This is a genomic window from Sphingomonas sp. J315 (genome assembly GCF_024666595.1).
Taxonomy (GTDB): domain Bacteria; phylum Pseudomonadota; class Alphaproteobacteria; order Sphingomonadales; family Sphingomonadaceae; genus Sphingomonas.
Genome location: NZ_CP088296.1, coordinates 1966789 through 2079541, shown reverse-complemented (window position 1 = coordinate 2079541; position 112753 = coordinate 1966789). Strand labels below are relative to the sequence as shown.

Here is a 112753-nt window from a genome sequence, read left to right as displayed (position 1 = left end):
GCGTCGCGAACGCGCTCGCCACATCGGGGAAGCTGGCGGTGATGTCGTCGCCCGCACGGCTGTAGAGCCGCGTCTCGCCCGCGACGTGGACGATCTGGACGCGGATGCCGTCCCATTTCCATTCGGCTGCATAGTCGGCAAGGTCGACCTGCGTCTCCTCCAGCGGGTGGGCGAGCATGAATGGGCGGAACACCGGGACGTCGGTCGTGGTCGGCTGTGGCCCGCGCCCCTCGCCCCAGTCGAACAGCGGGGCATAGGGCGGGGTGAGGCCGTGCCACACCTCCTCCACCGCCTCGACATCGACCCCGAACGCCTCGGCGAACGCGGTTTTGGCAAGCCGCGCCGACACCCCGACCCGCAAGCCGCCGGTGGCGAGCTTGAGCAGGGCATAGCGCTCGTCCGCCGCCAGCCGGTCGAGCATCGCGCCGAGCGCGGCGGGCGCGTCCGAACGCGACAGGCTGGCAAGGCGGTCAACCACCGCTCCGAGCGTCAGCGGTTCGGACTCGGGCGGTGGTGTCAGCGGTTCGGGCCAGATCAGCGCAACTGTCTCCGCCGTGTCGCCGACGAAATCGCGGCTGAGCCGAAACAGCACCGGATCGACCCGCTCGCCCACCAGCGCGCGGATCACGGCGGGTTTCACCGCCGGCAGGTCCAGCGTGCCGGTCAGCGCGGCCAGCCCCCAGCCGCGATCGGGGTCGGGCGTTTCGCGCAGCCACGCGCCGATCAGCCGCAGCTTCGCATTGCGCGATCGCGTGTAGATCAACCGGTCGAGCAGGTCGGCAAAGGCGCGCATGGGCGCTCAACATGGCGCGATGCGACCGGTTCCGCCAGCGCCGCGCCAATCCCACTCGCGAAGCTCCCGGCTTCACGCTAGCGTCAACCCACCGGAAAGGTCGGTGCGCGATTCTGCGCGCGCCGTGGGAGGGATTACCAGATGAAGACCCTGTTGCTTGCCGTTGCGCTGTCGGCCCTGCCGCTCGCCCCCGCTTCGTTCGCGCAGGACGCCGCCGCGCCCGCCGCGACCGCAGCGACCGCCGCCAAGTTCAACCTCGACACCCCGATCCAGGACATCGTCGCCAATCCGGCAGCAAAGGCCGCGTTCGACGCCGCGCTGCCCGGCGTTTCGACGCATGAAAGCTATGAAATGTTCAAGGGCATGAGCCTCAACCAGCTCAAGGCCTATGCCGCCGACAAGCTGACGCCGGAAGTGCTCGCGAAGGTCGAGAAGGATCTCGCTGCGGTGGAGTGATGGCTTGGCCCCGGGCGCGCGACGTCCGGGGCTAATCCTCGCGGGTCAGGTTGAGCGATCGGGTTACCCGATAATCGAGCACGCCGACCACGAAATAGACCGCCGCCTGCATGATCCGCGTCCACCAGCCGGTGCGCGCGCGATGCAGTTCCCGCGTTACCTCCAGCGAGCGGGCGACCTCCGCATCGACATAGGCGCGGACGTGATGCGCGAACCCCGGATCCTCGATCCGCAGCATCACCTCGAGGTTCAGAAACAGGCTGCGCATGTCGAAATTGGCCGATCCGATCTGCACCTTGTCGTCGATCACGAACAATTTGGTGTGCAACTTGGTCGGCAGATATTCGAACACCCGAACGCCGCGCCGCAACAGCCCGCGATAGGTGAAGCGCGCGGCGTGCAGCGTCAGATGATTGTCGGTGATCGACGGCACCACGACCCGCACCTCCCCGCCCCGCCGCGCCGCGCGACCGAGGCGCAGCAACATTGCGGGACTCGGGAAGAAATAGGCGGCGAGGATGTCGATCGTGCGCGCGCCCTTCATGTCGCGGCGCACCGCGCGTGCCCAAGGCGACAGGCGCCGCGTCGGTCCGCCGAGCAGCCAGCGCAATTGTCCCTCCGGCTCGCTCCACTGCTTGAGCGCACGGCGCAGCACCCGCATCGGCGCGCGCGGTCGCACTGTCCAGCGCCATAGCGCGTCGAAATAGCCGGTCAGCCGCGCCGCGGCCGGCCCCTCGACCAGCAGCCCCAGGTCGCGCCATCCGTCGCTGCCCGGCGCGCCGAAATAATCGTCCTGGATGTTGAACCCGCCGATGATGATTCGCGCGGTATCGCCGCTCTCGCCATCGGCCAGCGCGATCTTCTGGTGGTTGCGCAACAGATAGCGCCGCCCCAGCCGCGGTACGAAGAAGCACACCCGCCCGCCCGCATCGCGGAGCGGTGCGAAGAAGTCGGTGTCATAGGCCGGATCGCTGCCCAACCCGTCGACGATCAGCGTCACCTCGACCCCGCGCGCGACGGCCGCGACCAGCGCGTCGCGCATCTGCTCCCCCACCGTATCGTCGGTGTAGATGTAATAGAGCAGACGCAGCGAATGCCGCGCGCCCGCGATCAGCCCGAGCAGCGCGTCGAGTCGGCGCGGCCCGGTGTCGAGCAGTTGCAGCCGACTGCCCGCGATCGCAAAGACCGGCTGGGGCGGCGGTTCGGGCGGCAGGCCGGTGGCAATGGCGGGCGAGGGATCGGGGGCCGGCTCCATCCTCATGGGATTGCACCCTTTGTCCCGACTGCGCCAGCCCCGCCGGGCATCGGGCGATTTCCTTGACTCGGCGGAGGACACCAACTAGATGGCCCCCCTTTCCTGTATCTCTGCCCAAAGGAAGCGTTCCATGGCGCGCGTCACTGTCGAGGATTGCGTCGACAAGGTCTCCAACCGTTTCGATCTCGTGCTGCTCGCGGCCCAGCGTGCGCGCCAGATTTCGGGCGGCGCGGAGCTGACCATCGATCGCGATCGCGACAAGAACCCGGTCGTCGCACTGCGCGAGATCGCCGAAGAGACCGTGCGTCCCGACAATCTCGAGGAATCGCTGGTCGGAAGCCTGCAGCGCGTGCAGATCGACGACGAGGAAGCGCCCGATGACGTCGGCAGCCTCGCCGCATCGGCAGAAGCGCTGCGCCTCACCGCCGCTGCGCCGCCGCGCAACCAGAATCTGGGTGCCGATTACGACGGCTGATCCCGCCGCTATCGCTGCCTGACGAAAGGCCGCTGCCCCATCGGGCGGCGGCCTTTTCGTTGTTGGGGGGCGGGCCCCGGCCCGTCCCCCACCCGACCACCCATCGAAGATACCTTGTGGGTGGTCGGGTGGGGGAGCGGGCCGGTGCCGTAACCCATCCGCACAGCCGGTTAGAACTATTCCCTTGATCCCCGCCGATCCAGAATCGGAGAGTGTCGCGTCCGAATCGGGGGAGTCGGGTTGGAAGCGAGCGCGGCGATCCTGTTCGTTATCGACACCATCGCGCGCGAGGCGATGCTGTTCGCGGCGATCGGCTTCCTGATCGGCGGGATCGACGATCTGCTGGTCGACTTGGCCTATGGCGTGGCGCGGCTGCGCGATCTGATGCGGCGCGCGAGGCCGCGACGACTTCCCCTAACCCCACCGCCGATGGCGCTGTTCGTTCCTGCATGGGATGAGGCGACAGTCATCGGACCGATGCTGCGCGCGACGCTCTCGCGTTACGGCGAGGGCAATTATCGCATCTATGTCGGCACCTACCCCAATGACCTGAAAACCATCGTGCGGGTTGCAGATGTCGCGCTGACCGATCGGCGGGTGAAGCTGGTTGTCGGCCCCGCGCGCGGTCCGTCGACCAAGGCGGACTGTCTCAACGCCATGTGGCGCGCGCTGCTGCGCGACGAAGCGGCGGGGACCGCTTCGCGGCGGTGGTGCTGCACGACGCCGAGGATCTGGTCCACCCGCTCGAACTGCCGCTGTTCGCCACCTGGCTGCGCGACCATGACGCGGTACAGCTGCCGGTCCGGCCGCTCGCCGATGCGCGCTCGCCGCTCGTCGCCGGCCATTATCTCGACGAGTTTGCCGAGAGCCATGGCAAGAATCTGATTGTGCGCGAGTTGCTGGGCGCGGCGATTCCGTTTGCCGGGGTCGGCTGCGCGATCCGGCGCGAGATGCTGGGCCGCATCGCCGACAGCCGGGGTGGCCAGCCATTCGACGCCGCCAGCCTGACCGAGGATTATGAGCTGGGCCTCGCTGTCGCGGCGCTGGGCGGGCGCACCCGCTTCGTCCGCGCGCGCGACGCGGCGGGCGGGCTGATCGCGGTGCGCGCCTATTTCCCCGCCGAATTGCCCGCAGCGGTGCGGCAAAAGGCGCGCTGGCTGACCGGCATCGCGCTCGCCGGATGGGACCGGGTCGGGTGGCAGCGCGGCGGATCGCTCGGCGAACATTGGATGCGGATGCGCGACCGCCGGGCGACGCTCGCAATTCCGGTGCTCGCCATCGCCTATCTCGCGCTTGTCGCATGGGGCCTGTCGCTGATTGGCCATTGGCTGGCGGGCAGCGCGATTCCTGTGCCGGATGGGCCTGTCGCCTGGCTGCTGGCGATCAACGCGGCGCTGCTCGGCTGGCGCGTGGCGATGCGGGTCGCGTTCACCGGCGCGGCGCATGGCCCCATTCAGGCCGCGCTCGCGGTGCCGCGCGTGCTGGTCGCGAACCTGATCGCGCTGCTCGCCGCACGGCGCGCGGTCGCGATCTATTGGCCGACGCTGCGCGGCGATGCTGCCCGGTGGGACAAGACTGCGCACCACTTTCCCGAACCGGGCGAGGAAGCCGCGTGATTGGGGTCGAGGCTACCGGGAGGGGCCGCCCGCTGCGCTTCGTGGCGATGGTCGCGGTCGGATGGGTTGCGATGCGCGTCATTCTCCTCTGGCCAGAGAACGCGACGCTGCCCGAGGCGATTGAGGCGGCGATGCCGTTGCGTCTCGCACAGGCTGCAGCACCGGAACCGGTGCCAGTCGACGTGACGCCCCAGCCGCGCATCGCGGTGATGCGCCCCATCCTCCGCACGGGTGCCGCACCGGCACGCCATGCCGCGCCGCCCGCCATAGCGGTGCCGCCGCCGATGGCCAGCATGGCGCTGCTCAACCTGGTCGCCTTTGGCGCCGAGCAGGAGCGCGCGCCCGACGCCCGGCCGCTGCCGCGCATCCCGGCCCCACCCGCGATGCTCGCCTCGCGCGCCGTGCCCAACCGCTGGCAGGCGAGCGCGTGGCTGGTCACCCGCCGGGGCGGTCCCGCCGGCGGGGCCATGCTCGGCGGCGATCAGGCCGGGGTGCGGGTTGCGCGCGCGATCGACCGGCGCGGGCGGCTGGCGCTCTACGCCCGTGCCAGCGCGCCGATGGCGGGGACGGGACGCGAACTCGCGCTGGGGATCGAATGGCGGCCGTGGCGGGCGCCGATGCGCTTCCTCGCCGAACAGCGCATCGCGCTGGATCATGGCCGATCCGGCCCGGCGGTCGCTGCGGTCGGGGGGGTAAGCGGCGATCTGCCCTTCGCGTTCGAACTCGAAGCCTATGGCCAGGCCGGCGCAGTCGCGCGCGGACAGATCGAGCCCTTTGCCGACGGCGCGCTGCGGATCACGCGCACCGTCGCGGCGACGGGCCAGGCCCAATTGGCGGTCGGCGCGGGTGCATGGGGCGCGGCACAGCGCGACGCGGCGCGGATCGATATCGGCCCCAGCGCGGTCACCACCCTGCCCATATCGGGCCAGACGCTGCGCATCGCCGTGGACTGGCGCGAGCGGATCGGCGGCGATGCCCGACCGGGATCGGGACCGGCGCTCACGCTTGGGGCGGATTTCTGATCCCCTTCGCCTTCCGCCTGAGCGCACGAACGGCTAGGCAGAAACCCGCATGGACCTCTATCTCCCCATCGCCAACCTCTCGGTCAACGCGCTCGTCATCGTGGTGCTGGGGCTGGGCGTCGGACTGCTGTCGGGGATGTTCGGGGTCGGCGGCGGGTTCCTGACCACGCCGTTGCTGATCGTCTATGGCATCCCGCCCACCGTCGCGGCGGCATCGGCGGCGAGCCAGGTAACCGGAGCGAGCGTATCGGGCGTGTTCGCCCATTTCCGCCGCAACGGCGTCGATCTGCACATGGCCTGGGTGCTGATCGGTGGGGGCGTGCTGGGGTCGGGGGCTGGGGCATTGCTGTTCCGCCTGCTCCAGGCGAGCGGGCAGATCGATACCGTGATCGCGCTGCTCTATGTCGTGATGCTGGGGTCGATCGGCTGGCTGATGCTGTCCGAATCGCTCGGCGCGATCCGCACCGCGCGAACCGGAACAGTGGCACGAGCCAAGCGTCGGCGGCATCATCCGATGGTCGCCGCGTTGCCGTTGCGCTGGCGCTTCTACAGATCGGGCCTGTACATCTCGCCGTTCGCGCCGTTGCTGCTGGGATTCGCGACCGGGATCCTGACGATGCTGCTCGGCGTCGGCGGCGGGTTCATCCTGATTCCGGCGATGCTCTATCTGCTCGGCATGCCCGCGCAGGTCGTGGTCGGCACGTCGCTGTTCCAGATCCTGTTCGTCAGCGCTGCGGCGACAATGGTCCATTCGATGACGACCAAGGCGGTCGATATCGTGCTGGCGGCGCTGCTGCTGCTCGGGTCGGTGATCGGCGCACAACTCGGCGCGCGCTTCGCCGCCCGCGCACGCCCGGAATATCTGCGGCTCGCGCTCGGCGTGATGGTGCTGCTGGTCGCGCTCCAGATGGTGCTCGGCCTCGCCTGGCGTCCTGACGAGATCTATTCGGTGGAATTGGGATGAAGCTCCCACCGCTCCTCCTCATCCTCGCTGCGCCGCTCCTTCTCGGCCAGGCCAAGCCGACGCTCGTCCCCGACGTGTCGCAGCGCGAGATCGAGATCATCTACTCCTTCACCGGGGCCGAGCTGCTGCTGTTCGGCGCGATCGTCCAGCCGGGCAACAGCACGCCACGGCCGGGCGATCCGCCCACCGACATCGTCGTGGTGGTCAAGGGACCGACCGAATCGGTGATCGTCCGCGAGAAACAGCGGGTTGCCGGGATCTGGGTCAATGCCGACCGCACCCGCTACCGCTCCGCCCCGTCCTTTTACGCGATCGCCTCGTCGCGGCCGATCAAGCGCATCGTCGATGCACGCACCCGCGCGATCTACGAGCTCGGGCTCGACAGCCTCCAGCTTTCCCCCGCCTCGGGCGACACGCCGACGGTCCAGTCGCGCTTCGACGCGGGGCTGGTCGACCTCAAGCGCCGCGCCGGCCTCTATTACGAAGCCCCGGGCACGGTCGAGATCACCGACAATGTCCTGTATCGCGGGCGCATCGAGATTCCCGCGCGCGTGCCCGTGGGGCGCTTCACCGCCGAAACCTTCCTGATCCGCGACGGCCGCGTGCTCGCGGCGGCAGTGCGCGAGATCGACATTCGCAAATCGGGCTTCGAACGCTGGGTCGCGCGCGCCGCCGAACGCAACTCGATCCTCTACGGCATTGCCGCCGTGCTGCTGTCGATTGGCCTGGGCTGGGCCGCCGGCGCAATCTGGCGAAGATTCTAATCCTTTTACCAACGAGTTCTTTACCGACGCCCGGTAGAACCACCCCGTCTTGCAGGGGAGCAGCACCGCGTGATGAGCGAAGATCTGGGCGGCCAACGATTCGACCGTATCCGTCCGGCCTCCGAAGCCAGCGACCATAACGCTGGCGCAGCGGCCCATGGCATCGGCGCGGTGTCGGCGATCGGCGGTGCCTCGAGCGAGGTCGTGTTCGACACCGCGGCGCTCGAATCGCTCGCCAACAGCGCCGATCCGGCAGTTGCGGGTGCGGGCACGGTGGGCAGCCAGATCAAGCTGCGCGCCGGCAGCAGCTGGCTGATCGCCAACGTCCGTGCGCTTCGCCTCGACGAGCGCAGCGGGTCGGTGGTGGCACAGGTCGACTTCCTGGGCGAGGGCGATGAGGAAAAGCTGACCGGCAAGCTCTACAGCTTCCGGCGCGGGGTCACCCGCTACCCCGTCCCCGGCACCCCGATCTTTCCGGTCTCGACCGCCGACCTCAAGCAAATCTACGCTGCCGACGACCGCGCGCATATCGAGGTCGGCAACGTCTATCCGACCCGCGACATCCGCGCCGCGCTCTATATCGATTCGATGCTGGGCAAGCATTTCGCGCTGCTCGGTTCGACCGGTACCGGCAAGTCGACTGCTGCCGCCCTGATCCTCCACCGCATTTGCGAGCTGGCGCCGCAGGGTCATATCGTGATGATCGACCCGCACGGCGAATATTCCGCGGCCTTCAAGACCAATGGCGCGCTGTACGACGTGTCGAACCTCGCCATGCCGTACTGGCTGATGAATTTCGAGGAACATTGCGAGGTGTTCCTGACCACTCAGGGGTCGGATCGCCAGGTCGATGCCGACATCCTTGCGCGCTGCATCCTGATGGCCAAGCAGAAGAACCGGCTCGCCGCCGAATTCGGCAAGCTGACCGTCGATGCGCCGATCCCCTATCTCTTGTCGGACCTTACGCAAATCATCCAGCTCGAAATGGGCAAGATGGACAAGGCGACCGACACCGCCCCCTATTTGCGGCTGAGGGGCAAGATCGACGAAATCAAGGCCGACCCGCGCTACACCTTCATGTTCAGCGGTATGCTCGTTTCCGACACGATGGCGAGCTTCATCGGCCGCATTTTCCGCCTGCCCGGTGACGGCAAGCCGATTTCGATCATCGATGTGTCCGGCGTGCCGAGCGAGATCACCAGCGTCGTCGTGGCGGTGCTCAGCCGCATGGTGTTCGACTATGCGATCTGGTCGCGCGGCGAGGCGCAGCGCCCGATCCTGCTGGTCTGCGAAGAGGCGCACCGCTACGTCCCAAATGAGCGCAACGCCGATGGGTCGTCGGTCGGCCGCATCCTCAGCCGCATCGCCAAGGAAGGCCGCAAATACGGCGTGTCGCTGGGCCTGATCACCCAGCGCCCGTCCGACCTGGCGGAAGGCGTGCTGTCGCAGTGCGGCACGATCATCTCGATGCGCCTCAACAACGACCGCGACCAGGCGTTCGTCCGCGCGGCCATGCCCGAAGGCGCGCGCGGCTTCCTCGACGCGATCCCCGCGCTGCGCAACCGCGAGTGCATCATGGTCGGCGAAGGCGTCGCCACCCCGGTCCGCGTCGCATTCGACGCGCTCGAGGAAAACAAGCGTCCCGCATCGGGCGACCCGCTCTTCTCCGAACTGTGGCGGCACATGGGCGGCGAGGACCAGATCCTCGACCGCACGATTCGCCGCTGGCGCGCACAGGGGCGCTGAGTTTCTTGCGCTCCTGCGAAGGCAGGAGCACGGGACCCTCTCAGCGCGGAATCTTCAGCACGTAACGACGCGGCCCCAGCGCCGCCCCCCGCGTAAACGCCGCCGCGCGCACCGCTCCGTTGAACGGGTTCACCGCGTTCATCCGCATCCCCACCGACGCCACCCCCGCTGCTTGCGGCACAAAGGCGAGTTCGGCGCGTGCCTGCTCCACCCCGTTGACGAAGGCCCGATAGACCCGCCCGTCATAGCTTTGCGCGACATGGTGCCAACGCCCGACCGGCCAACGCTTGGTCGCATCGATCAGCGGCGCGCGATAGCCGGGGCCGAGCAGGAAGGTGTCGAGCCACCATTCGCTCCCCTCGGTGCGGATCTCGAACAGCATCCGCTGGCCGTCGCGCGCAGTCGAGTTCGCTCCGTCGCCGCTCTCGAGATGGAACCAGCGCTGTTCGAACGCGCCGCCATCGGGGCGAAACAGCGCCTCGAAGGTGAAGCGCGGCGTGCCCGCAAGCGGATGGCGCGGGATCAACAGCCGGTCGCGCACGCCGTCGAACAAGACCGCCTTGCCCAACGGGCTGTCGATCAGCTTCGGCGCGCCCTCGACCTGCGGGACAAGCCCGCCGATGCGGGAGAGCGAATCAAATTTCCAGATTTCGCCACGCGACTTCGCGAATGCGGGCACGACGCCGGCGAACGCCGCGCCGGCGATCAGCGCGCGGCGACCGATCACTCCGCGTCGGCGGTGTCGGCGGGCTTGCCGCGCGTGCCCCCAACCGGCACCGCGAGCAGCTGCGCCAGCTTCGACTTGAACGCGCGCAGATCGTTGCCGCCCAGCTGCTGGACCACCGAGAAGCTGACCGAGCGCGGGTTGATCGCGACGCCGTTGCGATAGAGTTCGTAATGCAAATGCGGACCGGTCGAGATGCCGGTCGATCCGACATAGCCGATCACCTGGCCCCGGCTGACCCGCTGGCCCCCGCGCACCGCGATCCGGCTCATATGGCCATAGCCGGTGCCCATGCCGCCGCTATGGTTGAGCCGCACGAAATTGCCATAACCGCCATTGCGCCCGGCGAAGGCGACGACACCGTCATTCGCGGCGCGGATCGGCGCGCCATAGCCTGCGGCGATGTCGAGTCCCTTGTGCATCCGGGTGAAGCGCAGCACCGGGTGGCGGCGCAAGCCGAAGCCGGAGCTGATCCGGCCCGCTGCGGGCATCGCCATCTGGCCCTTGCGCTCGCCCTTCCCGGCCCCGTCATACCAGCTGACCTTGCCATCCTCTTCCCAGCGGACGAGCTGAAGCTTGCCCGACCCGCCGCCGCTGAGCCCCGCGAAGAGGAGGTTCCCCATCTGGACTTCGCCGGTTGCGGCGCGAGCCTGTTCGACGATGATGTCGAACTCCGCGTCCGATCCGACCCGGCCGATCGGCATGCGGGTGGCGATCGAACGGATATAGGCTTCGACCGCGCGCGCAGGCGCGCCAGCGGCCCGCGCCGAGCGGTAGAGGCTCTCACCCACCCGGCCACGGATGCGCAGCGGGGTATGATCCACCGCGATCGGAATTTCGTTGAGCGCGAGACCGGTCGGCGTGCGAACCAGCTCAAGGCTGAGGTCGAAGCGCGCGCGGAACGCCAGCTTCTCCAGCGGGCGCGGCGCAGACTTGTCGACGCGGCGGCCGAGCGTCAGGTCGAGCTGCGTGCCCGACTTCAAATCGCCCAGCGCCATCGCGCCAGCGATCAGGTCGGCTGCCTGCGCCGCCTCACCCTTGCCAACGCCCGAGCGGGCGAGCGCCGCCTGCAGCCCGCTGCCCGAACCCAAAGTCACGCTGTGCTGGATGATCGGGCGTTCGGGGGTGTCGGTCAGCGTCGTGACCAGCCGGTTGGCGGCGAGCCGGGTGCCGGTCACGCCGCCCTTGTCCAACGGTGCGATCGACTGAGCACGCATCAGGTCGGCGCTGGCGGCATGGGCAGAGGGGACCCCGCCATAGATCGGGCGCTCGAACCCCGGCGACAGCAGAAATACGAACGCGCACAGCCCGCCGCACGTCGCCGCGCCGCGAAACCATTCGCGGCTGCCGATGCGAGACCCCAGGTCGGGGATCAGCTCGAAATCGGGATAGCGTTCGCGGAACCGCTCGGCGAGGCCGGGCTTGCGGCTGTCGACGCCGCGCCCGAACGACAACGCCGCAGCGCCGCCCGATTGCTCCAACCCATGATCATTGCGCAGAAACAAGGCGCGCTGCCCCCACCCAAATCGATTGAACGAAACGCCGTTCCCCCGGCTTCAGCCCGAACGGTTGTGGATAGTATATGCTAAAGTCAAATTAAGCAGGTCGCGGCGGCCAAGTTCTTGCGGCGAGTCGTTCTGGCGCGGGGACGGGTCGTGTTGTTAACCGAAAACGCTACGGAAACTGCGTATGCGCCGCTTGCGCCGCAATCGAGTCGGGGCAATCTTGGCGCATAATGAGTCTCTTCTCCACCAGCCCGGTCACTGCGGTGCTCGGCCCGACCAATACCGGCAAGACGCATCTGGCGATCGAACGGATGGCCGCGCATTCGAGCGGCATCATCGGCTTTCCGCTGCGGTTGCTTGCGCGCGAGGTCTATGACCGGCTGGTCGCGCTCAAGGGGCCCAAGGAAGTCGCGCTGGTCACGGGCGAGGAACGCATCGTACCGCCCGGCGCGCGCTGGTTCCTGTGCACGGCGGAATCGATGCCGCTCGACCGCGAAGTGAGCTTCGTCGCGCTCGACGAAGGACAGCTGGGCGCGGACCCGGAGCGCGGCCATGTCTTCACCGACCGCATCCTGCGCGCGCGCGGCCGCGACGAAACGATGATCCTGGGATCGGACAGCCTGCGCCCGGTGCTGCGCAGGCTGGTGCCGGATGCCGAGATCGTCACCCGCCCGCGCTTCTCGACGCTCAGCTATGCCGGCGCGAAGAAGCTCTCGCGCCTGCCCAAACGCTCCGCCATCGTCGCGTTCAGCGCCGAGGAGGTGTACGCGGTGGCCGAGGCGCTGCGGCGGCTGCGCGGCGGCGCGGCGGTCGTGATGGGCGCGCTCTCGCCCCGCACCCGCAATGCGCAGGTCGCGATGTTCCAGGCGGGCGAGGTCGATTATCTCGTCGCCACCGATGCGATCGGCATGGGCCTCAACCTCGATGTCCATCATGTCGCCTTCGCCAGCCTCAACAAGTTCGACGGCCGGCGCCAGCGCCGCCTGACCGTCGCCGAAATGGCGCAGATCGCCGGGCGCGCCGGCCGCCACCAGCGCGACGGCAGCTTCGGCGCCTTGGTCGAGGAAGGGCCGGGCGCATTTACCCCCGAGGAGATTGCGGCGATCGAAGGGCATCGCGTCCCCCCGCTCGAACATCTCTACTGGCGCGAGGGCGAGCCCGACCTGTCCAGCATCGATGCGCTGATCGCCAGCCTTGAGGCCAAGCCCGATCACCCGATGCTGCGCGCCGCGCCCGAGGCGGCGGACCTGATGGTGCTCAAGCGCCTCGCCGATGAGGCGTGGGTGCGCGACCGTGTCCGCTCGCCCCGCGCCGTCGCGCGGCTCTGGGCGGCGTGCGGCCTGCCCGATTTCCGCAAGCTCGGGCTCGACCCGCATGCCCGCTTCGTCTCGCGCATCTTCCGCCATCTGAGCGAGGGCAAGGGCCATCTCCCGCACACATGGTTCGCCGACGAGATCGCCCGGCTCGATCGAGTCGATGGCGATGTCGAAAGCATCGCGGGCCGGATCGCCGCCGCACGCAGCTGGGCCTATATCGCGCACCGCGCAGACTGGCTCGACGATCCCGCGCACTGGGCCGACCGCACCCGCGCGCTGGAGGAAAAGCTCTCCGACGCGCTCCACGCCAGCCTCACCCAGCGTTTCGTCGACAAGCGCACCACCGTGCTGCTGCGCCAGATCGGCGCGGACGCATCGCACCTTCCGGTCGTCATCGGCCCCGAAGGCGAGGTGACGGTCGAGGATCATGTCCTTGGCCAGCTCAGCGGCTTCCACTTTGCGGTGTCGCCCGATGCGCGCGCGGCGGATAAAAGGATGCTGCTCGCCGCTGCCGAAAAGGGGCTCGCCCCCGAACTGCGCCGCCGCGCCGCCGCACTGGCCGATGCGCGCGACGATACGCTCAGCCGCGTGGGTGACGAGCTGCACTGGCAGGGGGTGCGCGTCGCGCATCTCGACGCGACCGCCAATCCGATCCGCCCCGCGATCCGGCTGTGCCGAACCCTCGACATCCTCGATGTGCGCGAAAAGGCCGCCGCGCAGGCTCGAGTGGCCAACTGGCTCGACGCCCGCATTGCATCCGACCTGCCCGATCTCGCCACGCTCGACGCGCTCAGCCGCGATGCGGCGGCGGGCAGCCGGGTGCGCGCGCTCGCCGGGCTGCTGGTCCGGTCGGGCGGGCTGATGCCGCGCCGCGCCGCCGGGGCATTGGTCGAGGCGCTCGAACCCGACGACCGCAAGCGGCTGCGCAAGGCGGGGCTGGTGATCGGCACGCTCGACCTGTTCATGCCCGGCCTGCTCAAGCCCCGCACCGCCGCCGCGCGTCGCGCTCTGCTGAACCTTGGCGAAGGTCCGGCGGAGGGCGCGAGCGTGCTCCCACGCGGTGCGCCCGGCGCATCGCTCAATCATGGCTATCGCCCACTGGGGCAACAGGCGGTGCGCGTCGATCTGGCCGAACGCATCGCCCGCGCCGCGCATGATGCGCGCAAGGGCCGGACACCCTTCGCCCCCGACCCCGCGCTCGCCACCTCGATGGGCCTTACCGCAGACACGCTCGCGCGGCTGATGGCGCAGCTCGGCTTTCAGAGCGTCCGCGCCCGCCCCGGCCAGCCGCAACATTGGGTGTGGAAGGGGCTGACCCCGCTCGCCAAGCCCAGGGCCGCGCCGCGCGACAACGCCTTTGCGGCGCTTGCGGACCTGATCGATGGCTGACGCGATGCGCCTCGACCGCTTCCTGTGGTGGTCGCGCATCTCCGCGTCGCGCAACTTTGCCCGCGCGCTCGCGGAGTCCGGCCATTTTCGCATCGACGGGCGCCGGGTCGAGCGCTGCCACCTTCCGGTGCGGCCCGGCAACATCCTCGCCTTTGTCACCCATGGTGGCCAGGTGCGCGTCGTAAGGGTCGAGGCGCTACCACATCGCCGCGGCCCACCTGCCGAGGCACGCGACTGCTACACCGAACTCACCCCCGGCACGGCCCCTCCGCCGGATTGATCCAAAATTGAGAATGTATCGCAGAAAGCGCGTCTTGATTGACCTTGCCGAAAGCCGGGCATAGCAGAAAGGGGATAACACCGCCCGATCGGGCGCATGAGGGGCCGAACCTGCCATGACCTATGTCGTCACCGACGCCTGCATCCGCTGCAAATATATGGACTGCGTCGAGGTCTGCCCGGTCGACTGCTTCTATGAGGGCGAGAATATGCTCGTCATCAACCCGAGCGAGTGCATCGATTGCGGCGTGTGCGAACCCGAATGCCCGGCCGAAGCGATCCTGCCCGATACCGAGAGCGGGCTGGAACAGTGGCTGGAACTCAACAACACCTTCTCCGCGCAATGGCCCAACGTCACGCGCAATGCGGGGCAAACCCCCGAAGACGCCGACGCGCACAAGGGCGAAGAGGGCAAGTACGAGAAGTATTTCTCGCCCGAACCCGGCAAGGGCGACTGAGGTTTTCCAGTCCGGCCGGTTCGGCGACCGGCTGCGGCCCCGATCCTTATTCCACGCGGCATCACGCCGCGCGCTGCCTTCGGGCGCGCGCGATTCCGGGGTGGTAATTTTATTGCATCTGTGTTAAATACGGCGTCGGACGCGAGGAATCGCGTTTCGGTACTGGAGACCGTTGTTGATTTGCCCCGAACCGCCTTCACCCGCCCGGTAACTGCACCGGGCCTGTGAAGCAATCCCTTCAGGGGCTTGAGTTCAAAAGAAAGGCTTCCCGCACATGGCTGCCAAGGCGCTGTCCTTCGATGTCGGCGATTATGTCGTATACCCCAAGCACGGCGTTGGCCGTGTGATTGAGCTCCAGAAACAGGAAATCGCGGGCATGCAGCTCGAGCTGTATGTGCTCCGCTTCGAAAAAGAGAAAATGACCCTGCGCGTTCCGACCAACAAGGCGGAAAGCGTCGGCATGCGCAAGCTGTCGAGCGACAAGACGCTGCGTGAGGCGCTCGACACGCTCAAGGGCAAGCCCAAGGTCAAGCGCACCATGTGGTCGCGCCGCGCCCAGGAATATGAAGCCAAGATCAATTCGGGCGACCTGGTGTCGATCGCCGAAGTGGTCCGCGACCTGTTCCGCGCCGACGACCAGCCCGAGCAGAGCTATTCCGAACGCCAGATCTTCGAAGCCGCCGCCTCGCGCCTCGCGCGCGAACTCGCGGCGATGGAGCAGATCGACGAAAAGGCCGCACTGGAAAAGCTGCTCGAGATCCTGCGCGCCTCGGCCGCGATCTACAACAAGGAGAAGGCGAGCGCCTGATCGCGCCCCGCCGATCCGATGACGAAGGGGGCGGTCCCGCCGGGGCCGCCCTTTTTCGTTGCACCCGCCGCGCACAGCGTGTATTATCTCAACAACACACATTGGAGAGAGCCGATGACCCGCTTCCGCATCGCACTTGTCGCCACCGCCGCGCTGTCGCTGTCCGCCTGCAACTTCGCCAACGGCATGACTGGAGACGTCGTCCAGCCGAGCGGCCAGGGCGGCACGCGCAGCTTCCAGGTCGCCGACTTCACCGGCGTGTCGCTGCGCGGCGCGGACAATGTCGAGGTCCGCACCGGCGCCTTTTCGGTCACCGCCGAGGGCGATACGGCGCTGCTCGACCGGCTGGAAATCCGCAAGGACGGCAACACGCTACGCATCGGCCGCAAGGACGGCGAATGGAACTGGGGCGGCGACAAGGCCGCGAAGGTCATCGTCACCCTCCCCGCGCTCGCCAGCGCCGACATCGCCGGGTCGGGCGACATGACGATCGACCAGGCCAAGGGCGATTTCTCGGGCGCGGTTGCCGGATCGGGCAACATGACCCTCGCCAGCCTCGCCGGAGGCAAGGCCGATTTGTCGATCGCCGGGTCGGGTGACATCAATGTCGGCGGCGGCACCGCGACCGCGCTCGACGTGTCGATCGCTGGCTCCGGCAATGTCGGCGCCGCGGGCCTGAAGGCGGGTAGCGCCGACATCTCAATCGCCGGCTCCGGCAATGTCCGCGCCCAGGTGAGCGGCGACGCCGATATCTCGCTGGTCGGGTCGGGCGATGTCGAGCTGACCGGCGGCGCGAAATGCTCGGTCAGCAAGATGGGCTCGGGCGACGCGCGCTGTAGCTGAGCCCCCTCACTTGCGCGGGGCGGGCAATCAGTGCGATGCTCGCCTGATGCGCATGCTTGCACTGCCCGTCCTGCTTTTCGCCTCCGCTGCGGCTCCTGTGCCCCAGGCGGCGGAGAGCACCACCGTCATGCTCACCGGGTTCGAGCGGCTGCGCGTCGACGGCCCGTTCCTCGTCAAGGTCATCGACGGCCAGCCGCCCAAGGCGATCGTCACCGGCGACCGCCGCGCGGTCGACAGGGTCAGCGTCCGCAACATGGGCGGCCAGCTGGTGATCGGCCCGCGCAACCAGACCTTCGAAGGCTGGAGCGAGCAAAGCGGCGCGGTCACCGTCACGGTCGGCGCACGCGGGCTGCGCGGCATCAACATCAATGGCGGCGGATCGGTCGATGTCGACCGGATGAGCGGACAGCGCGTCGATCTGGGCGTCAACGGCGCGGGATCACTCAACATCGCGCGGCTCGACGCCGACCAGCTCGCGGTCACGCTGACCGGCACCGGTGCGGTACGGCTCAACGGCGGCATGACCCGCGCCGCCCGCTTCGCCACCTATGGCGCGGGATCGATCGACGCGACGGGGATGAGCGTCAACGACCTCACCGTCCAGTCGCAAAGCGCCGGGGACAGCCGCTTCGCCGCGCGCTACACCGCACAGATCGCGACGCTCGGCACCGGCACGGTGCGCGTGACCGGCAACGCCGCCTGCCTGATCAGCGGCCCCGGCCCGGCGAGCTGCACGGGCAAGACCGACCGGCGGAAGTAGGGAGGCCGGCGCCGCGCCCCAGCGAAGCCGAGCAGATCAAGCCGCGATCGGAAACCTGAGCAGCCGATCCTCCAGCGCCACCAGCGCCTCCGCGCCGCGTCCGACCGCACGGACGATCTCGGGGTGATCGACGTCCAGCCCGCCGGTCAGCGCGCCGAATGCGGGCAGGATCAGCTTGGTTCCGGTCGCCACGAAACAGCGCCGCGCCACCTGTCGTCCGCGCGACCGCACGCGCAATTTGGGGTGAAAATGCCCCGACAGTTCGGGGCGCAGCTCGCCCGGCTCGGCCTCATGCCGCAACAACAACCCATCGACCTCGGCCTCGACGACGACGCGCCCGCCACAATGGTCGATCGCCCTCTGGTCGGCCAGCGCCGCGTCATGGTTGCCGGTAATCCAGGTCCAGTCCAGCGCGCCGGTCAGCGCACGCAGCCGCTCGCGCGCCGCTTCGGGAAGCCGGTCACACCCTTCCGAATCGTGGAAGCTGTCGCCCAGGCACCACAGCTCCCGCGCCCCTGTCCGTGCTGCCAGCGCCTCCAAGGCATCGAGCGTCGCCAGGCTGTCATAGGGCGGCAGCATCTGGCCCCAGCGCGCAAACCAGCTCGCCTTCTCGAAATGCAGGTCGGCGACGATCAGCGCACGCCGCGCCGACCAGTAGAGCGCCGCCTCGGGCAGCGCGCACAACTCGTGGCCAGCGAACGAAAAGGGAACCATGCGCCCGCTATCGCGCCGCCGGGGCGCGGCGTCAACTGATCAGCGAACCCGTGCGCGGCACGTCGCGGCGGGTCATCATGAATCGCACCCGGCGTGCGGGAAAATCGATCTCGACCCGCTTGAACGCACGCAGGGCATCCATCCCCAGCATCAGCGCGGGCCGATCCTGCAGCCCGAAATGGGCGAAGGGCGGAACATCGGCAAACGCCACCGGCACGCCGCCCATCACCACGCCGCCGATCCGCACATTGCTGGCGATGTGGTAATTGGCCATCAGCTTCTCGCCGGTCACGCTGGTCAGCTCGATCGGACCTTTCAGCGGGATGCGCCGCAACCGCCGCTGCAGCGCCAGATTCCCCATGCTGATCTGTGACCCGGTATCCAGCACCACGGTCACCCGATGCCCCTCGAACGTGGCTTCGGTGACGATCAGCTGGCCCATCCGGCTGCGCGCGACGATCACGATCTCGTCCGCATCGCCGCGAAAAAGCTTCGGGGCGATCGCCCCGCGCGAGGGGCGTACTGCCATCTCCTTCCGGGTAAAGTCGATCGCGACCATATGCCCGCGCAACTGCTCGACCCCCAGCAGGCCATGCGCGCCCAGATGCGTCGCTTCCAGCGCCGGGGCATTGAACGCACGCTGGTCACGCACCGGGCCGACGGACAGCGACGGCACGACCACGGTCGAAACGCGCGAGATGCCGGTCATCGTCGTCAACCGGACATGCGGCCCCGCCGTCAATCCGAGTTGTCCGGCGAGCTGGCGCGACACCACCGATCGCTCGGCCCCGGTGTCGATGACAAAGGGTCGGGGTGCAGCGCCGTTGATCGACACCGGCACGGTCATCCGCGTCGCGAGCGCGCCCAGCTCGACGAGTTCCTCGCCGGCATCAGCCTGCCCCGCGATCGCGGGCACGTCCTGGGGCACGGCCGGAGCCGCGCCGAATGCCACGACAAGCGGCAGAAGAAGTGCGTACCGCATGGCGACAGACTACACCTCTCCATGCTGCGCAGCAATTGCGGTTGGTCGAAAGGCAGATGCGGTCAGTCGAGCCGCATCGCCTCGACCGCCAGCGCCTCGGCCTCGATCAGCATCGCATCCTCCGCCGCGCCCTGCGCCACAGTCTCGCGCCCGATCATGATCAGCACCGGCACCGCCATCGGACTGACGCGGTCGAGGTCGACATGCACCATCTGCGCTGCCGCAGTATCGAGCAGATGCGCCAGCCTCCCGACATCGGTCATCCGCGCCCGCGCATCGGCCCATGCCGCCTTCAACAGCAGATGATCGGGCTCGTACTTGCGCAGCACGTCGTAGATCAGGTCGGTCGAGAAGGTGACCTGCCGCCCGGTCTTCTTCTTCCCCGGCTGCTGCCGCTCGACCAGCCCGCCGATGATCGCGACCTCGCGAAATGCGCGCTTGAGTAATGCCGATCCCTGCACCCAGTCGACAAACTCATGCTCGAGGATATCGGGCGAAAACAGCGCCGCCGGATCATCGATCTTCTCGAGCCCGTACACCGCCAGCGCATAGTCATTTGCGACGAAGCCGATCGGCTTGAGCCCCAGCGCCTCCATCCGCCGCGTCACCAGCATGCCCAGCGACTGGTGCGCGTTCCACCCCTCGAAACTGTACACCACCATATGGTGCCGCCCTTCATGCGGGAAGGTCTCGACCAGCAACCGCCCCGGCGCGGGCAGCTGCGAGCGGCGCTGCTGCACCTCGAGCCATTCGCGGACATCGTCGGGGAAGCGCGCCCATTCGCGCGGATCGGCGAGAAACCGCCGCACCCGCTCCGCCAGTGTCGAGCTGATCGACAGCCGCAGGCCCATATAGGACACGATCCGCGCCGGCTTTGCGGTCGCGCGCACGATCACATCGGTCAGCTCGATGCGCTCCACCTCGACCGCCAGTCCCGCGAAGAAGAAACTGTCGCCGGGCGAGAGCTGGCTTCCAAAATTCTCCTCGACCTTGCCGAGCCGCCGCCCGTTCCTGAACCGCACGTCGAGCATCGGCGCCTCGACGATGATCCCCGCATTCAGCCGATGCTGCGCAACAAAGGCCGGCTTGGTCACGCGCCACAGCCCGTCGGGCGTGCGCGTCAGCCGCTTGAACTTGTCATAGGCGCGCAGCGCGTAACCGCCATCGGAGATGAAGTTCAGCACGCGGTCGAACGTCTCGGCATCCAGCGCCGAATAGGGCAACGCCCCCTGCACCTCGCGCAGCAAGTTCGCGGCATCGAACGGCGCGGCGCACGCTACTCCCATCACATGCTGCGCCAGCACGTCGAGCGCACCGGGGCGGAAGATGTCAGTGTCCAGCTCGCCCGCTTCGACCGCATCGAGCGCCGCGCGCGCCTCCAGATATTCGAACCGGTTCCCCGGCACGAGCACCGCCTCGCTCGGTTCGTCCAGCCGATGATTGGCGCGCCCGATCCGCTGCAGCAGGCGCGACGATCCCTTGGGTGCACCCATCTGGATCACGCAATCGACATCGCCCCAATCGACGCCCAGATCGAGGCTGGCGGTGGCGACCAAAGCGCGCAGCTTGCCATCGGCCATCGCCTGTTCGGCCTTGCGCCGCGCCTCCAGGCTCAAACTGCCGTGATGCACCCCGATCGGCAGCTGCAGGTCATTGGCCTTCCACAGATTCTGGAACACCAGCTCGCACAGCCCGCGCGTGTTGCAGAACACGATGGTGGTGTTGTGCGTCTCGATCTCCGCCATCACCTGCGGGATCGCATAGACGCCGCTATGCCCCGACCACGGCACGCGTCCTTCAGGCAGCAGGATCGCGATATCGGGGTCCGCCCCCTTCTCCCCCACCACCAGCTCCACGCTGTCGATATCGCCATGCGGGGCGAGCCAGGCGCGATAGCCGTCCGGGTCCGCCACCGTCGCCGACAGCGCCACCCGCCGCATGTCCGGTGCAATCGCCTGCAACCGCGCCAGCGCCAGCGCCAGCAGGTCGCCGCGCTTGCCGGTGGCAAAGGCATGCACCTCGTCCACCACCACCGTCTTCAGCCCCGCGAACATCCGGAAACTGTCCTCATAGGACAGCAACAGGCTGAGCGATTCCGGGGTGGTCAGCAGAATCTGCGGTGGCCGTGCGCGCTGGCGCACCTTCTTCTCATGCGACGTATCGCCGGTCCGCGTCTCGACCCGGATGTTCAGCCCCATTTCGTCGATCGGGGTCAGCAAATTGCGCTGCACGTCCACCGCCAGCGCCTTCAACGGCGAGATATAGAGGGTGTGCAGCCCCTCGCCCGGCGCTTCGATCAGCTCGCTCAGCGTCGGCAGGAATCCCGCCAGCGTCTTGCCCGCCCCGGTCGCCGCGACCAGCAGCGCATGGCTTCCCCGCCGCGCCGCCGCCAGCATCTCCATCTGATGCCGCCGCGGTGCCCAGCCGCGCGCCGCAAACCAGTCTGCCAACGGGGCGGGAAGATCGCTCACACGCGGCGTCTTAGCGCAGGCTCAAGGCTCGCGTCGCGTGTCCTCTTCATTCTGCGCGTCATACATCGCGCGCGTCGCGTCTTCGGTACGCTCTTTCTCGCGCTTGGTCGTGCGGTTGTTGAAAATCGCCCAAAGGATCACCGCCGCCAGGATGATCGGGCCGAGGATCGTCATCACGCCCCACAGACCGCCGCCGCCAGTATCGACCATGTCACCATCTCCTTCACTGCCCCAACGAAAGGCGGGTGCGATTGATCCTCTGGAACCACGCGGCCCGCTCGCGCATATCGCATCCATGGCATTGGGCGACTGGATCACCCCGCATCCCGAAGGCATCCATGTCCCCGGCCCGGACATCTGGATCGATCCGTCACAGCCCAAGGCGCGCGCGTTCGTCACTCACGGCCATGCCGACCACGCGCGCGGCGGGCATGGCGAAGTGTGGGCGACCCCCGAAACGCTGGCGATCATGGAGGCGCGTTACGGCCCCCAGACCGCCCGCCCGGTCGCCTATGGCGAGACCGTGAAGGCCGGGGACGTCGACATCGGCTTCGTCCCCGCCGGCCATGTCCTGGGCTCGGCGCAGATCGTGCTCGATCATCGCGGCGAGCGGATCGTCGTCTCGGGCGACTACAAGCGCCGCCCCGATCCCACCTGCGAACCCTTTCGCCCGGTCAAATGCGATGTGTTCGTGACCGAAGCGACGTTCGGCCTCCCCGTCTTCCGCCACCCCGAAACCACCGACGAGATCGACAAGCTCCTCGCCGCGCTGCGCGCAGAACCCGAACGCTGCGTGCTGGTCGGCGCCTATGCGCTGGGCAAGGCGCAGCGGGTGATCGCCGAACTGCGCGGCATGGGGTTCGACGACCCGATCTACATCCATGGCGCGCTGCAACGGTTGTGCGACCTGTACATCGACCATGGCGTGCCGCTCGGCGAGCTGCGCCCCGCCACCGGCGTCGCGAAGAAGGAATTGCAGGGACGCATCATCCTCGCCCCGCCCGGCGCGCTCAACGACCGCTGGTCGCGCCGCCTGCCCGACCCGGTCACCGCGATGGCCAGTGGCTGGATGACCGTCCGCCAGCGCGCCCGCCAGCGCAATGTCGAACTCCCGCTGATCCTCTCCGACCATGCCGACTGGGACGAGCTGACCACGACGCTGCGCGAAATCGCCCCGAAGGAAGTGTGGGTCACCCACGGCCGCGAAGACGCCCTGGTCCACTGGTGCCGCACCCACCAGATCAAGGCGCGCGCGCTGGAACTAGCGGGCTATGAGGACGAGGATGACTAAGAATCCCTCTCCCATTGGGAGAGGGAGGGAGCCGACGCAGTCGGCGGAAGGGTGAGGGTGACTGCCCCACCCCCCACTCACCCTCACCCCTCCCACGCGCTCCGCGCGCGGGCCCCTTCCCTCTCCCAATGGGAGAGGGAGATGGCTACACCACCCCCATGACGCACCCCCGCAACATCGTCATCCTCACTGGCGCAGGCGTCTCCGCCGAATCCGGCGTCGCCACGTTCCGCGGTCCCGGCGGGCTGTGGGAGGGGCATCGCGTCGAGGATGTGTGCACGCCGCAAGCGCTCGCGCACGACCCCGATCTGGTCCACCGTTTCTACGACGAACGCCGCGCCAACCTGGCGAAGGTCGAACCCAATGCCGCGCACCACGCGCTCGCCCGGCTAGACGCGGAGTGGCCCGGCGAGCTGCTGCTGGTCACCCAGAATGTCGACGACCTGCACGATCGCGCCGGATCGAGGCGCATGCTCCACATGCATGGCGAGCTGAAGTCCGCGCTGTGCGCGCTCTGCGGCGTGCAGAGCGAATGGCCCGACCCGCTCCCGCCCGGCACGTCCTGCCCATCGTGCGACGCGCCCGCGCTGCGCCCCGACATCGTGTTCTTCGGCGAGATGCCCTATCACATGGACGTGATCGACGCCGCGCTGGCCCGCGCCGACCTGTTCGTGTCGATCGGCACCTCGGGCGCGGTCTATCCCGCCGCCGGCTTCGTCCGCACCGCGCGCTACCACGGGGCGGATACGCTCGAACTCAACCTTGACCGCTCGGAAGGCAGCGCGTGGTTCGCGGAATCGCGCCTCGGCCTCGCCGGTACGCTAGTGCCGGAGTGGGTGGAGTCGTTGCTGGGCTGACCCAATCAATCCTCCCCCGCCAGGGGGAGGTGGCGCCGAAGGCGACGGAGGGGGAGGACGGCTATGTGCTCGAGCCTCTGGACCATCGTTTCCGCCCCCTCCGTCAGCTGTGCTGACACCTCCCCCTGGCGGGGGAGGATTGAAGAAGCCTCAATCCACCCAATCCAGCCCGATCTCGCGGTACAGCGACCGATCCTCCTCCCAGCCCGGCCGCACCTTCACGTGCAGAAACAGCTGGACCTTGACCCCCAGCAGGTTCGCCAGCTCGGCCCGCGCGCGCGATCCGATCTCCTTGATCTTGGACCCGCCCTGCCCCAGCACGATCGCGCGCTGCGTCGGCCGTTCGACCAGGATCTGCTGGTAGATCTCGACCGACCCGTCGGGCTTTTCGGTATAGCGTTCGGTCTCGATCGCGGTCGCATAGGGCAGTTCGGCGTGGAGCAGGTGATAGAGCTGCTCGCGCGTGATCTCCGACGCCAGCATGCGGTCGGTCGCGTCCGACACCTGATCCGCCGGGAAATGCCACGGCCCCTCCGGCATGCGCTTCGCCAGCTCCGCCTTCAGCTCCGCCACCCCGTCCCCGGTCGTCGCCGATACAAAGAACGTATCCTCGAACGCCGCCAGCTCGTTGAGGCTCGCAGCATGGCCCAGCAGGCGCGGCTTGTCGGCGATATCGACCTTGTTGAGGATCAGGATCTTCCGCTCGCGCCGATCCTTCAGCCCCGCGACCACGCTGCGCACCTTCGGCCCGATCCCGCCCTTGCCGTCGACGACCAGCGCGATCAGGTCCGCCCCCCTGCGACCCTTCCCACGCCGCCGCGACCATCGCGCGGTCCAGCCGCCGCGCCGGATCGAAGATGCCCGGCGTGTCGACGAGCAACAGCTGGGTCTGATCCTCGATCGCGATTCCCATCAGCCGCGCACGCGTCGTCTGCGCCTTGGGGCTGACGATCGCCACCTTCTGCCCGACCAGCGCGTTCACCAGAGTCGACTTGCCCGCATTGGGCGCGCCGACCACGGCGATCAGGCCGCAGCGTTGTTCATTCTCGCTCATCATCACTCCGTCGCGGCGTTCAGCCGCTCAATTTCGCCAGCAACGCCGCCGCCGCCGCAGTCTCGGCTTCCTGCTTGCTCGACCCCGCGCCTTCGGCCTCGGCCAGCTTGGCGATCTCCGCCTTTACCCGAAAGCGCGGCGCATGGCCCGGTCCCGATCGCTCGACCAGCACATAATCGGGTGCGCGGCGGTTGTTCGCCGCCGCCCATTCCTGCAACGCCGACTTGGGATGCTTGGGTGCCGCCGCCTGCGCGTCGATCCGGCTGTCCCACAATCGCCGCACCAGCGCGCGCGCCGCGTCGAACCCCTGGTCGAGGAAGGTCGCGCCGATCAGCGCCTCCATCACGTCGCCCAGCACATTGTCGCTGTCCGACGCGCCATCGTCACGCGCTTGTTTGCCGAGGCGCAGATGCGTCGACACGCCGATCTCGCGCGCGACCTCGGCGCACATCGCCCCGGTCACCAGCGCGTTGAAGCGGCGCGACAATTTCCCCTCGGGCTCACCGGGAAACCGTTCATACAGCCATTGCGCCAGCGTCAGCCCGAGCACCCGGTCGCCCAGAAATTCCAGCCGCTCGTAATTGTCCGCGCCCTGGCTGCCATGCGTCAGTGCGCGCCGATACACCGCCAGATCGTCCGGCGCATGGCCCAGCACCCCGGCCAGCCAGCCGGGCAGGTCTTCGCTCAAAAGCCTTCCCCGATCCGCTCGAACCGCGCCGCGCTGAACCAGGTCCAGGGCAGTGGCCAGCTCGCGCTGCCATCGGTCGACCAGAAGCTGACCACCGCCTTGCCCTGGATATTCTCCATCGGGACAAAGCGGATACCGCGCTTGTTCTCGCCCCCCACGATCAGCGGCTCGAACCGGCTGTCGCTCGAATTGTCGCGATTGTCCCCCATCAGGAAGACATGGCCGGCAGGCACGGTGAAGATTTCGGTATTGTCGCCTTCGCTCTCCCCGGCGTCGAGCACGTCATAGCTCTTCCCGCCCGGCAGCGTCTCGCGGAAGCGCGGGATTCGGCACACTGCGGTGCCGTCCGCCGCCGCCTCGAGCGTCCCGTCGCACGTGGCATTGGGCGTCATCGGGAGCACGAAATCCGCCACGCGCTGCTTGGGGATCGCCTGTCCGTTGAGGATCAACTGCCCGTCGCGCATCTGCACCGTGTCGCCCGGAACGCCGATCACGCGCTTGATCCAGTCGGTTTTGGCGTCCGGCGGCGCCTTGAACACCACCACGTCGCCGCGCGCCGGATCCTTGGCGAACACGCGCCCGGGGATCAGCGGCATGCTCCACGGCAGCGAATGCTTCGAATAGCCGTAATTCCATTTGGTGATGAACAGATAGTCGCCGACCAGCAGGCGCGGCAGCATCGACCCCGACGGGATGCTGAACGGCGCGAAGACAAAACTGCGCACGATGAACACCAGGATCACCAGCTTCACGAGGAAGCTGATCGTGTCGCGAAGCTCGGAGCGCGGCTTCAGGGTTTCGGTGGCGGCGGCGGGCTGGGCCGGGGCGGTATCGTCCATGGTGCTGCTGTGAATTGGGTGTGTGGCATCGTCAAGGCACCTTTGTTTGGTTTGCGGCACCGGCCCGCTCCCCCCACCCGGCCACCCATCGGCAGGATATTCTGAAATGGGTGGCCGGGTGGAGGAACCGGCCGGTGCCGCGCTTCGGCGCAGCCGAAGCCCCAAAACAAAACTCCCCCGCTTTCACTCCCCCACCCATCACGCTACACGCCCCGCGACCCAAAAGGAGACAGGCACATGGCGACCCCCGACTGGAGCGCGATCGAATCGCTGCCGCGCACCCCGCTCAAGGACCTGTTCGCCGCCGACGCGAACCGCCTCGCATCGCTCAGCACCGATGTCGCGGGCATCCATTTCGACTTTTCCAAGACGCATCTCGACGCCGCCGCCCTCGACGCCTTCGCCGCGCTCGCCAAGGCGACCGACCTTGCCGGCAAGCGTGAGGCGCTGTTCGCGGGCGAAGCGGTCAACACCACCGAAGGCCGCGCCGCCGAGCACACCGCCGAACGCGGCGAGGGCGCTGAGGACAGCGTTGCCCGCGCTGCCGCCTATCATGCCCGCATGCGCGGCCTGATCGACGCGATCGAGGCTGAGGCGCTTGGCCCCGTCCGCCACATCCTGCACATCGGCATCGGCGGCTCTGCGCTGGGGCCGGAGCTGCTGATCGACGCGCTCGGCCGCGACATGGACCGCTACGACGTCGCCATCGTCTCCAATATCGACGGCTGCGCGCTCGAGGAGGCGATCGACGCCTTCGACCCCCACGCCACGCTGATCGCGGTCGCGTCGAAGACCTTCACGACCACCGAAACCCTGCTCAACGCCACCAGCGCGCTCGACTGGATGCGCGAACATGGGGTCGAGGATCCCTATGGCCGCGTCATCGCGCTCACCGCCGCCCCGGACAAGGCGGTCGAATGGGGCGTCGACGAAACCCGCATCCTGCCCTTCGCCGAGAGCGTGGGCGGGCGCTATTCGCTCTGGTCGTCGATCGGCTTCCCCGCCGCGATCGCATTGGGCTGGGACGCGTTCGAGGAACTGCTCGACGGCGCGGCGGAGATGGACCGCCATTTCCGCCTGACCGATCTGCGCAGCAACGCGCCGGTCCTCGCCGCCTTTGCCGACCTTTATTACACCCAGAGATCGCGGCTGCGAGACGCGCGGCGTGTTCGCCTATGACGAGCGGCTGCGCCTGCTCCCCAGCTATCTGCAACAGCTCGAGATGGAATCGAACGGCAAGTCGGTCACCGCCGACGGCCAGCCCGTCGGCCGCGCCACCGCGCCGGTCACCTGGGGCGGCGTCGGCACCGATGCGCAGCACGCGGTGTTCCAGCTGCTGCACCAGGGCACGCACCTCATCCCGCTCGAATTCCTGGCGGTGATCGAGGGCGGCGACACGCTGGCCGAGGATCACCACCGCGCCCTGCTGCTCAACTGCTTCGCACAGGGTGCCGCGCTGATGGCCGGCCGCGCCAATGACGACCCCGCCCGCGCCTATGCCGGCGACCGCCCGTCGATGACGCTCCTGCTCGACGAACTCGACCCGCGCACGCTCGGCGCGCTGATCGCCTTCTACGAACACCGCACCTTCGTCAGCGCGGCGCTGCTCGGCATCAACCCCTTCGACCAGTTCGGCGTCGAGCTGGGCAAGGAAATGGCCAAGGCGGCCGAGCGCGGCGGACAGGAATTCGACCCGTCGACCGACGACCTGATCCGGCGGGCGTTCGGCTGATGTCCGACGAAGACTATGTCTATGACGAGGCCAGCGGCGAATGGGTCCCCGCCTCGCAGGTGACCGCGGCTCCGGCGGAGGACGTGGTCGAAGTCCGCGACTCGGTCGGCAATTTGCTGGCCGATGGCGATCAGGTGACGCTGATCAAGGACCTGACGGTCAAGGGCGCGGGGCAGACCCTCAAGCGCGGCACCCTCATCAAATCGATCCGCCTCACCGGCGACCCGCAGGAGATCGACTGCAAGTTCGACGGGATCAAGGGCCTCGTCCTCCACGCCGAATTCGTCCGCAAACGGTGACCCCCACCCCATCGTCACCCCGGCCTTGTGCCGGGGTCCACCGGGAGGCGGGGCGCGAAGCAAGAGGTTCAAGCGCTGGAAGCGCGGCACCGTTGACCCCGGAATAAGTCCGGGGTGACTAACTATGGTCTAACTTGGACCCAATCAGCGTCGCGTCCGAACCCTCTCGGCGCATCATCCTCTCAAGCTGGCGCTGGAACTCGGTGACCGAGGGATAGTCGGTCTGGAACCTGCTTTGAGCGAAATTGGCCGGCTCGTAATAGTTGGCGAGAAATACATCGGCGATCAAACCGCCCCTCACCCCAGCGGCACTGAGACTGAGTTTCGTGACCGGCGTAAACTTCGCCTCGTCACCAAAGCCCCATTCGCAGGCGGCTGGGTTCGCGGCATCAAACGGGTATCGCGACAACGACGCGGCAAACTCCGTCAGGTCCTGCCACTGTACCCACATCCCGTTGCGCCCGCTGAAATCGGGCGTTTGCAAGCGCGCGAGGAGCCACCCGAAATCGTCGTCGTCGCGGCTGAACTCATACTCAAAGGTCAGGGTGCAGTTCATCGCCAGGGAATGGCACGCCGATGGCACCTCCGCAATTGCACCACTCGCGTTGGCAATCCCACCCCAGCCCCCTATCTCCCGCTCCGACGACCCAACAGGAGCCCCAAATGGCCGATTACGACTACGACCTCTTCGTCATCGGCGCAGGCTCGGGCGGCGTCCGCGCCTCGCGCGTCGCAGCCGCGCACGGCGCGAAGGTCGCGATTGCCGAGGAATATCGCGTCGGCGGCACCTGCGTCATCCGCGGCTGCGTGCCCAAGAAGCTGCTCGTCTATGGCGCGCATTTCGCCGAGGATCTGAAGGACGCGCGCCGCTTTGGCTGGAACGTCCCCGATTGCGATTTCGACTGGGCGGTGCTGCGCGACAATGTCCTGTCGGAGGTCGACCGGCTCAATGGCGCCTATACCAACACGCTCGACAGCCACGGCGTGGAGATCGTCCACGAACGCGCCACCGTCTCCGGCCCGAACGAGGTCACGCTGGCGAGCGGGCGGAAAGTCACCGCCGGCAAGATCCTGATCGCGGTCGGCGCGCGCCCGCTGGTCCCCTCCTGCCCCGGCCACGAACATGGCATCACCTCGAACGAGGTGTTCCACCTCGACGCGCTGCCCAAGCGCGTGCTGATCGCGGGCGCCGGGTACATCGCCAATGAGTTCGCCGGCATCTTCAACGAATTCGGCAGCAAGGTGACGCTGATCAACCGCTCCGACGTCATCCTGCGCGGCTATGACGAGCAGATCCGCGACCGGCTGCTCCAGATTTCGATGACCAAGGGTATCGATTTCCGTTTCCACGCCGAGTTCAAGGGGATCGAGAAGCAGGCTGATGGCTCGCTCAAGGTCAGCATGACCAACCATGAGGATATGGAGGTCGACTGCGTCCTCTTCGCCACCGGCCGCGTCCCCAACACCGATGATCTGGGCCTGGCCGAAGCCGGGGTCGAGCTCGACGCCAAGGGGGCGGTCGTGGTCGATGCGGACAACAAGTCGAGCGTCGAGTCGATCTACGCGGTCGGCGACGTCACCAACCGCGTCCAGCTCACCCCCATCGCGATCCGTGAGGGGCAGGCGTTCGCCGACACCATCTTCGGCAACAAGCCGACGACCGTCGACTACAACTGCATCCCCGCTGCCGTGTTCAGCCACCCGCCAATCGCGGGGGTCGGCATGACCGAGAGCCAGGCGAAGCAGAAATTCGGCGCGGTGAAGGTCTACACCTCGGACTTCCGCGCGATGAAGAACGTCCTCGCCAACCGCAACGAACGCGCGCTGTACAAGATGATCTGCGAGCCGACGTCAGGCAAAGTCCTCGGGCTCCACATGATCGGCCCCGACGCCCCCGAAATCCTTCAGGCGGCGGCAGTGGCAGTGAAGGCGGGCCTCACGAAGGACGATTTCGACCAGACCGTCGCGCTGCATCCGAGCATGGCGGAAGAACTGGTGTTGATGAAGTGATATGGCCTTCCCGCGCAAGCGGGAGCAATTCAGAACCCAGACAGCAGCATGTCGATCGCGTTGCCGATCGTCAGCGCCTCATCCTGTAGCGATGCGACACGCTCACGGCACAGCGACGCCGGGACCGCTGCCATGAACTGTGTCGCCATCACATGAGGCACCCCCGCAATCTCGAACACCGGGTTGAGCCGCGCCGCCGGTCGGGGCGCAGCAGCGAGCGGCAGCAGAGGCACAACCAGCCGCGTGTTCAGTCCCGACAACAGGTCGGTCTGGCAATCAAGCAGATAGGTTCCCGCCTCCGGGCCGACACACACGTCGTAGCGCGCCATCAGAACTGGCGATAACGCGCCAGCGGCAGGCCATGCGTCTCGACATGCCGGTTCGACGCCGCAATCGCCTCCGCATTCTCGGCCAGCCAGCGCTGCGCGCGGGTTTCCGCGATCTGTTCCGTCAGCCCGCGCTCGCACGCCCGCGATACGTTAATATCCAACGCGCGCGCGACTTCGAGCAGATCGGTGTCGAGTGAGATGTTGGTCGCCCTACGGCGGACAGCCTGTCGAGTCATATGCGCATCATATATGCGCATAAACCATTTGAGCAAGCCTTACCCCCCTCGCGCAGCAACGCATCCGCCTCGCTGTCGGCCTCGCCCTCGCCCGCAATCGCCCGCGTCGCGCCCACGTCCATCGCGACATTGCCCAACGTGCGGAAGATGTCCGGAATCGTCTCGACCGCGACCAGCAGCCCCAGGGGCGCGATCGGCACGCCCATCGCGATGGCGATCGGCGCGATCGACGAGACGAAGCTGATCGTCCCGGGCAGCCCCACCGCGCCCATCGTGGTGATCGCCGCCGCCGCCCAGCCCGCGGCGATCTGTCCCGCGGTCAGCTCCATCCCGAACCAGTGCGCGACATAGATGGCGACGGCAAAGTTCATCGCCGGCCCGGTCCAGCGGAACAGCGCCACCGCCAGCGGCAGCACCACGCCCGCCCGCGCCACCGGCACGCCGAGCGATTCGGTCGAGCGCAGCATCGCGGGCAGGCTGGCGAGCGAGCTCTGGGTCGATGCCGCCACCACCTGGCTCGGCAGGATCGCGCGCACGAACCGCCCCGGCGACACCTTCGCCACGCCCCAGGCGAACGGCACCGCGAGCAGCCACAGCACGATCCCCACCGCGCTCACGATCGCGACATAATGGAGCAGCGCCCCGAACGCCGACGTCCCCGCCCGCGCCCCGACGACATAGGCGAGCGCGCCGACCCCGATCGGCCCCAGCCACAACACCCAGTTGATCACGACCAGCATCGCATTGCCCAGCGCCTGGAAGAACCCGGTCAGCCGCGCGCGCTCCTCCACCGGCAACCGCGTGATCGCGAAGGCGAAGACGGTGGTGAACAGGATCATCGGCAGGAACGCGTCGTTGACCGCCGACGCGATCGGGTTGGACGGCACCAAGGCGACGAGGAAGGCGGAGAAGGGCGGCACCTCTCCGGTCGGCGGCGCGCTGCCCAATGCCTCGCGCAGCGCATTGGCGAGATCCGCGCCCAGCGGAAATGCCGACAACAGGCCCAGGGTCAGCGCCCCGCCCAAGGCCGAGCTGATCCACAACAGGATGATGAAGGTGATGAACGCCCGTGTCGCCAGCGTGCTCGCCCGCGCGGCTTCGGCAGTCGCGGCGATGCCGGTGATCAGCAGCGACACCACCAGCGGCACGATCGTCATCTGCAGCGCGTGGAGCCACATCGTCCCGATTGGCTGGACCCAGTCGGCGGCGATCAGCGCGCGTTCGGGGGCCAGCGCCGCGGCCGTGACGCCGATGACCAGCGCCAGGATGAGGGCAACAAAGATACGGGTTGCTTGCGACATGCTCGCCCTTGAGAAAAAGCGGCGCTATGACCGCGCCGAAGAGAGTGATGCAACGTCGCAAAGCGGATGAATATGGCAAGAAAATATTTCGGCACCGATGGAATCCGCGGCAAGACCAATGCGGGCCACATGACCGCAGCGATGGCGATGAAGGTCGGCATGGCGGCCGGCAAGCATTTCGTGCGCGGCGATCACCGCCACCGCGTGGTGATCGGCAAGGACACCCGCCTCTCGGGCTATATGATCGAAAACGCGCTGGTCGCCGGGTTCGCCAGCGTCGGCATGGACGTGACGCTCGTCGGCCCGATGCCGACCCCGGCTGTCGCGATGCTCACCCATTCGATGCGCGCGGACCTTGGCGTGATGATCTCCGCCAGCCACAATCCCTATGCGGACAACGGCATCAAGCTGTTCGGTCCGGATGGCTACAAGCTGTCAGACGAGGACGAGGCCGCGATCGAAGCGCTGATCGACGCGGAGGTGGACCTTGCCCCCTCGTCCGAAATTGGCCGCGTCCGCCGCGTCGACGATGTGAAGGGCCGCTACATCCACTTTGCCAAGGCAACCTTCCCCGCCGAACTCAGCCTCGACGGCCTCAAGATCGTGGTCGATTGCGCCAATGGAGCCGCCTATCAGGTTGCGCCCTCGGCTTTGTGGGAGCTCGGCGCCGAAGTCGTCGCGATCGGCGTGTCGCCCAATGGCAAGAACATCAATGACCAGGTCGGCTCCACCGCTCCGCTCACCTTGTGCGAGACCGTGGTCGCATCCGGCGCGCATATCGGCATCGCACTCGACGGCGACGCCGACCGGCTGATCGTCGCGGACGAACATGGCGAGGTGGTCGATGGCGACCAGCTGATGGCGGCGATCGCGGGCGGATGGGCGCGACAGGGGCGGCTCGCCGGCGGCGGCCTGGTCGCCACGGTCATGTCGAACCTCGGCCTCGAACGCCATCTCGCTGCGCAGGGGCTCGGCCTCGTTCGCACCAAGGTCGGCGACCGCCATGTCCTCGAAAAGATGCGCGCCTCGGGCTATAATGTCGGCGGCGAGCAGTCGGGCCACATCATCCTGTCCGACTATGCCACCACCGGCGACGGCCTGATCGCCGCGCTTCAGGTGCTCGCCGAAATCGTCCGCGCGGGTGCACCCGCGAGCGAGGTGCTCCACCGCTTCGACCCGCTGCCGCAGTTGCTCAAGAATGTCCGCTTCGCCGGGGGCAAGCCGCTGGAGCATGGTTCGGTCCAGGATGTGATCGCCGCCGCCGAGGCCGAATTGCAGGGCACCGGCCGCCTCGTCATCCGCCCGTCGGGCACCGAACCGGTAATCCGCGTGATGGCGGAGGGCGAGGACATGGCGCAGGTCACCGCAGTGGTCGATCGTATCTGCGACGCGGTACGCGCGGCGGCAGCCTGATCGCGGTGGCCGATCCCATCGCCCCCGGCACCGTGCACCACGTGTCGAGCGATGTCGCGGCGGCGCTGCGCAAAGACGCTGGTCTGCTCGCGCAATGGGAAGGCCTGACGCCGCTCGGTCGCAACGAGTTTCTCTGCTGGATCGACGATGCCAAGCAGGCGGCGACCCGCGCCCGCCGGATCGAACGGATGGGGGAGGAGCTGCGCGCCGGCAAACGCCGGCCCTGTTGCTGGGCGGGATGCATCCACCGCACCGACAAGGCACCGGGCAAATGGCAACAGGCCGTGCTGATCGACGGCAAGGCGGCGAAGCGACCATGAGCGCCCGCCCCGCATGGCTTTGCATGTGCGCCGCGCTGCCGTAAGGGTCGGCGATGCTCGAAATGCGCCCCGACTGCGAACGCTGCGGCAGCGATCTTCCCGCCGATCAGGGCGGGGCGTTCATCTGCTCGTTCGAATGCACCTTTTGCGCCGACTGCGCCGATGCGCTTGACGAAACCTGCCCCAATTGCGGCGGCGAATTGCTCGACCGCCCGGCGCGCGTCGGCGATGCGCTCAAGAAATATCCGGCCAGCACCGCGCGACGGTTCAGCGGCAACGACAATTGAGCGCAATCGCGGTCGTCGGCACCGGCGCGGTCGGGGCGAGCGTCGCCGCCTGGCTGATCGCCGCGCCGGACCATGACGTCACCCTGTGCGCCCGCACGCCGTTCGACACGCTGCGCGTCGAGACGCCCGACGGGGTTCTCGAAAGCCAGCCCCGCATCCTCACCGACCCCGCCGCCGCGCAGCCGGTCGACTGGGTACTGGTGGTGACCAAGACCTATGACGCCTCCGGCGCACAGCGCTGGCTCGACCATCTGATCGGCCCCGACACCAATGTCGCGATCCTCCAGAACGGGGTCGAACATCGCAGCCGCTTTCCCGGCATCGACCCCGCGCGCATCGTGCCGGTGATCGTCGATATCCCCGCCGAACGCCGCGCCCCCGGCGATGTCGTGCAGCGCCGCAGCGGCAGCCTCACCGTCCCGAACGACCCCGCCGGAACCGCCTTCGCCGCGCTGTTCGCGCACAGCCCGATCGACACGATCCTGACCGACGACTGGCAAAGCGCCGCGTGGCGCAAGCTCGCGATCAATTGCGCGGGCGCGGTCAACGCGCTCACCCTCCAGCCGTCCGGCATCGCTCGCGACGCAGAAGCCGCCGAACTGATGCGCGCTCTGATCCGCGAATGCATCGCGGTCGGCCGCGCCGAGGGCGCGACCCTTCCCGACGACCTGCCCGACAGCATCGTCGAGGGCTATCGCAACAGCCCGCCGGATTCGATCAACTCGATCCACGCCGACCGCCTCGCCGGCCGCCCGACCGAGGCCGACGCCCGCAACGGCGTGATCGCGCGATTGGGGGCAAGGCACGGCATCGATGCGCCACTGAACCGCATGGCAGATGTGGTGTTGCGGAAGGCGACCAGCCGCTAACGCGCCCTCTCCCCTCCGCAGGAGGGGAGAGGGATGCGCAGACTTGGGTCTTGCGCAGCAAGGCCCTTAGTCGGAGCTGGGAGAGGGGTGGGCGGCTACGCAGTAGCCGCGCGGAGCAAAGCTCCGCTCTACCCCTCTCCCAACCTTCGCTAGGCAGCACGCTGCCAAGCTGCGGTATCCCTCTCCCCTATCAAGGGGAGAGGGCAACAAGGACGCACCCACCCTTTCCTACAGCCCCCCGCCTGTGTCATGGCTTGACCACAATGTCCGCGACCACCCAACCTCGCCCCCATCGGCCCGACGCCCGCGTCGCGCTTCGGTCGCCCACCTGCCCAGCCACCGTCGCATTCCCGGCCCGGCCCGGTCGCCCACCCGTTGTCAGCCTGTCGCGCCGCCGTCGCGCACCTGTCGCCCCGATGTCGCGCGCGTGTCGTGTCCCCGTCGCGTCACAGCCGCAAACCCGCCCCGTCCCGGTCGCCTCGCCCCAATACACGCCCATTTTCGTCAGAATCGTCCGGACAGCCGCGCCATGAGCATCCCCCGCATCCTGATCATTGCCGGGTCCGACTCGGGCGGCGGGGCGGGCATCCAGGCCGATATCCGCACCGTCACCATGCTCGGCGGCCATGCCATGACCGCGATCACCACGATCACCGCGCAGAACACGCTCGGCGTCACCGCCATTCACCCGGTCCCGGTCGAGATCGTGCTGGCGCAGATCGACGCGGTGACCTCCGACATCGGCTGTGACGCGGTGAAGATCGGGATGATCGGATCGGCCGAGATCGCCAACGCGGTCGCCGATCGGCTGGAGGCGCTCGACTGCCCGATCGTGTTCGATCCGGTGATGATCGCCACCAGCGGATCGGTGCTCGCCGACCCCGAGACGATCGCCGCGTTCGAACGGCTGATGACCATCGCATCCGTGGTGACCCCCAACCTCCCCGAACTCACCGCACTCGGCGGGCGTCAGGCGGTGCTCGCCTATGGCTGCCACCTCGCCGAAAAGGGCGGGCACAAAGAAGGGCCGACGATCGTCGACCAGCTCTATGCGCCCAAGGACCGGCTGGTCATGGAGGTCGAGGCCGAGCGGATCGACACCCCCGACACGCACGGCACCGGCTGCACCTTCGCCGCCGCGCTCGCCACCGGCCTCGGCTCGGGCCTGTCGATCGGGGAAGCGTTCATTCAGGCGGTGCGCTTCGTCCGCCTCGCCATCCTCAACGCCCCCGGATTGGGCGAAGGCCATGGCCCGGTCGGCCATGCGCTCGGCATGGTCCCGTTCGATATCGTCGATGGCGAGGGTGACGACGACGATGCCTGATTTGAGCTACGAACTCCGCCATGCCGTCCGAGGTCCTGTGGCCGGGGTGGACGAAGCAGGTCGCGGCCCGCTCGCCGGGCCGGTGGTCGCCGCCGCAGTCATACTCGATCCCGCCTGCATCCCCGACGGGATCGACGATTCAAAGGCGCTGGCCGCCGCCAAGCGCGCTGCCCTGTGCGAAGCGATCCTCGGCTGCGCCCGCGTCGGCATCGGTATCGCCAGCGTCGAGGAGATCGACCGGCTCAACATCCTCTGGGCAACCATGCTGGCGATGACCCGCGCCGTCGCCGCGCTCGACCTGCCCCCCGCCTATGTCCTGGTCGATGGCAATCGCTGTCCCGACTGGCCCCACGCCAGCGAGGCCGTCATCGGCGGCGACGCGCTGTGCCTGTCGATCGCCGCCGCCTCGATCGTCGCCAAGCACCGCCGCGACTGCATCATGGCGGAACTGGACACACTCCACCCCGGCTATGGCTGGGCTAGCAACAAGGGCTACGCCGCCCGCGTCCATCAGGAAGCGCTGAGAACCCTCGGCCCCACCCCCCCACCACCGCCGCAGCTTCGCGCCGGTGGCACAGGCGGAACTGGATTTCGGACCGGTGGTTCAGTGCGCCTAGGAGAGTGTGGATGGAAACCCAGCAGCTTCATCGTGGCCGCCTGATCGACCATATCCACCTCGTCGTTGCCGATATCGAGGCGTGCCGCCGCTTCTATACCGCCGTGTTGGGCGTGCTCGGCATCCCGATCGGTGGCGGCGGCGACGACTATTTCTGGGCGGACGAACTGTTCGTCTCGACTGCGGATAGCGAGGCGGCGCTCGGCAAGCTTACCGGCCGCCACCATATCGGGTTTCAGGCAGCCGATCGGGCAGCGGTCGACGCATTCCATCAGGCCGGCCTCGCCTCCGGCGGCACCGACAATGGCGCGCCGGGCAACCGGCCCTATCACCCGGGCTATTACGCGGCGTTCCTGCTCGATCCTGCGGGCAACAACATCGAGGCGGTCCATCACGGTGAAGCACGCAAAAGCGCATCGTCGGTCGTGGTCGAATTTGAGGAATGACGGGACGGAGGTCCCCGCTCTTTGACATGAGGGAAAAGGCCCGCCGCCACGCCAAAGCGTGACGACGGGCCTCCTTTCCTCCCCAGGAAATGTGGAGCGCGAGCCTCAGCGGCTACGCGGCAAATTGATTCATCGTATTGTGGACCCCGCCGGCCTTCAGCGCGGCCTCACCGGCGAAATACTCCTTGTGATCGTCGCCGATGTCGGAACCCGACATGTTCTGGTGCTTCACACAAGCAATGCCCTGCCGGATCTCCTGCCGCTGCACGCCCTTGACGTAGCCGAGCATCCCCATCTCGCCGAAATACTCCTTCGCCAGATTGTCGGTCGACAGCGCCGCGGTGTGATAGGTCGGCAAGGTGATCAGGTGGTGGAAGATGCCGGCCCGCGCCGCCGCGTCCTTCTGGAAGGTGCGGATCTTCTCGTCCGCCTCCTCCGCCAGCGGCGTGCCGTCATACTCCACGCTCATCAGCCTGGCCCGGTCATAGGCCGAAACGTCGAGCCCCTGCTCGCTCCACCGGTCGAACACCTGCTGGCGGAAGTTGAGCGTCCAGTTGAAGCTGGGCGAGTTGTTGTAGACCAGCTTGGCATTGGGAACGACCTCGCGGATCCGGTCCACCATCGACGCGATCTGCTCGATATGGGGCTTCTCGGTCTCGATCCACAGCAGGTCGGCACCGTTCTGGAGCGACGTAATGCAATCGAGGACGCAGCGATCCGCCCCGGTCCCCTCGCGGAACTGGAACAGGTTCGACGGCAGCCTTTTGGGCTTCATCAGCTTGCCGTCGCGGTTGATGACGACATCGCCATTGACGCCCGACAGGTCGGTGACCTCCTCGCAATCGAGGAACGCGTTATACTGGTCGCCCAGATCGCCCGGCTCCTTGGAGTAAGCGATCTGCTTGGTCAGCCCGGCACCCAGCGAATCGGTCCGCGTGACGATGATCCCGTCATCGACCCCCAGTTCCATGAAGGCGTAGCGGCAGGCGCGGACCTTCGCCAGGAAGTCCTCGTGCGGCACGGTGACCTTGCCGTCCTGATGCCCGCACTGCTTCTCGTCGCTCACCTGATTCTCGATCTGGAGCGCGCAGGCCCCGGCCTCGATCATCTTCTTGGCGAGCAGATAGGTCGCCTCGGCATTGCCAAAGCCCGCGTCGATATCGGCGATGATCGGCACGACATGCGTCTCGTAATTGTCGATCGCATTCTGGATTCGCGCCGCCTCGACCGCATTGCCGGCATCCCGCGCCGCATCGAGATCGCGGAACATCATCCCCAGCTCGCGGGCATCGGCCTGTTTGAGGAAGGTGTAGAGTTCCTCGATCAGCGCCGGGACGCTGGTCTTTTCGTGCATCGACTGGTCGGGCAGCGGCCCGAAATCGCTGCGCAGCGCGGCGACCATCCAGCCGGAGAGATAGAGGTAGCGCCGCTTGGTGCTGCCGAAATGCTTCTTGATCGCGATCATCTTCTGCTGCGCGATGAAGCCGTGCCAGCAGCCGAGCGACTGGGTGTAGGCCGCCGGATCGGCGTCATAGGCCGCCATGTCGCGGCGCATGATCCCCGCGGTGTACTTCGCAATGTCGAGCCCCGTGCGGAACCGGTTCTGCAACCGCATCCGCGCGACCGATTCGGCGTCGATGCCGTTCCAGCGGCCGTTCTGCGCATCGATGGGGGCAGCGGCCCGGGCGATCTCGTCGATATAGGTCATTGCGTCACCTCACTGTATTGCGAGTATGACTATTCACTTTGATCAACGATTTCCGGCCAAATCGCGCCGTGCTGCGGTTGCGAAGTCGTTAGATCGGCCCGACAGTTCTGTTTTTTTGTAAATTTATGACTGATGGCAACGAGCCGGAATCGCCCCCCGGCGAGTCTTTTCGCCACACCCCAAACCTTGTGCCTGTGGATAACTTTGGGACTCAATATGTGGACCAGTGCCGAAATGTTCCGCCAAGTTAACGGAATCCCAAGCCTTTTCGTTAACCAATGTTCGCTTGACGGAGTCCAGCGTTCGTGGCGTTTCACCGGTTCAACGGGGTTTGGAGTGGTTAATGGGGGTCATCGAAAAGGTCGCTGAGGCGACACGGGCAGCGGTCGAGGTGCGCACCCGCAACTGGGTCGACGTGCTCCCGCTCGATTCGATCATCCAGCAGGATTGTATCGAGGCGATGCGCGCCCTTCCCGCCGCGTCGGTCGACATGATCTTCGCCGACCCGCCCTACAACCTCCAGCTCGGCGGCGATCTCAACCGCCCCGATGGCAGCCATGTCGACGCGGTCACCGACGATTGGGACAAGTTCGATTCGCTGTCCGCCTATGACGCCTTCACCCGCGCCTGGCTGGCCGAGGCGCGCCGCGTGCTCAAGCCCAACGGCACGATCTGGGTGATCGGCAGCTACCACAACATCTTCAAGGTCGGATCGGCGATCCAGGATCTCGGCTTCTGGATCCTCAACGACATCATCTGGCGCAAGGCCAACCCGATGCCCAATTTCAAGGGCACCCGCTTCACCAACGCGCACGAAACGCTGATCTGGGCGTCGATGGGCGAAAAGTCGAAATACACCTTCAACTACCGCAGCATGAAGACGCTCAACGACGAGCTTCAGATGCGCAGCGACTGGGAATTCCCGATCTGCGGCGGGCAGGAGCGGCTGAAGAAGAACGGCACCAAGGTCCACCCGACCCAGAAGCCCGAAGCCTTGCTGTATCGCGTGATGCTCGCTTGCACCAAGCCGGGCGACATCATCCTCGACCCGTTCTTCGGCACCGGCACCACCGGCGCCGTGGCTGGCGGCTGCGCCGTCACTGGATCGGGATCGAGCGCGAGGGCAATTATGTCGAGGCGGCGCAGGAGCGCATCGCCGCCGCGCTGCCGCTCGACGAGAGCGCGGTCACGACGATGATGGCGCCGCGCCAGGCGCCGCGCGTCGCGTTCGGCACGCTGATCGAGACCGGCTACCTCACCCCCGGTACCGTGCTGAGCGACGCCAAGCGCCGCTGGCGCGCGACGGTGAAGGCCGACGGATCGCTGCTCACCGATTGCGGCGTGGCGGGATCGATCCACAAGGTTGGCGCGACGCTGCAGGGCGCGCCGTCGTGCAACGGCTGGACCTTCTGGCACCATCAGGGCGCCGATCGGCTCGAGCCGATCGACACGCTGCGCCAGACCTATCTGCTCGCGACGCAACCGTAAGTCCCATTGCGCTCCTGCGAAAGCAGGAGCCCAGGGTCACACGCGCTGCCCTTGAAACTCTGGGCTCCTGCTTTCGCAGGCGCGCTGATATGGCTGCGCGATGAGCGAAATTCCCCCCGCCGCCCGCCTCTACCTCCGCCCCGTCGCGCCGGTCGACAGCCCGATCGGTTACGATGGTCAGGTCGCGCGGCTCGCCGGGGGGCTGGGCTGGTTCGCCGCCTATGAGCTGATCGCGGTCGAGAGCGGCCGCCGGGTCGCCCAGCGACTGCTACCCGTCGAGCAACTTCCCGCCCTGCTTACCCAGCTTCCGGACACGCAGGCCGAGCGGCTCCGCACCCTAGCCACGGCCATCTCCGCGCCGCGTCCGGTGATCCGCGCCGGCGAGCGGACCTTGCGGCTCGACCAGCCCTTGGTCGCCGGCATCCTCAACGTCACCCCCGACAGCTTCTCCGACGGTGGCAAGCATGGCGGCGATCCCGAAGCGATCGCACAGGCCGGGTTCGACATGGGGCTCGCTGGCGCGTCTTTGGTCGATGTCGGCGGCGAATCGACCCGGCCCGGGGCGGAGGCGGTGTGGGAGGGCGACGAGATCAAGCGCGTCGTCCCGGTGATCGAGCGGCTCGCAAAGGCCGGGGTCCCCGTCTCGATCGACACGCGCAAGGCAGCGGTGATGGAGGCGGCGCTGGCCGCCGGCGCACATATCGTCAACGATGTCGCCGCGCTCGCCTATGATCCGCGCGCGATTGATGTGGTGGCACGGGCGGCATGTCCCGTGATCCTAATGCACTCGCCCGACCCCGCGCAGTCGCCGCATGGCGGAAGCGGCTATCGCGACCCGCTGATCGACGTGTTCGACTGGCTTGAGGCGCGGGTCGATGCGGTGGTCGCGGGCGGGGTCCAGCGGAGCAACATTCTGGTCGATCCGGGCATCGGTTTCGGCAAGTCGCTCGCCGACAATCTCGCGCTGATGAACGGCCTGACGCTGTTCCACGGCCTGGGCCTGCCGATCATGCTGGGCGCGAGCCGCAAGCGGATGATCGGCGCGCTCGACCATGAGGCCCCGGTCGAACGGCGGCTGGGCGGCTCACTGGCGCTGGCGATGAAAGGGGCGGAGGCGGGCTGCCAGCTGTTGCGCGTCCATGATGTGCCCGAAACGGTGCAGGCGGTACGCGTGTGGCGCGGCATGAAGGATCACGGGCTGGTCGGCCAGCCGGGATAACGCTCAGTTCAGCGGCCCGGGCCGCGTGCGCTGATCGACATAGGTGCGCTGAACGTTGAACGCGCTGGGGCGGGTATCGCGAAACCGGTCGCGGCGGCGCTCCGCCTCGGCCCCGATCTTTTCGAGGCTGTCGACCAGATCCTCCAGATTGCGGCGGCGTTCGCTCGCGGTCGCATCGCGACACTCGTCCATGCAGGCGGCGACCAGATCGGGCACGCGACGGCGGATGACGTTCGCCCAGTCGACCGCATCGGTCGCCAGCGGATCGCCATCGGCGACGGCGAGCAGCCGCGCACAGCTGGTCCGTGCCGCCGCGACGCGGCTGACCGCCCAGTCGGCCTCGGTCGCGGTCAGCGTCCATGCCGCCTCAAGCGGGTCGCCCGGATCGGCGGCCTGCCCGCGGCGCAGGCGATAGCGATCAAGCTTCGCGCGCAGTCGCCGAATGCCGAACCACGCGCCAAAGGCCGCCGCACCAGCGGTGACCAGCATCACGGCGATTACCGCAAGCGCGAGGAAGGCGGCAGCGAAGACGAGGAAGCGCAGCATCGCCCGACTATATGGGAAGCAGCGCGCGCTTCGCCAGCCTCACAATGTGTAGCCGCCGTCGGCAAGCAACGTCGTACCGGTAATCAGCGCACCTTGGTCGCCGAGCAGGAACCCGATCTGCGCCGCCACCTCTTCCGCCTTGGCATAACGACCCAGCGGGGTCGCCATCGCTGCCAACTCGGCAAAGGCGGCATCGCGGCCGATTTCCGCCGCACGCGCCGCGAACATCGGCACGGCATCCCACACGGCCGTCTCGACCCCGGCAGGCGCGATGGCGTTGACGCGGATGCCGTCAGCCGCCCCCTCCTTCGCCGCGACCTTGGCGAGGTGGATCAGCGCAGCTTTCGAGCAGCCATAGGCGGCGACCCCTGGCTCGGCCTTGATCCCCGCCGCCGACGCGGTCAGCACGATGCTGCCTCCGCGCCCTTCCATCGCCCGCATCGCCGCCCGCAGTGTCAGGAACGCGCCGTCGAGATTGACCGACAGGATGCGCCGCCACTCAGCGAAATCGAGCGAGGCGATCGGCCCCGCCCCGGCGACCCCGGCATTGATCACCGCATGATCGAGCGCGCCAAGATCGACGCGATCCCAAAGCGACTCATCGGAAACATCGCCCGCGACACGAATCACCTCGCCCGCGACCCTCAGCGATTCCAGCGCAGCAGCGTCACGATCGACCAGAATCAGCCGCGCCGCACCCGCATCCGCCAGATATTGCGCGACCGCCATCCCGATCCCGGACGCCGCCCCGGTCACCAGCGCAGTCCGCCCTTCAAACCCGTCTCTCATGGGTGTAGCATGCCATGGTTACGACCACAGAGTCGAACCTGGTTTGGGAGGTAGCGATGCGCGAGGCCTATGACCGTTACTCGAACATATCGATCCTGCTCCACTGGCTGATCGCCGGGCTGCTGGTGGCGAACGTGATCATCGCGATTGCCATGAACAGCGACCCCGCCTGGTTCGTCTGGCACAAGTCGATCGGCATTTCGGTGCTGCTGCTGACATTGGTGCGGGTCGCGTGGCGAGTCACCCATCCCTGGCCGCGCTTCCCCGATACGATGCCGAACTGGGAACGCGCCGCGTCGCGCGCAACGCACATCGCGTTCTATGTCCTCCTGCTGGCAGTACCGCTGCTGGGGTGGGCCGCAGTATCCGCAGGCACGCGCGGTACGGGCATGTTGTTCGGCGTAATCCAGTGGTTCGACCTGCCGGTAGGCAAGTCAGTCGAGCTGCGCACGATGTTCGGCGACCTGCACGAACTGGTCGTCTATGCGACCCTCGCGCTGATCGCCGCGCATATCGGCGGGGCGCTCAAGCACCAGTTCTTCGACGAGGATGTGGTGTTCCACCGCATGCTGCCGGGGCTCAAGCAAAGCCACCAGGACGACGAGATCTAGGGCGCTTTTGTTTGGTGCGGGACCGGCCTGCTCCCCCACCCGACTACCCACCGAGTGTACCGTCGGGGTGGCCGGGTGCGGGAGCGGGCCGGTGCCGTGTCCCAACAGGCTACGCGGCGTTCTGGTCGATTCCCAGCTCGCCGAGCTTGCGGTAGAGCGTCGAGCGCCCGATACCGAGCCGGCGGGCGACTTCGGTCATGCGCCCGCGATAATGGCCGATGGCGAGGCGGATGACATCGGCCTCGATCTCCTCTAGCGCGCGCAGATTACCGTCGGGCTTGAACAAGGTGACCCCAGCCCCCTGCGCCGCGCCGCCATGCGACTGCGCGCCACCCGCAGGACGTCCGCCGGCCAGCTGCGCGATCTGCGGGAAATCGGCGCGGGTCAGCGCGTCGCCGTCGCACAGCACCGCCGCGCGGAACAAAGCGTTCTGGAGCTGGCGGACATTGCCCGGCCAGTCATAGCCGCCGAGCAACGCCAGCGCGTCGTCGGTAATGCCGAGCGGCCGCAGCCCCGGCTGCTCCGCGATCCGCGCGAGCAGATGGCGGGCGAGCGGCGCGACATCGCCGGCGCGGTCGCGCAGCGGCGGGATCGTCACCTGGACGACGTTGAGCCGGTAATAAAGGTCCTCGCGGAAGCGCCCCTGCTCGACCTCGGTCAGCAAGGTCTTGTTGGTCGCAGCGATGACGCGGACATCGACCTGCGAGGCGTGGCGCGCGCCGATCGGCTGGACTTCGCCCGACTGGACGACGCGGAGCAGCTTGACCTGTGCTTCCAGCGGCATCTCGCCAATCTCGTCGAGGAAGATGGTGCCGCCATCGGCCTCCTGAAACCGGCCGATCTTGCGTTCGAAGGCGCCGGTGAACGCGCCCTTTTCATGGCCGAACAGTTCGGATTCTGACCAAGTTGGCGGGGATCGCGCCGCAATTGACGCGCACAACCGGCTTGGTGTGGCGCGGCGAAGCGGCGTGGATCGCCTCGGCGACCACTTCCTTGCCCACCCCGCTCTCGCCCTCGATCAGCACGGGCACACGCGCGCGCGCCGCTTTGGCCGCGATCGCCAGCGCGGCGCGGAATTGCGGCGCGGACCCGACGATCTCGTCGAAGGCGAGGTGTGCCGACATCTTCTCGGTCAGCGGGCGCAATTCGCCCCCAACCTTGGCCCCGACCGCACAGTCGAGCGCGGCGAGCAGCCGTTCGGCGGCAAGCGGCTTGACGAGGAAATCGGTGGCACCCGCGCGCATCGCGCTGACCGCCGCCGCGACCGAGCCATTTGCGGTCAGCAGCAGGATCGGGAGCATCGGGCGGTTGAGACGCAGCTCGGCGATCAGCGACGCCGCATCGAAATCGGGCGCCCAATGATCGAGGATAATCGCGTCGAGCGCCATCCCGTCGGGCGTGCCCAATGTCGCCACCGCCGTCTCATGGTCGCTGGCAAAGATTGTGCGCCAACCGCGACGCGCGGCGATGGCCGCGATCAACCGGCGCTGTGCCGGTTCCTCGTCGATCAGCATCAGCTGGCGCTGTCCGTTGCGCGTCATCTTTGCGTCCTCCGCCTGTCCCGGCTGTCCCAACTTCGGTCACCCAGCATAGAACGGTCGGGTAAAGACGGGCTTAAGGCTGCCTAAAGCGCACAGGGGTTGAGGGGCGGGCGAGCGCTGTCTAAGACGGGCCGCAACGAAGCGTGTTTAGGGGAAGACGCATGGCCCAGAGCGGTGACATGAAGGCACATGAAGCGACCTATGGCGGGTTCATGCGCCTGTTGAAGGTCGGCACGATCATTTCCGTGATCCTCGCCGCGATCGTCGTCTGGCTGATCGCCTGACGTGAAGATCGCGGTCCTCAAGGAGACCGCCGCCGGTGAGCGGCGGGTCTCCGCGACGCCGGAAACCGTCAAGAAATTCGTCTCGCTGGGTGCTGCTGTCGCAGTCGAACTCGGGGCGGGTGACACCGGTTTCCTATCCGATGCAAGCTTCGAAGCTGCGGGCGCGACCATCGGTTCACGCGCGCAGGTGCTGGCCGATGCCGATATCGTGCTGGGCGTGCAGGGTCCCGATCCAGCGACGCTGGCGGGGATCAAGCCCGGTGCTTGGCTGGCGGCTGGCCTCAACCCGTTCGGTGAGCGCGCCCGCGTCGATGCTTATGCGGCGCTGGGGATCGAGGCGCTGGCGATGGAGTTCATGCCGCGCATTACACGCGCGCAGTCGATGGACATCCTCTCCTCCCAGTCGAACCTCGCGGGATACAAGGCAGTGCTCGACGCCGCGTCCGAATATGGCCGCATCTTCCCGATGATGATGACGGCTGCAGGCACCGTGTCCGCGGCCAAGGTGTTCGTCATGGGCGTCGGCGTCGCCGGGCTTCAGGCGATCGCCACCGCCCGCCGCCTCGGCGCGCAGGTGTCGGCAACCGATGTGCGCTCGGCCACCAAGGAACAGATCCAGTCGCTCGGCGCCAAGCCGATCTTCGTCGAAAATGTCGCGGGGATCGAGGGCGAAGGCTCGGGCGGTTACGCCACCGAGATGAGCGACGAATACAAGGCGGCGCAGGCCGAGCTGGTCTCGTCGCACATCGCCAAGCAGGACATCGTCATCACCACTGCGCTGATCCCGGGCCGCCCGGCCCCGCGCCTCATCACCGACGCACAGATCGCGTCGATGCGGCCGGGCAGCGTCATCGTCGACCTAGCGGTCGAAGCCGGCGGCAATGTCGAGGGCGCGGTCGCGGGTGAGGTGGTTGAGCGCCACGGCGTCAAGATCGTCGGCCACCGCAACGTGTCCTCACGGCTGGCGAGCGATGCCTCGGCGCTGTTCGCGCGCAACCTCTACAACTTTCTCTCGGCCTTCTGGGACAAGGAATCTGGCAAGCCGGTGCTCGATGAAGAGATCGGCGACGCGATCCGGCTGACCAAGGATGGCAAGGTAGTGAACGAGCGTCTGCTCGCCTGATTTTTGCGCAAGGGGGCGCTGACATGGACTTCATCTCGATCCTGTCGATCTTCGTGCTGGCGTGTTTCGTCGGCTATTATGTCGTGTGGTCGGTGACCCCGGCGCTGCACACGCCGCTGATGGCGGTCACCAATGCGATTTCCAGCGTCATCATCGTCGGCGCGCTGATCGCTTCGGCCGCTGCCGGCAGCCCGACCGCCAAATGGCTGGGGCTGATCGCGGTGGCACTGGCCAGCGTCAATATCTTCGGCGGGTTCGCCGTGACCGAGCGGATGCTCGCCATGTACAAGAAGAAGGGCTGAGCCGATGCATGAAGTTGCTCCGCTGAACCCCTGGGTCGCGCTCGCCTATCTGATTGCAGGCGTGTGTTTCATCGTCGCGCTGCGCGGCCTGTCCTCGCCCGCGACTAGCCGTCGCGGCAACCGTTTCGGCATGGCGGGCATGCTGATCGCGGTGGTGACCACGCTGGTCACGCATACCCCGACGCTTTCGGACGGCATCGGCCGCACGATGTTCGAACTTGATGTAACAACGCTCATCGAGATTTTGGCAGCGATCGCGATCGGCGGCGGGTTCGGCTGGATCGTCGCGCGCAAGATCAAGATGACCGACATGCCGCAGCTGGTGGCGGGCTTCCACTCGCTCGTCGGCCTTGCCGCGGTGCTGGTCGGCGTCGCCGCCTATCTCAACCCCGAAGCGTTCGGCATCGTCTTTCCCGCCGGATCGCCCAATGCCGGCCTGATCCTGCCGGTCAGCCGGATCGAGCTCGGCCTGGGGGTCGCGATCGGTGCGATTACCTTCTCCGGATCGGTCATCGCGTTCCTGAAGCTCAACGGGAACATGGGCGGCGCGCCGATCATGCTGCCCGGGCGCCATGTCATCAACCTCGGCACGCTCGCCGCGATCCTCGGCCTGATCGCGTTCCTGACGATTGAGCTGCGCGCGCCCGAATGGGTGTTCTGGACTGTGCTGGTCCTGTCCTTCGTCATCGGCTTCTTGCTGATCATCCCGATCGGCGGCGCCGACATGCCGGTCGTGGTGTCGATGCTCAACAGCTATTCGGGCTGGGCCGCCGCCGCGATGGGCTTCACGCTCGGCAACACCGCGATGATCATTACCGGCGCACTGGTCGGCAGCTCGGGCGCGATCCTCAGCTACATCATGTGCAAGGCGATGAACCGCAGCTTCATCAGCGTGATCGCGGGCGGTTTCGGCGGCGACAGCGGCGGTGGCGCTGCTGCGGCCAAGACCGATCGTCCGTGGAAGCGCGGCTCCGCCGAGGACGCCGCCTTCCTGATGCAACAGGCAGAACAGGTCATCATCGTCCCGGGATACGGCATGGCGGTGGCGCAGGCTCAGCACGTCCTTCGCGAAATGGGCGACAAGCTCAAGGAACATGGCGTCCGCGTCAAATACGCGATCCATCCGGTCGCGGGCCGTATGCCCGGTCACATGAACGTGCTGCTCGCCGAAGCCAACGTCCCCTATGACGAGGTGTTCGAGCTGGAGGACATCAACAGCGAGTTCAGCCAGACCGACGTCGCCTTCATCATCGGCGCGAACGACGTGGTCAATCCGGCGGCGAAGACCGATAAATCCTCGCCGATCTATGGCATGCCGGTGTTCGACGTGAACAAGGCCAAGACGGTGTTGTTCATCAAGCGCAGCATGGGCGGGGTCGGCTATGCCGGTGTCGACAACGACGTCTTCTACCAGGACAACACCATGATGCTGCTCGCCGACGCGAAGAAGATGGTGGAAGAGATCGTCAAGTCGCTCGACTGAATGTGTCTGATTCCGGACGCCCGTAATCGCTTGATATCCGGGCGCGATCGGGACAGCATCTCCCAGCAATCATTTGGGGGGATGAGCAATGCTGAGTGTCGGGCGGATTCTGGAGGGCGCGTTCGGGCTGGTGCGCGAGCGTTTCGTCGCCGTCGCGGTGTGGATCGGCATCTATATGGCCTGCAACATCGCGTTCATGCTGACATTGATGCCGATGATGGGAGCGGCGATGAACCCCGCTGCGGCGTCCGATCCCGGCGCGATGCTCGCGGCGATGCTGCCGATGTTCGCGATGATCCCGGTCTTCCTGCTGATCGCGACCGTGCTCTACGCTGCGGCGATGCGTGCCGTGCTTCGGCCCGACGCGGGCGGGCTCGCCTTTCTGCGGTTGGGGATGGATGAGCTGCGCCTGATCGGGTTGTGCATCATCTTCGCTATTGTCGGGATGGTGCTGATGTTCGGTATTTCGATGGCGTTCGGCCTTGTCAGCGTGGGCATCATGGCAAGCACCGAAGCCGGGATGGGTTCGGTGCTGATGAGCTTCCTGCTCATGATCGCAGTGTTCGCGATCTTCATCTTCTTCATCGTCCGCTTCTCGCTGGCCTTTCCGCTCACATTGTACCGCGGGAAAATCGTGATTGGCGAGGCGTGGACGCTCAGTCGAGGGCGGTTCTGGAGCCTGTTCGGAGCGACGTTCGTCATCACGCTGATCCTGGTGATCCTCAACATCGCCGTCTCGGTCTTCACCATGGGCAGCTATTTTTTCGACCTGATGGGTGCAGCAGGCAACCCTGAGGCCGTGGCCCTGGCGGCGGAGGCGCAGGCGCAATCCTATGCGCAGTTCAGTCCGGTGATGATCCTGTCCTCGCTCGGCACGGCGATCGTGGCAGGACTTGGCGTCGCGCTGACCGGCGGGAGCGTCGCTACTGCCGCGAAGCTGCTGCTTCAGGACGAAATGGACGACGCCGAGGACGTGTTCGGCTGAGGCCTTGCGTTCTTGATCCGTTCTGGAGATAACTGGCGGCAGGCCGGTTGATATCGGAGCCACCTTGTGCTGACGCGCCACCTCGCCCCGCGATTACATCCGCATTGCAGCGCAAAGCGGAGGGATTGCGATGAATGACGCCATGCCGGTTGCCGAACCTGCCATCGCCCGCGCGCTGATCGTCGCGCCGGTTGCCGCGCAGGATCGGCATGCCACAGCACTCGCAGCAGGCGGAGCGCGGGTGTTGCGCACAGTCGTTCCAGATGGACTGGAGGTGGCGCTCGAGTCGCTGATCGTCGTCGAGCTGATCCTGATCGACGGCGTCGGTCTCGCCCCCGATCGCGCGGCGGCGAGTGCAGAGCGGATCGTCGACTGGGCGCGAGGCGGAGATTGCAGGATCGTCGCCCTGCTCGATCGGGACGCGCTCGACCTCGCCGCGCCGGTATTGCTGGATGCGGGCGCGATGTTGCTGTGCGATCCAGCCGCATCGGACTATGCCGCCGCGCTGGCCCTGGCGACGGTGCCGCCGGGTGCCCGACTGTACGACGCGACGCGTGAGCGCGAGACGGAGCGGTTGCGGTTGCTCAACGAGGAAGTCGCGCGGCTCGCCGCCGTATTGTCCGATTTCGCCGCCGACCCGGTCCGACGCGAACTGCGCGAACGCGGTCCCAGTTTTCGCGCGGAGCCGAGCGCAGTCCCCGATCCCGATCCGCGCACCGTTCGCGCCACGATCCGCGCTCGGCGGCTGCGCGACCAGCATTTCGCGCCCGAGCTGTTCGCCGATCCCGCCTGGGACATGCTGCTCGACCTTTACGCCGCGCGGCTGGAAAGGGGCCGGGTGTCGGTGTCCAGCCTGTGCATCGCCGCGTCGGTCCCGCCGACCACTGCGCTGCGCTGGATCGGGACGATGCACGATGCGGGGCTGTTCGAGCGCGAGGCCGATCCCGGCGATCGGCGTAGAGCGCACATCATGCTGTCGGCGCGGGCGGCGGATGCAATGCGGGGATATTTCGCGGCGGTCGCGCGGCTGGGGCTGATGCCGGCCTGAACTGGTGAGCCCTGATGGATTCGAACCATCGACCTACTGATTAAAAGTCAGTTGCTCTACCGACTGAGCTAAGGGCCCCCATGCTGGGTCAGGCGCTGCACCTAGGGGCGCGGACGCGGCGGGTCAACCGGGGAGGCGGGCCGCAAGCTGGCGAATGGTGCGCGCCGTCAGCGGATCGCGCCACTCGGGGACGATGCTGGCGAGCGGGTGCAGGACGAAATCGCGCTGGCGGAACAGCGGGTGCGGGACGGTGAGGCCGGGGCTGCTCCACGCGCCGCCCGACCAGAGGATCAGGTCGAGGTCGATCACCCGCGCGTCCCAGCGACGACCGCGGCGGCGGCCGAAGCTGCGCTCGATCTGCTTGAGGCGGGCGAGCAGTTCGGTCGGAGATTCGGCGGTCTGGATCAGGATCGCGGCATTGGCGAAGCGGCGGCGGGAGGGGCCGAGCGGGGCGGTTTCGATCACGGAGGAGCGCGCGACCACCCCGCCGATCGCCGCGACCGCCGCCGCCAGTTCCTGACGCGGCGAGCCGTGGCGGCCGCGCCGGTTCGATCCCAGCGCAATGACATAATGGTGGGTTGAGGCGCTCACCTGCCCCGCCTATCCCGGCTGCATGATCCCGCCAAGCCCGTTGCCCGATACCGAGCCGCCCCGCGATTGCCCGCGCTGCCCGCGCCTCGTCGCGCTGCGGCAGGAGTTGCGGGCGGAGTATCCCGACTGGTGGAACGCGCCGGTCCCGGCGTTCGGCGATCCGACAGGCTGGCTGGGCATTATCGGCCTGGCCCCCGGCAAGCATGGCGCGAACCGGACCGGGCGGCCCTTTACCGGGGATTTCGCGGGCGACCTGATGTTCGCGACGCTGGCCAAGTTCGGGTTCACCAGCGGAACCTATGAGAGCCGCGCCGATGACGGCTTGCAGCTGAACGGCGCGATCATCGTCAATTCGGTCAAATGCCTGCCGCCCGAGAACAAGCCGACGCCCGAGGAAGCACGAACCTGTCGCCCCTTTGCCGAGGCGCAGGTCGATGCGCTGCCCAATGCCCGCATCTTCATCGCTTTGGGCCAGATCGCGCACCAGAGCGCGGTCAAGATCCTCGGCGGCAAGCTGCCCAAGTGCCGCTTCGGGCATCTGGCGGAACATCGCATGCCGGATGGGCGGGTGCTGATCGATAGCTATCACTGCTCGCGCTACAACCAGAATACCGGGCGGCTGACGGCGGAGATGTTCGAGGCGGTGTTCGCGCGGGCGCTCGAGTTGCGCGGAACGGTGTGAGCGTCCGACGAAGCTGACGTTTTCGATGGCGTTTCCGGCTGAGGCGACCGTGAAGCGACCGGTTCGAGACTGCAACGCGACACCGGCGCGACGGCTGCGCGACGCCGGGTGGCGGGGTGTCAGGCTGTTAGCGAAGGGCATGGTGGCTGTCCCCGAGTGTCGAAGGGGCAGATGAGATATGCCTGATCAGGGTCTGTAGGAAAGCGGGTTCTGGGGGCCACAGCAGCGAAGTCTGGCCCATCATGCCTCCCCTCCCTGAAAGGGAGGGGTCGGGGGTGGGTTGGCGGGCGAAGCACGCCATTCTACGCTCACCCCATGCGACGCCGGATCGACCCAGAGCTGACCCGAAGGGCACGTGAGCTGCGCAACAATCCGACGTCCGCAGAGAAAGCGATCTGGCACCGTATCGCGCGCTATCGCCCCGCCTTCACGCGACAGCTGGTCGTCGCGCCGTTCATCATCGACCTGGCCTGCCGACAGGCACGACGTGGCATCGAGTTCGACGGCAGCCACCATCTGGATGCGTTGGACGCCGATGCGCGGCGGACGCAGTATCTGGAAACCCAGGGCTGGCGCATCATCCGACTGTGGAATTCGGACGTGCTGGCGAACCCCGATGGCGCGGCCCTGCATATTCTGGCGACAGCCGCCGAGTGCCTCGGCGGCACCCACCCCAACCCCTCCCTTCCAGGGAGGGGAGAGAAAGACGCCGCCGCTTCGACTGATCAGACGTCCTCGACCATGCGCCGGTACAGCTCCGGCCGGCGGTCGCGGAAGAAGCCCATGCCGGCGCGGTGCTTGCGCGCGCGGTCGAGGTCGAGCGTGGCGGTGAGGACGCCGGTTTCCTCCGCGCCGAATTCGGCAAGGATGTCGCCCCATTCGTCGCAGATGAAGCTGTGGCCGTAGAAGCGCTGGTCGCCCTCGGTGCCGATGCGGTTAGAGGCGATGACGGGGACGACGTTGGACACGGCATGGCCGATCATCGCGCGGCGCCACATGCGGCTGGTGTCGAGATCGGCGTCATAGGGCTCCGACCCGATCGCGGTGGGGTAGAACAGCAGCTGCGCGCCCATCAGCATCATCGTGCGCGCGGTTTCGGGATACCATTGGTCCCAGCAGATGCCGACGCCGAGCGCCGCGTCCTCCGCGGGGCCGTCCCACACCTTGAACCCCGTATTGCCGGGGCGGAAATAATATTTCTCTTCATAGCCGGGGCCGTCGGGAATGTGGCTCTTGCGATAGACCCCCGCGACCTTCCCGTCGGGTCCGATCATCGCGAGGCTGTTGTAGAAATGCGGCCCGTCCGCCTCGAAGAAGCTGGTCGGGATGTGAATCTGCAGCTCCGCCGCGAGTTTTTGCATCGCGGTGACGGCGGGGTGGCTGGCGAGCGGTCTGGCGGTCGCGAACAGCGCCTCGTCCTCGACCCGGCAGAAATATTCGCCTTCGAACAATTCGGGGGGAGGACGACCTGCGCGCCCTTCCCTGCCGCCTCGCGCACGAGGTCGGTGACGTTGGCGATGTTCTGCGCCGTGTCGGTGGTGAAAGCGAGCTGGAGCGCGGCGACGGTGATCTGGGTCATGCGGGGGTATTTAGGGCGTGGGCCTCCCTTCGTCACCCCGGACTTGTTCCGGGGTCCACCGGGCGGCGGGCGCATCGGCATGACGGCGAGCGGTGCGCTGGCGGCGGGGTGGACCCCGGCACGGGGGCCGGGGTGACGATTGTGGGGAAGGCCGCCCTCTACCATCGTCGTCCCGGGCTTGACCCGGGACGGGGCTGTTCTTCTCTCCCGTAGCGCGAAGAAGAAGCCTTGGCCCGGCTCAAGGCCGGGCTGACGAGCGGGGTTGGGGATCGCCTAAACGCGAGCGCCCGGCACGATAGCCAACCAGCGCAGCACCGACCCACAGCATCGTAGGGACACTGATCAAGGCGAGCCCGGCCACATACCAAGAGAACCAAGACGGATCAGCAACCCGTGCGGCCAAGAAGACAGTCGTGTAGATCGTCAACGGAGCCACAGCCAGCGCTGCCAGCATCGCCCGCCGGGTCCGACGCATCCGAAGCTGCGCCAAAGCGAAACCCAATATGGCGGGCCCTAGGAGGATCGTCGCCCAGAACCACCAGTCAGCGTAAAGGCCGCCGTCCGAGTTCACTTCGGAATCTGCTGCGAGATGCAGTGGAAACTCCCGCCGCCGGTCAGGATATGGTCCGCGCGCAAGCCCACTGCCTCGCGGCCCGGGAAGAGCGCGCCGATCGTTTCCACCGCCTTGCGGTCATTGGGTTGGCCGTAGACGGGCACGACCACCGCGGCGTTGCCGATGTAGAAGTTCATGTAGCTTGCCGGCACCACCTCATCGCCATGGATGACGCGGCCGGGCGAGGGGATGGGGACGACCTCGACCCCGAAGGCTTCGGCGCGGCGTTTGGCGTCGGCATAGACCAGCCAGTTGGGGTCGTTTTCCTCCGGCACCGGGATCGCCAGGCGGTTCTCGCCGACGAAGCGGGCGAGATTGTCGACATGGCCGTCGGTGTGATCGTGGGCGAGGCCGTTGCCGAGCCACAGCACGCGATCCAAGCCGAGATCCTCGCGCAGCCGCCGCTCCGCCTCCCATTGCGACAGGCCGGGGTTGCGGTTGCGGTTGAGCAAGCACTGTTCGGTGGTGACGACGAGGCCCGTGCCGTCCCAGTCGATCGATCCGCCCTCGAGGATCCAATCATGCTCGACCGTGTCGATCCGGCGCTTCGCGGCGAGGCGGCGGCCGATATCCTCGTCGCCGTCATATTCATATTTCCCGCCCCAGCCGTTGAAGCCGAAGGCGTGGCCAACGCCCTTGTCGTCGACGATCACGCCCGTGTCGCGCAGCCAGATGTCGCCGAACGGGGCGACCACGACCTTGGCGGTATCGCCCACGAGCAGGGATGCGGCCCCCGCCGCTTCGTCATCGGCGGCGACCAGCAGCACCTGTTCCCCCGCCCCATCGGCATGGACCGCGCGGGCGAAGGCCGCGACCTCGGCGCGCGCGGCGCCGAGCGAGTCCCAGAGTTCGGGATGGCTGGGAAAGCCGATCCACACCGCCTTGTGCGGTGCCCATTCGGGGGAAGGTGCGGGGTCGTCACGTGTTTACTTGGCTCCTGCGCGGGATTTGTCGCGGGCGGCACGGAATTCGTCGCCCTCGACCCAGTTGGGCCAGGCGGCGCTCATCGCGAGCATGCGGCCGACCGCGTAATAGATTTGCAGGTCCTTTTCCGCGCCCGCCCAGTTCCAGTTGGGATCGAACTCATCCTTCGGACCGTGGTACTTGTTCTTCTCATAGTCCGCGGCGGCGGCGCGGCCCGCGTCGCGCCCGCCCTCGATCAGGTCGTCGCCCGCGTCGAAATAGAGCATCGGCACGCCATGCTTGGCGAGCATGAAATGGTCGGAGCGATAGTAGAATCCCTTTTCCGGGGTCGGTTCGGCATTGGCCATGCGGTTCTGCTTGGCGAGCGCGGCCTTGAGATAGGTGTCGAGTTCCGACTTGCCCATGCCCATGACGACCACATTCTTTGCAGGCGGCGTCAGGTTCATCGCGTCGATGTTCACCCCGCCCACGGTCTTGGCGAGCGGATAGACCGGGTTGTCGCCATAATATTTGGAGCCGAGCAGGCCCGATTCCTCGGCGGTGACGGCGAGGAAGACGAGGCTGCGGTCCGGCGCACCGGCGTCCTTGTTCGCCTTTGCGATCGCGATCAGCGCGGCGGTGCCGGTGGCATTGTCGATCGCGCCGTTGCAGATGTCGTCGCCATCGGGCGCGGCCTGGCAGCGACCGAGATGGTCCCAGTGCGCGGTGTAGAGGACATATTCGTCGGGCCGCTTGGCACCGGGGAGGATGCCGATGACATTCTTCGACGCATGTTTGCGGATGCTGTTGTCGAAGCTGACCGATGCCTTGACGTCGCCCAGCGGCACGGCCTTGAAGCCCTTGACCTTCGCGGCGGCGGACAGCTTGTCGAAATCCTGGCCCGCGCTGGCAAACAGCGCCTTGGCCTTGTCGAGCTGGATCCAGCCATTGGCGGCGGTCTGGTCCATATGGCCGTTGGCGGCGTCGGCGACCTGCTGCTCGCCGGTCCAGCTCGATTCTGACGACATTCCAGCCATAGGCCGCGGGCTGGGTGTCGTGGACGATGATCGCGGCGGCGGCACCCTGACGCGCGGCTTCCTCGTACTTGTAGGTCCAGCGGCCGTAATAAGTCATCGCCTGGCCGCCGAAATCGCCCTGAAGCCCCGCAGTCTCCCAGTCGGGATCGTTGACGAGGATGACGACGGTCTTCCCCTTCACGTCCACCCCGGCATAGTCGTTCCAGCCCTTTTCCGGCGCGTTGATGCCGTATCCGACGAACACGACGGGGCTGTCCTTGACCGCGATCCTGGGCGTGACGCGATAGGTGCTGACGACCATTTCGGAGCCGTATTTCAGGCTGATCGGCGCGGTGCCGCCGGTGAAGCTCAGCGGCGAGACATTCTGCGCAGTGATCGCGACCAGCGGCACGTCCTGAAACCAGCTGCCGTTGTTGCCCGGCTGAAGCCCCGCCTTCTGGAACTGGTCGACGAGATAGGCGAGCGTCTTTTCCTCGCCCGGCGTGCCGGGGGCGCGGCCTTCGAACTCATCCGACGACAGCGTCTGGGTGGCCGCCTTCATCAGGTCCATCGGCATGGCGGGCAGCGCGACGTCCGGCACCGTCGCGGTGTCGGAAGCGGTCGAACAGGCGGCAAGGCCCAGCAGGGCGAGCAACGCGAGGCGCATGGGGCATCGTCTCCACAGATACTTGTGATGCGGGGACTATTGGCAGGGGGCGGCAGCGGGGGCAAGCGGCGGGTGCGACGCGCCCGCGCCGTGCCAATCGCCGCAATCTCCGGCTGCCATCACCCGGCTTGCCGAATACTCAAACCGGCAATAGCCTGACCCGGCAAAGGGGGTATTATGCGATTTTCGATTATTCTGGCCGCGCTTGCCGTGGCTGCGTCTCCGGCTGCCGCGCAGAATTTCGACGCCGCGAAGGCGTTCGGTGCGCGCGAATCGGTGAGTCAGGTCAGCCTGTCGCCCGACGGGACACGCATCGTCTATGTCGCGCCCCATGCTGGCCGGGGATCGGCGGTCTATGTGGCAAAGCTCGACGGCTCTGCCCCGCCGGTGCGCGTCGGGGTCACCGACGGCAAGCCCGATCGCGTCGGCTATTGCCGCTGGGCGAGCAACACGCGGCTGCTGTGCAGCGCCTGGGGGATCATCGCCAATCCGCTGTTGATGACCGTCTCGCGCCTGATCGCGATGGACGCGGACGGGAAGAATGTCGGGGTGATCGAACAGCCGGGTACCGGACGCGAACTGCTGGGCGATACCAGCTATGGCGGATCGGTCATCGACTGGAACCCCGGGACCGACGGCAGCGTGCTGATGATGCGCGGCTATGTCCCCGAATATGATACCGGCACGCGGCTGGCGCAGACCAGACGCGGGGTGGGCGTCGACCTGATCGACGTGACCACGATGAAGGTGCGCAATGTCGAGCGGCCCGCCGAGGACGTGACCCGCTACATCACCGATGGGCGGGGCAATGTCCGCATCATCGCGCGCGTGGTGCTGCGCGACGGCTATTCGACCGGCCCCCGCCTCTATTCCTTCCGCCGCAAGGACAAGCAGCAATGGGAGGCGCTGAGCCGCACCGATTCTGACCGACCAAACCGATCCGGCATTCATGCCCCAGGCGGTCGATCCGACGCTGGACATCGCCTATGGCTTCAAGCGCCACAACGGACGGCTGGCGGTGTTCAGCAAGGCGCTGGACGGGAGCGGGACGGAGACGCTCGTCTATGCCCACCCCGCAGTCGATGTCGATGGGCTGGTCCGGATCGGTCGTAACCGCCGCGTGGTCGGGGTGAGCTATTCCACCGACAAGAGCCATGTCCATTATTTCGACAAGGACGTCGCGACGCTGCGCACGATGCTGGCCCGGGCGCTGCCCAAGCTGCCATTGCTCGACATCGTCGATTCGAGCGAGGACGAGAAACGGATGCTGGTGTGGGCCGGCAGCGATACCGATCCGGGCCGCTATTTTCTGTTCGACCGCACGACCAAGCAATTGTCCGAGGTGATGCTGACCCGCCCCGAGCTGGAAAATGTCGCGATGGGGACGATGCGGCACATCAGCTACCCCGCCGCCGACGGTACGATGATCCCGGCCTATCTGACTTTGCCGCCGGGCAGCAGCGGCAAGAACATCCCTGCGATCGTGCTGCCGCATGGCGGGCCAGGCGCACGCGATTATTGGGGCTTCGACTGGCTGTCGCAATTCTATGCCAGCCAGGGTTTTGCCGTGCTGCAGCCCAATTTCCGCGGGTCGGCGGGCTATGGCGATGCCTGGTTCCAGCGCAACGGATTCCAGGACTGGAAGGTTGCAATCGGCGATGTGTCCGATGCCGGGCGCTGGCTGGTCAAGCAGGGGATCGCCGATCCGGCACAGCTCAACATCCTTGGCTGGTCGTATGGCGGCTATGCGGCGCTGCAATCGGCAGTGGTCGATCCCGACCTGTTCAAGCGGGTGGTGGCGATCGCCCCGGTAACCGATCTGGAAAAACTCAAGTCGGACAACGAGGGTTATTCAAGCTATGTCGTGGTGTCGCGCTTCGTGGGATCGGGACCGCATGTCATCGAAGGGTCGCCCGCCCGGCAAGCCGCGAAGATCAAGGCACCGGTGCTGATGTTCCATGGCGATCAGGACCTGAATGTCGCGATCGGCCAGGCGCGGCTGATGCAGGACAAGCTGAAGGCCGCAGGTGCCACCAGCGAGCTGATCGAGTATCCGGGCCTCGACCATTATCTGGAGGACAGCGCCGTGCGCGAACAGATGCTGCGCAAGACGGCAGCGTTCCTGAAGGCACCGGTGAAGTGAATTCGAGGGCGGAAGGGGCCGGCGTCGCGCCCCTTCCGCCCCGGCCCGATCCGGAACGATCCACACAACGAAAAAGGGCGGCCCTTGCGGACCGCCCTTTTGCTTGTTCAGCTGACGCCGAAACTTAGCGCGAGTAGAATTCGACGACCAGATTCGGTTCCATCTTCACCGGATAGGGCACCTCGTCGAGGGTGGGCACGCGGGTGAAGGTGATCTTCGACGCGCCATCCGGAGCGATGTAGTCGGGGATGTCGCGCTCGGCCAGGCTCTGCGCTTCCATCACCAGCGCCATCTCGCGCGCCTTGCTGCCCAGCTCGACGGTTTCGCCGACCTTGATGCGGCGCGAACCGATGTTGCACTTCTCGCCGTTGACCTTGACGTGGCCGTGGTTGACCAGCTGGCGCGCGGCGAAGATCGTCGGCGCGAACTTGGCGCGATAGACGATCATGTCGAGGCGCATTTCGAGCAGGCCGATCAGGTTCTGACCGGTATCGCCCTTCATGCGCGACGCATCTTCATAGGCGCGCTTGAACTGCTTCTCGGTCACGTCGCCGTAGTAGCCCTTGAGCTTCTGCTTGGCGCGCAGCTGGATGCCGAAGTCCGACATCTTGCCCTTGCGACGCTGACCATGCTGGCCGGGGCCGTACTCACGCTTGTTGACGGGCGACTTGGGACGACCCCAGATGTTCTCGCCCATCCGGCGGTCGAGCTTGTACTTGGCGCTGGAGCGCTTCGACATGATAAATTCCTAACAATTGCTACGACGTTGACCCGGCAGCGAACTGCCTGATCGCGATTCCTGGTATCGCCTGTGCATGCGCACAGGGCCGCTGCTTCACCGGAGTGCAGGGCCGATTGCGAAGGCGCGCGCTTAGCTGCGGCGTGGCGGCGAGTCAATCGGGCTTGGTCCGACGACGCTCCTTGCGTTCCTCGACCATGCCGGTCGGATCCTCGAGCGCGCGCCATTCGGCCGCGGTCTTGCAGATCTTGCGCACGCCCATGCGACTGCCGGTTTCCTCGTCAATGCGGCAGATCTTGGGCTCTTTGGTCGGCTTGGGTGCCGGTGCCTTGGCCTCATCGATCGGGGCGGCGGCAAACAGGGCGAGAATAATGGCGCCGAACATGGCAAACTCCTGCTACAGATCAACGCCTTGTACCGCGACATTGACGCGCTGCAACCCGTCAGGCGCGGCTGCGCTTCTTCCCCTCCAGCGCCGACAGCACGCCGCGCATCGTGCGCAATTCCTGTTCGGTCCAGCCCGGCTTGGTCAGCAGGTTGCGCAGCGTCAGCCGCGTCACGCCGACGCGCTCGGGCGGGTAATAATAGCCGCTGTCGGCGAGAAGCCGTTCGAAATGACCGATCAGTCCCTCCAACTCGGCCTGCGGAGCCGGGACGTCGAGGTCGGTGCGCGGCGGCTGGGCGAGACCTTGCGCCTTCGACCATTCATAGGCGACGAGGATCACCGCCTGGGCAAGGTTGAGCGAGCCGAACTCAGGATTGATCGGCACGGTCAGGATCGTGCGGGCGAGGTTGACGTCTTCGGTCGCGAGGCCCGAACGCTCGGCACCGAACAGGATCGCGCTGCGACCCGGCGCGGCGTGGATTTCCGCCGCCGCCTCTGCCGGGTTCACCACCGGCTTGGTCACCCCACGCTTGCGCACGGTGGTGGCATAAACATGCGGGCAATCGGCGACGGCCTCCGCGACACTGTCGAACATCTGCGCCTTTTCAAGCACGATGTCCGCGCCGCTCGCCGCCGGACCCGCCGATGGATTGGGCCAGCCATCGCGCGGCGTCACCAGGCGCATTTCGGTCAGCCCGAAATTGAGCATCGCGCGCGCCGCCTTGCCGATATTCTCGCCAAGCTGGGGCCGCACCAGAACGATGACCGGGTTCACTGCTTCCCGACCTCGCTGATATTGCTCGCGAATTCCTCGAAATCCCTGGCCTCGCGGAAATCGCGATAGACGCTGGCGAAGCGGATATAGGCGACCGAATCGAGGTGCTTGAGTCCCTCCATCACCATCTCGCCGATGCGCTGCGACGGGATTTCGGGGTCGCCCAAAGTCTCGAGCTGGCGCTGGATGCCCGAGACGAGCTTTTCGACCTGATTGGCGTCGATCGGCCGCTTGCGGCACGCGAGCGAGACCGACCGGATCAGCTTGTCGCGGTCGAACGGCTCGCGCTTGTCCTCGGACTTGAGCACGAACAGTTCGCGCAGCTGGATGCGTTCGAACGTCGTGAAGCGGGCGGCGCACGCCTCGCACTGGCGCCGACGACGGATCGCCGCCCCGTCTTCGGTGGGGCGGCTATCCTTTACCTGTGAGGCTTCATGTCCGCAGAACGGGCAGCGCAATCCTCACGCCTCCGGGTAGATCGGGAAGCGTTCGCACAGGGTGCGGACGCGCTGACGGACATTCGCCTCGACCTCGGGGTCGCCGCCCTCGCCCTTGTTCCGCAGGCCGTCGAGCACGTCGGCGACCATGTTGCCGATCTCGCGGAATTCGGCCGGGCCGAAGCCGCGGGTGGTGCCGGCGGGCGATCCGACGCGGATGCCGCTGGTCTTGACCGGGGGAGCGGATCGTTGGGGATACCGTTCTTGTTGCAGGTGATCGCGGCGCGTTCGAGCGCCTCGTCCGCATCCTTGCCGGTGACGCCGAGCGGGGTGAGGTCGATCAGCGCGAGGTGGGTGTCGGTGCCGCCCGAGACGACCGCTGCGCCACGCTCGGTCAGCGTCGCGGCGAGCACCTTCGCATTTTCGACCACCGCGGCGGCATAGCTCTTGAACTCGGGGCGCAGCGCTTCGCCAAACGCGACCGCCTTGGCGGCGATCACGTGCATCAGCGGGCCGCCCTGCAGGCCGGGGAACACCGCCGAGTTGATCTTCTTCGCGATGGCTTCGTCATCGGTCATGATCATGCCGCCGCGCGGCCGCGCAGCGTCTTGTGCGTGGTGGTGGTGACGACATGCGCGTGGCCGAACGGGGTCGGGTGGACGCCGCCGGCGACGAGCCCCGCGAAATGCGCCATGTCGACCATGAACAGCGCGCCGACCTCATCCGCGATCGCGCGGAACTTGGCGAAGTCGATATGGCGCGGATAGGCCGATCCGCCGGCGATGATCAGCTTGGGCTGATGTTCCCGCGCCTTGGCCGCGACCTCGTCGAAGTCGATCAGGTGGGTAACCGGATCGACGCCGTACTGGACCGCGTTGAACCACTTGCCGCTCATCGCCGCCCTGGCGCCGTGGGTCAGGTGACCGCCCGAGTCGAGGCTGAGGCCCATGATCGTATCGCCGGGCTTGGTCAGCGCAAGCATCACCGCACCATTGGCCTGTGCGCCCGAATGCGGCTGGACGTTGGCGAAGCCGCAGTTGAACAGCTGCTTGGCGCGGTCGATCGCGAGCTGCTCGACTTCGTCCGAGGGGTGGCAGCCCTGATAATAGCGCTTGCCGGGATAGCCCTCGGCATATTTGTTGGTGAAGACGCTGCCCTGGGCCTCCAGCACCGCCTTCGACACGATATTCTCGCTGGCGATCAGCTCGATCTGATACTGCTCGCGCTCCAGCTCGTGCGCGACGCCCGCGAATACGGCGGGATCGGCATCGGCAAGCGCGGTGGTGAAGAAGCCGTCCGAGCGGATGGCGCTGATTGGATTGGTGCTCATAGTCTGGTCCTTCAGAGAGCCGGGGACGTCAGCTTGTCCACGCGGCGCTGGTGCCGGTCGCCGCCGAATTCGGTGGCGAGAAATGCGGTGATGCAGGCCTTTGCCATCTCGACCCCGATCAGCCGGGCGCCCATGGCGATGACGTTCGCATCATTATGTTCGCGCGCGAGGGTGGCGGAGAGCGGCTCCGAAACCAGCGCGCAGCGCGCAGCGGGGTTGCGGTTGACCGCGATCGAGATGCCGATGCCGCTGCCGCACAGCGCGATGCCGCGTTCCGCACTGCCGTCGGCAATCGCCGAAGCGAGCTTGTAGCCGAAATCAGGATAATCGACGCTGGCGTTGCTGTCCGGGCCGAGATCGGCGACGTCATGGCCCGCGCCGCGCAACCAGTCGGCAAGCGCCGCCTTGAGGTCGATGGCGGCGTGGTCCGAAGCGATGGCGATACGCATGGGAAGAGCGGTTCGACCCTTGAGCTGAATGGATGACGCGCTCTCTAGGCGTTCGCCGCGGCGATGGCTACACCGGATCGCACGATTCAAGCTGTGGAGGGTGCAAGTGCGGCTTTTGCTGTGGATGGGTGCAGTGGCGTTGTTGTCCGGATGCGGCGGGGAGTTGAGCAACGATCAGCAGGCGGCCCTAGTCGAGAATGCCATCGCCAATGCGGAGGCGGCGGCGCAGAATGTGACGCGCGAGGCCCGGCGCGACCGACTGGCCGAACGGGCGCCGCAGCGCGATGCGTGGATCGGCAAATGGGTCGGCGTCGAGGGGTTGGTGCTGGAAATCGCCAAGGGCGACGAACCGGGCCGCTATCGCATCACCAACAGCTGGAGCCTGGACGAAGGCGATACAGGGACATTCGACGGCCGCGCGAGCGAGGACGGCATCGTGTTCCGGCGCGGTGAGACGCGGGTCGAGCTGGTCGCGGGCGATGGCGACGCGACCGGCATGAAGTGGCTGGCGGGCAAGAAGGATTGCCTGATCGTCGCCCCGGGCGAGGGTTATTGCCGGGATTGATCCGTGACGGTTCGGTTACGGCGGCGGTCACGTAGCTGACACGCAACCACCATATGCGCGCCCCGGAGGGAAGCCGGTTTCCCGGGGAGCCGATCGCATGGGTTCAACTGCCAGCCAGCCGCGCAACGAGGCTGTCCGCAATGCCGTCCACCGCCATGAGCATCTGAGCAAGGAAGGGCTGCTCGAGCGCGCCTTTACCTTCGCGTTCCGGGGGCTGGTCTATGCGCAGATCTGGGAAGACCCCGAGGTCGATATGGAGGCGCTGGCGATCACGCCCGATTGCCATGTCGTCACGATCGCGAGCGGCGGGTGCAACGTCCTGTCCTACCTGACCGCGAACCCGGCGAAGATAACGGCCGTCGACCTCAACACCGCGCATATCGCGCTAAACAAGCTGAAGCGCGCGGCGGCGATTCACCTGCCCGATCATGCGACGTTCCATCGATTCTTCGCGCAGGCCAACCGGCCCGAGAATGTCGCGGCGTATCAGGAATGGCTGCGTCCCCATCTCGACGATGCGACGCGGCGCTACTGGGAGGGCCGCGACCTGGCCGGGCGGCGGCGGATCCGCGGCTTTGCCGGGGGCTTCTACAAGCGCGGGCTGCTCGGCGGATTCATTGGCGCGGCGCATCTGCTGGCCAAGCTCTATCGCATCGACCCGCGCGAATTGCTCGCGGCGAAAAGTGTCGAGGAGCAGCGCGCGATCTTCGAGACGCGCCTCGCCCCGGTGTTCGACAAGAAGTTCGTGCGCTGGCTGATCGACCAGCCGGCGTCTTTGTTCGGCCTGGGAATCCCGCCCGCGCAGTACGAAGCGCTGGCCGGGGACGATCCGCGCGGAATCGGCGCGGTGCTGCGCGCGCGGCTGGAAAAGCTCGCCTGCGATTTCGACCTGTCGGACAATTATTTCGCGTGGCAGGCATTCGGGCGTGGCTATGGCGCGGGCGAGAATGCGCCGCTGCCGCCCTATCTGCGCGCGGCGAATTACGACATGGTCCGCGACCGGGCGGAGCGGGTCGAGGTGCTGCACCAGAATTTCGTCGAGTATCTCGACTCGATGCCGGACGGGTCGCTCGACCGCTATATCCTGCTCGATGCCCAGGACTGGATGACCGATGCGCAGCTGACGCGGCTGTGGGATACGATGACGCGGACGGCTAAACCGGGTGCGCGCGTTCTGTTCCGGACCGCCGCCGCGCCGACCCTGTTGCCGGGGCGCGTGCCGGACGCGATCCTCGATCGTTGGGACTATGCAGAGGCGGAGTCGCGCGACTTTACCGCGCGCGACCGTTCGGCCATTTATGGCGGCGTGCACCTCTATCGCCTCAAGCCGTGACAGCGAATTCCGGTCATGCCGGGCGCATGGACGCCGTCTATGCAATGCAGCGGCACATTTATGACGCGACGCGCAAATATTATCTGCTGGGGCGCGACCGGCTGATCGAGCAGCTCGCGCCCCCGCCGGGCGGGACGGTGCTGGAGGTCGGGTGCGGCACCGCGCGCAACCTGATCGTCGCGTCGCGGCGCTGGCCGCAGGCGCATTTCTTTGGGCTGGATATTTCCGAAGCGATGCTGGCGACCGCGCGGGTGAAGGTGGCGAAGGCCGGGCTGGCCGACCGGATCACGCTGGCGCAGGGCGATGCGACGGCGTTTGATCCGCAGGCGCTGTTCGGGCGCGACGGGTTCGACCGGGTGTTCCTGTCCTACACGCTGTCGATGATCCCCGATTGGGTCGGCGCGATCGAGCAGGGCGCACGCGCGCTGGCACCGGGCGGGCAGCTGCATCTGGTCGATTTCGGGCAGCAGGAGCGGTTGCCGCATTGGTGGCGCACCATGCTGTTCGGCTGGCTCGCCCGGTTCCACGTCACGCCGCGCCGCGAGCTGCCGGTCGCGCTACGCCATGTCAGCCGCGAACAGGGGCGCGAGTTCGGGTTCGAGACACTGCTGCGCGGCTATGCCTGGGCGGGGACGATCCGGGCCTAGTCGGTCCAGCCCCATGGCATCGGCGGCGGCGCGACCGGCCGGGTCAGATCGAACTCCACCCGGAAATGGCGGCCGGGGCGGCGCAGTTCATAGGCGAAGCGGGTCGGCGTCACCTCCATCGCCCAGACATTGGTGACCGACACCGCACGATCATTGGCGCGGAACAGCGCGATCGAGTCGGCATCGACCGGGAAGTCTTGCCGTTCCGCCGTGCCGGGCGTGGCGGTGTCGCCACCGTACATCGTCAGCACGTCGCTCGACCCGTCCTTGTGCCGGTGATCGTGCTTCAACCGAACGCCGTCCGCGGTGCGGGTAAGCACCCAAGTGCGCGAGCGATCCTCGCCGACATGGAAGGGGATGCGGACACGGTCGGATTCGCAGGATGCGACATGCATCACCAATGGCTGGCTGGCGAAGCTAGCATCAGCCGCGTCGGTGGTGACGACACGCCCGGCATAGGCCTTGCCACAATGCGCGGCGATGGCGCGCATGAAACCGTCCTGCGGGTTGGGCGGACGATCCTGTCCGGCACAGCCCGTCAGCGCGAGCGCGGCGGTGGCGAGCAGCGCGGCCTTCACTTGCCACCTCGCGCCTGTTTGCGCATCGACCCGCGCATGAAGCGCGACGCGAACCACATGCGGCGCGCAGTCTTGCCGACCAAGGTGTGCAGCTGGTCGCCATGCACCGCTTCCCAGGCGAGCCGCGCCGCCTCTTCGACGGGCGTGAATTCCAGCCGTGCCGCCTTGACCCGTTCGCGCATCGTCGAGTTGCTGCCCACCGGCATCCCGTCGAGGATCGCGGTGTCGATGAAGCTGGGGAGCAATGCCCGCACACGGATGCCGTCGGCGACCCATTCGGCGTCGAGCGATTCGGTGAAGCCGCGCACCGCGAATTTGGTCGCCGAATAGATCGCCACCCCGCCCGTGCCATAGATCCCCGCCGCCGAAGCGGTGTTGAGCAGGCAGCCCCCGCTGGCTTTCAGATATTTGTACCCGGCATGCGCGCCCCACACGACGCCCATCAGATTGATGTCGACGCAGCGTTGCAGTTCATCCACCGGCGTATCGGCGAACACCCCGCCGACGCCAATCCCGGCATTGTTGAACAATACGTCGAGCCGCCCGCCGCTCGCCGCCGTGAAGTCCGCGAGCGCGCCGTCCCATGCCGCACGGTCGCGCACATCGAGCTTGTGGGTCGTCACCGGCGCATCGCCGAGCAAGGCCGCGGTCTCCGCCATCCCCGTCTCGCTCACATCCGCCAGCCCGATCCGCCAGCCACGCGCCGCGAAGTAGCGGGCGACCGCACGACCGATCCCCGATCCGCCCCCGGTGATGAAGATCGCCTGCATACCCACTCCCCCATGTTTTGACCTTGGCGCGATCATTCCCCATCATGCCCGCCGATGCCAGCGCAAACCGGTCCTTCGGTCGCCCTTGCGGGCGTGACCAAAAGCTATGGCGTGACACGGGCGCTGGACGGGGTGTCGCTGGAGATCGCGGCGGGCAGCTTCGTAGCGTTGGTCGGGCAATCGGGGTCGGGCAAGTCGACCCTGCTCAAGACGATCAACCGGCTGGTCGAACCCGATACCGGGCGGGTCGCGATCGGCGGTGCGGATGTACGTGACGGCGCGCCACATCTGATGCGCCGCCGGATCGGTTATGTGTTCCAGAATGTCGGGCTGTTCCCGCACATGAATGTCGCCGAGAACGTCGCGATCGGGCTGCGCATCGCGGGTGAGCTCGACAGAACAGCGCGGGTGGCGGAATTGCTGGCGCTGGTCGACCTGCCCGGGGATGTCGCAGAGCGGATGCCCGATCAGCTGTCGGGCGGGCAGCGCCAGCGGGTCGGCGTCGCGCGTGCGCTGGCGACACAGCCGGGCCTCATGCTGATGGACGAGCCGTTCGGCGCGCTCGATCCCGTGACCCGCGACGAACTGGGGCGCGCGGTGCGCGCATTGCACGACCGGCTTGGCCTCACCACCCTGATGGTCACGCACGACATGGCCGAGGCACTGTTGCTGGCCGAGCGGGTGCTGGTGATGCAGGACGGGCAGATCGTCGCCGATGCCACGCCGACGGTGCTGGCGCGCGGCGGCGGCGGGGCGGAGGCGCAGGCGCTGATCGCAGTGCCGATGGCCCAGGCCGACGCGCTCGAGGCGCTGAAGGGATGAGCGACGCCTTTGCCCGCGTGCCCGAACTGATGGCGAGCCATTTGCTGCTGGCGATGGCGGCGATGGCGCTGGGGATTGCGATCAGCCTCCCGCTGGCGGTCGCGGCGGCGCGGCATCCGCAACTGGGGCGCGTCGTGCTGGGCGCGGCGAGCCTGATCCAGACGATCCCGTCGCTCGCGCTGCTCGCGCTCTTCTATCCGGTGCTGCTGGCGTTGCGTGGAGTGGTTGGCGACTGGCTGCCCGCGCTCGGCTTTCTCCCCGCCCTGCTTGCGCTGACGCTGTACGCCATCCTGCCGGTGCTGCGGAACGCGGTCACGGCGCTGACGACGCTCGACCCGGCGCTGCGTGAGGCGGCGGACGGCGTGGGGATGACCGCGCGGCAGAAATTGTGGCTGGTCGAAGCCCCGATCGCAGCGCCGGTGGTGATGGCGGGCATCCGCACCGCAGCAGTGTGGACCATCGGCGCGGCGACACTCTCCACCACGGTCGGCCAGCCCAGCCTGGGCGATCTGATCTTTGCCGGATTGCAGACGCAGAATTGGGCGCTGGTGCTGGCCGGGTGCATCGGCGCGGCGGCGCTGGCGCTGGGCGTCGATTTGATTCTGTCGGTGGCGGAGGGCGGCATTCGCAACCGCAAGCCATTGCTGGTGCGGATGAGCGCAGGGGCGCTGCTCGCCGCGCTCTGTGCCGCCGCCTTCGCGCTGGCTCCGGCGACGGGCGGCAAGACGGTGGTGGTGGGTGCCAAGGGCTTTTCCGAACAGTTCATCCTCGCCCGGCTGATCGGCCAGCGACTGGAAGCGGCGGGATATCGCGTCGAATATCGCGAGGGGCTGGGCTCAGCGGTGGCGTTCGGCGCGCTCGCGGCGAGCGATGTCGACGTCTATGTCGACTATTCCGGGACGATCTGGACCAACCAGATGGGGCGCCGCGACGTGCCGCCGCGCGATGCGATCGTGGCGGGGGTCGGTCGGTGGGTTGAGTCCGAGCACCGCGTGACCCTGTTGGGGTCGCTGGGGTTCGAAAATGCCTATGCCTTTGCGATGCGGGGCGACGATGCGGCAAGGCGCGGGATTTCGACGCTGGCCGACCTTGCCGCGCAGGCGCCGCAGCTGAACCTGGCCACCGATGTCGAGTTTCTGGAGCGGCCCGAATGGCGCGCGGTGCGCGATGCCTATGGGCTGCGCTTCCGGTCGGCGCGACCGTATCAGCCGACCTTCATGTATCGCGCGCTGGCGAGCGGCACGGCGGATGTGATCCCGGCCTTTTCGTCCGACGGGCGGATCGCGGCGGACAAGTTGACCGTGCTGGACGATCCCAAGGGGGCGATCCCGGGATATGACGCGATCCTGCTGGTCGCGCCGGATCGAGCCGGGGATTCCCGGTTCGCTGCGGTGCTGCGCCCGCTGGTCGGCGCGATTCCGGTGGAGGCGATGCGCGAGGCGAATCTGATGGTCGACCGCGATGCCGACAAGCGCTCGCCGGATCAGGCCGCGCGATGGCTGGCAGCGAAGGTCGGACTATAGTGCTCCTGCGCAGGCAGGAGCACGGGAGTTCAATCCACTAGCGCGTCGATTGCCCTCGCCATGTCGATATCGCGGCCGGACAGGCCGCCGGCGTCGTGGGTGGTGAGCAGGATGTCGACGCGGTTCCAGACGTTTGACCATTCGGGGTGGTGGTCGGCCTTTTCGGCGAGCAACGCGACCTGCGTCATGAAGGCGAAGGCCTGGCTGAAATCGTCGAAGGTGAAGCTGCGCGTGATCGCGTCGCGACCGGTGTCGTGATCCCATTCAGGCAGCCCTTCGAGCGCGTCGTCGCGTTCCGCCTGGCTCAGTTGTTCGACCATTCTTCCCCTCCGCAGTTCCGTGCGGCATAGCCGGGGCCATGACCGCTGTGACCGAGACCTTTGCGCCAAGTGCCGAACAGATGGAAGCACTCGCGCGCGCGGCGCTGGCGCGGATTCCCGAACCGTTCGCCAGTCATCTGCCCGACATCGTGCTGATCGTGGAGGATTTCGCGGACGAGGACACGCTGCGCGAGATGGGGATGGAGGATCCGTTCGAGCTGACCGGCCTCTATTCGGGGCGGCCGGTGGGCGAGAAACAGGGCTTCGCGCCCGGCGAAATCCCGCAGCCCGACACGATCCACCTCTACCGCGTCCCGCTGCTCGCCGAATGGGTCGAGACGGGCGTGAGCCTGGAAGCGCTGGTCACGCATGTCGTGGTGCATGAGGTGGGGCATCATTTCGGCCTGTCGGACGACGATATGCACGCGCTGGAAGACAGCGTCGCGTGAGCGATTGCGGCATCCGGCTGGAGGGCGTGGCGTGCGCGCGCGGCGGGCGGATGCTGTTCGAGGGGCTCGACCTGAACCTCGAGCCGGGGGCGGGGCGCTGGTGACCGGGCCGAATGGCGCGGGGAAGTCGAGTTTGATCCGGATCATCGCGGGGTTGCTGAAGGCGAGCGCGGGGCGGGTTTCGGTGACGGGGGAGCGCGCATTGCTGGCCGAGGCGGCGGGGCTGGACCCGGAATTGCCGGTGGGTGAGGCGCTGCGCTTCTGGGCCGGGCTGGATGGGCGGCGGGATGCGGTCGAGGGGGCGCTGGACGCGGTCGGCCTACTGCATCTCACTCCGGTGCCGGTGCGGATGCTGTCGACCGGACAGCGCAAACGCGTCGGGATTGCGCGGGTGGTGGCGAGCGGGGCGCCGATCTGGCTGCTCGACGAGCCGGCCAATGGGCTCGACCATGGCGCGATCGGGGTACTGGGTGGACTGATCGCGGCGCATCGCGCGGCGGGCGGGATTGCGGTGGTGGCGACGCATCTGCCGATCCGGATGCAGGGCGCGGGCGAGATTGTGATCGGGGGTGGCGCGTGAGCGGATTCGGCGCACTGGTCGCGCGCGAACTGCGCCGGGCGTGGGCGGCGGGCGGGCTGACGCTGCCGATCGCCTTCTTCCTGCTGGTGGCCGTGTTGTTTCCGTTCGCGGTGGGGCCGGAGCCGAAATTGCTGGCGCGGATCGGCGGCGGGGTGATCTGGGCGGCGGCGTTGCTGGCGGCGTTGCTGCCCGTCGAGCGGCTGGTGGCGCCCGATCTGGAGAGCGGGGTGCTGGATCAGTTGGCGGTGCGCGGCTGGAACGACGCGAGCGTCGCGGCGGCGAAGATCGTCGGGCATTGGCTGGGCTTTGCGCCTGCCCTGCTGCTGGCGTGCGCGGTGGCGAGCGGGTTGCTGGGCCTCTCGCTGGAACAGGCGCTGGCGGCGGGGGTGAGTTTGGCTGTAGGCACGCCGGGACTGGCGGCTTTGGGCGTCGCGACGGCGGCGCTGACCGCAGGGCTGCGCGGCGCGGGCGCGGTGGCGGGGCTGGTAATGCTCCCCTTCGCTGTGCCGCTGCTGATCTTTGGCGCGGGCGCGATGGGGAATGATCCGAGCGCGGTGAAGCTGCTGGGCGCGGTGAGCTTGCTGCTGGTGGCCGGGTGCCCGTTCGTAGCGGGGGCGGCGATGCGGATGGGGCGGGGTTAGGGGAAATTCTTTCGGTCCGACCTTCGGGCAAGTGCATAGATGTCACTTGGACCATAGACTGCCCCATTTGCCATGCGAATCCGCATGTCTTCAACCGATCCCATATGACCTTGTTTGGCGGTCGTGACCAAGATCCAGAGCGGGTCGGTCCGAATCTCATAGCCACCGACCACATCGTCAAGAGTGCCGAGTTCGTCCCAGTCAACCATTGCCAACTCTCCTCGCACTACGGCTTCACCGACTCCACCGCGCAAAGATCGCGGTCGGCAGCACCAGCCCCCTAGCCTCTTCGCGCACGCCGAGCTCGCCGCACTCCACCTTGCCGCCAAGGTCGGCGAAATGCTGGTTGAGCAGTTCGCCGATCGCCAGCGCGGACATGCGGATCGCGTAAACGGTCAGGAACAGGAGGCGCGAATCGGCGTCCAATAGCTGGCGGCAATCGGCGATCAGGCCGGGGAGGTCGCGTTCGAGCTGCCAGACTTCGCCGGTCGGGCCGCGGCCATATTTGGGCGGGTCGAGCAGGATGCCGTCATAGCGGCGGCCGCGGCGCACCTCACGCGCGACGAACTTGGCGGCGTCGTCGATGATCCAGCGCACCGGCTTGTCGGTCATGCCCGACAGCGCGGCATTGCCCTTGGCCGCTTCGACCGATTTCTTCGACGCATCGACATGCACCATCTGCGCGCCCCTTGCCGCCATCGCCAGCGTGCCGACGCCGGTATAGCCGAACAGGTTCATCACCGTCGGCGCATCGACCCCTGCGGTCTGTTCGCGCATCCAGCTCCACACCGGGGCCATGTCGGGGAAGAAGCCGAGATGGCGGAACGGGGTGGTCTGGGCGGTGAACTTCGCCTCGTTCCACGCGAGCGGCCAGCCTTCGCGCGGGACCGGCTTGGTGAACACCCAGCGCCCGCCGCCTTCGTCATCGGGCGCGGGCATGAATTCGCCATGCGCGTCCCAGTCGGGCGACGCGGGCGCCCACATCGCCTGCGGCTCGGGGCGGATGAAGCGGTAATCGCCATAGCGTTCGAGCTTGCGGCCATGGCCTGAGTCGACAAGGCCGTAGTCGGCCCAAGGCTCGCCGGTGAGGGTGATGAGGTTCATGGGGCCTTTAGCGCTTGTCCGCAGCCAAAAATCAACCGTCACCCCGGACTTGTTCCGGGGTCCACCGGGAGGCAGGCGCGGCGCAAGCGGCTCGAGCTTCGCGCGGGAGGCGGAGTGGACCCCGGCACAGGGCCGGGGTGACGATCAGGATTTGGGCGTCGCGCGGGCCGCCACATACTCAGTGACCGCCGCGAACGTCGCGGGCAGCACGTCGTAGCGTTCCTCGCGGTCGAACAGGTCGCCGACGCGCGGGGGCAGAGTCGGGCGGATGCCAGTGGCGCGTTCGACCGCGTCGTCGAACTTGGCCGGGTGCGCCGTCGCGAGGGTGACGATCGGGATATGCGGCGCGAGCTCGACCCGGCGCGCGGCGGCGAGGCCGATGGCGGTGTGGGGGTCGAGGATCTCGTCCGCGCGGGCATGCGCCCAGGCCATGGCGCGCGACATGTCGTCCGCCTCGATCCGGTCGCTGGCGAACAGCGATGCCGCGCCCTGTTGCTGGGCGTTGGTGAGGCGCATCGCCTTGCTCGATCTGAATCCGGCCATTTGCGCGGCGAGCGCGGGGCCGTCGCGCCCGGCCAGGTCGAACAACAGGCGTTCGAAGTTCGAGCTGACCTGAATGTCCATGCTCGGCGCGGCGGTTGGGGTGACGGTGCCGGCCGAATAGTCGCCGCTCGACAATGCGCGGTGGAGGATGTCGTTGACGTTGGTCGCGACGATCAGCTTGGCGACCGGAAGCCCCATCTTCGCCGCGACATAGCCGGCGAACACGTCGCCGAAGTTACCGGTGGGGACGCTGAACGCCACTTCACGCGCCGGGGCGCCAAGGCGGACGGCGGCGTAGAAATAATAGACGACCTGCGCCATCAGCCGCGCCCAGTTGATCGAATTGACCGCGGTGACGTGGAAGCGGCCCGAAAAGTCCGCGTCGTTGAACATCGCCTTCACCAGCGCCTGCGCGTCGTCGAAGCTGCCTTCGATGGCGATGTTGTGGACGTTGGGCGCGAGAACCGTGGTCATCTGGCGACGCTGAACGTCGCTGACCCGCCCCTTGGGATGGAGCATGAAGATGTCGATCCCCTCACGCCCGGCCACCGCGTCGATCGCCGCCGACCCGGTGTCGCCGCTGGTCGCGCCGACGATGGTGAGGTGGCGGTCGGTGCCGGTCAGGAACTTTTCGAACAACAGGCCGAGCAATTGCAGCGCGACATCCTTGAACGCCAGCGTGGGGCCGTGGAACAGTTCGAGCAGGAAATGGCGGTGGTCGAGCTGAACCAGCGGGGTTACCGCATCATGGCTGAACCGGCCATAGGCGCGGGTGCACAGATCGCGCAGCTCGGCTTCGCTGAGGCTGCCCGCGACGAACGGGGCCATGACGCGCACCGCCGTCTCGACGTACGACAGGCCGGCCATGTCCGCGATCTGGTCGGCGGTGAAGCGCGGCCATTCGACGGGAATGTACAGGCCGCCGTCGCTGGCCAGCCCGGCCAGGGTGACTTCACGGAAATCGAGTTCGGGCGCGGTGCCGCGGGTGCTCTGGTAGCGCATGGGCGCGGGACTAGCTTCCGCAGCGCAGTGCGGCAAGAAAGTCTAGCTTTTCGGTGGCGCGGGTGGAGGCGTGGCGCGCCGGGCGCGGTGACGAAGTGCCAACAGGTAGATCACCACAGCGATCCCCGCGAACAGGAACCATTGTACTGCATAGGCGAGGTGGTTGTTCGGCACGCTCGACGGGTCGGGCGAGGCGCTCGCCGACAGGCCCGCAGCAGGCGCATCGGCGACGAGCATCAGGTTGCGCGGCGGGCGCGTGCCGAACAGCGAGGCGAGCAACGGCGTCGAATCGGGCGCGTGGGTGATCGTGCCGGTGACCGCGCCGCCCTTCCACGCCGGGGTGGTGCCGGGGGCGGTGGTGACGCCCATATCGACCCGGACCGTCATCCCCTCTGCCCCGGTGCGGCATTCGGCAAGATGGCGCCAGCCCTTGCCGCCCTTGGCGTCGCGCCCCGCCTGTTCGGTCCAGGCTACGACTTCCAGACACATGAACCCGGCGCGGCGGAACAGATATTCGTCGCCGACCGGCGGGCTGGGAAAGGCCATTTGCGGTGCGTTGTGATTGGCGGCGAGGCGGGCGATCAGCGCCTCCTTCTCCCCGCGTCGGTCGAGCTGCCAGATACCCAGCCCGATCATCGCCGCGACGGCGAGGCCGACCAGCATAGTGGGAACGAGCAGGAACTTCATGCCTCGGGGTCCTTGAGCCGCCCCTCACGCGCGGCGTTGCGATATTCGAGCGCGAGCAGCGCGCCCTTCGCCCAGCGCAGGCTGAACACCACCAGCAACAATGTCAGCGGCGGCCAGATCAGCAGGTGTAGCCAGACCGGCGGTGACGCGGACAGCTCCAGCCAGACCGACAGGATCACGATGATCGCGCCGACGATCAGCGTCAGGAACGCCGCCGGACCATCGCCGACATTGAACGCGCCGTAATCGAGGCCGCAGCTCGGGCAGCGATCGGCGAACTTCACCCAGCCGGAAAACAGCGAGGGCGCGCCGCACCGCGGACACGCCCCCTTCACTGCCGACTCGATGATGGGAGGCGGTGCCTCGCTCATCGCCTCACGTCAGGCGCCATGGACCGGCGCACCCGCGCTGCCCCAGACATAGACGGCGACGAACAGGAACAGCCACACCACGTCGACGAAATGCCAGTACCAGGCAGCGGCTTCGAAGCCGAAATGCTGGCGCGGGGTGAAATCGCCCTGATAGGCACGCAGCAGGCAGACCATCAGGAAGATGGTGCCGACGATCACGTGGAAGCCATGGAAGCCGGTCGCCATGTAGAAGGCCGACGAATAGTTGGTCTTGCCGAACACGAACGGCGCATGGGCATATTCATACGCCTGGATGCCCGAGAAGATCAGCCCGAGGATGATCGTCAGCCACAGCCCCTTCTTGACGACATCATTCTCGCCAACGCCGATCGCGCCCCAAAGGCCCTTCAGTTCACCGCCGCGCTGATTGTGGATCAGGCCGTGATGCGCCCAGGTCACCGTGGTGCCCGACAGCAGCAGGATGAAGGTGTTGAGCAGCGGCAACTCGAACGCCGGGAGCACTTCCAGCCCCTTGGCCGGGAACACCGCGACCGCGTCCGCCGCCAGATCGACGACGCTGCCATGATCGCTGACGGTCATCGCCACCGGGAACAGCGCATAGTCGAACCATGCCCAGAACCAGCCGACGAAGAACATCACTTCCGACGCGATGAACAGGATCATGCCGTAGCGCAGGTGGAGCTGGACCACCGGGGTGTGGTCGCCGGCCTTTGCCTCACGCACCACTTCGACCCACCACGACATCATGCAGAACAGGACGGCGGCGAAGCCCGAGAGCAGCACCCAGCCGCCATGCGCGGCTTCCTTCATGTACATGAGGCCGCCGACCGCCAGCCACAAAGCGGCGAGCGACGTCAGCAGCGGCCACGGGCTGGGCGGGAGAATGTGGAAATCGTGGTTCTTGGCGCCTGCCATCGTCCGTCCCTGTTCGTTTCTGGCGTTATTCGTCGGCTTCCCTAGCCCTTGGGCTTGGCGGAATCCACTGGGTAAAATGTGTAGGAGAGGGTGATCTTCTCAATGTCCTTCGTATCCGGATCGGTCATGATCTTCGGATCGACGAAATAGATCACCGGCATCCGCACCGTCTCGCCCGGCTGAAGCGTCTGCTCGGTGAAGCAGAAACACTGGATCTTGCTGAAATATTTGCCCGCCGCCTCGGGCGTGACGTTGTAGGTCGCGGTGCCGGTGATCGGCACGGTGCCGCTGTTGGTCGCGGTGTAGAAGGCCATGTCGCGCGCGCCGATCGAGATGGTGTCGGACGCCAGCTCGGGCTTGAACTTCCAGCTCAGCGCGGGGCTGACATTGGAATCGAACGCGACGGTGATCTTGCCGTCCACCGCGCCTGGAGCCGCGTCGGCGCGCATCGTGGTGCCGCCAAAGCCGGTGACCTGACAGAAGAGGCGGTAGAGCGGCACGCTGGCAAAGGCGAGGCCGGTCATCGCCAGCACGCCCAGCACCGCGAACATCGCGGTGCGCAGTTTCCGATCCTGTGGCAGCGCGACGATCATGTCGCCCTCAGCGGCATGCCGGCCTGAATCTTCACGATGCTGATCGCGAAGACGAGGACCACGAACGCGAACAACAGAATGGCGAGCACGCGGGCGCGCGACTTCTGGCGGGCGCGGATCAGCTCTTGGTCGTCGGGGGTCATGCCATCATCCTATCGGCGGCAACCGCGCCGAACAATATGAACAGGTAGGAGATCGAATAGGCGAACAGACGCTTTTCGGGCTTCATCGTGTCGTCGTCGCTAGCCATGCGCGTCGCGACATGGAGCGCGAGCAGGCCGAACAGCGCGGTCGTGGCGATCGAGACCACGCCATAGAGGCTCCCGGTCAGGCCGAGCGGCCAGGGCGCGACCGCCGCGACCGCCATGGGAATCGTGTAGAGGCCGATCTGGACCCGCGTCGCCTTTTCCCCCCGCCACCACGGGCAGCATCGGGACGCCGGCATTGGCGTAGTCGGTCTTCACGAACAGGGCCAGTGCCCAGAAATGCGGCGGGGTCCACAGGAAGACGAGGCCGAACAGCAGCACCGGGAGCAACGCGACATCGCCGGTCGCCGCCGCCCAGCCGATCAGCGGCGGAAACGCCCCCGCCGCGCCGCCGATCACGATATTCTGCGGCGTCCGCCGCTTGAGCCAGACGGTATAGACCAGCACGTAGAACAGGATCGACAGCAGCAGGATGCCGGCCGCGACATAATTGACCGCGAGGCCCATCAGGATGACCGAGAGCGCGGCGACGCCGACGCCGAAATGGAGCGCCGACTGGCGATCCATCCGCCCGGCGGGCAGCGGACGGCTCTGCGTCCGCTTCATCTTGGCGTCGAGATCCGCCTCATACCACTGGTTGAGCGCCCCCGCCGCGCCCGCGCCCAATGCGATGCACAGGATCGCGGTGAAGCCGATCACCGGGTGGATCGGCACCGGGGCCGCGATCATGCCGCACAGGCCGGTGAACACGACGAGACTCATCACGCGCGGCTTGGTCAACGCAAGGAAATCGCGCCAGTCGGCGGGGATGGTCAGGGCGTGGTTGGCAACGGACATTTGTGGGGCGCTATAGGCGCGGTTGGGGCGCGGGGGAAGGGTGTGGTGGCGAGGGTGGCAGCGCCTAATCGAACATTACACCTATCGCTCGGCGAGCTGCAACGATTGCAGCTTGGCAGAAGCCAAGGGCATCCTCGCCACCTTTCTCGAAATGGAAACTGACCCAATGCTCGATCGTCACGTCAATGCCCTGCGTATGTGCAGGCATCTGAGTTCGCGGATCGATCGGCACTCCCAGCACAGACACCCCGTGGCCGAACGTCACTCCCGGCCCCCACGACACCTGACCTGCGCCCGAAATGACATTCACGCGACTTTGTTGTTCATACCTTCGTTGAGGCTGGAGACCGGTGTGCTTTGTTGCTGCGATCTCTTTGATGCGTGCATAAATGCTGTTCTCGGATCGAGCAAACGGCTGGAGCTGCCGCAACTTCGCGTCGATTGTCGGATTTAGAGCAGCCAAGTTGGCTACGCCCCACTGGCCCATAGTCGAGCGATACCCGTTCTCATCTTTCGCCGCCGGAAAATAACCCCCTCTCGTTGGAACTTTCGACAGATGTGGCTTTATATTCCGCTGCCAAAGCAGCGCCATCGCCTGGTCGAGAGCATTGGAGCATTTTTCGATTATCTCATGAGTGAGATTCAGCGCGTCATGACTGATGGTCTTATTGTGGAGATCACGGCCGTATGTTCGACCCAATTCCTTATGCAGAGTTTCAGCTCGACGCAGCATTGAACGGATTAGATCTAACTCGACATCCTGCATTGTCGAAGCCCCCAATCTTGAACAGCCGTAGTTAATCGGCTCTCGGGGCAAATCCATCACAAAAAACGCCCCGGAAGTTTCCTCCCGGGGCGTTTCGTAGTTCAGCCGTTCGACAGCTCAGTGATGCTTGTCGTCGTCGATCACCGGCAGGGTTTCGAACTGGTGGAACGGCGGCGGGCTGGACAGGGTCCATTCCAGCGTCGTGGCACCTTCGCCCCAGGGATTGTCGGGGGCGGGCTTGCCCGCGAACAGCGACCAGAACAGGTTGATGAAGAAGATCGCCATACCGACCAGCATGATCGCATAGCCCCAGCTGGAGATCTCGTTCCAGTACGCATAGGCGTCCGGATAGTCCGGGTAGCGGCGCGGCATGCCCTGAAGGCCCAGGAAGTGCTGCGGGAAGAACAGCACGTTCACGCCGACGAAGAACACCCAGAAGTGCAGCTGCCCCAGCAGTTCGCTGTACATCCGGCCCGACATCTTCGGGAACCAATAGTAGAAGCCGGCGAACAGGCCGAACACCGCGCCCAGCGAGAGGACGTAGTGGAAGTGCGCGACCACATAATAGGTGTCGTGCATGTAATCGTCGACGCCGCCATTCGCGAGCACCACGCCGGTGACGCCGCCCACGGTGAACAGGAAGATGAAGCCGATCGCCCAGACCATCGGGGTCTTGAAGCTCATCGACCCGCCCCACATCGTCGCGATCCAGCTGAAGATCTTGATGCCGGTCGGCACCGCGATGATCATGGTGGCGGCGGTGAAGTACATCTTCACGTTCACGCTCATGCCCGTCGTGAACATGTGGTGCGCCCAGACGACGAAGCCGACCACGCCGATCGCGACCATGGCGTAGGCCATGCCGAGATAGCCGAACACCGGCTTGCGGCTGAAGGTCGCGACGATCTGGCTGACGATGCCGAAGCCCGGCAGGATCATGATGTACACTTCGGGGTGGCCGAAGAACCAGAAGAGATGCTGGTACAGCACCGGATCGCCGCCGCCGGCGGGATCGTAGAAGGTGGTGCCGAAGTTGCGATCGGTCAGCAGCATCGTGATCGCGGCGGCTAGAACCGGCAGCGCGAGCAGCAGCAGGAAAGCGGTGATCAGCACCGACCACACGAACAGCGGCATCTTGTGCAGGGTCATGCCCGGCGCGCGCATGTTGAAGATGGTGGTGATGAAGTTGATCGCGCCCAGGATCGAGCTGGCGCCCGCAAGGTGGAGCGAGAGGATCGCCATGTCGACTGCCGGCCCCGGCTCGCCATAGGTCGAGAGCGGGGCATAGACCGTCCAGCCCACGCCCGCGCCGCCGCCGAAGAAGGGCGAGGCGAGCAGCAGCAGGAAGGCCGGGACGAGCAGCCAGAAGGACAAGTTGTTCATGCGCGGGAACGCCATGTCCGGCGCGCCGATCATGATCGGAACGAACCAGTTGCCGAAGCCGCCGATCATGGCGGGCATGACCATGAAGAACACCATGATCAGGCCGTGCGCGGTGATCAGCACGTTCCAGAAGTGCAGCGACTCGTCGAAGGTCTGCGGACCGCCATGAACGATCTCCGCGATCCAGCCGAGATGCTGGATGCCCGGTTCGGCCAGCTCAAGGCGCATGATGCCCGAAATGCCGCCGCCGATGATCCCCGCGACGATCGCGAAGATCAGGTACAGCGTGCCGATGTCCTTGTGGTTGGTCGACAGGAACCAGCGCGCGAAAAATCCGGGCTTGTGGTCCGCGTCGTGGTGATGGTCGTCATGCGCCTGAAAGGCGTGCGCGTCGCGTGCTGCGTCGGTCATGCTCAATTGTCCGTGTTGCCGGTGGCGGCTTGATTGGTGGTGGCGCCCGCGGCGGTCGCGTCGACGGTGTCGTTGCCGGCGGGGACGATGCCGTTCGCCGGAGTCGCTGTGTCGTCGGCGGCGTCGCTGCCCGGCTGGGCCGGGGCGGCGGCCGACGGCGTCTTCGCGGCGGGCATCGTCCCGCCCTTGGCCGCGATCCACTGCGCGAAGACTTCGGGGCTGACCGCTTCGACGACGATCGGCATGTACGCATGGCGCGCACCGCACAGCTCGCTGCACTGGCCGAAATAGACGCCCGGCTTCTCGACGGTGAAGCTGGTTTCGTTGAGGCGGCCCGGGATCGCGTCGATCTTGATCCAGAATGCAGGGATCGCCCAGCTATGGATCACGTCGTTGGCAGTCGCGATCAGGCGGATCGGCGTGCCGACCGGCACGATGACGCGGTTGTCGGCGGCCAGCAGGCGCGGGCCGTCCGCGTCGGTGCGGAAGCGCTGACCGGGCTGAACCTCGCTCTTTTCCTTGAGCATGTTGGCGGTGATCGAAATGCCGCCATGGTCGGGATATTCGTAGGACCAGTACCATTGGTTGCCGATTGCCTTGATCGTCACGGCATTGTCGGGCGCGGGCTTGAACTGCTTGGCGAGCAGCGCGATCGACGGCCAGGCGATGAAGGCAAGGATCAGCACCGGCACCGCAGTCCACACGATCTCGATCATCGTGTTGTGGCTGGTCTTCGACGGTACCGGATTCGCCTTGCGACGGTAGCGGATGATCGTCCAGGCGAGCAGCGCGAGGACGAAGATCGAGATCAGGGTGATGATCGGCAGCAAAATCCAGTCATGGAAATGCGCCGCGCTGGCACCGAGCGCCGTCACCTGCGGCTGGATGCCCAGCTTTCCGTCCACGGGAAGGCCGATACCGGGAACCGGCGCGGTCTTGGGCGTACCGTCAGCGTTGAGCGTCGGGTCGGCCACTGCGGGCGCAGCCGGAGCCGCAGCATCGGCGGGAGCGGCCGCAGCGGGCGCGACCCCCGGCGTCGCAGCCGTCACCGGCGCGGTGGCTGCCGGCGCCTCTGGCGCGGTCTGTGCCTGGGCCATGCCCCCGGCGAGCGCCAGGCCCGCAGCCAGCACGATCGCCTTCAATCCATGCATGCGCATCGTCTCAATCAACCCCTGTCCTTCTTGCCCCTGTGCGGGGGCGCCGGCTCTGCCGGTCGCGCGGACGCAATCCGCCCGTCGAGGCTGGCCTATAGCACCTCGCGCGCGCGCCTCAAGCTTGTCGAATCCTCTTTTTGGTCGCGGTGTTGCGGGGAACCCGCCCGAACCCTAGATGCGGGGCGAAACAATCAGGCGGGGATGGACGCGTGACCGACGACGAGGTGCTGGGCGAATTCCGGGCGGCAGAGGCGCTGCTGGAGGGGCATTTCATCCTGTCGTCGGGACTGCGCAGCCCGCGTTACCTGCAATGCGCGCGCGTGTTAATGAACCCGGCGCGCGCGGCGCGGCTGGCACAGGCGGTGGCGGCAAAAATTCCCGCAGAGCTGCGCGACCGGATTACTGCAGTCGTCTCCCCGGCGATGGGTGGGGTCATTGCGGGGCAGGAAGTCGCGCGCGCACTCAATGTCGACGCAATGTTCGTCGAGCGACCCACCGGTACCTTTGAGCTGCGACGCGGTTTCCGGCTGGAGCCGGGGCAGCAGGTGCTGATGATGGAGGATGTCGTCACCACCGGGCTTTCGTCGCGTGAGGCGATGAAGGCGATTGCCGAAGCGGGCGGCGAGGTGATCGCGGCGGCGTCGCTGGTCGACCGGTCGAACGGCACCGCCGACCTTGGCGTCCCCTTCTTCCCGCTGATCCGGCTCGATGTGCCGAGTTATGATGCCGACGCGGTTCCGCCCGAGCTGGCGGCAATCCCGGCGATCAAGCCCGGCAGCCGGGCGGCGGCGTGACCCAACACCTCCGCCTTGGCGTGAACATCGATCACGTCGCCACGGTGCGCAATGCACGCGGAAGCGGCTATCCCGATCCGGTGCGCGCGGCATTGCTCGCGGCTGAGGCCGGGGCGGACGGGATCACGGCACATCTGCGCGAGGACCGGCGGCACATCACCGATGATGATATCGCCCGGCTTGCGGCGGAGCTGACCGTCCCGCTCAATCTGGAAATGGCGGCGACCGACGAGATGCTCGCCATCGCGCTGCGCCATCGCCCGCATGCGGCGTGCATCGTACCCGAACGGCGCGAGGAGCGGACGACCGAGGGCGGTCTGGACGCGGCGGGGCAGCATAATCTGCTGGCGCCGATGGTGTCCGAGCTGAAGGCCGCGAATATCCGCGTGTCGCTGTTTATCGAACCCGATCCCGCGCAGATCGAAGCGGCGATCCGGCTGGGCGCGCCGGTCGTCGAACTGCACACCGGTCGCTATTGCGAGCTGGAGGGCGAGGCGCAGACCACCGAACTGCGCCGCATCGCCGACGCCGCAGCGCTGGCGGCGAAGAACGGGATCGAGGTGCATGCCGGGCATGGCCTGACGTTCGACAATGTCGTGCCGATCGCGGCGATCCCGCAGCTGGCGGAGTTGAATATCGGGCATTTCCTGATCGGCGAGGCGATCTTCGAGGGGCTGGCCCCGGTCGTGAGGCGGATGCGCGACCTGATGGATGCGGCGCGGTGAAGCTTTTTGCGCCTGACGGCGCAGCGGCACCAGCCCGCTCCCCCACCCGGCCACCCATCGGCAGGATATTCTGGAATGGGTGGCCGGGTGGGGGAGCGGGCTGGTGCCGCACTCCCGATCGCCAGATCGGGACAAATGCGCCGTGATCATCGGCATCGGCTCTGACCTGTGCAACATCGAGCGAATCCAGAATTCGCTGGACCGGTTCGGCATGCGGTTCGAGAAGCGGGTGTTTACCGAACTCGAGCTGCGCAAGGCGGCGCGGCGGCCGATGGGCTATGCCGCAACGCTCGCGAAACGTTTTGCTGCCAAAGAGGCTTTTTCGAAGGCGGTCGGGACCGGTTTCAAGTCTGGCGTGTTCATGCGCGACATCGGCGTGGTGAATGCACCGTCCGGCGCGCCGACACTGGCCCTGACCCGCGGTGCCAAGGCGCGGCTTGACGCGATGACGCCACCGGGTCACGTCGTGAAGGTGCACTTGACGCTGACCGACGACCACCCCTGGGCGCAGGCGCTGGTGGTGATCGAAGCGCTGCCCGTATCGGGCGGGTGAGAGAGACGGAATGGCCGAGGAGCTGGCGTTGACGGGCGAGGGAGACCAAGGGCGCGGCGGCACCGACTGGTGGAGCGAGGCGCGCGGCATCTTCTGGCTGGTGATCGCGGTGCTGGGATTCCACAGCCTGATCGCCAAGCCCTTCTACATCCCGTCGGAGTCGATGATGCCGACCTTGCTGGTCGGCGACCGGCTGGTGGTGACAAAATATCCCTATGGATACAGCTATGTCACCCCGACCTTCCATGTCCTGCCATTCATGAAGGGACGGCTGTTCGGCAGCCTGCCCGAGCGCGGCGACGTCGTCATTGTGACCCCCACCGATGCGCGGTCGGACTATATCAAGCGGGTGATCGGCCTGCCCGGCGACACCATCGAGATGCATGGCGGCATCCTCTATCTCAACGGGCGAGCGGTGCAGCGCGAGAAGCTGGGCAATCGCGCGCTCAAGGTCGACGGCAATCTGACCTGCGATCCCGACCATTATCCCGGCGCGCTGGGCCGCGACGCATCGGGCGCGGCGGTGTGCAATGTCGAGATTGTCCGCGAAACGCTGCCCAATGGCGCAAGCTACGATACCATCGACATCGGCCCGACCCGCGCCGACAATTTCCCGGCGCTGCGGATCCCGGCCGGCCATGTCTGGCTGATGGGCGACAATCGCGACAACAGCGCGGACAGCCGCATGACCCAGGCCCAGCAGGGGCTGGGCGGCGCGGTGCCGATCGAGAATATCGGCGGGCGCGCGGAGTTTATCACCTTCAGTCTCGACGGCAGCGCAAGCTGGAACCCGTTGAGTTGGGCAGGATCGTTCCGATCGGGACGCGCGGGAAATTCGCTGCACCCCGACCGACCGGAGGAATGAGTTGATGGCGAGTGCCGCCGACGAATCCGTGAACGTGACCCAGGCCCCCGGCCCCAACGAGATGCGCGATCCGGTGATGCGCGCCGAACTGCGCCGCGCGTCGGTGTGGTTCGGACTCGCCATCGCAGCAGCGCTGGTGGTGCTGTTGATCCAGCCGCTGCTGCTGATCTTTGCCGGGCTGGTCGTGGCGTCGATGCTGGACGGGGGCGCGCGGCTCATCCGTCGCGCGATGCCGATCCCGCGCGGGCTGGCGCTGACGATTGTGGTGATCGGGGTGGTCGCGTTCATCGGCGGGGTGATCTATTTGACCGGGGTCGAGATCGCCGCGCAGGCCGAACAGCTCCGCGCGACGCTGGAGGCACAGGCGCTGCGGATCAGCGCCTGGCTGAGCGAGCTTGGCATCATGCCCGCCGCTTCGGACCTGACTGGCCTTGCCCAACAGGCATTGGGATCGGTCGGGCGCCTGACCTCATTTATCGGCGGCGCGATCGGGGCGATCGGGAGCTTCTTCCTCGTCCTCGTCATCGGGCTGTTCGTGGCGATGGAGCCGCGAATCTATGAGCGCGGGTTGCAATGGATGGTTCCTATGGCGTCGCGCGACCAGTTCGCGATCACGCTGGCGCGGATGGCGCGGACGATGCGCATCCTGCTCGCCGGACGCCTGCTCGGCATGGTGTTCGAAGGCTTCATCACCTGGGTCTTGCTCGAAGTGGTCGGCGTGCCGATGGCGCTGCTGCTCGGCATCATCACCGGGATGCTCGCCTTCATTCCCAATATCGGCGCGTTCATCTCGGGCGTATTGATGGTCGCGGTGGGATTCAGCGCAGGGCCGACCGAAGGGCTGTGGGCGATCGCCATCTATTTCGGGGTGCAGACGTTCGACGGCTATGTGCTGCTGCCGCTGGTCGCGAAGCGGACCGTGGACATGCCCCCGGCGCTCACCGTGTCATCGCAGATCCTGATGAGCACGTTGTTCGGCTTTCTCGGCCTCGCGCTCGCCGATCCGATCGTGGCGATGATCAAGGTCGCGCTGGAACGGCGGTCGGAACAGGCGGTCGCGGCCGGATACGGCTCAGACGACGCCACCCCGCCGCCCGACCCCAAGGAAGAAGGCAACACAGCGTGATCCTCTACGATTATTTCCGGTCCAGCGCCGCGTATCGCGTGCGAATCGCGCTCAATCTCAAGGACGTGCCGCATGAGCGGCGCGAGGTGCATCTGGTCGAGGGGGCACAGCGCAGCGACGCGCATCTGGCACGCAACCCGCAGGGGTTCGTGCCCGCACTCGATATCGGCGGCGGGCGTATCCTGACTCAAAGCCTCGCGATTATCGAATGGCTCGACGCGACCTATCCGCAGCCGCGGCTGATCCCGGTCGACCCGCTTGCGCGCGCCGATGCGATGGCACAGGCGCTGCTGATTGCCGCCGACATCCACCCACTCAACAATCTGCGCGTGCTGAAGGCACTTGAGGCGCGGTTCAGCGCGGACGAGGGGGGCAAGGCCGACTGGTATCGTCACTGGATTGTCGAGGGGTTTACCGCGCTGGAGGCGACGGCGCGGGCCGGACCGTTCCTGGGCGGAACTGCACCGGGGATTGCGGACGTGATGCTGGTGCCGCAGATGTATAATGCGCGGCGGTTCGACGTGCCGCTCGACGCCTTCCCCACGCTGCTGGCGGCCGATGCGGCGGCGTGCGGGCTCGACGCCTTTGTCGCGGCCAGCCCGGAGCGAGCCAAGCCGGCATGAGGGGCGCGGCCCCTTTGCTACTCCTTGCCCTGCCCCTCCCCGCCGCCGCGCAGGAGGTAGTAGTAGTCGGGCGCGGGCTCGACGCGCCGCCGGGCGAGGCGGCTCTGGCGACGGTCGAGATCGACCGCGACCGGCTGACCGACAGCGCGTCGGGACGGCTCGAAGATGCACTGCGCGATGTCGCCGGGGTGGCGCAGTTCCGCCGCGCCGATTCTGCGCTCGGCGCATCCGACGGCGCAGGGAATCAGCCTGCGCGGTATCGGGGGCAATGCATCGAGCCGCGCGCTTCTGTTGCTCGACGGCGTGCCGCAGGCGGATCCGTTCGGCGGCTGGGTCCCCTTCCCCGCCACGCTCCCACAGCGGCTGGCGCGGGTGCGCGTCACGCGCGGGGGGGAGCGGCTATCATGGCGCGGGCGCGCTTGCCGGGACGGTCGAGCTGTTCAGCGCCGATGCGGCGACGCTGGGGCCGGTGGCGCTGACCGGCTTTTATGGCAGCCGCGACTCGGTCGAACTGGTCGCGACCGGCGGCGCGAAGCGCGGCGGCGGCGAACTGACGGGGGCGATACAATTCGCGCGCGGCGACGGATTTGTGCCGATCGTCGCGGGCCAGCGTGGCGCGGCGGATCGTGCGGCCCCCTATGAGCAGATGGGCATCGCATTGCGCGGTGTCGCGCCGGTCGCGGCGGGGGTCGAATTGCAGGCAAACCTGTCCGCCTTCACCGATTCGCGCGATCGCGGCACCGATTTCACCCCGGTGCTCAGCCGTGGTGCGGACGCCAGCTTGCGCCTGATCGGCAGTGGGCGCTGGCGCTGGGCGGCGACGGGCTGGCTCCAGCATCGCGATTTCTCAAGCGGCTTTGCGAGCATCAGCGCGACGCGTGACACGGCGACCCCGACGCTCGACCAGCATGTCCCCGCAAGCGGCAGCGGGCTGCGGATCGAGATCGAGCCGCCGGTCGGCGCCGGCTGGACGCTGCGCGCGGGCGGCGACCTGCGGATGGTGAGCGGGCAAACCAACGAACTCTACAGCTTCGTCGCGGGCAGTCCGACGCGCCGACGGGTCGCGGGCGGAGAGAGCAGCACGGCCGGGTTGTTCGCCGACCTTTCCCTCGAGCGCGGCGACCTGACCCTCACCGCCGACGCACGCGCGGATCGCTGGGCGATCCGCGACGGCCGCTTGTTCGAGGCGTTGCTGGCCGGCGGAACCCCGCTCACCGATACCCGCCATACCGACCGCTCCGGCTGGGAGGGCAGCGCGCGGATCGGCGCGGCGGTGCGCGCGATCGACCACGTCACGCTGCGCGCTGCGGCTTATACGGGCTGGCGGCTGCCCACGCTCAACGAGCTGTATCGCCCGTTCCGTGCCGGAGCCGATGCGACCGCCGCTAACCCATTGCTATCGCCCGAGCGGCTGCGCGGGGCGGAGGTCGGGATCGACCTGATCCCCGTAACGGGGCTCAGCCTGCGCGCGACGGCGTTTCTCAATCGGCTCGACGATGCGATCGGCAATGTGACGCTGGGCAGCGGGCCGGGCAATTTCCCCGGGGTCGGGTTCGTCGCGGCGGGCGGTGCCTATCGCGCGCGGCGCAATCTCGACGCGATCGAATCGCGCGGAGTCGAGGTCGATCTGGGCTGGCAGAGCGGACCATGGCGCGCGGGGGCGTCCTGGGCTTTCACCGATGCGCGGGTGCAGGCATCGGGAGCCGCCGCGCTGCTCGACGGGCTGCGGCCCGCCCAGACCGCGCCGCATCAGATTTCGGCAAATCTTGGCTATTCGGGCGAGCGGCTGAGCTTGTCCGCGACTGCGCGCTACGTCGCGACGCAGTATGAGGACGACCTCAACCTGCGCGCACTGGGAGATGCGCTGACGTTTGATGCCGTGCTGCGCGTGCCCATCACCAGCGCCGTGGCGATCGAGGCGCGGGGCGAAAATCTGACCGATGCCCTGGTCGAAACGGCGGTCAGCGGCACTGGCGTGATTGAGCGTTCGAGCCCGCGCACACTGTGGATCGGCGTCAGCTACCGCCCCCGCTGAGCGACGAGACGGTCGAACAGATCGAGATACGCCCCGATCGGCTCCGGCCCGGATTCCACCAGAGGTTCGGGTCGCTGACGCCCCGGCATCAGCCAATGGTTGAGCGCGCCGACCAGCCGCGCGCGGTCGCCCGGCGGGACCACCGAACCGCGCGACGCGCAGTCGATCAACTCATGGATCGCGACGCTCGAATCGGTTGCGACCACTGGCGTTCCAGCGGCGAGCGCCTCCCGCACCACGCCGGGAACACCTTCGAACTCGGAGGTGAGCGCAACGACGTCGGCGCGCGCGATTGCGGGGAGCGGGTCGGGGACATGGCCGGGCATCGACACGCGATCCGAAAGGCCGAGCCGCTCGACAAGTCGTTCGAGTTGCGCGCGCTCCTCGCCCTCGCCAAGCAGCACGAGCTTGACCTCGGCATCGTGGAGGCGCGGCACCGCTGCGATCAGTCGCTCCCAGCGCTTTTGGGGCGCGAGTCGGCCCACGCCGAGGATGAAGCGCCCCTCGGGGATCGGCGGCAGTACCGCATTGGGAATTGGCAGCGCCGGAGGATTGGCAATGACCGCCAGTCGCCCCGGCGGCAGGCCCATTGTGCGCGCGGCCTCCTCCGCCATCGCCGGGGTCATCGCGACGACCGCGTCGAGAAACGAAGGGTGCATGCGCAGCCAAGCGCGGTAGGCAACACCGGCACCGCGCGGCAGATCGGGACGGACCAGCGCGTTCGAGACCTTGCCGACGATCGGGGGGCACGCGCCGCGCAGCCGCCGCCGCAACCACCAGGCCGCGCCGGTGTAGTGGTTGCCAGGGCAGAAGACGATGTCGGGACGGAGCGCGCGGACGATATCCGGAAGGGCGAACAATGCCCGATAGGCGGTGTTGCCCAGCGAATGCACCGCCACTCCGTCGGGAAGCTCATGCGCCAGCGCCCCGCCTGGCTCACCAATCACGAGCGTCACCCGCCGTCCGGCGCGGGCCCAACCGTCGGCCATGCGCAGCAGCGCGCGCTCGACTCCCCCGCCCTTCAGCGTCTGGGCGAAGCTCAATATGTGGGCGGCGGGGTCACGGAAATCTGCCATGGGCTTGTAGCTTGCCCTGCTAAAGCCCAAATCGCCCCGCGAAGAAACCGCAATCTGTCGTCAACGGGCAAGGCTGTGGAGCTTTGTCGGGTCGCGACGTGACGATATGCGACCGCAATGTTCCCGGAGAGGGCGTCCTATTTGGCCGATGTTGAACCGCCGGGAGCGCAAGGCTCGATGAACACGACTGTCGCCGATCCCGCACCGCTTCCCGGTGCCGAAGATCTTGCCGCGCTGGAGCCGATCCAGAAGATTCGGCGTCGCTGGCCGATGCTGCTGGGCGCGGCGGTATCGCTGCTCATGGTCGCCGGTCTGGCCAAGGAACTGCTCGACAAGGGACTTGCCGGACTCTCACAGACCGCGCCAGACAGCTGGGTCTTCTACATTTTCTTCACGCTCTTCTACCTCGGCCCGCCGACCTTCGATTATCTGATCTTCCGGCGGCTATGGGCGATCCCGCCCAGCGGGATGATCGCGCTGCACCGCAAGCGCATCGCGAACGAAGTCGTGCTCGGCTATTCAGGCGAAGCCTATTTCTATGCCTGGGCACGACAGCGGACGCGAATGGTCGCCGCACCGTTCGGCGCGGTCAAGGACGTCTCGATCCTTTCGGCGATTGCCGGCAACGGCATCACGCTGGCGATGCTGGTCGCCGCGCTTCCGCTCGCCACGAACCTGTTGACGCCGGCGCAGTACAACACCGCGCTGGCATCGATCGGTATCATCATCGCGATGTCGCTGCCGTTTCTGATCTTCTCCAAGCGGGTGTTTTCGCTTGAGCGCAGCATGTTGTGGTGGATCTTCGGCATGCATTCGGTCCGGATCCTGCTGGGATCGATTCTGGTCGCCCTTGCCTGGCATTTCGCGATGCCCGACGTCTCGCTGGGCATGTGGCTGATCCTGGCCGCCGCGCGCCTGCTGGTGTCACGCCTGCCCTTCGTCCCGAACAAGGATCTGCTGTTCGCCAATTTCGCGATCATTCTGATCGGCCAGGGCCAGGCGCTGTCGGAGCTGCTGGCATTCACCGCAGCGCTAACCTTGCTGGTCCATATGGCGTTGATCGCCGGCTTCGCGCTGCTCGGGCTGGCTACCAAGGAGAGCTGAGAATCGTGCGCCTGCTGATGTCCGCCGCCCTGATCGCCGCGTTCGGAGCCGCCCCCGCCGGGGCGCAGATCCTGATCGATGCCGATGCCGCGTGCAACGGCAGCAGCCCGTCGGTGCGTGTCGCCGTCACCGGCCTCAAGGACCGCACCGGCAGGTTCAAGCTGGAGCTGTATCCGGCCAACGAGGACGATTTCCTGAAAGACGACACCAAGCTGAAGAACGAGGGCAAGTTCTTCGCACGGATCTGGTCGACCCCGGCCCAGAACGGCGCGGTCAATCTGTGCATCCGCGCGCCGCGGCCCGGTCGGTATGCGCTGCTGTTTACCCATGACCGCGACGGCAAGAACAAGTTCAATTTCTGGCGCGACGGCGCCGGGTTCCCGAGCAACCGGAAGTTGGGGAGAAGTCGGCCGCAGCTGAGCGAAGCGGTCATCAACGTGGGTTCGGGCGGCACCAGTGTGACGATCCGCGCACAGTATCTGCGCGGTCTGTCCGGCTTTGCCCCATTGGCGGACTGAGACGCGCGCCATGCGGATCGTCGATATCAACGAATATTACTCGCCGACCGGTGGCGGGGTGCGGACCTATCTCGACCGCAAGATGCGGATCATGGCCGAGCTTGGTCATGAACTGATCGTCATAGCCCCGTTCCACGAGGATCGGGTCGAGGACCGCCCCGATGGCGGGCGCATCTACTGGGTCAAGTCGCCGTCGCTGATCGTCGACCGCAATTACTGGCTGTTCAACGATCCGGGCGCGGTCACCCGGCTGCTCGACGATCTCAAGCCTGATGTGGTCGAGAACAGCTCCCCTTGGCGCCCGGCCTGGTTCATCGGCGACTGGGCAGGCGATGCGCTCAAGGTGTTCTTTGCGCACAACGACAATATCGGTGCCTATGCCCAGCGCTGGCTGGAGGGGATCGCGACCATCGACCGGGTCGAGCGGATGTTCGGCTGGTACACCCGTTACATGGGCAGGTTCCTGGCAAAATACGATGCCTTCGTGACCAATGGCCCGGCATTGGCGAAGCGGTACCGCCGTCGCGGGCTCCACGTCGACGCCGCGATGCCGCTTGGGATCGACCGCAACCATTTCTCCCCCGATTTGCGCGACGAGGCGCTGCGTGCGTCGATGCTGGCGCAGCTAGACCTGCCACCCGAGGGGCATTTACTGATCGGGCTGGGGCGGCACCATAAGGAGAAGCGCTGGCCGTTGGTGATCGACGCGGTGCAGGCTGCCGGTGCCGATGTCCCGGTCGGCCTGATGCTGCTGGGGCAAGGGCCGCAGAGCGTCGCGCTGGAACGGCAGATCGCGGGCAACACGCATATCCGCCTGTTCCGCCCGGTTTATGACCGCGAACGGTTCAGCCGAATCATGGCGAGCGCCGATGCGCTGATTCACGGATCGGACCAGGAACCGTTCGGGCTGGTCGCGTGCGAGGCACTGGCGAGTGGATTGCCGCTGATCGTGCCCGACGATGGCGGGTGCGCCGAGGTCGCCGATCCGCTCTATGCCGAAACATACCGCGCGGGCGACGCACGCGCCTGCGCCGACGCGATCGGGCGAATGTTCGCGCGCGAGCCGGCGATCCTGCGTGCCGCGACGCGCCACGCCGCCGCACAGGTGCTGTCCGACCGGGATCACGCGATCGCGCTGGTCTCGCTCTATTCGGAACTGATCGCCGAACGCGCCGAGGGGCTGCCGCGGCGCCAGAGGGCGTAGCGTTCGTTGCCGAGCGGCATCACTGCAACGCGGGCATAGCCGGCCTCGACCCCCGTCAGCATTTGCGCGCGGATTTCGGACCGCTCGCCGCGATAGGGTTTGCGCATCACCACCCATTCCGGGCGCAGGGCCAGAATCCGGTCGATTTCCGCCGCCTGATCGACGCCGATCGCGCCGCGTTCGCGCGTGCGGCTGAGGTGGCTGGGAAATACCCAGGGCGTAACCGTGCACCTTCCTGTCATCGGGTAGAGTATCGTCGAGCCGGAATAGACGTGCAGGCAACCCGGCCCCGCGCCGATCGTCCGCGCTATGGCCGCGATCTCGCCCGGAGTGCCGCGCGTTGTGCGCTTGGCGATCAGCACCACCTGCCCGCCGACCAGCACGAGCGCGAGAATGGCCAGTGCGAAGCGGCGATGGTCGCCCCAGAAGCCAGCCGCGCAGATTGCCAGGGGAGGGATCAACGGCAGGGCGTAATGGTCGAAATAGGAACCAAAGGCGAGCAGCCCGGCGAGCGCCGCCGCCGCCCAGAGGAACAGAAAGCCGCGCACCGGCGTCCGCTCGCCCCGCCACCATGCGAGCCATGCCGAAGCAAGCAACGGTGAGAGAATGAGGACGATGATCGCGAGATTGGTGAGCTGCGCGGTCAGCGGATCGGGGTTGCGGTCGAGGATCGAGAGGAAGTTGGCATAAAGCCATGCTTCGCCCTGTCCGAGCGCGGCATAGGCCCCAAACGCAAGCGCGGTTGGAGCGAGCGCGACCGCCGCCCAGATGGCCCCGGTCGAGAAGACGCGGGGCAGCGTAGCGCCGCTGCGCGACAGACCCCACATCATCCACAGGCCAATGAACGCGCCCTCGAACACCGCCGAGTATTTGACCTGGAGCGCCAACCCCATCAACGCCATCGCGCCGAACCCGCGCAAGACCAGTCGCGATGGAATCGTCCCGTCCGCGCGCGGCGCGACTAGCGTGACCGCCGCGATCACCAGCAGATTGTAGAAGACGGGTGCCTGCCCGCCCTGCCCGTCGATCAGGTTCGGCCAGAACACGACCGCCGCACCCGCGAGCAGCGCGCCGCGAGACCACCCCGCGCGCTCCGCCAGCCGCATCGCCAGCGCCGCTGTCCCGACAAGCGCGATCAGCGCGAAGACCTGATAGGCCCAGATCCCCGCCGGATATCCCAGTGCGGCCGCCGGGGCATAGAGCAGGAACAGGCCAATCGGCTTGCGGTCCCAGATCTCGATGAAGGGCAGCGCGCCGTCGAGCATCGCCCGCGCGGTGACGAAGTAGAACTCCTCGTCGACATGCAGAATCGGGTTGCCGAAGGTGATCGCCCGCGCCGCCAGCGCGAGCGCGAGCAGGATCAGCCAACGCGGCGCATGGGCAATATTCACACGCGGTCCGGATAGATCGGGCGGATATCGACCGGAATCGCCCCCATCGACGCGATCACGCGCTTTGCGGGGTCGTCGAGCACCGCCCATTTCGCCATGAACGCCTTGGTCCCTGCGTAATCGCCATTGTGCTGAAGCACGATCATCTCGCGCAACAGGTCACGCAGAGCCGCCTCGAACTTCGCATCGTCGATGCGGTAGCGGCCAGACTGCTCGTCCCAGGCGAAGGCACCCTTCGCCTTCATATATCCATATTGCATAGCCGCACCGCGACCATGCGCCTCCTCGATCCCGAAGCGCATCGATCGGAAGGTCCCGGCGAGATAGGTGGCAAATAGCTGTGGCTTTTCCGCAGCCGGGATCTCGCCCTTGCCCATCATGAACAGGATATTCCACGCGCCCATGACATCGGCCTTCGCCTCTTCGAGCGCCGATGCCTGATCCTTGAGCGCCTCGCTGACCGTTGTTTTCGCGCCCCCGACGGTGATCGTCCCCGGCCCCAGACTGTGCGACAATTCGTGGAACAGCGTGCCGAGCTGCATATATTTCTTCACCACCAGCCTCGACTGGTCGGGAACCAGCACCAAAGGTGCCATCGGCGCGAGGATACGGTCATATTTCGCGCCGAGCACGTTCGACAGAATCACCTTCTTGGCGCCCTTCGCCTCACGCACCCGTTCGTCATTAGGCAGGTTGAAGGCGATGGTCTGGACGCCGGGGACGTTGTCGCCCCCACCACGCACCTGCTCCGCCACCGCGATCGGCGATTCGAAGCCGCGCTGGAAGTTCTTGAGCCACTCCTCGACCGGGAGGTTCGCCTCCATGTCGCGCAGATACCGCTTGTACTTGTCGAGCGCGGCGGACTCTTTGGGATCCTTCAGCGTGACGAAGCTTTCGAACGCGGTTTTCTGGCCGTGGAGCCGGTCTGTATAGACTTCATACGGCCCGATCGCGACTTCGATCGGAGTGTCCTTGAGGTCCATCCACGCCAGTTCCGACTCATAATAATCGTCGGTCAGGAATGCCCTTGCGCGCAGCGTCAGGAACTTCTTCAGGCTGGGATTGGTGGTGATTGCCGCCGCCTGTTCGAGCAGCGCGGCTGCCTTGGTCAGCTCCGGCTTGTAGGCGACCGAATAGGGGATCGCCTTGAGCTTCGTCCCGTCACGCACCACCACGGTGTAAGGGCTGGTCAGCGCCGCCTTTTCCCCTGGATTCGCGGCGAGATAGGCGTCGAATGCCTCGCGCGTCAGATCGGTCGGATAGAAGCCCGCACCTTCGGGCATCGCGCCCGTTCCCCAGAAGGCCCGCTTTTCGGCGAGTTCGTCCCACGGACCGAAGTATCGGTCATACATTTCGAGCTTCAAGGCATCGCCCTCTTTGGCGATCGCAGCGCGTGTGTCACGCCAGTTGGGGTCACGCTGGGCACGGTAGATGTCGGACATGATGTTCGACGCCTCGATCAGCAGATTGACCACCCGCCGCTCTTCTTCGGTAAGGAAGCTGGTATCGGGCTTCATCTCGATTACGGCGAGCTTCGCCTTCTGCCCGGCAAGGTCATAGCCCGCGTCCTGCGCGACACTCTGGTTGCCGTCGGGCGCGCCGCCACAGGCGGTGGTTGCGAGAAGCAGGGCGGCGAGGGCGATCTTGCGCATCAACTTACTCCGGATAGCTTCAATGTGGCCAACGCCACGATAGCGCGCAGCCGCAATGTCATGGTGTGATTGTTCACCCTTCCAGGCTCTTGCTCACCTGTTCGGTCATGTCCTTGCTCAGCCCGGGCTGGGCAAGAATGCGTTCCAGCTCCGCGCGCATCCTGGTCGCGCGCGCAGCGTCGAAGCGGCGCCAGCGGCCGAGCGGCGGGACCAGCTTGGCGGCGGTCTGGGGGTTAAGCCTGTCGAGCGCGATCAACTGGTCCGCGACAAAGCGATAGCCTTCGCCATCGGCACCGTGGAATGCGCGCTGGTTGACTGCGAACGCGCCGACCAGCGCGCGGGCGCGGTTGGGGTTGGCGAGCGTAAAGTCGGGGTGCCGCGACAGTTCCTGCACCGCGGCCAGCGTATCCGGACGGGTCGACAGCGCCTGGGTCTGGAACCATTTGTCGAGCACGAGGCCATTGTCGCGATAGCGCTGGTAGAAGATGTCGAGCGCCGCGATGCGCCGCGCATCGGCCGTTTCGGAGGCGAGATTGGCCAGCGTCATCAGCCCGCCCTGGCGATCGGTCATATTGTCGGCTGTTTCGAACTGGGCGAATGCCAGTTCCGGGCCGTCTGCGGCACCGCTGGCATTGATATATCCAAGCGCTACCGACTTGATCCGCCGCGCCCCCCTTCCCCGCAGGGGAATATTCGAAGCGGTTGGCGCGTTCGCCTTCGTAGATCGCGCGCCATTGCTGCTCGAGCGCACGACCGAGATCGCGGCGCAACGCCTCGCGCTTCTGGAAGATCAGTTCGGGATCGACCACGGCGAGCTGGTCGCCGATAAAGCTGTCCGACGGGAGCAGCACCGCTTCGGCGACAAAGGCGCGGTCGAGCGCGGGATCGGAAAGGGTGTTTGCCACCGCCTCGATCACCGGACCGTGATCGACATGTCCGCGGGTCACTGCACCGACCAATGTATCGAGCATCAACTGCTGCATCGCCTCGTACCGCGCGAAGGGGTCGTCATCATGCGCCGAGAGGAAGGCGAGATCGGAAGCGCTGCGGTTGGTGTTGACGATGACGGGAGCCGAGAAGCCGCGATTGACCGAAAGTACCGGACGCTCCGTCACCCCGTCGAATGTGATCACCGTCTGAGGATCGCCGAGCAGCACCAGTCGCTCATCGGCCAGCGGTGCGGCGGTCTCGGCACCGAACAGCTTGATCTTCAGCGGAAGCAGCATCGGCTCCTTGACCGGCTGGCCTGGAGTCGGTGGCAGGCTCTGGCGCAGTGTCAGCGTCGCGCGCGCGCCGTCCACCTCATGCTCCAGCGTCGCGGAGACGCGCGGGGTTCCTGCCTGCGCGTACCACAGGCGGAACTGGGCAAGGTCGACCCCACTCGCTTCTTCCATGCACGCGACGAAATCCTCGCACGTCGCCGCCGTCCCGTCGAAGCGGTCGAAATACAGGTCGCTGCCCGCGCGAAATTTCTGCGGACCCAGAATCGTGGCGATCATGCGGATCACCTCGGCACCCTTGTTGTAAATCGTCGCGGTGTAGAAGTTGCTGATCTCGATATAGTCGTCGGGTCGCACGGGATGGGCGAGCGGGCCGGCATCCTCGGGGAATTGCGCGGCGCGCAGGCCGCGGACATCCTCGATGCGCTTGACCGCAGCCGAGCCCTGATCGGCAGAGAAACACTGGTCGCGATAGACGGTGAAGCCTTCCTTGAGGCTCAGCTGGAACCAGTCGCGACAGGTGACGCGGTTGCCCGACCAGTTGTGAAAATATTCGTGTGCGACCACTGCGGCGACCGCGTCATAGTCGTAATCGGTCGCGGTATCGGGGTCGGCGAGGATGTAGCGGCTGTTGAAGATGTTCAGCCCCTTATTCTCCATCGCGCCGAAGTTGAAATCGTCGACGGCGACGATGTTGAACACGTCGAGATCGTACTCGCGGCCATAGACGCGCTCGTCCCACGCCATGCTGAGCTTGAGCGCGTGAAGCGCATGGTCGGTCTTCGCCAGATCCTGTTCGCGCACCCAGATGGCGAGCTGGACCTCGCGCCCGCTCGCGGTGGTGAAGCTGCCGCGATTGGCGGCAAGGTCACCCGCGACCAATGCGAACAGGTAGCAGGGCTTGGGGAAGGGATCGTGCCATTCGGCCCAATGCTTGCCATCTCCGGCATCGCCCGACGCAATCGGATCGCCATTGGCGAGAAGCACCGGATAGCGCGCCCTGTCCGCCGTCATCTTCACCCGATAGCGCGACAGCACATCGGGGCGGTCGGGGAAGAAGGTGATGCGGCGGAACCCCTCCGCCTCGCACTGGGTGCAGAGGTTACCGCCCGAGGCGTAGAGGCCCATCAGCTGGCTGTTGCGCTCGGGCACGATCTCGACCTGCGTCTCGATCTCGTGCGCATCGCCGGGCAGGTCGATCACCAGCGTCGGGCCGTCCATGCGCCACTGGGTCTCCGCGCCATCGACCCGCACTGCAAGCGCGGTCAGCGCGTCACCGTCGAGGCGCAACGGACGATTATGCACGCCATTGCGCGTCACCGAAAGCGTTGCGCGCACGCGGGTGCAGCCGGGGGCGAGGTCGAAATCGAGCGCGATGTCGGGCACCAGCCAGTCGGGCGTGGCATAGTCTTCGCGCCGGATCACGCGGGGTTGGACGGTGGGTGTGGCGTCGAGAACGTCGATCATGTTTTGGCCTTTACGCGCGGGCGCGGGGGACAGCACGCGAAATTCGATTGCGGTGTATCGTCGGAATGCTACGCCTCAACCCATTCTTTGGTTCAATGGGAAGTACGAAGCCTTGATCAAATCCCGTCTGCTGCGCTCGACGATCGCATTCACGCTGATCACACTGTCCCCCACCGTGCTGGCGCAGGATGCCAAGGCTCCTGCTGGCCCCAGCGCCGAGGACAATGCGCGCGTCAACGCGCCGCTGCCCCCCGCCGAAGCGGCGATGAAGGCGCATGTCATGTTCCTCGCGTCCGATGCGATGAAGGGCCGTGACGCCGGGTCGCCCGAGTACGACATCGCCGCGCAATATGTCGCCGCGCAATATTATGCGGCGGGGCTGCGCCCTGCGGGGGATAACGGCAGCTACCTCCAGTCGGTGCCGCTGCTGAGCTTCCGTCCCGCTGACAAGGGAACGCTGACCGTGACGCGCGGCGGGACGCCGGTGACGCTGGAGTTCGGCAAGGACTATATCCCCGGTGGCGACCCCGAGCGACTGAGCACGGTGATCGACGCAGGCGTGGTGTTCGCGGGCTATGGCATCGTCGCCCCGCACCTCAAGCGCGACGATTACAAGGGCGTCGACGCGAAGGGGAAGATCGTCGCGATCCTGTCCGGCGCGCCGGGCGGCTTCGACGGCGAGGAGCGCGCGCATTTCGGCAGCAACGCCAACAAGGCGGTGATCGCGGCAAAGCTGGGTGCTGCGGGCGTCATCGTAATCGAGACGCCGGGGTCGCGCCGCCCCTTCGCGCAGCTCGCCGACCATTGGCAGGAATGGCGGATGACCTGGGCCGATGCCAAGGGTAACGGCCATCTCCCGGCCAAGGGCACGCCGTCGCTCGCCGTGATCAGCATCGCGGGTGCGGCAAAGCTGTTCGGCGACGACAAGGGCTGGGCCGCCGCGATCAAGGCGGTCGAGGCGAACAAGCCGCAGCTCAAGGCGTTCGCCGCGCGCGCGACGCTCGCCGCCGCGCTCAAGACCGAGCGCAAGATGGTGATGAGCAGCAACGTCGCCGGGATCATTCCGGGCAGCGACCCGGCGCTGAAGGACGAAGTCGTCGTCCTCTCCGCGCATCTCGACCATGTCGGCGTCGGCCGCGCCGATGCGAAGGGCGACACGATTTACAATGGCGCGATGGACAATGCGATGGGCATCGCGTCGCTGATCGAGGAGGCCAAGCGCTTCCGCGATCCGGGCAAGGCGCCGCGCCGCTCGGTCATGTTCCTGGCGGTCACCGCCGAGGAAAAGGGGCTGATCGGTGCCGATTATTTTGCGCACAACCCGACCGTGCCGAAGGACAAGATTGTCGCGAACGTCAATCTCGACATGCCGGTGATCACCTACAAGTTCGAGGACATGATCGCGTTCGGTGCGGCGCGTTCGACGCTGGGCGAGACCGTCGCGCGCGCCACCGCGAGCGTCGGGGTCGGCGTGGGCACCGATCCAATGCCCGAACAGGGCTTCTTCGTGCGGTCCGACCATTATCGCTTCGTCCAGCAGGGCGTGCCGTCGGTCTTCCTGTGGCCGGGCATGGCGGGCGTCGGCAAGGAGGCTTTCGAACGCTTTCTGACGAACCGCTATCACAAGCCGTCGGACGAGATTACCAATCCCGAAATCATGTGGGATCAGGGCGTCCGCTTCATCGAGGCGAATTACGTGATCGCGCGCGAGATCGCCGACGCCGACCAGCGCCCGGCGTGGAAAAAGGGCGATTTCTTCGGCACGCTGTACAACGGATATGGCGCGAAGTGAGCTGAACCGGATCGGGGAGGCGTGATGCGCCTCCTCGTCTTCGGCCTTGGCTATAGCGCGCGGCACATCACCGCGTTGCTACCCGCCGCGCGGATCGTCGCGACGGGCAGCGCCGGAAACCTCCCCTTCGACGACCGCGACCGGGTGCGGTTCGAGATTGCGCAGGCAACGCATATCCTGTCTTCGGTCCCGCCAGGGGAGACTGATCCGGTGCTGGCAGCCTATGGCGCGGCGCTGGCAGGGAGTTCGGCATGGCTCGGCTATCTCTCCTCCACCGGCGTTTATGGCGACACGCAGGGCGCATGGGTGGACGAAAGCGCGCCGACCGGCACCGGGCGGCGCACTGCGCGCGCCGCGGCGGATGCCGAATGGCTGGCGCTCGAGGCGCGGGTGTTCCGTCTGCCCGGCATCTACGGGCCGGGCCGCTCACCGCTCGACCGGATCGTAGCGGGCGAGGCGCGGCGTATCGACGTGCCGGGGCAGGTGTTCAGCCGCATCCATGTCGCAGATCTTGCTGCGGGGATCATTGCCGGGTTCGATGCGCCGCCGGGGGCGTACAACCTCGCCGATGACGCACCCGCGCCGCAGTCCGACGTCATCGCATTCGGCTGCAGATTGCTGGGGCTGCCGGTGCCGCCGCTCGTCCCTTTGCAGGAAGCGAACCTTTCACCCCAGGCGCGCGCCTTTTATGCCGAGAATCGCAGGATCGCGAACGGTAAGGCGAAGCGGGTGCTGAGCTGGCGGCCGCGCTATCCCGATTACCGCGCGGGCCTGCGCGCCTTGAGCGCGACGACCAGCCCGACCCCCGCGAGCGCTGCGCCCGCCGCCGCAAGCAGCGACCAACGATAGCCCTCGAACAGGGTCGACAGCAGCATCGCGATCACCGGGATCAGCACGCTGGAATAGGCCGCCTTGGCCGGGCCGATGACGCGGATGATTCCGAAATAGAGCGGGAAGGCGACCGCCGACGCGACCACGCCGAGGTAGAGCACGCCGGCGATGTAGGTCGCGGTCCATTCGAACACCGGGGGGCCGGTGGTGAGCCAGGCGAAGGCCCCGTCCATCGTCGCTCCGAGCAGCATCGCCCAGGCGATCATCGTTGCCATCGGATACGCCTTCGACGTCTCGGTCGCCTGCATGATGTTGGCAACCGAAGCGCACATCACACCCAGCAGCGTGATGCCGATGCCGTAATAGACCTCGCCGCTTGCCGACGGGTCACGGCGGATCTCGTGGACAAACAACAGCGCGACCCCCGCCATCGCGACCACCGATCCGACCAGCAGCTGTCGCCCCATGCGCTGGCCCAGGAAGATGCGCGAGAGGATCGCGTTCGGCACGAGCAGCAGGGCAAAGACCACGGCGACAAGGCCTGAGGTCACATGCATCTCCGCCCGATAGACGAAGTTGAAGTTGAGCACGAACTGCATCAGACCAAGCAAAGCGGCGAACCCCATGCCGCGCGCATCGAGCCACAAGGGCTGGCGCGACCAGGCAGCCCAGGCCAGCATCGCGAGCCCGCCGACCAGGAAGCGATAGGTGACCGACCAGGTCGGCGGCACCACGCCAAGTTGGCCGGTGATGACCAGCCAGGTCGATCCCCAGATCAGAGTGACGATCCCGAACGGAATCAGCACCGCGAGCTTGGTAGAATTGGGCCTCGGGGCCGCTGGTGCGCCCTCGCTCACAGCGCGGCGAGAGCGTCGGCGAGCGGTGCGACCGCTGCCGCGTCCTGATCCCAAGCGACGACGAAGCGCGCCTCACCCGGTCCCCAATCGTAGAAATCAAAGCCCTGCGCGCGCAGCGACGCCGCCTCGTCTGCGGTCAGGCGCACGAACACGGCGTTGGATTCGATCGGATGGACCAGCCGGTGCGGCGCGGCCTGACCCAGCAGCGCCGCACCAGCATTGGCGGCGCGTGCGTTGCGCAGCCACACATCATCGTCGAGCATCGCGAGAAGCTGCGCGGCGAGAAAGCGGCCCTTGGACTGGAGATGCCCGGCGCGCTTGCGGCGCACCTTGCACGCTTCGGCCAGATCAGGGCGGAAGAACATCAGTGCCTCCGCACCCATCCCGCCATTCTTGATGAAGCCGAAACTCAGCGCATCCACCCCGGCGCGCCAGGTGATATCGGCAGGGTGGCAGCCGAGATGCGCGAGTGCATTGGCGAACCGCGCGCCATCCATGTGGAAGCCCAGGCCCCGCGACCGGGCGATGTCGCCGATCGCCGCGACCTCGTCGGGCGTATAGGCCAACCCGTACTCGGTGGCGTTGGTGATCGAGATCGCATGCGGCTGGACCCAGTGCACCCCCGGCTTGACTGCATCGAGCACCGCGTTGACCGCATCGGGGCTCAGCTTCGCGCCCGGCCCCTCGCCCAGCATCAGCTTGGCGCCATGGGTGAAGAATTCGGGCGCGCCGGCCTCGTCCATCTGGATATGCGCCTCGCGGTGGCACACCACCCCGCCATAAGGCGGGCAGAGCGAGGCGAGCGCGAGGGAGTTGGCGGCGGTGCCGGTCGGCAGCCACAGCACCGCGACCGGTGTTTCGAACAACGCCGAAAAGCGGGCGTCGAGCGCCGCGCTCCAGCGGTCGCCGTCATAGGCGGTGTCCTGCACATTCGCGGCGGTCAGCGCCGCGATGACTTCGGGACAGGCGGGGGCGGCGTTGTCGGAGAAGAAGCGCATGGCGGCCCAGATGCGCCGCCACGCGACTCCGGTCAATCAGCCGTTGATGATCGTCCCGCCATTGGGGTGGAGCACCTGTCCCGACATGTAACTCGCGTCCTCGCAGGCAAGGAAGAGGAAGGCGGGGGCTACCTCATTGGGCTGGCCCGGGCGACCCATCGGAGTGTTTTCCCCGAACGTCTCGAGCTTTTCGGGCGATGCGCCGCCGCAGGGGTTGAGCGGGGTCCAGATCGGGCCGGGCGCGACAGCGTTCACGCGGATGCCCTGTTCGATCAGATTTTCGGACAGCGAGCGGGTGAAGGCGGTGATCGCCCCCTTGGTGCTCGAATAGTCGAGCAGCTCGGCCGACCCCTGATACATGGTCACAGATGTACAATTTACGATCGCGGCACCTTCCCCCATGTGTGGCAATGCTGCCTGCACAAGGTAGAACATGCCGAAGATGTTGGTCTGAAACGTGCGGAGCAATTGCTCTTCGGTAATGTCCCGAATGTCCTTGTCGGGGTGCTGTTCGCCGGCATTGTTGATGAGGACATCAATCCGTCCGAAGGCGTCGATCGTCTGCGCGACTGCGCGGTCGCACATCTTTTTCGACCCGACATCGGCCTTGATCAGGATCGCGCGGCGGCCCTCCGCCTCTACGATGCGCTTGGTTTCCTCGGCATCGGCATCTTCGAGCAGATAGAGGATCGCGATATCCGCTCCTTCGCGCGCGAACAGGGCGGCGACCGCTCGACCGATGCCGCTGTCCGCGCCGGTGATCAGCGCGACCTTGCCGTCCAGCCGACCTGATCCGGGATAGCGCGGCTGCCATTCGGGTTTGGGGTCCAGCGTCCGCTCCTCGCCGGGCAGCGCGTCTTCATGGATCATTTCGGCGGTGTCGGTCATGGCTCGCTCCGGTCATCCCCCGCCAGCCTAACAACCGAAGCGGGACCCGGGAGTTCCGGCAACCAGTCGCGCGGACGCTCGTTTCACCTGCGCGATGGCGCACTCCACCTATCCTGACGGGATCGACCCCGCACATGCCGAGCCGCGCGGAGGGGCCTGGAGGCGCTGGATCGCGGTCCTCCTGCTCGCCGCGATCATGCTGGCCGCGCTGCTCGGCGCATTTGGCGGGGGCAAGGCACGGCCGGTGATCGTCGAGAGTGGCGCCGCGCGGCTCGAAATCCGCACGCCGCGCGTGATCCGCAATGGCGAGTTTTTCGAGACCCATATCCGCGTGACCGCGCGCGCGCCGGTAGCGAAAGCGGTTGTCGCGATCGATGCCGGGCTGTGGCGCGACATGACGATCAACACGATGATCCCCGCTGCGGGCGAGGAATCGTTCAAGGATGGCGCGTTCGAATTCGACTTTGGCCCGCTCAAGGCCGGCGAGACGCTGGCCATCAAGATCGACGGCCAGATCAACCCGCCGCTGTTAGCCGGCACGCGCGGGCGGATCGCGCTGTTCGATGGCGAGCGTGAACTGGCGACGGTCCCGCTCGCGATCACGGTGCTGCCCTGATGGATATCGTGATCCGCGCCACGGTGATGTTCGCCATATTGTTCGGGCTGCTGCGCCTGATGGGCAAGCGCGAGCTGGGGCAGATGACGCCGTTCGAGCTGGTGCTGCTGGTGGTGCTGGGCGACCTGATCCAGCAGGGGATCACGCACAATGACTTCAGCCTGACCGGGGCGACGCTGGCGATCGCGACCTTCGCCTTCTGGGCGAGCGTGCTGGGCTGGGTGAGCTATCGCTGGCCGCGCGCGGAGCGGGCGATCGAGGGCGAGCCACGCGTGCTGATCCGCGATGGCGCGTGGATCGAGGCGAATATGAGACGCGACCGGCTGACGCGGCGCGAGCTGGAATCGGAGATGCGGCTGGCGGGGATCGGCGCGGTCCGCGATGTCGCCTGGGCGATCCTGGAGCCCGAAGGGCGGATCAGCTTCATCAAGCGTGGGGACGGCGAGCCCGCAAAGGCAGAGAATGCGCGGCCCGCATGAAGCGGGGGCGCACCCCGCCGGTCAGGCGATGAAACCTGCCGACTGGGGTGCGATGGTGGTGGCGACCATGGCGGCGGTGAGGCCGAGCGAGATGAGCGCAACGCAAAGCTGACGAACCATTTTCTTATCTCCCTGTCTGGATGCGGCTGATCAGGCGACCGGGCCGAGGCTGACGGTGTTGGCGACCATCATCAGGGTGAAGGCGGCAGCGCCGGCGAATGCGACGGCGGAGCGGGCGAAGGTTTCGAAACGAAGTGCCATATTGATATTTCCCTCTTTCATTCCCGCCGGACCGTTCCGTCGGGGATGCCAGATGGATTGCAGGGAGCGTGCCAACTCCCATAACATGTTGATTTTACGTGGTTTGGAATTTTGTTACTGCGTGAACTGGGAAAATTCACCGGCCTGGTTGGGAATTTTCACCAAGTGTCAGCCGCCGATGATGCGGTTGCGCCCGGTATTCTTGGCCTCATAGAGCTTGGCATCGGCGCGGTCGAAGCTGTCGACCAGCGACTCGCCGATATGCACGCGGGTGAGGCCTGCGGAGAAGGTGATCTCACCGATTGGCATGTCCGATTCGCGCAACCGGTAGCGTTTCGACGCGACCAGCGACCGCGCATTTTCCATGATGTCGCGCGCCTTGGCGATGCCGATGCCCGAGAACAGGATCGCGAACTCCTCACCGCCATGACGAGCGACGAGGTGGCCGACACAGACTTCGCTCAGAGCCTGCGCGATCGTGCGGAGCACGCGATCGCCCACGGCATGGCCGAACCGGTCGTTGACCGACTTGAAGTGATCGACGTCGCACACCGCGATGCACAGCCGCGCACCCGACGCCTGTTGCGCGCTGAACGCTTCCTCGAATGCGCGACGGTTGGGCAATTGGGTGAGCGCATCGCGACGGGCATTGTCGCGCGCTTCCTCCAGCGCGCTGCGCAATTCGGTCGCTTCGCGCGTCGCGCTTTCGAGCTGCGATTCGGCGCGGTGCACGCGCTCCAGCATCGTCGCAGTGATCCGCGAAACCTCTTCGAGCACGTCGCCTTGCGGCCCTTCGCTCGACCGGCGGATCGCATCGGCGCTGGCGGCGAGGTCGCGGCCAAAGCCCGCGGTCTCGGCGCGCATCGCCTGGACCATGTCCTGAAAACCCTCGACCTGCATCTGCGTCTTGGCGACTAGGCCGTCGACCTTTTCGCGCGCCTTGGCCGCGTTTGCAGGGGCTTCGCAGCCGAGCGATTCGATGTCACGCTGCGTAAGGCGCACGCCGCCCTCGGTCATATTCTCTACCGCGAGGGCAAGCGGACCGCCGGGATCGTGAAGCAGGTGCCAGGCAAAGGCAAAGTTCGCGGGACTCGGTTCGAGCCGCTGATCGAACAGAAATGTGCCGATGCGCTCGTACAGTTGGCGGTCCGGATCAACGGCACCGTCTGCACGTGACGCCCTCGCCAGCCTCACCAACGCCTTCCTCCGGTCAGCCACCCGACGCGCACCATGCACGGCGGTCTGTTCGAGACCGGAGCTAATCCCGAAACTGCTAATATCCGGTGAAACGAGCTACCCGATTCGGCCTTTCAGCGCTTTTGCTTCGCACGCCAGTCACGCACTGCGGCGAGGGTGTTGCGGACATGAGCGGCGGGGTTCAGATCGCTGTGCGCGTAGATGATTTTTCCATTCGGTGCGATGACATAGCTGGTCCGGTTGGTAACGTCGCGGCCCTGAATCTGGCGCCCCAACGCGACGTCATAGCCGCGAATGACTTCGGGACTGGCGCTGGCGACCGCAAATTTTCCGGCGCAATCCTTCGCCGAAAAATCCCGCAACTTGTCCACCGGATCGGCTGACATGCCGATCACGACCGCCCCCGCAGCCTTGAAATCGTCGACCGCTGCGGCGAACGCCGCCGCCTCCGCGCTGCATCCCGGCGTGAACGCTGCGGGGAAGAAATAGAGGACGACGGCCCCCTTTTGGAGCTGGCGCGCGAGATGGACGGTGAAATCGCGCCCCGCGATCGCGCCCTTGGCCTTGAAATCAGGTGCCTTCGCCCCCGGCGCGAGTGCGGCGGTGGCCGGCATGGCAAGCGGAAGGATCAGGGCGGCAAGAGCGAGCTTCAGGCGCATGGGTCTCTCCTCGATCGGACGTCACCGGGTCAGCGCAATACCGATCCGGGCATGGGTATCGCGGCGGCGATGATCGTCCAGTGCTTCGCCATAGCCTGTAAAGCCCTGAGCGAAGAGATAGAAGCCGAGATCGTCATCGAGTCGCGCGAGCGGCCAGGATGCGAACAGCTCTGCCGCGCCACGCCCGCTATCGGGGCTGCCGCGCAATGTGAGCGCGAGCTTGAGGCTGTCGGGCTTGACCAGCGCCAAGCCGAGTGACCCGTTGCCCCAATAACGATCAAGATCGGGCGCCACTCCCTGTTTGCCGACATAGACCCAGGCTTGCGGCGTCACCTCCGCGCGCCAGCCATCGCCAAGATCGAACCGCTTGGTCGCGCGCAGGAAGATGCGGTTCGAATCGATCGAGGTCGCCGGCCCCTCGCCATTCGAATCATGCCGCCAGCCCAGTCCGATGGTCGCGGTCGGATCGACCGCGCGCTCGACATAGACTTCGGGCGAATAGGTGGTGTGTGTGAACGGACCGGACGGCAGGTCGAGCCGCCAGAACATCGTCTGGGTATAGGCGAAGCGCAGATGACTGAACGCCCCGTCGCCGCCGATCGGCTGGAATGCGAAGCTGACCTGTAGCTTGCCCCCCGAATCGCCGAAACCGAACGCACCATAAGTCGGCTCGTGCGGCGCGAAACGGTCGAGAAAGCCCGCAGCAGTGCCGGCAGATGCCTCGACCTCACGCTCAGCCGTATCGGTCACGGCACGCGCACGGGCAGGTGCGCCGTCGGCCCAGGCTGCGCCGACGCCGTCGGGCAAGGGTGCCCCGGGCAGCGGACGGGTCACGGGTCGCGCGGCATAGCCGGTCGGAACATAGCGCGCCTTGGCAAACCCGCCCGGCGCGATCGTCGTGGCGGGCGCAGGCAGGCGCTCGAGTACCAGGCGCGTGCCGTCTGCGGCGGTCACCTCGATGATCCGCGGCCCCTCTGCCGCGACGGGCGCGGCACCCTCGTTGATCAAAATGACCTCGACCCCGCGCAACGCACCGGCTTCGGACTCGGGCTGGGTCGGTACGGCGCGGACCTGCGCCGTGGCGGGGACCGCCAGCATCGCGGCGGCGACAAGGGTCAGGCTTCGCATCGCGCACCCGGATGCCAGCGGCCCGTGACGTTTGCGAGTCAGAATCGACTGCAAGGCGAGGCCCGCCGATGGTCCGGCAATGGCCCCGGGCCAGAATGCAGCTTCGGAAGATGGCGGAGACGGAGGAATACCATTGAGCCACTTAACATCTTGATAAATAATCATAAATCTGGCTAATGGGCTATACTGACCCACACTTTGCCCCACACTTAGCGCGAGAGCGTAGGAGCTAGTATGAGGCGTTCTGACCGCTTTGCGCCCCAATAGCCATTGTCCAGCGTCGGATCTGCGAGATCCCGAAAGCTGACGTCTGCCGGGTACACGCGGTGGCCAATGCGCCCCCCATCGTTCCGATTTCACGCCGCTACGGAAATTCTGATGATTTTTATGTCGAGGACGGCGGCCTCGCCATGGGCACGCGGCAAGGCCAGCTATTTCGCCCAAATCACCTTGAATTCGGCGCCTAGACCGTTGCAGCTGCGCCACGCGCTGGCAAGCAGTGTGTTGAGCTGATCGAGACGCAATCGATTGACGCCATCCTTGGCCGCCTCCGCCTTTGTCCGCGCGGTTTCAGTGACATGGGGCTGCACAATGATCACGCGACGAACATATTCGTCACCGAGACTCTCAATCGCAGCCACCAGTTCGTCTTTCGCGACTGGCTTACCATCCTTCCACCAATAGTTGGTTGCGCGCACCGCCTGCGAAAGCCCTCTGGCGAGCGCCTGCTTGTCGAGCCATTGCAGATTCTTGATCGCCTGACCGGTGACGACCTCATACGCGGCAACGGAGAGCCTGCGGCTGGCCTTGTCGCTGTTAGCGCCTTTCACATGGATGAGCGAAAGAACCGGCTTTGCGCCGCTGATGTCGAGATGGATGAAATCCGCCTTCTCATTTGCGCCATCGTCGCAAGCGAGCCATCCCTTATGGGTGTTTTGAACCCAGCAGAACAGGCTCTTCTCCGCACCGATCTTGGTCAGGTCTTTCGGCTTTTCCTGCTTTACCAGATAGCCCTTAAAATCCGTCGCCTCATATTGCGAGAAGGCGATACGAGGCATTCTCAAGGCGTATATCTGGCGGTCAGATACACTATGTCCGCTGTCGTAGCGGACGTTCACGCCGACACCGCGCCCGAGCAGTGCCTTGATCCGGTTGAACGCCTCGTCATTGACTCCCGCAGGCTTTGGATCGGTGGCCTTGAACTTAACCTTACCGTCGCGCGCGATGGCGACCTCAAGGGTCAGCGTCCCGATGGTCTCGCTATTGATCTCAACCGAGACGCTCAGGTTCGAGCCGTTTGCCGGTTCTGCGATCAGATTGGTGGCGATCACAAGCGCGGCGTCGGCATTGACCGCATCGGCGTCCTCGTCCCCATCCTCAAGCATGTCAGGTGGCAGGATCGAAAGATCATATCCTCCGGTGACCTTTGCCGGATCGAGCATTTCCATCGGGGTCGCAAGAAAGCGGAACGGCTCATCACTGCCCTGCTTCGCGGCGGCAACGGCATCGATCAGCAGCGCGGTCGACGCAGCAAACCCGTCGATCGACTTGGCCTTGCCGAGCCAGACCCGCGACGCCTTGGGTGATACGCCGACGGTGATCTCCAGCGCGGCGTTCCGCGAGCGCGCAGCCGACCAATAGAAGCTCTGGTCGTCAAAGGGGTCGAGGGAGTAATCGAGATCCTGGCCGGCCAGAATCTTGGCGTCGGCCTTGGTCGCGCTTCGCCGATGCACACCAGAAAGCCACAGTGTTCGGGCCTGGCCGTTCTGCAGAAAGGCCGCGGACATGATCGCGCGGGGTATCGGCGAGAGCCAAGTAAGGGGGGCGCCCGGATCGAGCTCGCCGATCAGCGCAGCGCGCAGCGGTCCCTTGACCTTAGGGTCGCTGATATGGAGCGCCAAATGCCCCTTGCGAACAAGCGCGATGACCAGATGGTGCTGCACATCGATGAAGCTCGCATCGTCGGTCCAAGCCGGCTTGAGCGTGCGTTTGTACCACATCGACTGTAATCGGACGCCGGCCGCTGCGCGGGCCCGGAGCCGCGTGAAATCGGACGTGGCAGGATGTTCCTCGGCAGCGCAAATGGCTTCGATGTCGGCGAGACAACGTTCCAGCTGATCAGCAACGGCAACGCCAGCCGCCTTGGCGAGCGTCAATGAAACAAAGGGCGTGAGCCACTCGTGAAAATCGACAACGCCGCCGCCAGCCTGAGCCAAATCGACCGCGTCAGCCATTTCCGGCTCCTCCGACAGGCATGATCAATCTCCGACTATCCGGCCATGCGCACGTGGCAGCGACGCGTCCCCGCATCGCGCAGGCAACGCCACCGCAGGATCGGTCGCCTGGGCCTGTCGATCGCTCGAATGGCAAGCAGATCATTGTTCTATCCCATATGAATCCGGAATATTTGGCGCCCAAAGTCCAAGTTCCGTTCGCCGCTGGATTACCGAGCTGTGAAGCAGCGCTCCCTGCGGAATGTGCCGCCGCTCGAAAAAAGGAAAGCTGATGCCGAACAGCGAGGGACGGGATGAACCCCCTGGCTTGCGGTGGGGAATGAATTCAAGGATCGACCAGCCAAAGGTCATGGTGTTGTGCGAGCGCCCCGTCCCCGTCGGCGCCGTATATTTGGCGCCCCGCGAGGACGCCAATACGACCGCGTTGATGCTCTGCTGACGAAACTTGAGGCCGCACAGTTTCGCGCGTTCGATCATCCATACGAGTGGCACCTTGCACAGGGCGCTCTCCGCCTCGGCATAGCCCCCCGCCGACATCGCCATGCCCCCCGGCAAACCAGAGTTCCTTCACATCCTGGGGCCTCGCTGCGGCGCTGTTGAAAGGATTGCCCCAATATTCCTGATTGGCCGGCCAGAGCTGCGGGCGGAACATCGTGCGCTTCTCGTCGATCGCGACCGCATGCGACACGGATTCGACGCTCTGATTCCGGCTGGTGAACGCGTGTGACTTTAACTGGGGACCATGCCGCCCGCTTTCGATCACCGAAGCGACGGTGTCGAACAATCCCAGCATTCGGATCGGCGGTCGATCTGGACCGAGTAGACGTTCGTAAAGCCGCACCTCGGCAAATGCCTTTTCCGCCTCCTGACCATCCTCGCCAATCGATTTGTAGGCGCGATAGACATAATCAAGCAGATTGAGGTTGCGTGGCTCGATCAACCCGACCGCATGGATAAACCCTGCCAGCACCCGCGCGGAATAGGCTCCGCGGCTGAAGCCGAAGATGAAAATCCGGTCGCGCTCGCCACCTTTGACGCCCTTGCGCTCGCCCTTGTCATAATTCTCAACGAGAAAGCGATATGCCTCCTTCACATTGTGATCGAGGCCCCATCCGGTCATCAGTCCCCAGACCTCGTGCGCCTTGCGCCAGAAGCGCGACCAGGCGCCTTCCGCACCGAACGTCCCGACGCCGGGATCATAGTAGACGAGCTGCTCGGCGTCCTTGGTGAGAACGCCATAGAGGCGGAGAATGTTGGTGCGATCGCACTCGATCTCGTTTGAGGTCCCGTCGAGCAGGATGACAATATTCTTGGGCACGGTGCTCTCCCTCAATCAGCTGAGGACGGATGACCGCGCTGTCTGGCGCACACCGCATTTCCCGGATCCCAGTACCGCGTCTCCACGGGCCATAGGGCTGTCGCGCGCGCGTCAATTAGCTGCTGTCGGTCCGCCCGATCGGAGAAGAAACGCAAGTTTGTGCGCTGCTCGATCTGCGCGATCGACACGAGCTGGGGTCGATGGTCGTAGACATGCCCAAGTGCATTTGCTCGGCTGCAGCTGACCCAGGTCGCAGTCGGAACAGGCTTACCCTGACCGTCGAGCGCGTTGGGCTGCTCGAAGATGAAAGCAAGCGTGTCGATGCCGGACGGACTTTCATGTACGAGGATCTTGAAGAACGCGTCCGGAATCTCGACCGGCAGTTCTCCGGCATCGCCGATCGATAAGCGAGGCGTGGCCGGATCGAAGATCGGCCCGGTGATCACCCAGATGCTGCGATATTTGTTCGAGGCGGCGGCTGAGTAATTCTCCAGATGCATCCACGGACCTTGGTTGAGGTCGGCTGCCTGCGGCGATGCGTTCCAGAAATTATGGGTGTTACAGCTCGCCTCAGCGCTGATGCGCTGGGCATGATCGCTCATCGCCAGGTGACCGCGGTTCCAGACTGTGCCAGCCCCCCGATAGCTGTCGTCGATGCGGCGATTGGTGACACCTTCAATTGTGTCGACCAGCGGCACGAGCTCAGGCGAGGTGTACCAGCGGCTCGGGCGCTCGATCGATATCCTGGGTTCGGCATAATCGCCATCGGCATTGGGTGCCAGCCCGCGCAGTTCATACGCCACGAATTCAGGATTGAGACGAACATCGCGTTCCCCATTCCCATCGTCATCATCGGCGTCATCGAACGCAGCAAAAAATGCAGTGAACGCCTTGCTGAGAACACCCGCCTTCGGGGCGAGGCGACGATGATCATGATCCGTCGCGACGAGAGCTGGATAAGGCGAAACCGCAGCCCCGCTGCAGGGAAAGCTCTGCGCCATGGCGGGACTCGAGAATCCAGCGAAAAGGATCGCGGTCACCCATGTTCGCATGTCTCCACCTCCCCAGTCGAGCACCGCACAGCCAGCACGGTAGAATGTTGAACGCTGCCAGCACTACCCTGGATCGGTAAAACGCGAAATATGCCACATGGCTATGCGCGAACATCGCTATTCCTTACAGGTCGGAAAGGGTCCGATTTGGAGTAATCTTGCGCCTGCTACCATTTGATCAGCACATCATCATTACGCCATCGCGGCACGAGCGGGACGGCTTTTCTGGCGCATATTACGTATTCGGGAGATTCAATTCACCACATTGTGTTCACGGAATTCCAGGGGAAGTCGCTCGTCGTCCAGAAGCCCTTCCACGATCGCCAGAGGATCGCGCGCCATGAGCCGGTCCGCGTTCCTGCCGACAATGTCCCACCCGAGATACGCGCCGAGGTAGCCGATCGCCTTGAAAGCCGTGCGGGCCTCTGCGGTTCGATAGTCCCCATTGCCTCGTCATCGCGTTGCGCGGCCTCTTCGATCGGATCAAGGCGCCGCATTGCGCGGGTCAGGTGTTGCACTTGTTTCCAGTCTTGCCTGCATCTCTTGCAGTGGAAACCGGTCGAGTGTGAATGCCGAAGGCGGATTTTGAAATGCGGGTTTACGATCAGGCACCCGGCCATGGATTTGTGCCCACTTTGTCGATCGGCGAGGCCTGAGCTATGGGAGAGCCTTACGCCCCCCACTGACCGCCAGCGGAAGTGGTAATTGGCATGTGACCGCTTTGGCATCTGTCCGCGCAAAAGCAACCTCGCTTGCTGTCGCCCCATGGGCGGCCAGGCTGTTTTCAGCATAATCTGCCAGTCTGAAAAGCGCCCTTTAATCGGTCATCGCGGCCCCATGTGTGTGATCCTGAAACCAGGCGTCCGGTAGCCTGACCTCTAACTCAAAACAGCCTCCTACAGGGCTGGGGCAGGAACGCTTCAGAGTGAGATCGCCGCCGTGGGAGATCCGTATCAACGCCGCGCGCCATTGGGCGATCCCGCTTCCCGAGAGGTTCAGCTGCCCAAGTTACATCCACATCGGCATCATCGGTCATTTGGTCGGGAGCATTTATTAAAGGCAGCGTGCCGATGTGACGCACCGATCCGTCGCAGCCGGCCAGCAAACCTCCGAAACCGTTTTCGTACTTCATTTATGCAACGGTTTATGCAATCAAAGGCCATGGCCCGACCCACGCGCATTGAAGACCCGAACCTGGCCGAC

General features: G+C 66.5%; 107 protein-coding genes, 1 tRNA gene and 14 pseudogenes (1 of these 122 cut by a window edge). 63 read left to right on the top strand and 59 right to left on the bottom strand.

The genetic code is table 11. From position 1 onward, the window contains the following. Positions 1–793, bottom strand: a pseudogene (locus LRS08_RS10705) (cisplatin damage response ATP-dependent DNA ligase); it reaches 787 nt to the left of the window's first position. A 141-nt stretch (positions 794–934) separates the two neighbouring features. Between LRS08_RS10705 and LRS08_RS10700 the strand changes: the two are divergent. Next, positions 935–1249 (top strand): hypothetical protein, encoded by a 315-nt coding sequence (locus tag LRS08_RS10700; RefSeq protein ID WP_257843698.1) that lies wholly within the window; start codon positions 935–937, stop codon positions 1247–1249. Positions 1250–1280: 31 nt separating this feature from the next. Here LRS08_RS10700 and LRS08_RS10695 read toward each other — a convergent pair whose 3' ends face one another. Then, positions 1281–2504 carry a phosphatidylserine/phosphatidylglycerophosphate/cardiolipin synthase family protein gene (locus LRS08_RS10695; RefSeq protein ID WP_374581256.1) on the bottom strand — a complete coding sequence of 408 codons (1224 nt, stop codon included), beginning with the start codon at positions 2502–2504 and terminating at the stop codon, positions 1281–1283. Between the two features lie 130 nt (positions 2505–2634). Here LRS08_RS10695 and rpoZ point away from each other — a divergent pair, with 130 nt between their 5' ends. The 7 genes and pseudogenes from rpoZ to LRS08_RS10665 all read left to right on the top strand — a co-directional run bounded on the left by rpoZ (position 2635) and on the right by LRS08_RS10665 (position 9091). After that, positions 2635–2979 (top strand): DNA-directed RNA polymerase subunit omega, encoded by a 345-nt coding sequence (rpoZ, locus tag LRS08_RS10690; RefSeq protein ID WP_224923005.1) that lies wholly within the window; start codon positions 2635–2637, stop codon positions 2977–2979. A gap of 294 nt (positions 2980–3273) precedes the next feature. Then, positions 3274–3588, top strand: a pseudogene (locus tag LRS08_RS20070) (glycosyltransferase); the annotation flags it as partial. A 101-nt stretch (positions 3589–3689) separates the two neighbouring features. Continuing rightward, positions 3690–4595 carry a glycosyltransferase family 2 protein gene (locus LRS08_RS10685; RefSeq protein ID WP_409456251.1) on the top strand — a complete coding sequence of 302 codons (906 nt, stop codon included), beginning with the start codon at positions 3690–3692 and terminating at the stop codon, positions 4593–4595. Beyond that, positions 4592–5617: a hypothetical protein gene (locus tag LRS08_RS10680; protein WP_260480699.1), complete on the top strand. Its 1026-nt coding sequence runs from the start codon at positions 4592–4594 to the stop codon at positions 5615–5617. The genes LRS08_RS10685 and LRS08_RS10680 overlap by 4 nt, the downstream gene beginning before the upstream one ends. A 49-nt stretch (positions 5618–5666) precedes the next feature. Continuing rightward, positions 5667–6581: a sulfite exporter TauE/SafE family protein gene (locus tag LRS08_RS10675; RefSeq protein WP_257843702.1), complete on the top strand. Its 915-nt coding sequence runs from the start codon at positions 5667–5669 to the stop codon at positions 6579–6581. Further along, positions 6578–7345 (top strand): TIGR02186 family protein, encoded by a 768-nt coding sequence (locus LRS08_RS10670; protein ID WP_260480698.1) that lies wholly within the window; start codon positions 6578–6580, stop codon positions 7343–7345. Before LRS08_RS10675 ends, LRS08_RS10670 begins: the two co-directional genes overlap by 4 nt. A 72-nt stretch (positions 7346–7417) precedes the next feature. Then, complete coding sequence (locus tag LRS08_RS10665; RefSeq protein ID WP_260480697.1) at positions 7418–9091, top strand: ATP-binding protein; 1674 nt, start codon at positions 7418–7420, stop codon at positions 9089–9091. A gap of 40 nt (positions 9092–9131) precedes the next feature. On the opposite strand, the gene LRS08_RS10660 is transcribed toward LRS08_RS10665, so the two are convergent. Together LRS08_RS10660 and LRS08_RS10655 are read right to left on the bottom strand one after the other, a co-directional pair. Beyond that, a complete protein-coding gene (locus LRS08_RS10660; RefSeq protein ID WP_257843703.1) occupies positions 9132–9818 on the bottom strand; it encodes a LamG domain-containing protein in 687 nt (228 codons plus the stop codon). Next, positions 9815–11320 (bottom strand): M23 family metallopeptidase, encoded by a 1506-nt coding sequence (locus tag LRS08_RS10655; RefSeq protein ID WP_257843704.1) that lies wholly within the window; start codon positions 11318–11320, stop codon positions 9815–9817. The genes LRS08_RS10660 and LRS08_RS10655 overlap by 4 nt, the downstream gene beginning before the upstream one ends. A 230-nt stretch (positions 11321–11550) precedes the next feature. Between LRS08_RS10655 and LRS08_RS10650 the strand changes: the two genes are divergently transcribed. From LRS08_RS10650 to LRS08_RS10625, 6 genes are all read left to right on the top strand, one after another. Further along, positions 11551–14025: a helicase-related protein gene (locus LRS08_RS10650; RefSeq protein ID WP_260480696.1), complete on the top strand. Its 2475-nt coding sequence runs from the start codon at positions 11551–11553 to the stop codon at positions 14023–14025. After that, a complete protein-coding gene (locus LRS08_RS10645; protein WP_260480695.1) occupies positions 14018–14305 on the top strand; it encodes a S4 domain-containing protein in 288 nt (95 codons plus the stop codon). The genes LRS08_RS10650 and LRS08_RS10645 overlap by 8 nt, the downstream gene beginning before the upstream one ends. Positions 14306–14420: 115 nt before the next feature. Continuing rightward, positions 14421–14762 (top strand): ferredoxin FdxA, encoded by a 342-nt coding sequence (fdxA, locus tag LRS08_RS10640; RefSeq protein WP_257843706.1) that lies wholly within the window; start codon positions 14421–14423, stop codon positions 14760–14762. A gap of 274 nt (positions 14763–15036) precedes the next feature. Further along, complete coding sequence (locus LRS08_RS10635) at positions 15037–15570, top strand: CarD family transcriptional regulator (protein ID WP_224921717.1); 534 nt, start codon at positions 15037–15039, stop codon at positions 15568–15570. A 114-nt stretch (positions 15571–15684) separates the two neighbouring features. Next, complete coding sequence (locus LRS08_RS10630) at positions 15685–16413, top strand: head GIN domain-containing protein (protein ID WP_257843707.1); 729 nt, start codon at positions 15685–15687, stop codon at positions 16411–16413. Between the two features lie 46 nt (positions 16414–16459). Next, positions 16460–17173 (top strand): DUF2807 domain-containing protein, encoded by a 714-nt coding sequence (locus LRS08_RS10625; RefSeq protein ID WP_257843708.1) that lies wholly within the window; start codon positions 16460–16462, stop codon positions 17171–17173. A 36-nt stretch (positions 17174–17209) separates the two neighbouring features. On the opposite strand, the gene pdeM is transcribed toward LRS08_RS10625, so the two are convergent. The 4 genes from pdeM to LRS08_RS10605 form a co-directional block, all read right to left on the bottom strand. Continuing rightward, positions 17210–17887 (bottom strand): ligase-associated DNA damage response endonuclease PdeM, encoded by a 678-nt coding sequence (gene pdeM / locus LRS08_RS10620; protein ID WP_257843709.1) that lies wholly within the window; start codon positions 17885–17887, stop codon positions 17210–17212. A gap of 31 nt (positions 17888–17918) precedes the next feature. Beyond that, positions 17919–18869 (bottom strand): retropepsin-like aspartic protease, encoded by a 951-nt coding sequence (locus LRS08_RS10615; RefSeq protein ID WP_257843710.1) that lies wholly within the window; start codon positions 18867–18869, stop codon positions 17919–17921. Positions 18870–18931: 62 nt separating this feature from the next. Further along, on the bottom strand, positions 18932–21340 hold the full coding sequence (locus LRS08_RS10610) for a ligase-associated DNA damage response DEXH box helicase (RefSeq protein ID WP_257843711.1): 2409 nt from the start codon (positions 21338–21340) through the stop codon (positions 18932–18934). A gap of 21 nt (positions 21341–21361) precedes the next feature. Beyond that, entirely contained in the window at positions 21362–21550 is a 189-nt protein-coding gene (locus tag LRS08_RS10605) for a hypothetical protein (protein ID WP_257843712.1), read from the bottom strand. A gap of 85 nt (positions 21551–21635) precedes the next feature. On the opposite strand from LRS08_RS10605, the gene LRS08_RS10600 reads away from it, so the two are divergent. Together LRS08_RS10600 and LRS08_RS10595 are read left to right on the top strand one after the other, a co-directional pair. Next, positions 21636–22631 carry a ligase-associated DNA damage response exonuclease gene (locus tag LRS08_RS10600; protein WP_257843713.1) on the top strand — a complete coding sequence of 332 codons (996 nt, stop codon included), beginning with the start codon at positions 21636–21638 and terminating at the stop codon, positions 22629–22631. Between the two features lie 158 nt (positions 22632–22789). Continuing rightward, positions 22790–23488: an NAD-dependent deacylase gene (locus LRS08_RS10595; RefSeq protein WP_257843714.1), complete on the top strand. Its 699-nt coding sequence runs from the start codon at positions 22790–22792 to the stop codon at positions 23486–23488. Positions 23489–23638: 150 nt separating this feature from the next. Here LRS08_RS10595 and era read toward each other — a convergent pair. The 3 genes and pseudogenes from era to lepB (LRS08_RS10580) form a co-directional block, all read right to left on the bottom strand. Continuing rightward, a pseudogene (gene era / locus LRS08_RS10590) lies at positions 23639–24545 on the bottom strand (GTPase Era). 16 nt (positions 24546–24561) lie between these two features. Next, entirely contained in the window at positions 24562–25230 is a 669-nt protein-coding gene (gene rnc, locus LRS08_RS10585) for a ribonuclease III (protein ID WP_257843716.1), read from the bottom strand. Further along, positions 25227–26069 carry a signal peptidase I gene (gene lepB / locus LRS08_RS10580; RefSeq protein WP_257843717.1) on the bottom strand — a complete coding sequence of 281 codons (843 nt, stop codon included), beginning with the start codon at positions 26067–26069 and terminating at the stop codon, positions 25227–25229. The genes rnc and lepB (LRS08_RS10580) overlap by 4 nt, the downstream gene beginning before the upstream one ends. 237 nt (positions 26070–26306) lie before the next feature. Here lepB (LRS08_RS10580) and pgi point away from each other — a divergent pair. Together pgi and LRS08_RS10570 are read left to right on the top strand one after the other, a co-directional pair. Further along, positions 26307–27801: pseudogene (gene pgi, locus LRS08_RS10575) on the top strand (glucose-6-phosphate isomerase). Further along, a complete protein-coding gene (locus LRS08_RS10570; protein ID WP_257843720.1) occupies positions 27801–28100 on the top strand; it encodes an alkylphosphonate utilization protein in 300 nt (99 codons plus the stop codon). Before pgi ends, LRS08_RS10570 begins: the two are co-directional and overlap by 1 nt. Before the next feature lie 118 nt (positions 28101–28218). On the opposite strand, the gene LRS08_RS10565 is transcribed toward LRS08_RS10570, so the two are convergent. Continuing rightward, complete coding sequence (locus tag LRS08_RS10565) at positions 28219–28656, bottom strand: hypothetical protein (protein ID WP_257843721.1); 438 nt, start codon at positions 28654–28656, stop codon at positions 28219–28221. 107 nt (positions 28657–28763) lie between these two features. Here LRS08_RS10565 and gor point away from each other — a divergent pair, with 107 nt between their 5' ends. Further along, on the top strand, positions 28764–30110 hold the full coding sequence (gene gor / locus LRS08_RS10560; RefSeq protein ID WP_260480694.1) for a glutathione-disulfide reductase: 1347 nt from the start codon (positions 28764–28766) through the stop codon (positions 30108–30110). Between the two features lie 29 nt (positions 30111–30139). Here the strand turns inward: gor and LRS08_RS10555 are convergent, their stop codons facing one another. The 3 genes from LRS08_RS10555 to LRS08_RS10545 are packed head-to-tail and all read right to left on the bottom strand — an operon-like array spanning position 30140 to position 31976. After that, positions 30140–30439 (bottom strand): CcdB family protein, encoded by a 300-nt coding sequence (locus tag LRS08_RS10555; protein WP_257843722.1) that lies wholly within the window; start codon positions 30437–30439, stop codon positions 30140–30142. Next, positions 30439–30675 carry a type II toxin-antitoxin system CcdA family antitoxin gene (locus tag LRS08_RS10550; protein WP_257843724.1) on the bottom strand — a complete coding sequence of 79 codons (237 nt, stop codon included), beginning with the start codon at positions 30673–30675 and terminating at the stop codon, positions 30439–30441. The genes LRS08_RS10555 and LRS08_RS10550 overlap by 1 nt, the downstream gene beginning before the upstream one ends. Next, the gene (locus LRS08_RS10545; protein WP_257843725.1) at positions 30672–31976 is read right to left on the bottom strand and encodes a dicarboxylate/amino acid:cation symporter; all 1305 of its coding nucleotides are present in this window, start codon (positions 31974–31976) and stop codon (positions 30672–30674) included. Before LRS08_RS10545 ends, LRS08_RS10550 begins: the two co-directional genes overlap by 4 nt. A 72-nt stretch (positions 31977–32048) precedes the next feature. Here LRS08_RS10545 and glmM point away from each other — a divergent pair, with 72 nt between their 5' ends. The 7 genes and pseudogenes from glmM (at position 32049) to LRS08_RS10510 (ending at position 37251) form a co-directional block, all read left to right on the top strand. Next, a complete protein-coding gene (glmM, locus tag LRS08_RS10540) occupies positions 32049–33389 on the top strand; it encodes a phosphoglucosamine mutase (RefSeq protein ID WP_257845441.1) in 1341 nt (446 codons plus the stop codon). A gap of 5 nt (positions 33390–33394) precedes the next feature. Further along, entirely contained in the window at positions 33395–33709 is a 315-nt protein-coding gene (locus LRS08_RS10535) for a YdeI/OmpD-associated family protein (RefSeq protein WP_257843726.1), read from the top strand. A 53-nt stretch (positions 33710–33762) separates the two neighbouring features. Next, positions 33763–33996, top strand: a complete 234-nt coding sequence (locus LRS08_RS10530) for a DUF1272 domain-containing protein (RefSeq protein ID WP_257843728.1) — start codon at positions 33763–33765, stop codon at positions 33994–33996. Next, a complete protein-coding gene (locus LRS08_RS10525; RefSeq protein ID WP_260480693.1) occupies positions 33993–34865 on the top strand; it encodes a 2-dehydropantoate 2-reductase in 873 nt (290 codons plus the stop codon). Before LRS08_RS10530 ends, LRS08_RS10525 begins: the two co-directional genes overlap by 4 nt. 529 nt (positions 34866–35394) lie before the next feature. Continuing rightward, positions 35395–36189 carry a bifunctional hydroxymethylpyrimidine kinase/phosphomethylpyrimidine kinase gene (thiD, locus tag LRS08_RS10520; RefSeq protein ID WP_257843735.1) on the top strand — a complete coding sequence of 265 codons (795 nt, stop codon included), beginning with the start codon at positions 35395–35397 and terminating at the stop codon, positions 36187–36189. Then, a pseudogene (locus tag LRS08_RS10515) lies at positions 36182–36806 on the top strand (ribonuclease HII). Before thiD ends, LRS08_RS10515 begins: the two are co-directional and overlap by 8 nt. A 10-nt stretch (positions 36807–36816) precedes the next feature. Next, complete coding sequence (locus LRS08_RS10510) at positions 36817–37251, top strand: VOC family protein (RefSeq protein WP_257843736.1); 435 nt, start codon at positions 36817–36819, stop codon at positions 37249–37251. Positions 37252–37363: 112 nt separating this feature from the next. Here the strand turns inward: LRS08_RS10510 and LRS08_RS10505 are convergent, their stop codons facing one another. Further along, a complete protein-coding gene (locus tag LRS08_RS10505) occupies positions 37364–38959 on the bottom strand; it encodes an isocitrate lyase (RefSeq protein WP_257843737.1) in 1596 nt (531 codons plus the stop codon). Between the two features lie 343 nt (positions 38960–39302). On the opposite strand from LRS08_RS10505, the pseudogene LRS08_RS10500 reads away from it, so the two are divergent. Both LRS08_RS10500 and folP read left to right on the top strand, forming a co-directional pair. Continuing rightward, positions 39303–40447 (top strand): annotated as a pseudogene (locus LRS08_RS10500) (site-specific DNA-methyltransferase). A 100-nt stretch (positions 40448–40547) separates the two neighbouring features. Beyond that, complete coding sequence (gene folP, locus LRS08_RS10495) at positions 40548–41666, top strand: dihydropteroate synthase (RefSeq protein WP_257843738.1); 1119 nt, start codon at positions 40548–40550, stop codon at positions 41664–41666. A gap of 3 nt (positions 41667–41669) precedes the next feature. Here the strand turns inward: folP and LRS08_RS10490 are convergent, their stop codons facing one another. Together LRS08_RS10490 and LRS08_RS10485 are read right to left on the bottom strand one after the other, a co-directional pair. Next, a complete protein-coding gene (locus LRS08_RS10490; protein WP_257843739.1) occupies positions 41670–42212 on the bottom strand; it encodes a hypothetical protein in 543 nt (180 codons plus the stop codon). Positions 42213–42251: 39 nt separating this feature from the next. Then, positions 42252–43001, bottom strand: a complete 750-nt coding sequence (locus LRS08_RS10485) for an SDR family NAD(P)-dependent oxidoreductase (protein ID WP_257843740.1) — start codon at positions 42999–43001, stop codon at positions 42252–42254. Between the two features lie 56 nt (positions 43002–43057). Here LRS08_RS10485 and LRS08_RS10480 point away from each other — a divergent pair, with 56 nt between their 5' ends. Further along, a complete protein-coding gene (locus LRS08_RS10480; protein WP_257843742.1) occupies positions 43058–43612 on the top strand; it encodes a cytochrome b in 555 nt (184 codons plus the stop codon). Positions 43613–43721: 109 nt separating this feature from the next. On the opposite strand, the pseudogene LRS08_RS10475 reads toward LRS08_RS10480, so the two are convergent. Continuing rightward, positions 43722–45153 (bottom strand): annotated as a pseudogene (locus LRS08_RS10475) (sigma-54-dependent transcriptional regulator). A 161-nt stretch (positions 45154–45314) separates the two neighbouring features. Here LRS08_RS10475 and LRS08_RS10470 point away from each other — a divergent pair. From LRS08_RS10470 to LRS08_RS10445, 6 genes are all read left to right on the top strand, one after another. Continuing rightward, entirely contained in the window at positions 45315–45437 is a 123-nt protein-coding gene (locus LRS08_RS10470) for an aa3-type cytochrome c oxidase subunit IV (RefSeq protein WP_257843743.1), read from the top strand. Between the two features lies 1 nt (position 45438). Continuing rightward, positions 45439–46560 (top strand): NAD(P) transhydrogenase subunit alpha, encoded by a 1122-nt coding sequence (locus tag LRS08_RS10465; protein ID WP_257843744.1) that lies wholly within the window; start codon positions 45439–45441, stop codon positions 46558–46560. Positions 46561–46583: 23 nt separating this feature from the next. Next, complete coding sequence (locus tag LRS08_RS10460) at positions 46584–46862, top strand: NAD(P) transhydrogenase subunit alpha (RefSeq protein ID WP_066579070.1); 279 nt, start codon at positions 46584–46586, stop codon at positions 46860–46862. Between the two features lie 4 nt (positions 46863–46866). Then, positions 46867–48345, top strand: coding sequence for an NAD(P)(+) transhydrogenase (Re/Si-specific) subunit beta (locus LRS08_RS10455; protein ID WP_257843747.1), 1479 nt, complete (start codon positions 46867–46869; stop codon positions 48343–48345). A gap of 88 nt (positions 48346–48433) precedes the next feature. Beyond that, on the top strand, positions 48434–49330 hold the full coding sequence (locus tag LRS08_RS10450) for a hypothetical protein (RefSeq protein WP_257843748.1): 897 nt from the start codon (positions 48434–48436) through the stop codon (positions 49328–49330). A 130-nt stretch (positions 49331–49460) separates the two neighbouring features. After that, positions 49461–50378: a hypothetical protein gene (locus LRS08_RS10445; protein ID WP_257843749.1), complete on the top strand. Its 918-nt coding sequence runs from the start codon at positions 49461–49463 to the stop codon at positions 50376–50378. A gap of 2 nt (positions 50379–50380) precedes the next feature. Here the strand turns inward: LRS08_RS10445 and LRS08_RS10440 are convergent. Together LRS08_RS10440 and folK are read right to left on the bottom strand one after the other, a co-directional pair. Then, a tRNA-Lys gene (locus LRS08_RS10440) sits at positions 50381–50456 on the bottom strand. A gap of 45 nt (positions 50457–50501) precedes the next feature. After that, positions 50502–50969, bottom strand: coding sequence for a 2-amino-4-hydroxy-6-hydroxymethyldihydropteridine diphosphokinase (gene folK, locus LRS08_RS10435; protein ID WP_257843750.1), 468 nt, complete (start codon positions 50967–50969; stop codon positions 50502–50504). A gap of 22 nt (positions 50970–50991) precedes the next feature. On the opposite strand from folK, the gene LRS08_RS10430 reads away from it, so the two are divergent. Continuing rightward, positions 50992–51651, top strand: a complete 660-nt coding sequence (locus LRS08_RS10430) for a uracil-DNA glycosylase (protein ID WP_257843751.1) — start codon at positions 50992–50994, stop codon at positions 51649–51651. A gap of 315 nt (positions 51652–51966) precedes the next feature. Further along, positions 51967–52233: pseudogene (locus LRS08_RS10425) on the top strand (endonuclease domain-containing protein); the annotation flags it as partial. 143 nt (positions 52234–52376) lie between these two features. Here LRS08_RS10425 and aguB read toward each other — a convergent pair. Then, positions 52377–53230, bottom strand: a pseudogene (aguB, locus tag LRS08_RS10420) (N-carbamoylputrescine amidase). On the opposite strand from aguB, the gene LRS08_RS10415 reads away from it, so the two are divergent. Beyond that, positions 53157–53366, top strand: coding sequence for a hypothetical protein (locus tag LRS08_RS10415; protein ID WP_257845541.1), 210 nt, complete (start codon positions 53157–53159; stop codon positions 53364–53366). The pseudogene aguB and the gene LRS08_RS10415 sit on opposite strands and share 74 nt — an antisense overlap. Before the next feature lie 431 nt (positions 53367–53797). Here LRS08_RS10415 and LRS08_RS10410 read toward each other — a convergent pair. Both LRS08_RS10410 and LRS08_RS10405 read right to left on the bottom strand, forming a co-directional pair. Further along, positions 53798–54751: pseudogene (locus tag LRS08_RS10410) on the bottom strand (agmatine deiminase family protein); the annotation flags it as partial. Positions 54752–54769: 18 nt separating this feature from the next. Next, positions 54770–56429: pseudogene (locus LRS08_RS10405) on the bottom strand (M28 family metallopeptidase). Positions 56430–56606: 177 nt separating this feature from the next. On the opposite strand from LRS08_RS10405, the gene LRS08_RS10400 reads away from it, so the two are divergent. Together LRS08_RS10400 and LRS08_RS10395 are read left to right on the top strand one after the other, a co-directional pair. After that, entirely contained in the window at positions 56607–57542 is a 936-nt protein-coding gene (locus LRS08_RS10400; RefSeq protein ID WP_260480691.1) for a hypothetical protein, read from the top strand. Between the two features lie 82 nt (positions 57543–57624). Continuing rightward, positions 57625–58572: an alpha/beta fold hydrolase gene (locus LRS08_RS10395; RefSeq protein ID WP_312026684.1), complete on the top strand. Its 948-nt coding sequence runs from the start codon at positions 57625–57627 to the stop codon at positions 58570–58572. Positions 58573–58696: 124 nt separating this feature from the next. On the opposite strand, the gene rpsD is transcribed toward LRS08_RS10395, so the two are convergent. From rpsD to rpiB, 6 genes and pseudogenes are all read right to left on the bottom strand, one after another. Continuing rightward, positions 58697–59311 (bottom strand): 30S ribosomal protein S4, encoded by a 615-nt coding sequence (gene rpsD / locus LRS08_RS10390; protein WP_257843756.1) that lies wholly within the window; start codon positions 59309–59311, stop codon positions 58697–58699. Positions 59312–59465: 154 nt separating this feature from the next. Continuing rightward, the gene (locus LRS08_RS10385; RefSeq protein WP_257843757.1) at positions 59466–59696 is read right to left on the bottom strand and encodes a hypothetical protein; all 231 of its coding nucleotides are present in this window, start codon (positions 59694–59696) and stop codon (positions 59466–59468) included. Between the two features lie 58 nt (positions 59697–59754). Continuing rightward, positions 59755–60471, bottom strand: a complete 717-nt coding sequence (locus LRS08_RS10380; protein ID WP_257843758.1) for an RNA methyltransferase — start codon at positions 60469–60471, stop codon at positions 59755–59757. Beyond that, positions 60468–60929, bottom strand: a complete 462-nt coding sequence (gene nrdR / locus LRS08_RS10375; protein WP_257843759.1) for a transcriptional regulator NrdR — start codon at positions 60927–60929, stop codon at positions 60468–60470. The genes LRS08_RS10380 and nrdR overlap by 4 nt, the downstream gene beginning before the upstream one ends. A gap of 3 nt (positions 60930–60932) precedes the next feature. Next, positions 60933–62238: pseudogene (gene glyA / locus LRS08_RS10370) on the bottom strand (serine hydroxymethyltransferase). 11 nt (positions 62239–62249) lie between these two features. Then, a complete protein-coding gene (gene rpiB / locus LRS08_RS10365; protein ID WP_257843760.1) occupies positions 62250–62687 on the bottom strand; it encodes a ribose 5-phosphate isomerase B in 438 nt (145 codons plus the stop codon). Positions 62688–62793: 106 nt separating this feature from the next. Between rpiB and LRS08_RS10360 the strand changes: the two genes are divergently transcribed. From LRS08_RS10360 to LRS08_RS10350, 3 genes are all read left to right on the top strand, one after another. Beyond that, on the top strand, positions 62794–63252 hold the full coding sequence (locus LRS08_RS10360) for a hypothetical protein (protein WP_257843762.1): 459 nt from the start codon (positions 62794–62796) through the stop codon (positions 63250–63252). Between the two features lie 97 nt (positions 63253–63349). Then, a complete protein-coding gene (locus LRS08_RS10355) occupies positions 63350–64585 on the top strand; it encodes a DUF3419 family protein (protein WP_257843764.1) in 1236 nt (411 codons plus the stop codon). Positions 64586–64611: 26 nt separating this feature from the next. Next, positions 64612–65232, top strand: a complete 621-nt coding sequence (locus tag LRS08_RS10350) for a class I SAM-dependent methyltransferase (RefSeq protein WP_257845443.1) — start codon at positions 64612–64614, stop codon at positions 65230–65232. Here the strand turns inward: LRS08_RS10350 and LRS08_RS10345 are convergent. Both LRS08_RS10345 and LRS08_RS10340 read right to left on the bottom strand, forming a co-directional pair. Then, a complete protein-coding gene (locus tag LRS08_RS10345) occupies positions 65229–65810 on the bottom strand; it encodes a hypothetical protein (protein WP_257843765.1) in 582 nt (193 codons plus the stop codon). The genes LRS08_RS10350 and LRS08_RS10345 overlap by 4 nt on opposite strands. Continuing rightward, on the bottom strand, positions 65807–66580 hold the full coding sequence (locus tag LRS08_RS10340) for an SDR family oxidoreductase (RefSeq protein ID WP_374580416.1): 774 nt from the start codon (positions 66578–66580) through the stop codon (positions 65807–65809). The genes LRS08_RS10345 and LRS08_RS10340 overlap by 4 nt, the downstream gene beginning before the upstream one ends. A 54-nt stretch (positions 66581–66634) precedes the next feature. Between LRS08_RS10340 and LRS08_RS10335 the strand changes: the two genes are divergently transcribed. Together LRS08_RS10335 and LRS08_RS10330 are read left to right on the top strand one after the other, a co-directional pair. Further along, a complete protein-coding gene (locus LRS08_RS10335) occupies positions 66635–67402 on the top strand; it encodes an ATP-binding cassette domain-containing protein (protein ID WP_260480688.1) in 768 nt (255 codons plus the stop codon). Beyond that, positions 67399–68925 (top strand): ABC transporter permease/substrate-binding protein, encoded by a 1527-nt coding sequence (locus LRS08_RS10330; protein WP_260480687.1) that lies wholly within the window; start codon positions 67399–67401, stop codon positions 68923–68925. The genes LRS08_RS10335 and LRS08_RS10330 overlap by 4 nt, the downstream gene beginning before the upstream one ends. Before the next feature lie 29 nt (positions 68926–68954). On the opposite strand, the gene LRS08_RS10325 is transcribed toward LRS08_RS10330, so the two are convergent. Beyond that, a complete protein-coding gene (locus LRS08_RS10325) occupies positions 68955–69245 on the bottom strand; it encodes a 4a-hydroxytetrahydrobiopterin dehydratase (protein ID WP_066660334.1) in 291 nt (96 codons plus the stop codon). 38 nt (positions 69246–69283) lie between these two features. Between LRS08_RS10325 and LRS08_RS10320 the strand changes: the two genes are divergently transcribed. The 3 genes from LRS08_RS10320 (at position 69284) to LRS08_RS10310 (ending at position 70915) form a co-directional block, all read left to right on the top strand. Then, a complete protein-coding gene (locus LRS08_RS10320) occupies positions 69284–69694 on the top strand; it encodes a metallopeptidase family protein (RefSeq protein WP_257843768.1) in 411 nt (136 codons plus the stop codon). Positions 69695–69794: 100 nt separating this feature from the next. Further along, positions 69795–70274, top strand: coding sequence for a heme ABC exporter ATP-binding protein CcmA (gene ccmA, locus LRS08_RS10315; RefSeq protein ID WP_374580420.1), 480 nt, complete (start codon positions 69795–69797; stop codon positions 70272–70274). Next, positions 70271–70915, top strand: a complete 645-nt coding sequence (locus tag LRS08_RS10310) for a heme exporter protein CcmB (RefSeq protein WP_260480686.1) — start codon at positions 70271–70273, stop codon at positions 70913–70915. The genes ccmA and LRS08_RS10310 overlap by 4 nt, the downstream gene beginning before the upstream one ends. Here LRS08_RS10310 and LRS08_RS10305 read toward each other — a convergent pair. The 12 genes and pseudogenes from LRS08_RS10305 to coxB form a co-directional block, all read right to left on the bottom strand. Continuing rightward, positions 70912–71124, bottom strand: coding sequence for a hypothetical protein (locus tag LRS08_RS10305; protein WP_260480685.1), 213 nt, complete (start codon positions 71122–71124; stop codon positions 70912–70914). The two genes, LRS08_RS10310 and LRS08_RS10305, sit on opposite strands and share 4 nt — an antisense overlap. A 25-nt stretch (positions 71125–71149) precedes the next feature. Then, on the bottom strand, positions 71150–72019 hold the full coding sequence (locus tag LRS08_RS10300; protein WP_260480684.1) for a class I SAM-dependent methyltransferase: 870 nt from the start codon (positions 72017–72019) through the stop codon (positions 71150–71152). A gap of 144 nt (positions 72020–72163) precedes the next feature. Continuing rightward, positions 72164–73564: a threonine synthase gene (gene thrC, locus LRS08_RS10295; RefSeq protein ID WP_260480683.1), complete on the bottom strand. Its 1401-nt coding sequence runs from the start codon at positions 73562–73564 to the stop codon at positions 72164–72166. Positions 73565–73606: 42 nt separating this feature from the next. Then, positions 73607–74251, bottom strand: a complete 645-nt coding sequence (locus tag LRS08_RS10290) for an SURF1 family protein (RefSeq protein ID WP_257843769.1) — start codon at positions 74249–74251, stop codon at positions 73607–73609. Further along, positions 74248–74622: a DUF983 domain-containing protein gene (locus tag LRS08_RS10285; RefSeq protein ID WP_257843770.1), complete on the bottom strand. Its 375-nt coding sequence runs from the start codon at positions 74620–74622 to the stop codon at positions 74248–74250. The genes LRS08_RS10290 and LRS08_RS10285 overlap by 4 nt, the downstream gene beginning before the upstream one ends. Before the next feature lie 9 nt (positions 74623–74631). Beyond that, positions 74632–75537 (bottom strand): cytochrome c oxidase subunit 3, encoded by a 906-nt coding sequence (locus LRS08_RS10280; RefSeq protein WP_257843771.1) that lies wholly within the window; start codon positions 75535–75537, stop codon positions 74632–74634. A 41-nt stretch (positions 75538–75578) separates the two neighbouring features. Next, positions 75579–76130, bottom strand: a complete 552-nt coding sequence (locus LRS08_RS10275; RefSeq protein ID WP_257843772.1) for a cytochrome c oxidase assembly protein — start codon at positions 76128–76130, stop codon at positions 75579–75581. Then, positions 76127–76273 carry a hypothetical protein gene (locus tag LRS08_RS10270; RefSeq protein WP_257843773.1) on the bottom strand — a complete coding sequence of 49 codons (147 nt, stop codon included), beginning with the start codon at positions 76271–76273 and terminating at the stop codon, positions 76127–76129. The genes LRS08_RS10275 and LRS08_RS10270 overlap by 4 nt, the downstream gene beginning before the upstream one ends. Next, positions 76270–77173: pseudogene (locus LRS08_RS10265) on the bottom strand (heme o synthase). The gene LRS08_RS10270 and the pseudogene LRS08_RS10265 overlap by 4 nt, the downstream one beginning before the upstream one ends. Before the next feature lie 64 nt (positions 77174–77237). Continuing rightward, on the bottom strand, positions 77238–77939 hold the full coding sequence (locus LRS08_RS10260) for a hypothetical protein (protein ID WP_257843775.1): 702 nt from the start codon (positions 77937–77939) through the stop codon (positions 77238–77240). A 117-nt stretch (positions 77940–78056) separates the two neighbouring features. Then, positions 78057–79733, bottom strand: a complete 1677-nt coding sequence (ctaD, locus tag LRS08_RS10255) for a cytochrome c oxidase subunit I (protein ID WP_257843776.1) — start codon at positions 79731–79733, stop codon at positions 78057–78059. 2 nt (positions 79734–79735) lie between these two features. After that, positions 79736–80884, bottom strand: coding sequence for a cytochrome c oxidase subunit II (coxB, locus tag LRS08_RS10250; RefSeq protein ID WP_257843777.1), 1149 nt, complete (start codon positions 80882–80884; stop codon positions 79736–79738). 212 nt (positions 80885–81096) lie between these two features. On the opposite strand from coxB, the gene pyrE reads away from it, so the two are divergent. The 6 genes from pyrE to maiA all read left to right on the top strand — a co-directional run bounded on the left by pyrE (position 81097) and on the right by maiA (position 85573). Continuing rightward, a complete protein-coding gene (gene pyrE / locus LRS08_RS10245) occupies positions 81097–81681 on the top strand; it encodes an orotate phosphoribosyltransferase (protein WP_257843778.1) in 585 nt (194 codons plus the stop codon). Next, positions 81678–82406 (top strand): pyridoxine 5'-phosphate synthase, encoded by a 729-nt coding sequence (locus LRS08_RS10240; RefSeq protein WP_257843779.1) that lies wholly within the window; start codon positions 81678–81680, stop codon positions 82404–82406. The genes pyrE and LRS08_RS10240 overlap by 4 nt, the downstream gene beginning before the upstream one ends. A 142-nt stretch (positions 82407–82548) precedes the next feature. Continuing rightward, positions 82549–82959 (top strand): holo-ACP synthase, encoded by a 411-nt coding sequence (gene acpS, locus LRS08_RS10235; RefSeq protein WP_257843780.1) that lies wholly within the window; start codon positions 82549–82551, stop codon positions 82957–82959. A 10-nt stretch (positions 82960–82969) separates the two neighbouring features. Further along, a complete protein-coding gene (lepB, locus tag LRS08_RS10230) occupies positions 82970–83824 on the top strand; it encodes a signal peptidase I (RefSeq protein WP_257843781.1) in 855 nt (284 codons plus the stop codon). A 4-nt stretch (positions 83825–83828) separates the two neighbouring features. Beyond that, the gene (locus tag LRS08_RS10225; RefSeq protein WP_257843782.1) at positions 83829–84950 is read left to right on the top strand and encodes an AI-2E family transporter; all 1122 of its coding nucleotides are present in this window, start codon (positions 83829–83831) and stop codon (positions 84948–84950) included. Next, positions 84947–85573 (top strand): maleylacetoacetate isomerase, encoded by a 627-nt coding sequence (gene maiA / locus LRS08_RS10220; RefSeq protein WP_257843783.1) that lies wholly within the window; start codon positions 84947–84949, stop codon positions 85571–85573. Before LRS08_RS10225 ends, maiA begins: the two co-directional genes overlap by 4 nt. A gap of 17 nt (positions 85574–85590) precedes the next feature. Here the strand turns inward: maiA and LRS08_RS10215 are convergent, their stop codons facing one another. After that, positions 85591–85842: a hypothetical protein gene (locus LRS08_RS10215; RefSeq protein ID WP_260481708.1), complete on the bottom strand. Its 252-nt coding sequence runs from the start codon at positions 85840–85842 to the stop codon at positions 85591–85593. Between LRS08_RS10215 and LRS08_RS10210 the strand changes: the two genes are divergently transcribed. Both LRS08_RS10210 and LRS08_RS10205 read left to right on the top strand, forming a co-directional pair. Continuing rightward, positions 85739–86215, top strand: a complete 477-nt coding sequence (locus LRS08_RS10210; RefSeq protein WP_312026611.1) for a Plug domain-containing protein — start codon at positions 85739–85741, stop codon at positions 86213–86215. The two genes, LRS08_RS10215 and LRS08_RS10210, sit on opposite strands and share 104 nt — an antisense overlap. Positions 86216–86219: 4 nt before the next feature. Further along, complete coding sequence (locus LRS08_RS10205; RefSeq protein WP_260481668.1) at positions 86220–87608, top strand: TonB-dependent receptor; 1389 nt, start codon at positions 86220–86222, stop codon at positions 87606–87608. On the opposite strand, the gene LRS08_RS10200 is transcribed toward LRS08_RS10205, so the two are convergent. Continuing rightward, complete coding sequence (locus tag LRS08_RS10200) at positions 87593–88684, bottom strand: glycosyltransferase (protein ID WP_260480682.1); 1092 nt, start codon at positions 88682–88684, stop codon at positions 87593–87595. The two genes, LRS08_RS10205 and LRS08_RS10200, sit on opposite strands and share 16 nt — an antisense overlap. Positions 88685–88861: 177 nt before the next feature. Between LRS08_RS10200 and LRS08_RS10195 the strand changes: the two genes are divergently transcribed. The 3 genes from LRS08_RS10195 to LRS08_RS10185 are packed head-to-tail and all read left to right on the top strand — an operon-like array spanning position 88862 to position 91510. Beyond that, positions 88862–89788, top strand: a complete 927-nt coding sequence (locus LRS08_RS10195) for a hypothetical protein (RefSeq protein ID WP_257843788.1) — start codon at positions 88862–88864, stop codon at positions 89786–89788. A gap of 17 nt (positions 89789–89805) precedes the next feature. After that, positions 89806–90306, top strand: coding sequence for a DUF2141 domain-containing protein (locus LRS08_RS10190; protein ID WP_257845444.1), 501 nt, complete (start codon positions 89806–89808; stop codon positions 90304–90306). Between the two features lie 10 nt (positions 90307–90316). Beyond that, the gene (locus tag LRS08_RS10185) at positions 90317–91510 is read left to right on the top strand and encodes a glycosyltransferase (protein ID WP_257843789.1); all 1194 of its coding nucleotides are present in this window, start codon (positions 90317–90319) and stop codon (positions 91508–91510) included. On the opposite strand, the gene LRS08_RS10180 is transcribed toward LRS08_RS10185, so the two are convergent. From LRS08_RS10180 to pepN, 3 genes and pseudogenes are all read right to left on the bottom strand, one after another. Then, the gene (locus LRS08_RS10180; RefSeq protein WP_260480681.1) at positions 91453–92901 is read right to left on the bottom strand and encodes a hypothetical protein; all 1449 of its coding nucleotides are present in this window, start codon (positions 92899–92901) and stop codon (positions 91453–91455) included. The two genes, LRS08_RS10185 and LRS08_RS10180, sit on opposite strands and share 58 nt — an antisense overlap. Further along, positions 92898–94553, bottom strand: coding sequence for a dipeptidyl-peptidase 3 family protein (locus LRS08_RS10175; protein ID WP_260480680.1), 1656 nt, complete (start codon positions 94551–94553; stop codon positions 92898–92900). The genes LRS08_RS10180 and LRS08_RS10175 overlap by 4 nt, the downstream gene beginning before the upstream one ends. Before the next feature lie 73 nt (positions 94554–94626). Further along, positions 94627–97240: pseudogene (pepN, locus tag LRS08_RS10170) on the bottom strand (aminopeptidase N). A gap of 112 nt (positions 97241–97352) precedes the next feature. Between pepN and LRS08_RS10165 the strand changes: the two are divergent. Then, the gene (locus LRS08_RS10165) at positions 97353–99032 is read left to right on the top strand and encodes a M28 family metallopeptidase (protein WP_260480679.1); all 1680 of its coding nucleotides are present in this window, start codon (positions 97353–97355) and stop codon (positions 99030–99032) included. A gap of 24 nt (positions 99033–99056) precedes the next feature. Further along, entirely contained in the window at positions 99057–99881 is an 825-nt protein-coding gene (locus LRS08_RS10160; protein WP_260480678.1) for an NAD(P)-dependent oxidoreductase, read from the top strand. Here the strand turns inward: LRS08_RS10160 and LRS08_RS10155 are convergent. Genes LRS08_RS10155 through LRS08_RS10145 form a run of 3 tightly spaced genes read right to left on the bottom strand, consistent with a single transcriptional unit; the run spans position 99791 to position 102606 of the window. After that, the gene (locus LRS08_RS10155; protein ID WP_260480677.1) at positions 99791–100720 is read right to left on the bottom strand and encodes a DMT family transporter; all 930 of its coding nucleotides are present in this window, start codon (positions 100718–100720) and stop codon (positions 99791–99793) included. The genes LRS08_RS10160 and LRS08_RS10155 overlap by 91 nt on opposite strands. After that, on the bottom strand, positions 100717–101718 hold the full coding sequence (locus LRS08_RS10150) for a threonine aldolase family protein (RefSeq protein ID WP_257843793.1): 1002 nt from the start codon (positions 101716–101718) through the stop codon (positions 100717–100719). Before LRS08_RS10150 ends, LRS08_RS10155 begins: the two co-directional genes overlap by 4 nt. A 36-nt stretch (positions 101719–101754) precedes the next feature. Next, complete coding sequence (locus tag LRS08_RS10145; RefSeq protein WP_257843794.1) at positions 101755–102606, bottom strand: SDR family oxidoreductase; 852 nt, start codon at positions 102604–102606, stop codon at positions 101755–101757. A gap of 94 nt (positions 102607–102700) precedes the next feature. On the opposite strand from LRS08_RS10145, the gene LRS08_RS10140 reads away from it, so the two are divergent. Beyond that, positions 102701–103222 carry a hypothetical protein gene (locus tag LRS08_RS10140; protein WP_257843795.1) on the top strand — a complete coding sequence of 174 codons (522 nt, stop codon included), beginning with the start codon at positions 102701–102703 and terminating at the stop codon, positions 103220–103222. Then, positions 103222–103701 carry a DUF421 domain-containing protein gene (locus LRS08_RS10135; RefSeq protein ID WP_257843796.1) on the top strand — a complete coding sequence of 160 codons (480 nt, stop codon included), beginning with the start codon at positions 103222–103224 and terminating at the stop codon, positions 103699–103701. Before LRS08_RS10140 ends, LRS08_RS10135 begins: the two co-directional genes overlap by 1 nt. A 429-nt stretch (positions 103702–104130) precedes the next feature. On the opposite strand, the gene LRS08_RS10130 is transcribed toward LRS08_RS10135, so the two are convergent. The 6 genes from LRS08_RS10130 to LRS08_RS10105 all read right to left on the bottom strand — a co-directional run bounded on the left by LRS08_RS10130 (position 104131) and on the right by LRS08_RS10105 (position 111538). Then, positions 104131–105156 carry a GGDEF domain-containing protein gene (locus tag LRS08_RS10130; protein ID WP_257843799.1) on the bottom strand — a complete coding sequence of 342 codons (1026 nt, stop codon included), beginning with the start codon at positions 105154–105156 and terminating at the stop codon, positions 104131–104133. Positions 105157–105272: 116 nt separating this feature from the next. Beyond that, positions 105273–105818, bottom strand: a complete 546-nt coding sequence (locus LRS08_RS10125) for a peroxiredoxin (protein ID WP_257843800.1) — start codon at positions 105816–105818, stop codon at positions 105273–105275. Between the two features lie 21 nt (positions 105819–105839). Next, on the bottom strand, positions 105840–106946 hold the full coding sequence (locus tag LRS08_RS10120) for a phospholipase A (RefSeq protein ID WP_257843801.1): 1107 nt from the start codon (positions 106944–106946) through the stop codon (positions 105840–105842). Between the two features lie 431 nt (positions 106947–107377). Then, positions 107378–109180, bottom strand: coding sequence for a hypothetical protein (locus LRS08_RS10115; RefSeq protein WP_257843803.1), 1803 nt, complete (start codon positions 109178–109180; stop codon positions 107378–107380). A 325-nt stretch (positions 109181–109505) separates the two neighbouring features. Next, entirely contained in the window at positions 109506–110498 is a 993-nt protein-coding gene (locus LRS08_RS10110; RefSeq protein WP_260480676.1) for a T6SS phospholipase effector Tle1-like catalytic domain-containing protein, read from the bottom strand. An 11-nt stretch (positions 110499–110509) separates the two neighbouring features. Beyond that, positions 110510–111538 carry a DNA/RNA non-specific endonuclease gene (locus tag LRS08_RS10105; protein ID WP_260480675.1) on the bottom strand — a complete coding sequence of 343 codons (1029 nt, stop codon included), beginning with the start codon at positions 111536–111538 and terminating at the stop codon, positions 110510–110512. Between the last annotated feature and the right edge of the window lie 1215 nt (positions 111539–112753).

What these genes read in the sequence shown, in the direction of transcription:
- folP (WP_257843738.1), top strand. Translation starts at nt 40,548, where the DNA reads ATGAGCGAAATTCCCCCCGCCGCCCGCCTCTACCTCCGCCCCGTCGCG.
- LRS08_RS10595 (WP_257843714.1), top strand. Translation starts at nt 22,790, where the DNA reads ATGACGCACCCCCGCAACATCGTCATCCTCACTGGCGCAGGCGTCTCC.
- LRS08_RS10600 (WP_257843713.1), top strand. Translation starts at nt 21,636, where the DNA reads ATGGCATTGGGCGACTGGATCACCCCGCATCCCGAAGGCATCCATGTC.
- LRS08_RS10290 (WP_257843769.1), bottom strand. Translation starts at nt 74,251, where the DNA reads ATGAAGTTCCTGCTCGTTCCCACTATGCTGGTCGGCCTCGCCGTCGCG.
- LRS08_RS10630 (WP_257843707.1), top strand. Translation starts at nt 15,685, where the DNA reads ATGACCCGCTTCCGCATCGCACTTGTCGCCACCGCCGCGCTGTCGCTG.
- LRS08_RS10490 (WP_257843739.1), bottom strand. Translation starts at nt 42,212, where the DNA reads ATGCTGCGCTTCCTCGTCTTCGCTGCCGCCTTCCTCGCGCTTGCGGTA.
- LRS08_RS10325 (WP_066660334.1), bottom strand. Translation starts at nt 69,245, where the DNA reads ATGGTCGAACAACTGAGCCAGGCGGAACGCGACGACGCGCTCGAAGGG.
- LRS08_RS10650 (WP_260480696.1), top strand. Translation starts at nt 11,551, where the DNA reads ATGAGTCTCTTCTCCACCAGCCCGGTCACTGCGGTGCTCGGCCCGACC.
- LRS08_RS10175 (WP_260480680.1), bottom strand. Translation starts at nt 94,553, where the DNA reads ATGCGCAAGATCGCCCTCGCCGCCCTGCTTCTCGCAACCACCGCCTGT.
- LRS08_RS10355 (WP_257843764.1), top strand. Translation starts at nt 63,350, where the DNA reads ATGGGTTCAACTGCCAGCCAGCCGCGCAACGAGGCTGTCCGCAATGCC.
- ctaD (WP_257843776.1), bottom strand. Translation starts at nt 79,733, where the DNA reads ATGACCGACGCAGCACGCGACGCGCACGCCTTTCAGGCGCATGACGAC.
- LRS08_RS10555 (WP_257843722.1), bottom strand. Translation starts at nt 30,439, where the DNA reads ATGGCGCGCTACGACGTGTGTGTCGGCCCGGAGGCGGGAACCTATCTG.
- rpsD (WP_257843756.1), bottom strand. Translation starts at nt 59,311, where the DNA reads ATGTCGAAGCGCTCCAGCGCCAAGTACAAGCTCGACCGCCGGATGGGC.
- thiD (WP_257843735.1), top strand. Translation starts at nt 35,395, where the DNA reads ATGAGCATCCCCCGCATCCTGATCATTGCCGGGTCCGACTCGGGCGGC.
- thrC (WP_260480683.1), bottom strand. Translation starts at nt 73,564, where the DNA reads ATGCGCTACCAGAGCACCCGCGGCACCGCGCCCGAACTCGATTTCCGT.
- rpoZ (WP_224923005.1), top strand. Translation starts at nt 2,635, where the DNA reads ATGGCGCGCGTCACTGTCGAGGATTGCGTCGACAAGGTCTCCAACCGT.
- LRS08_RS10635 (WP_224921717.1), top strand. Translation starts at nt 15,037, where the DNA reads ATGGCTGCCAAGGCGCTGTCCTTCGATGTCGGCGATTATGTCGTATAC.
- LRS08_RS10285 (WP_257843770.1), bottom strand. Translation starts at nt 74,622, where the DNA reads ATGAGCGAGGCACCGCCTCCCATCATCGAGTCGGCAGTGAAGGGGGCG.
- LRS08_RS10480 (WP_257843742.1), top strand. Translation starts at nt 43,058, where the DNA reads ATGCGCGAGGCCTATGACCGTTACTCGAACATATCGATCCTGCTCCAC.
- LRS08_RS10450 (WP_257843748.1), top strand. Translation starts at nt 48,434, where the DNA reads ATGCTGAGTGTCGGGCGGATTCTGGAGGGCGCGTTCGGGCTGGTGCGC.
- lepB (WP_257843717.1), bottom strand. Translation starts at nt 26,069, where the DNA reads ATGGACGATACCGCCCCGGCCCAGCCCGCCGCCGCCACCGAAACCCTG.
- LRS08_RS10260 (WP_257843775.1), bottom strand. Translation starts at nt 77,939, where the DNA reads ATGCAGGATGTCGAGTTAGATCTAATCCGTTCAATGCTGCGTCGAGCT.
- LRS08_RS10305 (WP_260480685.1), bottom strand. Translation starts at nt 71,124, where the DNA reads ATGGTTGACTGGGACGAACTCGGCACTCTTGACGATGTGGTCGGTGGC.
- LRS08_RS10510 (WP_257843736.1), top strand. Translation starts at nt 36,817, where the DNA reads ATGGAAACCCAGCAGCTTCATCGTGGCCGCCTGATCGACCATATCCAC.
- LRS08_RS10460 (WP_066579070.1), top strand. Translation starts at nt 46,584, where the DNA reads ATGGACTTCATCTCGATCCTGTCGATCTTCGTGCTGGCGTGTTTCGTC.
- LRS08_RS10330 (WP_260480687.1), top strand. Translation starts at nt 67,399, where the DNA reads ATGAGCGACGCCTTTGCCCGCGTGCCCGAACTGATGGCGAGCCATTTG.
- LRS08_RS10570 (WP_257843720.1), top strand. Translation starts at nt 27,801, where the DNA reads ATGTCCGACGAAGACTATGTCTATGACGAGGCCAGCGGCGAATGGGTC.
- LRS08_RS10530 (WP_257843728.1), top strand. Translation starts at nt 33,763, where the DNA reads ATGCTCGAAATGCGCCCCGACTGCGAACGCTGCGGCAGCGATCTTCCC.
- LRS08_RS10670 (WP_260480698.1), top strand. Translation starts at nt 6,578, where the DNA reads ATGAAGCTCCCACCGCTCCTCCTCATCCTCGCTGCGCCGCTCCTTCTC.
- LRS08_RS10545 (WP_257843725.1), bottom strand. Translation starts at nt 31,976, where the DNA reads ATGTCGCAAGCAACCCGTATCTTTGTTGCCCTCATCCTGGCGCTGGTC.
- LRS08_RS10225 (WP_257843782.1), top strand. Translation starts at nt 83,829, where the DNA reads ATGGCGAGTGCCGCCGACGAATCCGTGAACGTGACCCAGGCCCCCGGC.
- LRS08_RS10695 (WP_374581256.1), bottom strand. Translation starts at nt 2,504, where the DNA reads ATGGAGCCGGCCCCCGATCCCTCGCCCGCCATTGCCACCGGCCTGCCG.
- LRS08_RS10160 (WP_260480678.1), top strand. Translation starts at nt 99,057, where the DNA reads ATGCGCCTCCTCGTCTTCGGCCTTGGCTATAGCGCGCGGCACATCACC.
- LRS08_RS10120 (WP_257843801.1), bottom strand. Translation starts at nt 106,946, where the DNA reads ATGCGAAGCCTGACCCTTGTCGCCGCCGCGATGCTGGCGGTCCCCGCC.
- LRS08_RS10645 (WP_260480695.1), top strand. Translation starts at nt 14,018, where the DNA reads ATGGCTGACGCGATGCGCCTCGACCGCTTCCTGTGGTGGTCGCGCATC.
- pdeM (WP_257843709.1), bottom strand. Translation starts at nt 17,887, where the DNA reads ATGGTTCCCTTTTCGTTCGCTGGCCACGAGTTGTGCGCGCTGCCCGAG.
- LRS08_RS10485 (WP_257843740.1), bottom strand. Translation starts at nt 43,001, where the DNA reads ATGAGAGACGGGTTTGAAGGGCGGACTGCGCTGGTGACCGGGGCGGCG.
- LRS08_RS10700 (WP_257843698.1), top strand. Translation starts at nt 935, where the DNA reads ATGAAGACCCTGTTGCTTGCCGTTGCGCTGTCGGCCCTGCCGCTCGCC.
- lepB (WP_257843781.1), top strand. Translation starts at nt 82,970, where the DNA reads ATGGCCGAGGAGCTGGCGTTGACGGGCGAGGGAGACCAAGGGCGCGGC.
- LRS08_RS10210 (WP_312026611.1), top strand. Translation starts at nt 85,739, where the DNA reads ATGCACTGCGCGATGTCGCCGGGGTGGCGCAGTTCCGCCGCGCCGATT.
- LRS08_RS10270 (WP_257843773.1), bottom strand. Translation starts at nt 76,273, where the DNA reads ATGACCCCCGACGACCAAGAGCTGATCCGCGCCCGCCAGAAGTCGCGC.
- LRS08_RS10135 (WP_257843796.1), top strand. Translation starts at nt 103,222, where the DNA reads ATGGATATCGTGATCCGCGCCACGGTGATGTTCGCCATATTGTTCGGG.
- LRS08_RS10615 (WP_257843710.1), bottom strand. Translation starts at nt 18,869, where the DNA reads ATGCGGTACGCACTTCTTCTGCCGCTTGTCGTGGCATTCGGCGCGGCT.
- LRS08_RS10340 (WP_374580416.1), bottom strand. Translation starts at nt 66,580, where the DNA reads ATGCAGGCGATCTTCATCACCGGGGGCGGATCGGGGATCGGTCGTGCG.
- LRS08_RS10625 (WP_257843708.1), top strand. Translation starts at nt 16,460, where the DNA reads ATGCGCATGCTTGCACTGCCCGTCCTGCTTTTCGCCTCCGCTGCGGCT.
- LRS08_RS10550 (WP_257843724.1), bottom strand. Translation starts at nt 30,675, where the DNA reads ATGACTCGACAGGCTGTCCGCCGTAGGGCGACCAACATCTCACTCGAC.
- LRS08_RS10300 (WP_260480684.1), bottom strand. Translation starts at nt 72,019, where the DNA reads ATGAACCTCATCACCCTCACCGGCGAGCCTTGGGCCGACTACGGCCTT.
- LRS08_RS10505 (WP_257843737.1), bottom strand. Translation starts at nt 38,959, where the DNA reads ATGACCTATATCGACGAGATCGCCCGGGCCGCTGCCCCCATCGATGCG.
- LRS08_RS10190 (WP_257845444.1), top strand. Translation starts at nt 89,806, where the DNA reads ATGTCCGCCGCCCTGATCGCCGCGTTCGGAGCCGCCCCCGCCGGGGCG.
- LRS08_RS10445 (WP_257843749.1), top strand. Translation starts at nt 49,461, where the DNA reads ATGAATGACGCCATGCCGGTTGCCGAACCTGCCATCGCCCGCGCGCTG.
- LRS08_RS10350 (WP_257845443.1), top strand. Translation starts at nt 64,612, where the DNA reads ATGGACGCCGTCTATGCAATGCAGCGGCACATTTATGACGCGACGCGC.
- LRS08_RS10280 (WP_257843771.1), bottom strand. Translation starts at nt 75,537, where the DNA reads ATGGCAGGCGCCAAGAACCACGATTTCCACATTCTCCCGCCCAGCCCG.
- LRS08_RS10335 (WP_260480688.1), top strand. Translation starts at nt 66,635, where the DNA reads ATGCCAGCGCAAACCGGTCCTTCGGTCGCCCTTGCGGGCGTGACCAAA.
- glmM (WP_257845441.1), top strand. Translation starts at nt 32,049, where the DNA reads ATGGCAAGAAAATATTTCGGCACCGATGGAATCCGCGGCAAGACCAAT.
- LRS08_RS10320 (WP_257843768.1), top strand. Translation starts at nt 69,284, where the DNA reads ATGACCGCTGTGACCGAGACCTTTGCGCCAAGTGCCGAACAGATGGAA.
- LRS08_RS10470 (WP_257843743.1), top strand. Translation starts at nt 45,315, where the DNA reads ATGGCCCAGAGCGGTGACATGAAGGCACATGAAGCGACCTATGGCGGG.
- LRS08_RS10185 (WP_257843789.1), top strand. Translation starts at nt 90,317, where the DNA reads ATGCGGATCGTCGATATCAACGAATATTACTCGCCGACCGGTGGCGGG.
- rpiB (WP_257843760.1), bottom strand. Translation starts at nt 62,687, where the DNA reads ATGCGTATCGCCATCGCTTCGGACCACGCCGCCATCGACCTCAAGGCG.
- LRS08_RS10675 (WP_257843702.1), top strand. Translation starts at nt 5,667, where the DNA reads ATGGACCTCTATCTCCCCATCGCCAACCTCTCGGTCAACGCGCTCGTC.
- LRS08_RS10145 (WP_257843794.1), bottom strand. Translation starts at nt 102,606, where the DNA reads ATGACCGACACCGCCGAAATGATCCATGAAGACGCGCTGCCCGGCGAG.
- LRS08_RS10200 (WP_260480682.1), bottom strand. Translation starts at nt 88,684, where the DNA reads ATGGCAGATTTCCGTGACCCCGCCGCCCACATATTGAGCTTCGCCCAG.
- LRS08_RS10430 (WP_257843751.1), top strand. Translation starts at nt 50,992, where the DNA reads ATGATCCCGCCAAGCCCGTTGCCCGATACCGAGCCGCCCCGCGATTGC.
- LRS08_RS10565 (WP_257843721.1), bottom strand. Translation starts at nt 28,656, where the DNA reads ATGAACTGCACCCTGACCTTTGAGTATGAGTTCAGCCGCGACGACGAC.
- LRS08_RS10275 (WP_257843772.1), bottom strand. Translation starts at nt 76,130, where the DNA reads ATGATCGTCGCGCTGCCACAGGATCGGAAACTGCGCACCGCGATGTTC.
- LRS08_RS10205 (WP_260481668.1), top strand. Translation starts at nt 86,220, where the DNA reads ATGGGCATCGCATTGCGCGGTGTCGCGCCGGTCGCGGCGGGGGTCGAA.
- LRS08_RS10195 (WP_257843788.1), top strand. Translation starts at nt 88,862, where the DNA reads ATGAACACGACTGTCGCCGATCCCGCACCGCTTCCCGGTGCCGAAGAT.
- fdxA (WP_257843706.1), top strand. Translation starts at nt 14,421, where the DNA reads ATGACCTATGTCGTCACCGACGCCTGCATCCGCTGCAAATATATGGAC.
- LRS08_RS10665 (WP_260480697.1), top strand. Translation starts at nt 7,418, where the DNA reads ATGAGCGAAGATCTGGGCGGCCAACGATTCGACCGTATCCGTCCGGCC.
- LRS08_RS10385 (WP_257843757.1), bottom strand. Translation starts at nt 59,696, where the DNA reads ATGTTCGGCGCCATTATTCTCGCCCTGTTTGCCGCCGCCCCGATCGAT.
- LRS08_RS10395 (WP_312026684.1), top strand. Translation starts at nt 57,625, where the DNA reads ATGCTGGCCCGGGCGCTGCCCAAGCTGCCATTGCTCGACATCGTCGAT.
- LRS08_RS10400 (WP_260480691.1), top strand. Translation starts at nt 56,607, where the DNA reads ATGCGATTTTCGATTATTCTGGCCGCGCTTGCCGTGGCTGCGTCTCCG.
- LRS08_RS10115 (WP_257843803.1), bottom strand. Translation starts at nt 109,180, where the DNA reads ATGGCTGACGCGGTCGATTTGGCTCAGGCTGGCGGCGGCGTTGTCGAT.
- coxB (WP_257843777.1), bottom strand. Translation starts at nt 80,884, where the DNA reads ATGCATGGATTGAAGGCGATCGTGCTGGCTGCGGGCCTGGCGCTCGCC.
- LRS08_RS10150 (WP_257843793.1), bottom strand. Translation starts at nt 101,718, where the DNA reads ATGCGCTTCTTCTCCGACAACGCCGCCCCCGCCTGTCCCGAAGTCATC.
- LRS08_RS10140 (WP_257843795.1), top strand. Translation starts at nt 102,701, where the DNA reads ATGGCGCACTCCACCTATCCTGACGGGATCGACCCCGCACATGCCGAG.
- LRS08_RS10605 (WP_257843712.1), bottom strand. Translation starts at nt 21,550, where the DNA reads ATGGTCGATACTGGCGGCGGCGGTCTGTGGGGCGTGATGACGATCCTC.
- LRS08_RS10125 (WP_257843800.1), bottom strand. Translation starts at nt 105,818, where the DNA reads ATGCGCCTGAAGCTCGCTCTTGCCGCCCTGATCCTTCCGCTTGCCATG.
- LRS08_RS10455 (WP_257843747.1), top strand. Translation starts at nt 46,867, where the DNA reads ATGCATGAAGTTGCTCCGCTGAACCCCTGGGTCGCGCTCGCCTATCTG.
- gor (WP_260480694.1), top strand. Translation starts at nt 28,764, where the DNA reads ATGGCCGATTACGACTACGACCTCTTCGTCATCGGCGCAGGCTCGGGC.